Annotated in this window: 104 protein-coding genes and 1 tRNA gene (2 of these 105 running past the window's edge); 55 read left to right on the top strand and 50 right to left on the bottom strand. The window is 33.6% G+C overall.

Annotated features, from left to right (window positions below):
• The 7 genes from MST30_RS10080 to MST30_RS10050 all read left to right on the top strand — a co-directional run.
• Positions 1–380, top strand: the end of a protein-coding gene (locus MST30_RS10080) for an aspartate aminotransferase family protein (protein ID WP_243471283.1). 796 nt of this gene lie to the left of the window's left edge; the window shows 380 of its 1176 coding nt (coding positions 797–1176); its start codon lies beyond the left edge, outside the window; its stop codon occupies positions 378–380.
• Between the two features lie 248 nt (positions 381–628).
• Positions 629–2035: a tetratricopeptide repeat protein gene (locus MST30_RS10075; protein WP_243471282.1), complete on the top strand. Its 1407-nt coding sequence runs from the start codon at positions 629–631 to the stop codon at positions 2033–2035.
• Positions 2036–2072: 37 nt separating this feature from the next.
• The gene (locus MST30_RS10070; protein WP_243471281.1) at positions 2073–3041 is read left to right on the top strand and encodes a DUF368 domain-containing protein; all 969 of its coding nucleotides are present in this window, start codon (positions 2073–2075) and stop codon (positions 3039–3041) included.
• Positions 3041–4060, top strand: a complete 1020-nt coding sequence (locus tag MST30_RS10065) for a DUF368 domain-containing protein (protein ID WP_243471280.1) — start codon at positions 3041–3043, stop codon at positions 4058–4060. Before MST30_RS10070 ends, MST30_RS10065 begins: the two co-directional genes overlap by 1 nt.
• The gene (locus MST30_RS10060; RefSeq protein ID WP_243471279.1) at positions 4029–4784 is read left to right on the top strand and encodes a shikimate dehydrogenase family protein; all 756 of its coding nucleotides are present in this window, start codon (positions 4029–4031) and stop codon (positions 4782–4784) included. Before MST30_RS10065 ends, MST30_RS10060 begins: the two co-directional genes overlap by 32 nt.
• A 129-nt stretch (positions 4785–4913) precedes the next feature.
• On the top strand, positions 4914–6875 hold the full coding sequence (locus MST30_RS10055) for a DUF349 domain-containing protein (RefSeq protein ID WP_243471278.1): 1962 nt from the start codon (positions 4914–4916) through the stop codon (positions 6873–6875).
• Positions 6876–6879: 4 nt separating this feature from the next.
• Positions 6880–7065, top strand: a complete 186-nt coding sequence (locus MST30_RS10050) for a hypothetical protein (protein WP_243471277.1) — start codon at positions 6880–6882, stop codon at positions 7063–7065.
• Positions 7066–7365: 300 nt separating this feature from the next.
• Here MST30_RS10050 and mazG read toward each other — a convergent pair whose 3' ends face one another.
• The 4 genes from mazG to ruvX are packed head-to-tail and all read right to left on the bottom strand — an operon-like array spanning position 7366 to position 9624.
• A complete protein-coding gene (gene mazG / locus MST30_RS10045; RefSeq protein ID WP_243471276.1) occupies positions 7366–8139 on the bottom strand; it encodes a nucleoside triphosphate pyrophosphohydrolase in 774 nt (257 codons plus the stop codon).
• Between the two features lie 3 nt (positions 8140–8142).
• Positions 8143–8571 carry a DUF5606 family protein gene (locus MST30_RS10040; protein ID WP_243471275.1) on the bottom strand — a complete coding sequence of 143 codons (429 nt, stop codon included), beginning with the start codon at positions 8569–8571 and terminating at the stop codon, positions 8143–8145.
• Positions 8572–8581: 10 nt separating this feature from the next.
• Positions 8582–9172, bottom strand: coding sequence for a peptide deformylase (gene def, locus MST30_RS10035; RefSeq protein WP_243471274.1), 591 nt, complete (start codon positions 9170–9172; stop codon positions 8582–8584).
• A gap of 38 nt (positions 9173–9210) precedes the next feature.
• Positions 9211–9624, bottom strand: a complete 414-nt coding sequence (ruvX, locus tag MST30_RS10030) for a Holliday junction resolvase RuvX (protein ID WP_243471273.1) — start codon at positions 9622–9624, stop codon at positions 9211–9213.
• 364 nt (positions 9625–9988) lie between these two features.
• On the opposite strand from ruvX, the gene MST30_RS10025 reads away from it, so the two are divergent.
• The 3 genes from MST30_RS10025 to MST30_RS10015 are packed head-to-tail and all read left to right on the top strand — an operon-like array spanning position 9989 to position 12201.
• Positions 9989–10804, top strand: a complete 816-nt coding sequence (locus MST30_RS10025; RefSeq protein WP_243471272.1) for a 2,3,4,5-tetrahydropyridine-2,6-dicarboxylate N-succinyltransferase — start codon at positions 9989–9991, stop codon at positions 10802–10804.
• A 3-nt stretch (positions 10805–10807) separates the two neighbouring features.
• Positions 10808–11122: a hypothetical protein gene (locus MST30_RS10020; protein ID WP_243471271.1), complete on the top strand. Its 315-nt coding sequence runs from the start codon at positions 10808–10810 to the stop codon at positions 11120–11122.
• A 14-nt stretch (positions 11123–11136) separates the two neighbouring features.
• On the top strand, positions 11137–12201 hold the full coding sequence (locus MST30_RS10015) for a glycosyltransferase family 9 protein (protein ID WP_243471270.1): 1065 nt from the start codon (positions 11137–11139) through the stop codon (positions 12199–12201).
• Here MST30_RS10015 and MST30_RS10010 read toward each other — a convergent pair.
• Positions 12198–13025: a glycosyltransferase family 2 protein gene (locus MST30_RS10010; protein ID WP_243471269.1), complete on the bottom strand. Its 828-nt coding sequence runs from the start codon at positions 13023–13025 to the stop codon at positions 12198–12200. The genes MST30_RS10015 and MST30_RS10010 overlap by 4 nt on opposite strands.
• Before the next feature lie 3 nt (positions 13026–13028).
• Entirely contained in the window at positions 13029–13850 is an 822-nt protein-coding gene (locus MST30_RS10005; RefSeq protein WP_243471268.1) for a glycosyltransferase family 2 protein, read from the bottom strand.
• Positions 13851–13891: 41 nt separating this feature from the next.
• Between MST30_RS10005 and MST30_RS10000 the strand changes: the two genes are divergently transcribed.
• Positions 13892–14653, top strand: coding sequence for a glycosyltransferase family 2 protein (locus tag MST30_RS10000; RefSeq protein ID WP_243471267.1), 762 nt, complete (start codon positions 13892–13894; stop codon positions 14651–14653).
• Here the strand turns inward: MST30_RS10000 and MST30_RS09995 are convergent.
• Positions 14650–15423, bottom strand: a complete 774-nt coding sequence (locus MST30_RS09995; RefSeq protein ID WP_243471266.1) for a Kdo domain containing protein — start codon at positions 15421–15423, stop codon at positions 14650–14652. The two genes, MST30_RS10000 and MST30_RS09995, sit on opposite strands and share 4 nt — an antisense overlap.
• 124 nt (positions 15424–15547) lie before the next feature.
• Between MST30_RS09995 and MST30_RS09990 the strand changes: the two genes are divergently transcribed.
• Positions 15548–16399, top strand: coding sequence for a glycosyltransferase (locus MST30_RS09990; RefSeq protein WP_243471265.1), 852 nt, complete (start codon positions 15548–15550; stop codon positions 16397–16399).
• A 41-nt stretch (positions 16400–16440) separates the two neighbouring features.
• On the top strand, positions 16441–17547 hold the full coding sequence (locus tag MST30_RS09985; RefSeq protein ID WP_243471264.1) for a glycosyltransferase family 4 protein: 1107 nt from the start codon (positions 16441–16443) through the stop codon (positions 17545–17547).
• Here MST30_RS09985 and MST30_RS09980 read toward each other — a convergent pair.
• Positions 17528–18418 carry an ATP-grasp fold amidoligase family protein gene (locus tag MST30_RS09980; protein ID WP_243471263.1) on the bottom strand — a complete coding sequence of 297 codons (891 nt, stop codon included), beginning with the start codon at positions 18416–18418 and terminating at the stop codon, positions 17528–17530. The two genes, MST30_RS09985 and MST30_RS09980, sit on opposite strands and share 20 nt — an antisense overlap.
• Positions 18419–18536: 118 nt before the next feature.
• Here MST30_RS09980 and MST30_RS09975 point away from each other — a divergent pair, with 118 nt between their 5' ends.
• Genes MST30_RS09975 through MST30_RS09960 form a run of 4 tightly spaced genes read left to right on the top strand, consistent with a single transcriptional unit; the run spans position 18537 to position 21946 of the window.
• On the top strand, positions 18537–19952 hold the full coding sequence (locus MST30_RS09975; RefSeq protein WP_243471262.1) for a CCA tRNA nucleotidyltransferase: 1416 nt from the start codon (positions 18537–18539) through the stop codon (positions 19950–19952).
• On the top strand, positions 19949–20413 hold the full coding sequence (locus tag MST30_RS09970) for a GNAT family N-acetyltransferase (RefSeq protein ID WP_243471261.1): 465 nt from the start codon (positions 19949–19951) through the stop codon (positions 20411–20413). The genes MST30_RS09975 and MST30_RS09970 overlap by 4 nt, the downstream gene beginning before the upstream one ends.
• On the top strand, positions 20400–21416 hold the full coding sequence (locus tag MST30_RS09965; protein WP_243471260.1) for a COX15/CtaA family protein: 1017 nt from the start codon (positions 20400–20402) through the stop codon (positions 21414–21416). The genes MST30_RS09970 and MST30_RS09965 overlap by 14 nt, the downstream gene beginning before the upstream one ends.
• 14 nt (positions 21417–21430) lie before the next feature.
• On the top strand, positions 21431–21946 hold the full coding sequence (locus tag MST30_RS09960) for an IS1096 element passenger TnpR family protein (RefSeq protein WP_243471259.1): 516 nt from the start codon (positions 21431–21433) through the stop codon (positions 21944–21946).
• Between the two features lie 5 nt (positions 21947–21951).
• Here MST30_RS09960 and MST30_RS09955 read toward each other — a convergent pair whose 3' ends face one another.
• Positions 21952–23013 carry a hypothetical protein gene (locus MST30_RS09955; RefSeq protein WP_243471258.1) on the bottom strand — a complete coding sequence of 354 codons (1062 nt, stop codon included), beginning with the start codon at positions 23011–23013 and terminating at the stop codon, positions 21952–21954.
• A gap of 121 nt (positions 23014–23134) precedes the next feature.
• Between MST30_RS09955 and MST30_RS09950 the strand changes: the two genes are divergently transcribed.
• The 10 genes from MST30_RS09950 to uvrB all read left to right on the top strand — a co-directional run bounded on the left by MST30_RS09950 (position 23135) and on the right by uvrB (position 52449).
• Positions 23135–24064 carry an ABC transporter ATP-binding protein gene (locus tag MST30_RS09950; RefSeq protein ID WP_346346965.1) on the top strand — a complete coding sequence of 310 codons (930 nt, stop codon included), beginning with the start codon at positions 23135–23137 and terminating at the stop codon, positions 24062–24064.
• Between the two features lie 23 nt (positions 24065–24087).
• Positions 24088–24921 carry an ABC transporter permease gene (locus MST30_RS09945; protein ID WP_243471257.1) on the top strand — a complete coding sequence of 278 codons (834 nt, stop codon included), beginning with the start codon at positions 24088–24090 and terminating at the stop codon, positions 24919–24921.
• 105 nt (positions 24922–25026) lie between these two features.
• Complete coding sequence (locus MST30_RS09940) at positions 25027–28419, top strand: FIDD domain-containing protein (protein WP_243471256.1); 3393 nt, start codon at positions 25027–25029, stop codon at positions 28417–28419.
• Positions 28416–30881, top strand: a complete 2466-nt coding sequence (locus MST30_RS09935) for a T9SS type B sorting domain-containing protein (protein ID WP_243471255.1) — start codon at positions 28416–28418, stop codon at positions 30879–30881. The genes MST30_RS09940 and MST30_RS09935 overlap by 4 nt, the downstream gene beginning before the upstream one ends.
• 37 nt (positions 30882–30918) lie before the next feature.
• Positions 30919–32760: a T9SS type B sorting domain-containing protein gene (locus tag MST30_RS09930; protein WP_243471254.1), complete on the top strand. Its 1842-nt coding sequence runs from the start codon at positions 30919–30921 to the stop codon at positions 32758–32760.
• A 427-nt stretch (positions 32761–33187) separates the two neighbouring features.
• A complete protein-coding gene (locus tag MST30_RS09925) occupies positions 33188–38023 on the top strand; it encodes a T9SS type B sorting domain-containing protein (protein ID WP_243471253.1) in 4836 nt (1611 codons plus the stop codon).
• Positions 38024–38107: 84 nt separating this feature from the next.
• Positions 38108–42970, top strand: coding sequence for a T9SS type B sorting domain-containing protein (locus tag MST30_RS09920; protein WP_243471252.1), 4863 nt, complete (start codon positions 38108–38110; stop codon positions 42968–42970).
• A gap of 111 nt (positions 42971–43081) precedes the next feature.
• Complete coding sequence (locus MST30_RS09915) at positions 43082–47986, top strand: T9SS type B sorting domain-containing protein (protein ID WP_243471251.1); 4905 nt, start codon at positions 43082–43084, stop codon at positions 47984–47986.
• A gap of 66 nt (positions 47987–48052) precedes the next feature.
• Complete coding sequence (locus MST30_RS09910; RefSeq protein ID WP_243471250.1) at positions 48053–50407, top strand: choice-of-anchor L domain-containing protein; 2355 nt, start codon at positions 48053–48055, stop codon at positions 50405–50407.
• A 35-nt stretch (positions 50408–50442) separates the two neighbouring features.
• Positions 50443–52449 carry an excinuclease ABC subunit UvrB gene (gene uvrB, locus MST30_RS09905; protein ID WP_243471249.1) on the top strand — a complete coding sequence of 669 codons (2007 nt, stop codon included), beginning with the start codon at positions 50443–50445 and terminating at the stop codon, positions 52447–52449.
• Positions 52450–52613: 164 nt separating this feature from the next.
• Here the strand turns inward: uvrB and MST30_RS09900 are convergent, their stop codons facing one another.
• Positions 52614–53015 carry a TerB family tellurite resistance protein gene (locus MST30_RS09900; protein WP_243471248.1) on the bottom strand — a complete coding sequence of 134 codons (402 nt, stop codon included), beginning with the start codon at positions 53013–53015 and terminating at the stop codon, positions 52614–52616.
• A gap of 141 nt (positions 53016–53156) precedes the next feature.
• On the opposite strand from MST30_RS09900, the gene MST30_RS09895 reads away from it, so the two are divergent.
• From MST30_RS09895 to MST30_RS09885, 3 genes are all read left to right on the top strand, one after another.
• Positions 53157–53969, top strand: a complete 813-nt coding sequence (locus MST30_RS09895) for an alpha/beta hydrolase (protein WP_243471247.1) — start codon at positions 53157–53159, stop codon at positions 53967–53969.
• Positions 53970–53972: 3 nt separating this feature from the next.
• Positions 53973–54215 (top strand): DUF1456 family protein, encoded by a 243-nt coding sequence (locus MST30_RS09890; RefSeq protein WP_243471246.1) that lies wholly within the window; start codon positions 53973–53975, stop codon positions 54213–54215.
• Between the two features lie 84 nt (positions 54216–54299).
• Positions 54300–55001 (top strand): phosphoadenylyl-sulfate reductase, encoded by a 702-nt coding sequence (locus MST30_RS09885; protein WP_243471245.1) that lies wholly within the window; start codon positions 54300–54302, stop codon positions 54999–55001.
• 48 nt (positions 55002–55049) lie between these two features.
• On the opposite strand, the gene MST30_RS09880 is transcribed toward MST30_RS09885, so the two are convergent.
• The 3 genes from MST30_RS09880 to MST30_RS09870 form a co-directional block, all read right to left on the bottom strand.
• Complete coding sequence (locus MST30_RS09880) at positions 55050–55388, bottom strand: hypothetical protein (RefSeq protein ID WP_243471244.1); 339 nt, start codon at positions 55386–55388, stop codon at positions 55050–55052.
• A 226-nt stretch (positions 55389–55614) separates the two neighbouring features.
• Positions 55615–56805: an ADP-forming succinate--CoA ligase subunit beta gene (gene sucC / locus MST30_RS09875; RefSeq protein ID WP_243471243.1), complete on the bottom strand. Its 1191-nt coding sequence runs from the start codon at positions 56803–56805 to the stop codon at positions 55615–55617.
• A gap of 102 nt (positions 56806–56907) precedes the next feature.
• Positions 56908–57570: a hypothetical protein gene (locus tag MST30_RS09870; RefSeq protein WP_243471242.1), complete on the bottom strand. Its 663-nt coding sequence runs from the start codon at positions 57568–57570 to the stop codon at positions 56908–56910.
• 105 nt (positions 57571–57675) lie between these two features.
• On the opposite strand from MST30_RS09870, the gene lysA reads away from it, so the two are divergent.
• Both lysA and MST30_RS09860 read left to right on the top strand, forming a co-directional pair.
• Positions 57676–58881, top strand: a complete 1206-nt coding sequence (lysA, locus tag MST30_RS09865; protein ID WP_243471241.1) for a diaminopimelate decarboxylase — start codon at positions 57676–57678, stop codon at positions 58879–58881.
• Between the two features lie 194 nt (positions 58882–59075).
• A complete protein-coding gene (locus MST30_RS09860) occupies positions 59076–59801 on the top strand; it encodes a DUF6090 family protein (protein WP_243471240.1) in 726 nt (241 codons plus the stop codon).
• An 8-nt stretch (positions 59802–59809) separates the two neighbouring features.
• Here MST30_RS09860 and MST30_RS09855 read toward each other — a convergent pair whose 3' ends face one another.
• The 9 genes from MST30_RS09855 to MST30_RS09815 form a co-directional block, all read right to left on the bottom strand.
• On the bottom strand, positions 59810–61231 hold the full coding sequence (locus MST30_RS09855; protein WP_243471239.1) for a M20/M25/M40 family metallo-hydrolase: 1422 nt from the start codon (positions 61229–61231) through the stop codon (positions 59810–59812).
• A complete protein-coding gene (locus MST30_RS09850; protein WP_243471238.1) occupies positions 61224–62102 on the bottom strand; it encodes a PPK2 family polyphosphate kinase in 879 nt (292 codons plus the stop codon). The genes MST30_RS09855 and MST30_RS09850 overlap by 8 nt, the downstream gene beginning before the upstream one ends.
• A gap of 10 nt (positions 62103–62112) precedes the next feature.
• The gene (locus tag MST30_RS09845; RefSeq protein ID WP_243471237.1) at positions 62113–63276 is read right to left on the bottom strand and encodes a sigma-54-dependent transcriptional regulator; all 1164 of its coding nucleotides are present in this window, start codon (positions 63274–63276) and stop codon (positions 62113–62115) included.
• A 2-nt stretch (positions 63277–63278) separates the two neighbouring features.
• Positions 63279–64139, bottom strand: a complete 861-nt coding sequence (locus tag MST30_RS09840; protein ID WP_243471236.1) for a DUF6268 family outer membrane beta-barrel protein — start codon at positions 64137–64139, stop codon at positions 63279–63281.
• 37 nt (positions 64140–64176) lie between these two features.
• On the bottom strand, positions 64177–65052 hold the full coding sequence (locus tag MST30_RS09835; protein ID WP_243471235.1) for a mechanosensitive ion channel family protein: 876 nt from the start codon (positions 65050–65052) through the stop codon (positions 64177–64179).
• 7 nt (positions 65053–65059) lie between these two features.
• Positions 65060–66373, bottom strand: coding sequence for an ABC transporter permease (locus MST30_RS09830; RefSeq protein WP_243471234.1), 1314 nt, complete (start codon positions 66371–66373; stop codon positions 65060–65062).
• A 2-nt stretch (positions 66374–66375) separates the two neighbouring features.
• Positions 66376–67302, bottom strand: a complete 927-nt coding sequence (locus tag MST30_RS09825; protein WP_243471233.1) for an ABC transporter ATP-binding protein — start codon at positions 67300–67302, stop codon at positions 66376–66378.
• Positions 67303–67536: 234 nt separating this feature from the next.
• Positions 67537–68652, bottom strand: a complete 1116-nt coding sequence (gene dnaJ / locus MST30_RS09820; protein ID WP_243471232.1) for a molecular chaperone DnaJ — start codon at positions 68650–68652, stop codon at positions 67537–67539.
• Between the two features lie 100 nt (positions 68653–68752).
• Positions 68753–69298 (bottom strand): nucleotide exchange factor GrpE, encoded by a 546-nt coding sequence (locus MST30_RS09815; protein WP_243471231.1) that lies wholly within the window; start codon positions 69296–69298, stop codon positions 68753–68755.
• Between the two features lie 170 nt (positions 69299–69468).
• On the opposite strand from MST30_RS09815, the gene MST30_RS09810 reads away from it, so the two are divergent.
• Positions 69469–70122, top strand: a complete 654-nt coding sequence (locus MST30_RS09810) for a YceI family protein (RefSeq protein ID WP_243471230.1) — start codon at positions 69469–69471, stop codon at positions 70120–70122.
• Positions 70123–70312: 190 nt separating this feature from the next.
• Here the strand turns inward: MST30_RS09810 and MST30_RS09805 are convergent, their stop codons facing one another.
• The 4 genes from MST30_RS09805 to MST30_RS09790 all read right to left on the bottom strand — a co-directional run bounded on the left by MST30_RS09805 (position 70313) and on the right by MST30_RS09790 (position 73089).
• The gene (locus MST30_RS09805; RefSeq protein ID WP_243471229.1) at positions 70313–71218 is read right to left on the bottom strand and encodes a TIGR01777 family oxidoreductase; all 906 of its coding nucleotides are present in this window, start codon (positions 71216–71218) and stop codon (positions 70313–70315) included.
• Positions 71219–71441: 223 nt separating this feature from the next.
• The gene (gene mnmD / locus MST30_RS09800) at positions 71442–72149 is read right to left on the bottom strand and encodes a tRNA (5-methylaminomethyl-2-thiouridine)(34)-methyltransferase MnmC2 (RefSeq protein WP_243471228.1); all 708 of its coding nucleotides are present in this window, start codon (positions 72147–72149) and stop codon (positions 71442–71444) included.
• Positions 72150–72608 (bottom strand): hypothetical protein, encoded by a 459-nt coding sequence (locus MST30_RS09795; RefSeq protein WP_243471227.1) that lies wholly within the window; start codon positions 72606–72608, stop codon positions 72150–72152.
• Complete coding sequence (locus MST30_RS09790; protein WP_243471226.1) at positions 72586–73089, bottom strand: DUF4920 domain-containing protein; 504 nt, start codon at positions 73087–73089, stop codon at positions 72586–72588. The genes MST30_RS09795 and MST30_RS09790 overlap by 23 nt, the downstream gene beginning before the upstream one ends.
• A 119-nt stretch (positions 73090–73208) precedes the next feature.
• Between MST30_RS09790 and MST30_RS09785 the strand changes: the two genes are divergently transcribed.
• A complete protein-coding gene (locus MST30_RS09785) occupies positions 73209–74279 on the top strand; it encodes a branched-chain amino acid aminotransferase (RefSeq protein WP_243471225.1) in 1071 nt (356 codons plus the stop codon).
• Positions 74280–74310: 31 nt separating this feature from the next.
• Here the strand turns inward: MST30_RS09785 and MST30_RS09780 are convergent, their stop codons facing one another.
• The gene (locus tag MST30_RS09780) at positions 74311–74697 is read right to left on the bottom strand and encodes a pyrophosphohydrolase domain-containing protein (protein WP_076620538.1); all 387 of its coding nucleotides are present in this window, start codon (positions 74695–74697) and stop codon (positions 74311–74313) included.
• Positions 74698–74804: 107 nt separating this feature from the next.
• On the opposite strand from MST30_RS09780, the gene MST30_RS09775 reads away from it, so the two are divergent.
• A complete protein-coding gene (locus tag MST30_RS09775; protein ID WP_243471224.1) occupies positions 74805–74990 on the top strand; it encodes a hypothetical protein in 186 nt (61 codons plus the stop codon).
• 79 nt (positions 74991–75069) lie between these two features.
• Here MST30_RS09775 and MST30_RS09770 read toward each other — a convergent pair whose 3' ends face one another.
• On the bottom strand, positions 75070–77109 hold the full coding sequence (locus MST30_RS09770; protein WP_243471223.1) for a dipeptidyl-peptidase 3 family protein: 2040 nt from the start codon (positions 77107–77109) through the stop codon (positions 75070–75072).
• Between the two features lie 87 nt (positions 77110–77196).
• Here MST30_RS09770 and MST30_RS09765 point away from each other — a divergent pair, with 87 nt between their 5' ends.
• Complete coding sequence (locus MST30_RS09765; protein ID WP_243471222.1) at positions 77197–78210, top strand: SRPBCC family protein; 1014 nt, start codon at positions 77197–77199, stop codon at positions 78208–78210.
• Complete coding sequence (gene crcB / locus MST30_RS09760; RefSeq protein ID WP_243471221.1) at positions 78211–78579, top strand: fluoride efflux transporter CrcB; 369 nt, start codon at positions 78211–78213, stop codon at positions 78577–78579.
• On the opposite strand, the gene MST30_RS09755 is transcribed toward crcB, so the two are convergent.
• Positions 78576–79178 (bottom strand): DUF1684 domain-containing protein, encoded by a 603-nt coding sequence (locus MST30_RS09755; protein WP_243473875.1) that lies wholly within the window; start codon positions 79176–79178, stop codon positions 78576–78578. The genes crcB and MST30_RS09755 overlap by 4 nt on opposite strands.
• A gap of 234 nt (positions 79179–79412) precedes the next feature.
• Here MST30_RS09755 and MST30_RS09750 point away from each other — a divergent pair, with 234 nt between their 5' ends.
• Genes MST30_RS09750 through MST30_RS09740 form a run of 3 tightly spaced genes read left to right on the top strand, consistent with a single transcriptional unit; the run spans position 79413 to position 82017 of the window.
• Positions 79413–80624, top strand: a complete 1212-nt coding sequence (locus MST30_RS09750) for an MDR family MFS transporter (RefSeq protein ID WP_243471220.1) — start codon at positions 79413–79415, stop codon at positions 80622–80624.
• A gap of 31 nt (positions 80625–80655) precedes the next feature.
• Complete coding sequence (locus MST30_RS09745) at positions 80656–81630, top strand: YpdA family putative bacillithiol disulfide reductase (protein ID WP_243471219.1); 975 nt, start codon at positions 80656–80658, stop codon at positions 81628–81630.
• A gap of 9 nt (positions 81631–81639) precedes the next feature.
• Positions 81640–82017, top strand: coding sequence for a VOC family protein (locus MST30_RS09740; RefSeq protein WP_243471218.1), 378 nt, complete (start codon positions 81640–81642; stop codon positions 82015–82017).
• A 2-nt stretch (positions 82018–82019) separates the two neighbouring features.
• Here MST30_RS09740 and MST30_RS09735 read toward each other — a convergent pair whose 3' ends face one another.
• Positions 82020–82463 (bottom strand): Lrp/AsnC family transcriptional regulator, encoded by a 444-nt coding sequence (locus MST30_RS09735; protein ID WP_243471217.1) that lies wholly within the window; start codon positions 82461–82463, stop codon positions 82020–82022.
• Positions 82464–82580: 117 nt separating this feature from the next.
• Between MST30_RS09735 and MST30_RS09730 the strand changes: the two genes are divergently transcribed.
• Complete coding sequence (locus MST30_RS09730; protein WP_243471216.1) at positions 82581–82976, top strand: hypothetical protein; 396 nt, start codon at positions 82581–82583, stop codon at positions 82974–82976.
• Here the strand turns inward: MST30_RS09730 and MST30_RS09725 are convergent.
• The 3 genes from MST30_RS09725 to MST30_RS09715 form a co-directional block, all read right to left on the bottom strand.
• Positions 82973–83512 carry a sigma-70 family RNA polymerase sigma factor gene (locus MST30_RS09725; RefSeq protein WP_243471215.1) on the bottom strand — a complete coding sequence of 180 codons (540 nt, stop codon included), beginning with the start codon at positions 83510–83512 and terminating at the stop codon, positions 82973–82975. The genes MST30_RS09730 and MST30_RS09725 overlap by 4 nt on opposite strands.
• A gap of 234 nt (positions 83513–83746) precedes the next feature.
• Positions 83747–84082 carry a DUF3703 domain-containing protein gene (locus tag MST30_RS09720; RefSeq protein WP_243471214.1) on the bottom strand — a complete coding sequence of 112 codons (336 nt, stop codon included), beginning with the start codon at positions 84080–84082 and terminating at the stop codon, positions 83747–83749.
• Between the two features lie 70 nt (positions 84083–84152).
• Complete coding sequence (locus MST30_RS09715) at positions 84153–87590, bottom strand: methylmalonyl-CoA mutase family protein (RefSeq protein ID WP_243471213.1); 3438 nt, start codon at positions 87588–87590, stop codon at positions 84153–84155.
• Positions 87591–87919: 329 nt separating this feature from the next.
• Here MST30_RS09715 and MST30_RS09710 point away from each other — a divergent pair, with 329 nt between their 5' ends.
• Entirely contained in the window at positions 87920–89020 is a 1101-nt protein-coding gene (locus MST30_RS09710; RefSeq protein ID WP_243471212.1) for an OmpA family protein, read from the top strand.
• Between the two features lie 34 nt (positions 89021–89054).
• Here the strand turns inward: MST30_RS09710 and MST30_RS09705 are convergent, their stop codons facing one another.
• The gene (locus MST30_RS09705) at positions 89055–90185 is read right to left on the bottom strand and encodes a TlpA family protein disulfide reductase (RefSeq protein WP_243471211.1); all 1131 of its coding nucleotides are present in this window, start codon (positions 90183–90185) and stop codon (positions 89055–89057) included.
• 161 nt (positions 90186–90346) lie between these two features.
• Here MST30_RS09705 and MST30_RS09700 point away from each other — a divergent pair, with 161 nt between their 5' ends.
• Positions 90347–91051, top strand: a complete 705-nt coding sequence (locus MST30_RS09700) for a DUF4197 domain-containing protein (protein WP_243471210.1) — start codon at positions 90347–90349, stop codon at positions 91049–91051.
• 94 nt (positions 91052–91145) lie between these two features.
• Positions 91146–91343 (top strand): Lacal_2735 family protein, encoded by a 198-nt coding sequence (locus MST30_RS09695; RefSeq protein WP_243471209.1) that lies wholly within the window; start codon positions 91146–91148, stop codon positions 91341–91343.
• Here MST30_RS09695 and MST30_RS09690 read toward each other — a convergent pair whose 3' ends face one another.
• The 9 genes from MST30_RS09690 to MST30_RS09650 all read right to left on the bottom strand — a co-directional run bounded on the left by MST30_RS09690 (position 91344) and on the right by MST30_RS09650 (position 100877).
• Positions 91344–91850 carry a hypothetical protein gene (locus MST30_RS09690; protein WP_243471208.1) on the bottom strand — a complete coding sequence of 169 codons (507 nt, stop codon included), beginning with the start codon at positions 91848–91850 and terminating at the stop codon, positions 91344–91346. It lies immediately after the preceding gene.
• Between the two features lie 182 nt (positions 91851–92032).
• Positions 92033–92815: an ABC transporter substrate-binding protein gene (locus MST30_RS09685; protein ID WP_243471207.1), complete on the bottom strand. Its 783-nt coding sequence runs from the start codon at positions 92813–92815 to the stop codon at positions 92033–92035.
• A gap of 35 nt (positions 92816–92850) precedes the next feature.
• The gene (gene pyrF / locus MST30_RS09680; RefSeq protein WP_243471206.1) at positions 92851–93666 is read right to left on the bottom strand and encodes an orotidine-5'-phosphate decarboxylase; all 816 of its coding nucleotides are present in this window, start codon (positions 93664–93666) and stop codon (positions 92851–92853) included.
• Positions 93667–93702: 36 nt separating this feature from the next.
• A complete protein-coding gene (prfA, locus tag MST30_RS09675) occupies positions 93703–94779 on the bottom strand; it encodes a peptide chain release factor 1 (protein WP_243471205.1) in 1077 nt (358 codons plus the stop codon).
• A gap of 458 nt (positions 94780–95237) precedes the next feature.
• On the bottom strand, positions 95238–96239 hold the full coding sequence (locus MST30_RS09670) for a DUF3078 domain-containing protein (RefSeq protein ID WP_243471204.1): 1002 nt from the start codon (positions 96237–96239) through the stop codon (positions 95238–95240).
• Positions 96240–96251: 12 nt separating this feature from the next.
• Positions 96252–97430: an AIR synthase related protein gene (locus MST30_RS09665; RefSeq protein ID WP_243471203.1), complete on the bottom strand. Its 1179-nt coding sequence runs from the start codon at positions 97428–97430 to the stop codon at positions 96252–96254.
• A gap of 49 nt (positions 97431–97479) precedes the next feature.
• Positions 97480–98163 (bottom strand): putative outer membrane beta-barrel protein, encoded by a 684-nt coding sequence (locus tag MST30_RS09660; protein ID WP_243471202.1) that lies wholly within the window; start codon positions 98161–98163, stop codon positions 97480–97482.
• A 184-nt stretch (positions 98164–98347) separates the two neighbouring features.
• A complete protein-coding gene (locus MST30_RS09655; RefSeq protein WP_243471201.1) occupies positions 98348–98485 on the bottom strand; it encodes a hypothetical protein in 138 nt (45 codons plus the stop codon).
• A gap of 205 nt (positions 98486–98690) precedes the next feature.
• Positions 98691–100877 (bottom strand): glutamine synthetase III family protein, encoded by a 2187-nt coding sequence (locus tag MST30_RS09650; RefSeq protein ID WP_243471200.1) that lies wholly within the window; start codon positions 100875–100877, stop codon positions 98691–98693.
• Positions 100878–101053: 176 nt separating this feature from the next.
• Between MST30_RS09650 and MST30_RS09645 the strand changes: the two genes are divergently transcribed.
• Positions 101054–102070, top strand: coding sequence for a glutamine synthetase beta-grasp domain-containing protein (locus MST30_RS09645; protein WP_243471199.1), 1017 nt, complete (start codon positions 101054–101056; stop codon positions 102068–102070).
• A gap of 59 nt (positions 102071–102129) precedes the next feature.
• On the opposite strand, the gene MST30_RS09640 is transcribed toward MST30_RS09645, so the two are convergent.
• Complete coding sequence (locus MST30_RS09640) at positions 102130–103080, bottom strand: calcium/sodium antiporter (RefSeq protein WP_243471198.1); 951 nt, start codon at positions 103078–103080, stop codon at positions 102130–102132.
• Between the two features lie 163 nt (positions 103081–103243).
• Here MST30_RS09640 and MST30_RS09635 point away from each other — a divergent pair, with 163 nt between their 5' ends.
• Together MST30_RS09635 and MST30_RS09630 are read left to right on the top strand one after the other, a co-directional pair.
• Complete coding sequence (locus MST30_RS09635) at positions 103244–103603, top strand: BlaI/MecI/CopY family transcriptional regulator (protein WP_243471197.1); 360 nt, start codon at positions 103244–103246, stop codon at positions 103601–103603.
• Positions 103604–103605: 2 nt separating this feature from the next.
• Positions 103606–105801: a M56 family metallopeptidase gene (locus MST30_RS09630; protein WP_243471196.1), complete on the top strand. Its 2196-nt coding sequence runs from the start codon at positions 103606–103608 to the stop codon at positions 105799–105801.
• A gap of 85 nt (positions 105802–105886) precedes the next feature.
• On the opposite strand, the gene MST30_RS09625 is transcribed toward MST30_RS09630, so the two are convergent.
• Positions 105887–107842: an endonuclease gene (locus MST30_RS09625; protein ID WP_243471195.1), complete on the bottom strand. Its 1956-nt coding sequence runs from the start codon at positions 107840–107842 to the stop codon at positions 105887–105889.
• Between the two features lie 605 nt (positions 107843–108447).
• Here MST30_RS09625 and MST30_RS09620 point away from each other — a divergent pair.
• Positions 108448–108600 carry an SsrA-binding protein gene (locus tag MST30_RS09620; RefSeq protein WP_243471194.1) on the top strand — a complete coding sequence of 51 codons (153 nt, stop codon included), beginning with the start codon at positions 108448–108450 and terminating at the stop codon, positions 108598–108600.
• A gap of 78 nt (positions 108601–108678) precedes the next feature.
• On the opposite strand, the gene MST30_RS09615 is transcribed toward MST30_RS09620, so the two are convergent.
• The gene (locus MST30_RS09615) at positions 108679–109581 is read right to left on the bottom strand and encodes an anti-sigma factor (protein ID WP_243471193.1); all 903 of its coding nucleotides are present in this window, start codon (positions 109579–109581) and stop codon (positions 108679–108681) included.
• 159 nt (positions 109582–109740) lie between these two features.
• Between MST30_RS09615 and MST30_RS09610 the strand changes: the two genes are divergently transcribed.
• Positions 109741–110193 (top strand): pyridoxamine 5'-phosphate oxidase family protein, encoded by a 453-nt coding sequence (locus MST30_RS09610; RefSeq protein ID WP_243471192.1) that lies wholly within the window; start codon positions 109741–109743, stop codon positions 110191–110193.
• Between the two features lie 91 nt (positions 110194–110284).
• On the opposite strand, the gene MST30_RS09605 is transcribed toward MST30_RS09610, so the two are convergent.
• Positions 110285–110358 (bottom strand) — tRNA-Arg (locus MST30_RS09605).
• An 84-nt stretch (positions 110359–110442) separates the two neighbouring features.
• On the opposite strand from MST30_RS09605, the gene MST30_RS09600 reads away from it, so the two are divergent.
• The 6 genes from MST30_RS09600 (at position 110443) to MST30_RS09575 (ending at position 114124) form a co-directional block, all read left to right on the top strand.
• On the top strand, positions 110443–111078 hold the full coding sequence (locus MST30_RS09600; RefSeq protein WP_243471191.1) for a Crp/Fnr family transcriptional regulator: 636 nt from the start codon (positions 110443–110445) through the stop codon (positions 111076–111078).
• A gap of 43 nt (positions 111079–111121) precedes the next feature.
• Complete coding sequence (locus MST30_RS09595) at positions 111122–111679, top strand: YeeE/YedE family protein (protein WP_243471190.1); 558 nt, start codon at positions 111122–111124, stop codon at positions 111677–111679.
• A gap of 1 nt (position 111680) precedes the next feature.
• On the top strand, positions 111681–112097 hold the full coding sequence (locus tag MST30_RS09590) for a DUF6691 family protein (protein WP_243471189.1): 417 nt from the start codon (positions 111681–111683) through the stop codon (positions 112095–112097).
• A gap of 123 nt (positions 112098–112220) precedes the next feature.
• Positions 112221–113627, top strand: coding sequence for an MBL fold metallo-hydrolase (locus MST30_RS09585; RefSeq protein ID WP_243471188.1), 1407 nt, complete (start codon positions 112221–112223; stop codon positions 113625–113627).
• Between the two features lie 13 nt (positions 113628–113640).
• On the top strand, positions 113641–113844 hold the full coding sequence (locus MST30_RS09580; protein ID WP_243471187.1) for a YgaP family membrane protein: 204 nt from the start codon (positions 113641–113643) through the stop codon (positions 113842–113844).
• 7 nt (positions 113845–113851) lie between these two features.
• A complete protein-coding gene (locus MST30_RS09575; protein ID WP_243471186.1) occupies positions 113852–114124 on the top strand; it encodes a heavy-metal-associated domain-containing protein in 273 nt (90 codons plus the stop codon).
• A 30-nt stretch (positions 114125–114154) separates the two neighbouring features.
• On the opposite strand, the gene MST30_RS09570 is transcribed toward MST30_RS09575, so the two are convergent.
• The 3 genes in view from MST30_RS09570 to tpiA are tightly spaced (at most 39 nt apart) and all read right to left on the bottom strand, a layout consistent with a single transcriptional unit that may run on beyond the window.
• The gene (locus MST30_RS09570; protein ID WP_243471185.1) at positions 114155–114427 is read right to left on the bottom strand and encodes an ATP-dependent Clp protease adaptor ClpS; all 273 of its coding nucleotides are present in this window, start codon (positions 114425–114427) and stop codon (positions 114155–114157) included.
• A 39-nt stretch (positions 114428–114466) separates the two neighbouring features.
• Entirely contained in the window at positions 114467–115303 is an 837-nt protein-coding gene (gene prmA, locus MST30_RS09565) for a 50S ribosomal protein L11 methyltransferase (protein WP_243471184.1), read from the bottom strand.
• A protein-coding gene (gene tpiA / locus MST30_RS09560; RefSeq protein WP_243471183.1) for a triose-phosphate isomerase crosses the window boundary here: on the bottom strand, positions 115304–115343 show its end. 710 nt of this gene lie beyond the right edge of the window; 40 of the gene's 750 nt are visible here — the last part of the coding sequence; its start codon lies beyond the right edge, outside the window; it ends in the stop codon at positions 115304–115306.

Below are 115343 nucleotides of genomic sequence, written 5' to 3'. Positions count from 1 at the left end.
TAAGCGATAATCCAAAATTTGGGCATATTACTACCTTTGGCGGCAATCCTGTAATTGCTGCTGCTGCACTTGCTACATTAAAAGAAATTACAGAATCAAGCCTCATAAAAGACTCTCTTGAAAAAGAAAAACTGATTAGGCAACACCTTAATCATAAACACATTAAAGAGATTAGAGGAAAGGGATTAATGCTGGCTGCAATAGTAGAAAATGCAGAAATAGCTAATAGTGTTATCCTCAAAGCCCAAAACGAAGGATTGATTTTATTTTGGTTACTTTTTGAAACAAAAGCCATAAGAATTACACCTCCACTTACCATTTCTAATGAGGAAATTATTAAAGGCTGTAAAATAATCACTTCAATTTTAGACAATATCTAATTCTTGATTTTCACATTAAGCTTCTGATTTTCAACTGTTAATTAATTTTAATCAGAGTTTAAATCAATGTTAATTAATTTGTTAAAAACAAAAACACAATTAACCGAGAACATCTAATGATAACTGTAATTTAGATTAGTAAACAATTTTTGAGACTAGAACACTCACAAAGTTTAAGGGCAACCTAAAATAAACAGAAAGTTAAGTGTTCTTCAATCTCGATTATCGAGTGAATCTTAAAACCGCTTATGAATTATAGTCACGAAGACGAAAACTATCCGCTTACAAGATTTGAATCTATGTTAAAGACAAATGATATTTTGTTTTTCGATTCAAATGAATTTGAAAACATCATCCATCATTATCTCGAAAATGGAAAAATTGCTTTAGCAAAGCGCGCTATTAAACTTGGTTTAGAGCAACACCCAACATCTATCAACTTAAGATTATTTCAAGTAGAAATATTAGTTATTGAAAACAAATTCAACGAAGCAGACGAGATACTAGATATGCTTCATGATATTGAGCCTAATAACGAAGAAATATATATTCAAAAAGCCAATGTGCTTTCTAAGCAAGATGAACATGAAAAAGCAATAAGCACACTTCTAATTGCGATAGACATCTCTTCTACTCCAGAAGATGATTCTGATTTGTACGCTCTTGTTGGTATGGAATACTTGTTCCTCGATCAGTTTGAAAATGCGGTGATTTACTTTAAAAAATGTTTGGAAAGTGACACTACGGATTATTCTGCACTTCACAATATTGTGTACTGTTACGATTTCCTCGACCAAAATGAGGAAGCCATAAACTACCTTAACAACTTTTTAGATTCTAACCCTTATTGCGAAGTTGCTTGGCATCAATTAGGCCGTCAGTATTTTGCTATAAAAGACTACGCTAAGGCAAATGCTGCTTTTGATTTTGCAATAATTTCTGACGATACTTTTGTTGGCGCTTATATTGAAAAAGGAAAAGTTTTAGAAAAACTAAAGCAATACGAAGAAGCCATTGAAAACTATAAAGTAACGTTAGCATTAGACGACCCTACATCATTTGCTTTATTAAGAATTGGGCATTGCTACGAAAAACTTGGACAAGATGAAATGGCTGTACAATTCTTCAACAAGACTATTAAAGATGATGCCTTGTTAGATAAAGGCTGGATTGCCATTACCAAGTTTTACATGAAGCGCTTAGACTACAATAAAGCGTTGAAATTTATTAAAAAGGCTGTAAATATTGATAGCGAAAATGTATTATACTGGAAACTCTACGCCACAATCAATAAGCGATTAAATTTCCTCGAAGAAGCAGAAATTGGATACAAACGCACCTTAGATCTTGGCAATTACGAGTTAGATACGTGGCTAGACCGTTCTGACATTTTAATTGCTTTGGGTGAATATGAAGCCTCAATTTACAATCTTCTTCAAGCAGCAGAATTTTATCCTGAACACCCTGAGATTGAATACAGACTTGGTGGATTGTACTTTATAACACATCAAACCCAAGAAGGACGTTTTCATCTTAAAAATGCTTTGAGACTCAATATTGATTATAGTTTTATTATATCAGAACTCTTTCCAATGCTCAACGATAGACCGATGATTAAGGCTATAATTTCGCAAGCAAAGAAGTCTTCCGACTAAAAAAATCCATACCTTAGCACTTCTTATAAAAAAAGAAATGCAAAGACATTTTTTAGACTATCTCATCATCACATTTAAAGGTGTAGCTATGGGAGCTGCAGATGTAGTTCCTGGTGTTTCTGGTGGTACAATTGCCTTTATTTCTGGCATATACGAAGAACTTATTGAAAGTATAGACAAAGTAAATCTAGGTGTTTTTAAAGTATGGAAACAACAAGGCTTTAAAACCGCTTGGAAATCTATAAATGGCTCATTCCTTTTGGCTTTATTTTCAGGAATCGCTATTAGTATTTTGTCCTTAGCCAAACTTATAAAATGGCTTTTACATAACGAACCCGTTTTATTATGGTCCTTCTTTTTCGGACTTGTTTTGGCTAGTATTCTATACATTGCAAAACAGATAAAAGGTTGGTCTCCAAAAATTATTTTGGCCATTATAGCGACCTCAGCACTCTCCTACTACATTACATTAGCAGAACCTTTTGCTTCACCAGATAGCCCATTTTATTTATTATTCTGTGGATTTATTGCTATAATCGCCATGATTTTACCAGGTGTTTCTGGAGCATTTATACTTCTTATTCTGGGAGCATACCAAACGGCAATTGACACTGTTAACAACTTAAGAGATGGTTTGCTTACTGGTAACATGGAACTATTTAAAGATGCACTTTTAAAATTCGTGTTATTAGCAATTGGCGCTGTAGTTGGATTAAAAGTATTCTCTAAAGCACTAAACTGGATGTTTAAACATCAAAAAAATCTAACGCTTGCTATCTTAACGGGTTTTATGATTGGCTCTCTGAATAAAATTTGGCCATGGAAAAAAATTCTCAAAACCAGAATTAATTCTGAAGGCGTAGAAGTAACCTTGTTAGACCAAAGTATTTTACCCTCATCTTATCAAGGAGATAATCAAATAATTTTAGCCATCATCTTTATTGTAGTTGGTTTTGCTACGATTTTAATTTTAGAGCGTTTAGGAAATCAAAAAAATAAAATCTAATGCAAAGCACCAGAACTTTTAAGGATCGTATTTTTTTGGTCATAAAAGGGCTGGCAATGGGTGCTGCAAACAAGGTTCCTGGCGTTTCTGGTGGAGTTGTTGCTTTTGTTGCAGGTTTTTACGAAGAGTTTATCTACTCGCTTCAACGTGTTAACAAAACTGCTTTCAAACTACTTTTTAATGGTCGTTTTAAAAGTTTCTATCAATATATCAATGGTAAATTTCTAGGACTTTTATTCTTAGGAATGGTGATTAGCTACTTTAGTGTTTCTAAAATACTCGATTACCTCATTGTTAACTTTCAGCTTTATGTTTGGAGCGCATTTTTCGGAATGATACTAGGCTCTATCTATTACATAAGTAAAGATTTTAAGGCCTGGAATAGTAAAACAATCATTGCACTAATCCTTGGTGCAGTTGTTGGTATAAGCATTAGTTTTTTAGATCCTGCAAAAGAAAACGACAACCTATGGTTTGTATTTTTCTGTGGTATCATAAGTGTTTCTGGCATGACACTTCCTGGTTTTTCAGGTTCGTTTATTTTAATTTTACTCGGAAATTATGTTTTACTTCTAGTAGACTCAGTCAATGCACTTTACGATACACTTTCAGATATATTTACAGGTAATTTTGAGTTTATTAAAAATGAAGCCAGAATAAGAATGCTCAAAGTTCTTAGTGTCTTCACCTTAGGCTCTGTAGCAGGCTTGGTAACATTTTCGCATGTTCTAAATTATATTTTACACCATTACAAAAATATTACGTTGGCAACCATTGTTGGTTTTATTATTGGGTCGCTTGGTGTGGTTTGGCCTTGGAAAGAAACCATTTACAAAACCACTAGTGATGGTAGCTATATTTTAGATTCTACTGGTAAACAAGTCATTGCAAATTACGAGCGTTTTTTACCTGAAGCAACTACCGAAACTTATATTGCAATTGCGTATATTGGCTTAGGAATTCTCATTGTTTTGGGATTAGAATGGTATGGACAACGCACAAGACAAGTTAAAGTTTAAATTCGGATTGGTAGGAAAAAATATTTCCTATTCATTTTCAAGAGGCTATTTTGCCGATAAATTTAAAAACGAAGATTTACCACATTCTTATGTGAATTTTGATTTACAATCCATTGATGAACTAAAAGATATTATTGAAAGTACCTCAAACCTAAAAGGTCTTAACGTTACCATTCCTTACAAAGAAGAAGTTATTCCGCTCTTAGATAAATTGAATAAACGTGCCAAAAAGATAGGTGCAGTAAATACTATAAAAGTTAAAAAAGACAAGCTGATTGGTTTTAACACGGATTACAATGGTTTCAAAAATTCATTAAAGCCACATTTAAAAAAACATCATAAACGCGCTTTAATTCTAGGTACAGGTGGAGCTTCTAAAGCTATTGCACATGCTTTAAAGAAACTTGGTGTTAAATATCATTATGTATCACGCACCAAAAAAGAAGGCGTTACATATACCTATTCTGAATTGACTGAAGATATCATTGCTTCATTTCAAATCATTATAAACTGTACACCAATAGGTACGTTTCCCAATATAAATGAATGCCCTGATATTCCTTACGATGGTATAACAGATAAACATATTTTGTATGATCTTATCTATAATCCTGAGGAAACTAAGTTCCTTAATTGTGGGAAATTAAAAGGAGCCACAACTATTAACGGTTTAGAAATGCTAAAACTACAGGCCGAAAAATCTTGGGAAATATGGAACAAATGATTTTGATCATATAAAAATCATTAAACATATAATTATTCATACTTCTGCTTAAAACAACCCAAAATTGTATTTCCTTTGTAATTCAACGAGTTGTTAGTATCTTTAACATCCTAATAAATATTTTGACATATGTCTGAGAATGATAACCTGCAAGATGCAGACGGAAAAAAAGAAGTAGAATTAAAAGAGGCTACTCCACAAGAAGAATCATCACAAAAAATTGAAGAAACTTCAGAAGTAAATACTGAAGTAGAGACTGCTCAAGATTCTGACAATGAATCTAAAACAGACTCTGATGCACATTCAGAAATCGAAGCTTCTAATGCTGAGGACGCAGAAGATGAGTCTAATGCAGAGCGTCATGATGTAGAAGAAAAAGACTACCATGCTATGTCTATGCAAGATTTAGCAGAAGAGCTTAATAGACTTCTAAAACATCATAAAATTCAGACTATCTCTAAGCAAGTCAATGAAATTAAAGCAGAATTCAACGCGAAATATGGTGAGCTTTTAGAAGAGAAAAAAGAAGAATTTATAAATGATGGCGGAAACGAAATAGACTTCTACTACACCAACGATACCAAAAAATTATTCAATCAACTTTATAAAGATTACAAACAATCTATTAGTGCTTATTATAAAGAACGTGAGCACAACCTAAAGCAAAATCTCGAAAACAGATTAGCTATTATCGAAGAAATTAAGGGTTTACTTTCTGTAGAAGAAAATATGGGAACTACCTATAAAACCTTTAAAGAGCTTCAGGAAAAATGGCGTAATGCTGGCCCAATTCCAAGAGACAAGTACAACAATGCTTGGAACACATACCATCATCACGTAGAGCGTTTTTACGATTTCTTACATCTTAATAACGATTTGCGAGATATGGACTTTAAGCACAACTATGATCAAAAGTTAAAGATTATAGAACGTGCCGAAGAACTTGCAAAAGACGATAATGTAAATCGTGCTTTTAGAGAGTTACAAGTACTTCACAAACTTTGGAAAGAAGAACTTGGACCTGTTGGTAAAGAGCACAGAGAAGAAATCTGGAATCGTTTTAGTGATGCTACCAAAACCATTCACGATAAGCGTCAGGCTTACTATGCAGATTTAGATAAAGCCTATGAAAAGAATCTTGAAAAGAAAGAAGACATCATAGCGAAAATCCAAGCTGTGGCAGACGACAAAGCCAATTCTCACAGTGCATGGCAAAAGAAAATAAAAGAAGTTGAAGCACTACGTGAAGCATTTTTTAATGCGGGTAAAGTGCCTTTGAAAGTTAACGAAGCTACTTGGGCCAAGTTTAAAGATACTGTTAGAAACTTTAATCGTGGTAAAAACAAGTTCTACAAAGATTTAAAGAAAGATCAATACGAAAATCTTCAAAAGAAAAAAGAGCTCATAAAAATTGCTGAAGAAAACAAAGACAGTGACGACTTTGCAGTTGTTACTCCTTTAATGAAGAAAATTCAAAACGATTGGAAAAAAATTGGTCATGTTCCAAGACGCGATAGTGACAAAATATGGAAACAGTTTAAAAACGCTTGCAACCATTACTTTGATAAAATGCACGCGCAACGTAAGGCTGAAAACCAGCATTTGTATGATGCTTTTGATAAGAAAGTAAAGTTATTAGATGATTTAAAAGCAATGGAATTAAGCGGCGACAACAAAGCTGATGTAGAAAATTTAAAAACCAGAATTGCTGAGTGGAAAGAAATTGGCTATGTACCACAAAACAAACGCTACATAGATGGTAAATTCTACAAAGCAATTGACGATGCTTTTGATAAGCTAAAAATGGAGAAGTCTAAGTTAGAAATGGTAAAATTTGAAAGTAAGCTTGAAAATTTAGCCAACAATGATGATGACACCAGACTTTTAGATAACGAACAAAACTTTATCCGTAAGAAAATTGGCGAAGTAAAATCTGAAATAACGCAGCTTGAAAATAACTTACAATTTTTCACCAATGTAGATTCAGATAACCCATTAGTACAAGATGTGCATAAAAATATTGCCAAGCACAAAAAAGAATTAGAAACTTGGAAAGCTAAGCTTACCAAGATTCGTGGGATGTATAGTTAAATTTATGGACAACAAATTATTAGGTAATTTTATCATTGCATTTCCAACAGCAGCTTATGTAACTTACATTATTGTTATGAAAGAGCCTAATAGTGGAATAGATTGGACTTCTGTAATTGTTGGTGGCTTGATTGGTATGATAAGTTTTACCATAGGAAAGAAAATCAAAAGCAAAGGTGAGGTAGAATAAATTTAAACCAAAAAAAAATCAAAACCCATCTGCTACTAACAGATGGGTTTTGCCCTAACTAAACTAAATTAACCTTAATTACAACCGCTTAATAATAATTAAGATTTCCTACTAAGAATATAAAAACGCTATTGTTTTTATATATCTTATTTACGTGAGAAATTTCTGTTTGGATTTTAAGGATTTCGTTTTGGGATAATTTTAACATATCTCTCTTTTGTCATTTCTGCGAAGGCAGGAATCTAAAAATAGGTAGTGTAAAAGTGGATTCCGCATCAAGTGCGGATGACAAAATGTAAACTAAAGTAATTTCGCCTCTTCCCAAAAGACATCCATTTCAGATAAGGTCATGTCTTTTAAAGGCTTGTTTAGCGCTTTAGATTTACTTTCAAGATACTGAAAGCGTTTTATGAATTTTTTATTGGTTCGCTCTAAAGCATTTTCAGGGTTTACTTTAAGGAAACGTGCGTAGTTTATCATAGAAAACAACACATCACCAAACTCACTTTCAATAGCATCTTCATTTCCTTTTGCTATTTCAGCTTTTAATTCAGCTAACTCCTCTTCTACTTTTTCAAAAACTTGTTCTGGTTGTTCCCAATCAAAACCTACACCTGCTACTTTGTCTTGTATTCTATTGGCTTTTACCATAGCAGGCAAACTTCTTGGCACACCTTCGAGAACGCTTTTCTTACCTTCTTTGAGTTTTAATTGCTCCCAATTACGTTTTACCTCTTCCTCGTTTTCAACCTTTACATCTCCATAGATGTGCGGATGACGATCTATAAGTTTATCGCAGATGCTATTACATACATCTGCGATATCAAAATTGTTTGTTTCACTTCCTATTTTAGAATAGAAAACAATATGCAACAACACATCTCCCAACTCCTTCTTTACCTCATCTAAGTCATTATCTAAAATAGCATCACCAAGTTCGTAAACTTCTTCTATGGTGAGATGACGTAGCGATTCCATGGTTTGTTTTTTATCCCATGGGCATTGCTCGCGCAACTCGTCCATAATAACAAGCAAACGTTCAAAAGCTTTTAGTTGAGCAGCTTTGTTAGACATAGTTTATTCTTCTTCGTCAGAAGCAGTTACTTCTTCTTCAGTTTCAAGAGATTCTAAAAGGTCGTTTTTATGAAGTAAATTGTACCACTGAACCACCTTTTTAATGTCTGAAGCATATACACGGTCTTCATCATAATCTGGTAACACTTCGAAGAAATATTCTTCTAAAGTATCTTTTCCATCTTTATGGCTAATCGATGTTTGTTCACCATTCTCTTTATCTTTAATCTTCTTAAGTACATCTTTTAGAGGCACTTCTTCTGTTAAAGTATAAATAGCGATTTCACTTAAGATACTAATGTTACTGTGTGCTCCTACAGTGATTCTCTTTTTATCAATTAAAGATTGTACAACAGCACCTGTTCTTGTTTGTGTTACAATTTCGTATAATCCTGGCTTACCAGAAATAGCTAATATTTTATCTAAGCTCATATATTTTGTATTAACGTTTTTTGCTCATTGCAGGAAAACGCATTTTATAATCTATTCTTATTTTTCCTTTTGAAATATTTGTCAATTTACCTTTAATCAAGCGCTTTTTAAACGAAGATAGTTTATCTGTAAATAAAATTCCTTCGATATGATCGTACTCATGCTGAATAACTCTGGCAATTAAACCATCATATTCTTCAACATGGGTTTCAAAATTTTCATCTTGATATTGAATCTTAATCTTCGGTTTTCTAAAAACATCCTCTCTAACATCTGGTATACTTAAACAACCTTCATTAAAAGCCCATTCATCTCCTTCTTCTTCTAAAATCTGTGCATTGATGAATGTTTTCTTAAAATTCTTCATTTGTTCTCTATCCTTTTCAGACAAATCTTCATCGTCTGAAAAAGGTTCAGTATCTACCAAAAATAAACGGATAGGCAAACCAACTTGAGGAGCTGCTAAACCAACACCATATGCACCATACATGGTCTCGTACATATTTTCTATCAACTCATCAAGCTTAGGGTAATCTTTATCGATTTCCTTCGCTTCTTTCTTTAATACAGCATCTCCATATGCAACTATTGGTAATATCATAATTTTGTTGTTTTCGGGTGCAAAAGTACAATTCTTATTTAAAAATTTGAAGCCAAATAACTCTGCAATATTAAGGTTGCACTTATTTCATCTACAAGTGCCTTGTTCTGTCTCTGTTTCTTCTTAAGACCACTATCTATCATAGTTTGAAAAGCCATTTTTGACGTAAAACGTTCATCTACACGTACCACAGGAATATTTGGAAACTCCTTAATTAACTTTTCTAAAAACTTTTGAATATGAACTTCACTTTCTGAAGCTGTATTATCCATCTGTTTAGGTTCGCCAACCACAAATTTTTCTACATCTTCGGAATTAACATAAGCTTTTAAATATTGAATTAATTCTTTTGTTTCAACAGTAGTTAAACCCGAAGCAATGATTTGCATTGGGTCCGTGACTGCTATACCTGTTCTTCTTGTACCAAAATCTATGGCTAATATTCTTCCCATATTCTGCAAAGATAGTGTAATAAAAAACGCTTCTTATAAATTAAGAAGCGTTTTCAAAAATTAGCTATTAATTAAATCGTTGATTTTATTCCCTCTATAAATAAATCACGTTAATTATATCTTTAAGACACTTAAAAATTTCTCAGGTCACATTTTCTTACAAAAAAAGAAAACCCCTCAAATTAAGGGGAGAGGAGTTTTCATAATTAGCTATTAATTAAATCCTCAGATAAACCTATATAAAATAAATTTACATTGCATTTAATACTGTTGAGACACAACTTTTTAGGATAGGTCACAATTCTTTTTAAAAATATTTTACAAAGGCTGTTTATCAACTTATCTTTACCAAAATTTAAGATAAATGAAACAACTACAAACCGTTATAGAAAATGCTTGGGACGACCGTTCTCAATTAACCAATAAAGTTACTATAGATGCAATAAGAAGTGTTATAGACCTTATAGATGCTGGCACATTACGTGTTGCTGAACCAACTGAAAATGGCTGGCAAGTAAATGAATGGGTTAAAAAAGCGGTAGTACTCTACTTCCCTATTCAGAAAATGGAAACGCACGAGGTTGGTATTTTTGAATACCACGACAAAATTCCATTAAAACGAAACTATATGGAAAAAGGGATTAGAGTTGTACCACATGCTGTTGCTAGACATGGAGCTTATATTTCTAAAGGCGTTATTATGATGCCAAGCTATGTTAACATTGGTGCTTATGTAGATGAAGGCACTATGGTAGACACTTGGGCTACAGTTGGTAGTTGTGCACAGATTGGTAAAAATGTACACCTTTCTGGTGGTGTTGGTATTGGTGGTGTATTAGAACCACTGCAAGCTTCTCCTGTTATTATAGAGGATGGTGCTTTTATTGGTAGCCGTTGTATTGTTGTAGAAGGAGTACATGTAGAAAAAGAAGCAGTTCTTGGCGCTAATGTGGTATTAACCATGAGTACTAAAATTATTGATGTTACTGGTGATGAACCTGTAGAAATGAAAGGTAAAGTACCTGCGCGTTCTGTGGTAATTCCAGGAAGTTATACTAAGAAATTTGCTGCTGGCGAATACCAAGTACCTTGCGCTTTAATTATTGGAAAACGTAAAGAGAGTACAGATAAGAAAACTTCTCTAAACGATGCTTTACGCGAGTATGATGTAGCAGTTTAAAAAATGAGAACTAATCTAAATACTAATTATCATAAAGGTCGTTTTCGTTGTGGAGAATGGGCAAAACATTTACGTCCTTTTTCAAAGCGAATTGGTAATAAAAGATTTAGAAAAAGTGCTTTAGAGACCATCGAAGATGAGTTAAGAAACGAATTTGTTATATGGCCTAAAAAAAGAGGAATCAAAAAAAATATTAAGGTTAAAATAACTACTGATTCGAATGGAAATACTTATAGTTGTATTGAAAAATATAGTAGTTTAAGAGATCTGAAAAACTCAATAAATAGGCCTTGTGTAATTAGGTATAAGATACTCTAAGAATTAATTTAAGATTGAAAATTTTAATCATACAACAAAAAATGATTGGTGATGTTTTGGCTTCAAGCATATTGTTTGAAGCCATTAAGCATCAATATCCTGATGCAGAATTACATTACCTTATTAATACGCATACCTTCCCTGTTGTAGATCAAAATCCTTATATAGATAAGATTCAATTTTTTACACCAGAACATGAAAAAAGTAAACTAAAACTTTTTAAACTTGCTAAACAACTTCGTAAAGAAAATTATGATGTTATTATAGATGTTTACTCTAAGCTATCGAGTAATCTTATCACCCTACTTTCTAAAGCAAAGATTAAAGTTTCTATAAATAAAAGCAGAAATAAGTTACTATACACACACTTATTTAAACACAAGGCAAAAGCTGACACCAATGCTGGTTTGGCAATAGAAAACAGGTTACAATTATTACAACCCTTAAACATTGATACTAGCAAAATTGTTAGACCCAAAATATACCTCACCGAACAAGAAAAAACAGATGCTAAAAATTTCTTAGAATCTCACCACATTGACACTAACAAACCACTCTACATGATTGGTGTTTTAGGTAGCGGATCTAACAAAACCTATCCTTTTGACTATATGGCTTCAGTAATCGACACGATTGTTAAAACGCAGCCTGAAAGCCAGATTTTATTCAATTATATACCAAAACAAGAAGCTGATGCCAAAGCCATTTTAGATTTGTGTAAATCTGAAACTCAAAACAATATTCATTTTAAAGTATTTGGTAAAAGCTTAAGAGATTTTCTAGCTATTACGCAACATTGCGATGCACTAATAGGAAATGAAGGCGGAGCTATAAACATGGCAAAAGCTTTAAGTATACCTACATTTACTATTTTTTCACCTTGGATAAAAAAAGAAGCCTGGAATATGTTCGATGATGGTAAAAAACACCTTTCTGTCCATCTGAAAGATTATAACAACCAATCGTATTTAGGCATCAATCATCCAAAAGAATTAAAATCTCAAGCTTCAGAATTGTATTTAAAATTTAAGCCTTCATTTTTTGAAGAAGACCTGATTGAATTTTTAAAAAGGCTTTAAGATTCACCTTTTTTAATACCATGTTCGGTCCACTTTAAATTTTCTTTTTTCACTTTAGCTCTAATGGCTAAATTTCTATCTAAAGATTCTTGTGTTTTATAACCGCGAGCATGATCGAGATGCAGACAAATAGCTTTGTAACGTATTTGTTTTGTTTTGATGCCATTGTTTACCAAACGCTCGCCCAATTCTCTGTCTGGACCACCATATTGCATGCGCTCGTCGTAACCATTAATAGCTATTAAATCAGATTTCCAAGCAGAGGAATTACAGTTATTAAATGTTGCTCCTGTTGGAGTTACGACATCTAAGAAATTTGCCAATCCATTTTTAGCCGAAAGTTTTAGTTTGTTCTTTCCGCTAAGTTCGCCTTGATCTTTTAGCCATTTTACTTCAAAACAACGTTTAGATTTTATATCATCTTCAGCTATCGTTTCGCTAATATCCATTGGTAGTTTGCAGTAACCACCAGATAAAAAGTAGCCTTTTTCGGCATGTTTTGCATGTGTTTCTACAAAATCTTCACGCGGAATACAATCTCCATCTGTAAATAAGATATAATCGTGCTTTGCCATTACTATGGCTTCGTTTAATATTTTTTGGCGTCTGTACCCTTTGTCTTCATGCCAAGCATGTGTAATTTCTACAGGATAATCTTGTTTAAACCTATCTATCAATTCTTTGGTTTCTTCTGTAGAACCATCATCTGCAATGATAATATCAAAGTCTTTATAAGTTTGCACACTATAACCGTACAATACTTTTTCTAACCAATCTGTTTTATTATATGTGGCAATAATGACTGTAATTTTAGGTAATGCCATAATTTATGTCTTGATACCAAACTTGGTATATGTTGTTTTATTTTTTTTTGTTTCCTTACGAATTTTCAGGTTTAACTTTTCTGCTTCTTCGTTTTTATAAGGTCTTTGATGATGCAAATGTACGCAAATCGTACTATACCTTACTTGTAGAAATTTGATGCCGTTATTCATCATACGTTCACCTACTTCTCTATCTTCTCCTCCATATTGCATACGTTCATCAAAACCATTTACAGCTAAAATATCGCTTTTAAAACAGGAAACATTCATCCCATCAAAAGTAGCTTTGGTTGGTGTTAATGTATTTAAGAGGTTTGCTTTCACCTTAGATTTAGTCAGCTTATTTAACTTAAACGTTTTGGACTGACCTTTAACTAAAAGCCATTGCTTATCAAAACATTTTTGAGTGTCAATAACATCTTTTGTAATGCTTTGAGATACGGTTTCAGACAACTTAAAATAACCTCCAGAAAGCGCACAATGAGGTCGTTTTAACTTTAAATGTGTTTCCACAAAGTCTTCTCTTGCAATGCAATCTCCGTCTGTAAATATGAGGTATTCTGAATGTGAAGCAACGATAGCTTTATTCAGAATTTTTGTTTTTTGAAACCCTTCATCCTTTTGCCAAACGTGTAAGACATTTAATTTTGAATAGGTTTTAAACGCATCAATCACAGCTTTTGTTCTATCGTCTGAACCATCATCTGCAATAATCAACTCGAAATTAGATTCGGTCTGAATGTTATAGCTATGCAGCACCAACGCTAACCATTGTGGTTGATTGTATGTACTTATAATAACCGAAGCTTTAGGTCGTGATTGCATAAGCACAAAAATACTATTTTTACAACACTGAAATTACAAGTATGCTAAAACTATCTGGTGTTATTATTACCTTTAATGAAGAACGAAACATAGAGCGTTGTCTACAATCCTTAGTAAATGTGGTTGATGAGATTGTGGTTGTAGATTCTTATTCTACTGATAACACTAAAGCAATTTGCCAAAAATTTAATGCTACGTTTATTGAGCAAAAATTTCTCGGCTATATAGAACAGAAAAACTTTGCTTTACAACAAGCTTCTTACAACCATATTGTTTCTCTTGATGGTGATGAAGCGCTTTCTGAAGAACTTCAAAAATCTATTATTAAACTAAAAAACAACTGGGTTTTTGATGGATATTATGCCAACCGTTATAATAATTTTTGCGGACAATGGATAAAGCATAGTGATTGGTATCCTAATAAAAAAATGCGTGTTTTTGACAAAACCAAAGCAGAATGGACAGGTATTAATCCGCATGACAATGTTCAATTTTTAGACAGCAATACCAAAAGTGGTCACTTAAAAGGAGATATTTTGCATTGGACCTACCAAACCTACTCTGAATTCAATAAAAAAACCGAACATTTCTCAACCATCGCTGCTAAAGCTTATTTCGATAAAGGTAAAACTGCTCCTATTTGGAAAATTATCTGGAATCCAACTTGGGCTTTTTTTAAGTCTTATTTCTTAAGACTTGGTTTTTTAGATGGATTTAATGGGTTTGTCATCTGCGTACAAACCGCAAATATTACTTTTTTGAAGTATTCTAAGCTGCGTGAACTATATAAAAAGAAAATTTAGTTTTTCTTTTTTCGCCAGAAATAATATTTCTTTTTAAAAGCCTCTTTCTTTTTAAAGCCAGACGAAAACTTTTGTGAAAAGTAATACATACGTTCTCTAACTTCATCATGAGGTTTGTTTATCAATTTGGCATATTCATCACTAATGATGTCTAGCATATAATCTTTTGGAGATAAACGTGCAAAATTTGCCATACGCTCATCATAGGTTAACGTCTTAAACTCCATACGATTGAGGTCTACTAAATAAAAATCGTAGCCAGTACTCGTCTTTTTTATAAGTGTATTACCTGGCGAATGATCTAAAAAATGAATACCGTTTTCGTGTAACTTATACGTAAACTGTGTAAACTGCCTGAGAATATTATCGTAGTCATCACACTCTGGCTCATCAATAAGCTTTCGGATTGTAAAATCGTATTCTAATTGTTTACTTATATAGTAACTTTTTCCAAATATAAATAGCGATTTATACTCTATATAAGCTTCAGGTGAAGGTGTAAGAATTCCCAAGTCCAATAAACGTTGACCATAAAGAAATGATCGCTCTGCCTTACTTTTTCTAAAAAAACGATAGACAATTTTATTGACTAGATTAGGAACCTTAAATTCCTTGATATTATACCGTTGCCCATCAATCGTTAGAATTTTAATGACGTTTCGGTAACCATTACCAATCATTTCTCCTTCATGGTCAAAATTCTCAATAGCTTTCATTAAGCTGTCTTTTGACAAGGCTGAGTTTTTGTGTATTTTAATGGTTACTGACATAGGTTAAAACATATCTAACAATGATTTGCAAAAGTAGGTATTTATAGCGTGCCTTTCAAATTAGCAAACTAAGGATGTAGAAATATTATTTCTTTAAATTTGCCTATCAAACAACAGCAAGAAGATGTTTAAACACTATCTCATTACACGTTTTAACCTCAAGAATAAAAATTGGGAAGTAACTAAAAATAACGAAACGCTTTTAACACGTGAATGGATGACACATCGCATTGGCTTGTTTAGTAATTTCTGTCTACCTTCTGTTGCTAGCCAAAGTAACACTAAGTTTGAATGGCTATTGTTCTTTGATACAAGTACAGATTCTGATTTTAAGGATGAAATAGAAACTTTACTAAAACCTTATTCGCATTTTAAATCCTTTTATATTGATGGCATGGGCGCTTTTCACTCTTCCATCAAACATTATATTGAAGAAGATAGTAAGGATACTCCATACATCATCACCTCTCGTATAGACAATGACGACTGTATTCATAAAGATTACATCAATACAATTCAAAAGCAATTTAAGTCACAAGATTTTATGGCTATTGATGTTTTAAAAGGCTATTCGCTTCAAATTTCACCTGAAATTATGCTAGGTAAAAAAGAGCATATTTTTAATCCTTTTATAAGTCTTATCGAAAAAAATGAAGCTCCAAAAACCGTTTGGTTTAGTGACCATAATATGTGGAAAAAAGAATCGAGACGTGTTGAAATTTCAGACAAACGTCTTTGGATGTCTATAATACACGAAAAAAATAAAGTCAATGAATTTGATGGTTATGACAATGTAGATTGGGATAATATAAAAACTCAGTTTATCGTATCTGAAACTATTGAAGAAAAAATATCTAAAGAGATTATTCCGCATAAAAAATGGCGAAAATTAAGCCTAAAGAATAAGCTCTACGTTAATTATGTTCTTGCCAGTAAAAAGTTTAAAAAAGCCTTGGGACTCTATAAAATAAAGTAACCTTGAAAAACCTTACTTTTGCTTTGCTAAAAACAATTTAAATGCGGTTAATACAATTTACAGCCTCTAATGGTTGGCGTGGTCACGAACAAAAAATCATCTACTTATACGAAGCTTTTAAAGCAGAAGGCTATGTAGAAGACCAATGGATTGTTTGCCCTATAGGCTCTGAAGTAGAACGTATTGCAACCGAAAAAGGCATGCAAGTAATTCCGTTTGAATATAAATCTGAATACAGTTTATCTTACGCAAAAGAATTTAAAAAGTTAGCCCAAGAAAAACAAGCTTCAGTAATTTTCATTCACAGCAGTAAAGCGCATACTATAGCGGTTTTAGCACATTTTTTATTCGGAATGAAAGTACCTCTAGTACTTTGTAGAACACTAATAAAACGTGTAGATACCAATTTTTTCAGAAAGTGGAAATACAATTACAAAGGCATAAAAAAAATTATTTGTGTCTCTCAACCTGTTGTAGAATCTTTAAAATTTGCAGTTAAAAACCATAGTAAATTAACTGTAATAGGTAGTGTTACTGATGTAAATAAATTTAAAAAGCAAGAAGGCACCGGAATTTTACATGAAGAATTCAACATTCCAAAAGACTATAAAATAATTGGGAATATTGCCGAATTCACAGGGTTTAAAGACCACTACACTTGGGTAGACACTGTTGAAATTTTAGTTAAAGAAAATGCTATTAAAGCCAAATATATACTTGTTGGTAAAGGCAGTATGGAGCAAGACATAAAGGATTATGTTGAAGAAAAAGGCCTAACAGAGCACATTATTTTTACAGGCTTTAGAAGAGATGTTCCTGAAATTTTACCAGAATTTGATTTGTTTTTATTCACTTCAAATAATGAACCTACAGGAGGAGTTCTTTTAGAATCTTATGCTTGTAAAGTTCCTATTGTAGCTGCCGATGCTGGTGGCATTTCTGAAGTCATTGTAGATGGCGAAACCGGTCTTTTAGCCAAGGCAGGCAATCCTAAAGATTTTGCAGAAAAAGTAACTTTACTAATGCATGACGAAAACCTACAAGATAAATTTACCAAAAATGGATACCAATATTTATTAGATAACTTTACCAAGAAAGTTATTGCTAAGAAAATGTATGATGAGTTGTCTAAGCATCAACTTCAATAGGTAAATGTATTAAATTGCCTAGTTCTTTATTTAATCTTTCTACCGATAAACGTTTAAGAGCTGCCCAGGGAAAAAATGTAAGTTCTCCAAAATAAGGTTTTCCATTTATAGAATAGAGGTCTACACGTACAAATATAAACTCGCTAGATAACTTTTCAGCAATATCTATTAATTCTCCTAGGTTACTTGGTTTTGGTAAATCTTTATCTAAAAAATTTTTTGAATTAGAATCTCCCTTAACCTTATTCCATTCTAAATCGTAGTAGCAATTTCTATATTTCCCATTATAGAATGTTTTAGTCCAAATGTATTTTGGCTTACCATGAATACAGAAAAACTTATAATCTACAATATTTTCACTATCAGTTTGATCCAAGTAATGCTCAGCTAGGATTCTAGGTTTAATCGTACGATAAATAGGCTCTTTATACTTGTCGTAATAATTAAGTTCTAAAAATTTTTTTAGCGTTTTTTTTACTTCATCCCCATTTATTTTAGATTTATCTTCCACAATAACATTATAACCAGACCCATGAGTCCCTTTGAGGGCAAATTGATTTGGCAATTCTTCAAAATCTATATCATCCACATTATCATATACACCAATAAAATCGACAAGATATTTACTTCCAACTTTGTTTTTAACAAAATCTCTAACCTCATACTTATCTACAAAATCCTTATACTTCTCATTGTAAACATTCATTTTCAACCATTGTAGTTTTTCCATAAACTCTTCCGGCTGATCTATATTTAATCGCTTTTCATTCTTTAAATAATACTGTGCTTTTATATAAGCCAAATTAGCACCAGTCTTGCTCTTAAGATACTTGGAAAGTATTTGATAAAATTTTCTCTTGAAGAAATTCATTAGCTAAAATTATACTGTAAAAATATCAATTGTTTTAAACATAATAAATGGTTATTTCATTTTAAAACGACTGCTGTAAGTATTATCTTTGCAAACCCTAATGTTATAGGATTTTACAATGACTCACACACAAGCTCTAAAACACCAAATTTTTAAAATCATTTCACAATCTTCTGAAGAATTGCAGCTAGATTGTTATGTGATTGGTGGCTTTGTACGCGATTATCTTTTAGAGCGTGGAGATGCCAAAGACATCGATGTGGTTGCTGTTGGTAGTGGTATTGAATTGGCACAACAAGTTTCTAAAAACCTAGAAACAAATCCTAAGGTTCAAATATTTAAAACCTATGGTACAGCAATGTTGCGCTACGATGACATTGAGGTTGAATTTGTAGGTGCTCGGAAAGAAAGCTATCATGAAAATAGTAGAAATCCCATTGTTGAAAACGGAACTCTACAAGATGATCAAAATCGTCGTGACTTTACGATTAACGCTTTAGCATTAAGCCTCAACAAAGCTAATTTTGGAGAACTGTTAGATCCATTTAATGGAATCGAAGACTTGGAGAAAGGTATTATAAGAACACCTCTAGATCCTAATATAACCTATAGTGACGACCCACTTAGAATGATGCGTGCTATTCGCTTTGCGACGCAATTAAATTTCAAAATTGAAGAGCAGTCACTTAAAGCTATTGCAGATAATAAAGAGCGTATAAAAATCATCACCAAAGAGCGTATTGTAACTGAACTAAATAAAATTCTTGAAAGTGATAAACCGTCAATTGGTTTTAAACTTCTAGAAAAAACAGGACTTTTAGATTACATTCTTCCAGAACTCACAGCACTTAAAGGTATTGATGAAGTTGAAGGCCAACGTCATAAAGATAATTTTTATCACACCTTAGAAGTAGTTGACAATATTTGTGAAACTACTGACAACCTTTGGTTACGCTGGGCTGCACTTCTACACGATATTGGAAAAGCTCCAACCAAAAAATTCCATAAAAAAGTTGGTTGGACGTTTCATGCCCATGAGTTTGTAGGTTCTAAAATGGTTTACAAACTTTTCAAAAGATTAAAAATGCCATTGAATGACAAAATGAAATTTGTTCAAAAAATGGTACTCATGAGTTCTCGTCCAATTGTTTTAGCCACTGAAGTTACTGATTCTGCCGTGAGACGACTAGTGTTTGATGCTGGTGAGCATGTTGATGATTTAATGACATTGTGCGAAGCAGATATTACAACAAAAAATCCTAAAAAGTTCAAGAAGTATCATAACAACTTTAAACTTGTAAGAGATAAAATTGTTGAAGTTGAAGAACGTGATCGTGTGCGTAATTTTCAACCACCAGTTTCTGGCGAAGAAATAATGAAAGCTTTTAATTTAAAGCCTTCAAAAGAGATTGGAATTATAAAGGAAGCCATAAAAGAAGCCATTTTAGAAGGTGATATACCAAATGAACATGAAGCTGCATATCAATTAATGATAGAAAAAGGAAAAAAATTAGGACTTACTGTAGCGGTATGATTAGGTTAAAAAGAACTGATTCTTCTAATAAAGATTTTGTTGATCTGGTTAAACAACTCGATGCCTATTTAAGGATTACTGATGGAGATGAGCATGACTTTTACAATCAGTACAACTCTATAGAAAACCTTAAACATGTTGTAATCGCTTATACAGAAGACAAACCTGTAGGCTGTGGAGCTTTTAAAGATTTTGAGAACAATAGTGTTGAAATAAAGCGCATGTATACTTTAGAGAAAAACAGAGGAAAAGGCATAGCTTCATTAATTTTAAATGAACTTGAAAAATGGGCTTCTGAATTAAACTATGATTCATGTATACTAGAAACAGGAATTAGACAGATTGAAGCTGTTGAATTTTATAAAAAGAACTTTTACGCTATAATTCCTAACTACGGACAATACAAAGGAATAAAAAACAGCCTTTGTTTTATGAAAAATTTACAAAATGAAAAAAGATAATAAAGCCGTAATCTACTGGCTACTTACAGGTTGTATTTTAATTTTTATTATGGTTGTTGTTGGTGGTATTACCAGGCTTACACATTCTGGTCTTTCCATTTCTAATTATAAGCTAATATCAGGAACAATCCCACCTATGAATGAGGTTGAATGGAATGAAGCCTTTGAGCTTTACAAGCAATATCCTGAATACCAAAAACTCAACAACCACTTTACTTTAGAAGATTTTAAAGACATTTATTTTTGGGAATGGATCCACCGTGTCATTGGTCGTTTTATTGGTTTGGTGTTCATTATTCCGTTTATTTATTTTTTAATTAGAAAACAACTTTCTAAACCAACCATAAAAAAATCCATTATTCTGCTCCTTATGGGAGGATTTCAAGGATTCCTTGGCTGGTATATGGTAAAAAGTGGTTTGGTTGATAGACCAGACGTAAGTCATTACAGGCTAGCTGCACATTTAACCACTGCATTTTTAACCTTTGCCTATACATTTTGGGTCGCATTAGATTTAATGTTTCCTAATAAAAAAGCTATAGACACTAAACTTAGAAATTTTATCAGAATAGGTCTAGTTGTATTAATCATTCAGATTATTTATGGTGCTTTTGTAGCTGGGTTAGATGCAGGTTGGATACACAATCACTGGCCTTTTATGAGTGAAGGCAAACTTATTCATGAAACTGTTTACACAGAACATAACCCAAAATACCTCAACTTTATTGAAGGAAAAAGTGGTGTACAATTTATACACAGAACATTAGCATATGTTGTAGTGATTTTCATTTTATCAATTTGGTACAAAGCCACTCGAAAAGACATTACCAAATGGCAAACTAAAGGTGTTAACAGTCTTCTGCTTGTGGTTGGTATTCAGTTTTTACTGGGTGTACTTACGCTATTATTGGCTGTGCCAGTTTGGTTAGGTGTTTTGCATCAGGTTGTTGCATTTATTTTATTGAGTTGTATGGTTTTTACACTGCATCGTTTTAGTAAATAGTTTAAATTTGCACCATGATTTACAGATTTAGAGTCATATTAGACAACGACACAGAAGACGATGTGTTTCGCGATTTAGAAATTCGTGAAACCGACACAATGGAAGATTTGCATAACATCATTACCCAATCTTTTGGCTTTGATGGTATGGAAATGGCTTCTTTTTATATTAGCGATGACGAATGGAACCAAGGTGAAGAAATTGCCATGTTCGACATGAGTGAAGCTGGTAATGAAGTTAAAATGATGAGTACAACGGTTATCAAAGATGTTGTACACGAGGCTTCACCAAAACTAATCTACGTTTATGATTTCTTAAGTATGTGGACATTTTACGTAGAGCTTGCTGAAATTGTAGACGAAGCCCAAGGTACAGATTACCCTAACCTAATGTTTGTTCACGGTCAAATTCCTGACGAAGCACCAGATAAATCTTTTGAAGCTGAAGATGATGATGCCTTTAACGAGTTTGATGATGATCTAGATATTGATGATTACGAGAATCTAGATTTTGACGAGAACTGGAACTAAAAAGACTAAAAGAAATTTTTCATATTAATGCCTTGGTAATTTCGCTTTACGAAATCTAAGGCATTTTTTAATATACCTCCCATATTTTGGCAGCGTCTAAACTCTACATCATTTGTGTAGTTATAAATTTCCTCTTTCAATAAGTCTATATGTTTTGGAATAGAAATTATATCGTTTTCCATGCAATCTAATAACTCATCAATTCTATTTTGGTAACTTATCATACGCTTAGCAATAATAGATCGCTCTTCTATTTTGTATTGGTCTATAGATTCTTTCTGAATACGATCTCGTACTAATTCTACCATCTTGTAGTTTTCTTTAAAAAATTGAGGTCTGTAAATTTTTAATTTTCCTTCATAGCTCTGTTGGTCAAAATCTATGGCTCTTATTTTATAAACCACATGGTCAAAATCGTGAGTAGGTACTATAACATAGTTGTAAGAACGCATATCTCCTAGTAACCTAATCATACAACGTTCATTAAACTTCACAAACTCTTTTGCTATTTGGGATTTTTCAGATTCAGTACGTTGTGGCAACATATTTTTTATAAATTCATCACCAGGAATACCTGCAATATGCTCTTCTATTAAAGTATCTTTATAAACCAAAAAGTTTAAATTGTATGGAGATAACATGTGCTCCAGTTCTAATCCATAAACTCTAGAGGCATCGCCTTTTTTAACATAGAAGTACGTGTAATTATCATTCAATATATTTCTTACCTTAACTCTAAAAGGTTTAGAATTTCCGAACGTACAATAATCTACAGCATCTACATTAAGATATTTAAAAATGTCTTCATTACCATCAGAAATCAAAATAGAATATACAAGCTTTAGACTTCGATCAATTTCTTCACGTTCAAACTCATTGTAATAAACACGCACCCAAAGTGTGTCTTCATCATTTTTATCATAAACCACAACCGAACCTTGAAAACGCAACAAATCATCATAAAAAATAGGCAATCGTATATTTCTGTTATAGGATTTCAGATAACTATGCAACTTATCACTAATTGGATAAGATGGTTTCTTTTTAGAAATTTTTAAATCTTCCATATCAACTAATTAGTACTAAAATAAGGTTTTATATCGTTATCTTGTAACAAATATTTTAAACGCTCGTCTTACTTACATAACCAATCAATGCTGCATTTTCAGTATTAAAAACCAATCAATTTTGGAACAACCCATTCTTACAATTAGCAATCTTACTAAAAAGTTCGGTTCACTTACGGCTGTAAAAGATTTAAGCTTCACAATAAATAAAGGCAATGTATATGGCATTTTAGGACCTAATGGAAGTGGTAAATCTACCACTTTAGGCATTGTACTTAATGTTGTGAATAAAACCAGTGGAGACTTTAAATGGTTTAACGGAAACACATCTACGCATGATGCTTTAAAGCAAGTAGGTGCTATTATAGAGCGACCTAATTTTTACCCTTACATGACTGCAGAACAAAACCTAAAATTGGTCTGTAGAATAAAAGGTGTTGACCATAATAAAATTGATGAAAAACTTGAAATAGTAGGTCTTTTAGAAAGAAAACATCATAAGTTTAAGACCTATTCTTTAGGAATGAAACAGCGTTTAGCAATTGCTTCTGCCTTACTTAACGATCCTGAAATATTAATTTTAGATGAACCTACTAACGGTTTAGACCCTCAAGGCATTCATCAAATACGTCAAATCATAAAAGATATAGCGGCTGGTGGCACAACCATTTTATTGGCTTCTCACCTTTTGGACGAAGTAGAAAAAGTATGCTCTCATGTTGTTGTTCTAAGAAAAGGTGAAAAATTATATTCAGGTCGTGTTGATGAAATGATTAGTAGTCATGGCTTTTTTGAATTAAAAACTGACAAAAAGAAAGAGCTTATTTCAATTTTAGAGTCTCATCCAAATTTTAGTAGGCTTAAAATTGAAGGAGAGTTAATAACTGCTTTTTTAAATGAACCTATGTCAGCTTCAGACTTTAATAAAATGATGTTTGATAAAGGCATAATTCTATCTCATTTAGTAAAACGTAAAGAAAGCCTTGAAGAACAATTCTTACAACTAACAGATGAAAATGAGATTAATCAAGAAATAGGAAAATTAAATTAAAACTAAGCACAACCAACCACATCATGTTAAGATTATTAAAAATAGAATTTGATAAATTAAGATATAATAAAGCAAGTAGAATACTTATACTTACCTACTTCATTTTACTTGTACTAATAGCTCTTTTTGCTGTCATAAAATTTGATATTGGTCCAGTTAAATTTCATTTAGCTGAAATGGGCATTTTTAATTTCCCGTATATCTGGCACTTTAACACATTTGTCGCTGGATTATTAAAGTTTTTCTTGTTGCTGGTTATTGTTTCTATGGTATCTAACGAGTACAGTAACAAAACCTTAAAACAAAACCTCATAGATGGTTTAAGCAAAAAAGAGTTTATACTATCTAAATTTTATATGGTTTTAGCATTCTCGCTAATATCTACAGTTTTTGTATTTCTTGTATCATTAGTTTTAGGTTATATATACTCTAGCTACACAGAACCTTCAATAGTTTTTACAGATTTAGAATATTTACTCGCCTTCTTTGTTAAACTTGTTGGGTTTTTCTCTTTTGGTTTATTTCTAGGAGTTCTAATAAAACGATCTGCATTTGCAGTGGCAACAATGGTTGTCTTATTCTTAATAGAATTTATTAGTTGGAGCGTAGTGTCTGCCTACAATAGAGGTACAGACTTCGCAGACAACATCTACCAATATATGCCTTTTAAATCCTTATGGAATTTAATTGACGAGCCTGGTTCTAGGTTATCAGCAGTACAAGCATTAGCCAATCAGATAGATGAAGATTTATCTTACGATTATGCAGTACATTGGTACGAAATTGCCATCGTATTAGGTTGGTCTGCACTTTTTATCTTTTTATCTTATCAATTGTTAAAAAAGCGAGATTTATAATAGCTTTGTAGTAATAGCTATGTAGTTTTAATACTAAATCTAGGAGTTTTTAAGTTCTAGTTGTTATATAGTATTATACGTATATTGCTGTACAACAAAATTGTTATGAAAAAAAGATTCGCCTTACTATTTGCTTTGCTTTTTAATTTAATTGTGTTAGCTCAAGGCGAAGCTTCTCATTGGTATTTTGGAAATGGTGCAGGATTGGTTTTTGATGTTAATACAGGTAATGTTACTTCTGTTAACTCTGCTATAAATACAATAAGCACAAACGAAGGATGTTCTTCAATCTCTGATCCAAGCGGAAATTTACTTTTTTATACAGATGGAAGAACTGTTTGGAATAGAAACTACCAAATTATGCCAAACGGTAATTATTTTGGAGGTACAGGTTTACTTGGCGACCCTTCAAGCACATCTTCTGGTCTTATTGTTCCTCACCCAACAAACCATGATTTATATTACATCTTTACGGTAGACGAACCTCATCACAACAACGCATGGGCTTACCCAAATCAAGGGCCTGTAGACCAAGATGGCAACCCATTAGACATCTACCAAGAAACAACCAATATAGGAGGAACCATACCACAAGATGACGATGGTTTTAATAATGGTCTTAATTACTCTTTAGTAGACTTAACCCTAAATGGTGGCCTTGGTGATGTTGTACCAGAAGAAAAAAATATTCATCTTATAACTTACAACGAAAACGATCCTGTAGAAACGGCATACAAATGCGCCGAAAAAATTACTGCTGTAGAACATGCTGATGGTACCTCTTATTGGTTAATTACTCAATTTATAAATCGTTTTTACGCTTTTAGAATTGATGAAAACGGTGTTAACAATACACCTGTAGTTTCACAAATAACACCACTTATAAATACAGATGGCTATAGGCGTAATGCTATTGGATATTTAAAATCTTCGCCAGATGGTTCAAAACTAGTTATTTGCCACAATCAAAACTTTAATATTCCTAGTGTTACTCAATTTTCTAATAATTCAGGTAGCGTTTGGCTGTATGATTTTAATACAGAAACAGGTGTAGTTTCTAACCCAACTAATGTTTTAGATAATGTAGTAGCCTATGGAGCAGATTTTTCTGCTGACTCAAAAAAACTTTATGCCACTCATAATGGTAGTGTATCGCAATTTAATCTTGAAGCTGCAGATATTAATAATAGTCAAGTTGTTCTTTATACAAATACAGGAAACAGAGGTGCTATACAATTAGGACCAGATGGTAAAGTTTATATCACCAATCCTTCTTTTATTTCTTTTATGGATGTCATTAACAATCCTGAAGAATTAGGTCTTGCATGTAATTATGAAGAAAACGGAATCTCATTGGCACCAGGCACATCTACAAGACTTGGCTTACCTCCGTTTATTCAATCCTTTTTAATTGCCCGTATTCAATCTGAAAATACGTGTTTAGGTGACAACACAGAATTTTCAATTACTACTTCAGAAGAATTTAACTCAATATTATGGGATTTTGGAGATGGCACTACCTCAAATGAAGTTAATCCAAATCACACATACAGTAACACAAACACTTATTCTGTAAGCGCAACAATTACAACAGATTCTGAGGTTAAAACATTTGTTTCACCAGTAACAATACACAATATTCCAACCGCTTTTGAAACTACAAACATGCAAGATTGCGGTATAAATGGTAATGGTGTAAGTACATTTAATCTGGCAGATAAAAATACTGAAATACTACAAAACCAAGATGAGAACTTATATGATGTTCGTTATTTTGAATCATTTGAAAATGCCGAAAATCTTGAAAATGAAATAGTAGCACCTTACACAAACACTACTAATCCGCAAGCTATCTACGCTCGTGTTGAAAACAAAAGTAATACAGATTGTTTTGATATAACAACTTTTAATCTTGAGGTGTTTAACACACCACAAATTGTTCAACTTAATAATATTGAATTTTGTGATGATGAAGGAGACGTAACTGATGGTTTTGCATCAATTGAGCTAGGTGATTTAATTCCATCTATAAGAGGTAATCAGTCTGAAACTGATACAAGCATAACCTTTCATACTACACAACAAGATGCAGACGACAACACCGCTTCTTTACCTCTAACTTATGCAACCAATTCTGCCGAAATTTTTGTTAGAATAGAAAACACCAATAAAACAGATTGTTACAGTACCGAAAGTTTTTTGCTTACCATTAACGACGCGCCTGTGGCAAATAATATATCTATTGTGCAATGTGATGAAGATGGTATACCAGAAGGATTTACTTCCTTCAACATTAATTTATTTAATGATGATGTTGTAAATAATGAGCCTAACAGAAGTGTTAGTTATTACTTGTCTCTTGTCGATGCTGAAAATGAGGAAAACGAAATTGATGCAGATGCTTTTGAAAATTTCTTTAATCCTCAAATTATTTATGCAAGGGTTATCAATACAACTACTGGTTGTGTAAGTTATAGTGAAGTTTCCTTAGAAGTAAGCACAACATCATCAAACGATACAAGTATACTCGCCTGCGATACAGATGGTACAGAAGACGGTTTTATGGCATTTAACCTTACAACGTCCAATCCTATTATTTTAGCTGGTGCACCTGTAGGATTAGATGTAGAATACTACGAAACTTATGAAGATGCGCTATTAGAAAACAATGCACTCAGCGACACTTACACCAACACAACTCCTTATAACCAAATCATCTATGCACGCGTAGAGAATTCTAACTCTTGTTATGGTATAAGTGAAGTAGAACTTATTGTTAATGAACTACCAGATATTGAAACTGAGTTTGAAACGTTATACTGCCTCAATAGCTTTCCAGAAACCATTGTATTAGATGCTGGAATTATTAATGACTCACCTAGTAATTTCACCTACTCTTGGTCTACCACCGAAACGACATCTACAATTGAAGTTAATGAACCAGGCACATACACTGTATCAGTTTTTAATAGTAACAATTGTAGTAAACAGAGGACCATAACTGTTTTACCATCTAATATTGCAACTATAGATAATATTGAAGTAGTTGATGCTTCCAATAACAATTCAATAACCATTTTAGTATCTGGTGAAGGTGATTATGAATATGCTCTAGATGATATTGATGGCCCATATCAAGATTCTAATGTATTTGAAGATATTTCACCTGGTCTCTATACAGTCTTTGTAAGAGATAAAAACGATTGTGGTATTGCAGATGAATTAGTTTCAGTTATTGGTTTCCCTAAGTTTTTTACACCAAACAATGACGGAACAAACGATTTTTGGCAAGTCAGAGGTATTAACAATCAGTTTCAAGCTAATTCTTTAATTTTTATTTTTGACCGTTACGGAAAACTTTTAACAAAACTTAATCCTCTTAGTTCTGGTTGGGATGGCACATACAATGGTGCCAACATGCCAGCGAGCGACTATTGGTTTAAAGTAGAACTTGAAGATGGCAGAACTTTTACCAGTCATTTTTCTTTAAAACGATGATATTGAAATCAAATCTATCCCTTCATAAAAATCTATTGGCTATAATACTATTATGTTATAACGTCTTTTGTTATAGCCAAGAACCTAACGATTGTGTTAATGCCATTACAGTTTGTGGTAATTCAAGTTTTGTCTTTGATGTTAATGGTATAGGAATTCAAGAGGTAGAAGGTCGAAATAATTGTAGCAGTAGGGAAAACAATAGCATCTGGTTTCAAATTACTATTGCAGAATCTGGTACTTTAGCATTTACATTGACACCTGAAAGCAACTCTATTTCAGAGGATTATGATTTTTTCCTTTTTGGGCCTAATGCCACTTGTGGTAATCTTGGTCAGACTATAAGATGTTCTACAACAAATCCCCAAGCAGCAAGTCAAGGCAATAATTTAACAGGAATGAGCCCAAACGACCCAGATCCTAATGAAGGTCCTGGTGAGGATGGCGATAGTTTTGTGAGTGATTTAGATGTACTAGCAGGTGAAACCTATTTTTTAGTGATAGATAGACCTGTTGGCAATAGCCCCTTCTCTTTAGAATGGACTGGCACAGCTACATTTCCAGATAGTCCTTCTAATCCTCTTTTAGCAAATCCTAACGCTACTAGCCTGCCCAACTTAGAAATTTGCGATAATGTTGCGCCTTTTGATGACCTAATTACTGATATAGACCTTACGACACTTAGGCAAGATATTATTGATGGTCAAAGTGATGTTGCGGTAAGTTTTCACAATACAGAGAATGATGCTAATGTTAATATTAACCCACTAGGAGATACTTTTACAAGTTTTTTTAGCACACAGACGGTTTTTATAAGAATTGAAAACACAACCACAGATTGCTTTATTATTAACAAAATGATTGTTAATGTCACTTCGTTTTCAAATTTTAATCCACCAACAACCTATGAGGTATGTGATGATGACACAGATGGAGATGATCAAAATGGGCAAACAACATTTGATTTTGATGTAAAGACCCAAGAGATAACCAACGGTATTTTAGGCGCAAGCTTAAACATTAGTTATCATTTATCTGAAAGTGATGCTATAGCTAATGCTTCAGCTTTACCAACAATTTACACAAACACTACAGCAACACCAACCGAAATTTTTGTTCGGATTGAAGATGTAAATAGCGGTTGTATTGGATTCACTTCATTTGATATTATCGTAGCTGCGAAGCCAATTGCTAATAATGTTTCGTTAATACAATGTGATGAAGATGGCATACCAGAAGGTTTTACAACTTTCAATCTTAATGAAATATCTAGTGAGGTTACCAACGGAGATCCTAATGCAGATGTTACTTACTATTTGTCTCAAGTGGATGCAGAAAATGTAGAAAATGAAATTAATGCTGATGCTTTTGATAATTTCTTCAATCCGCAAATTATTTATGCAAGAGTGACCAATACCTCAACTGGTTGTGTAAATTTTAGTGAAGTTTCTTTAGAAGTTAGTAGCACATCTTCTAACGATGCTAGTTTAGCTGTGTGCGATGACGATGGCAGCGAAGATGGTTTTGCAACTTTCAACCTTAACGACACCAATAACATTGTACTTGCTGGTGCTCCTGTTGGTCTAGATCTTCAGTATTACGAAACTTATGAAGATGCTTTGGTAGAAACGAATCCTCTTGGTATTAATTTTACCAATACAATTCCTTATAATCAAACAATTTATGCTCGCGTTGAAAACTCAAATGCTTGTTATGGCATAAGTGAAATTGAACTTACCGTTTACGAACTTCCAGATATTGAAACCGAATTTGAAACGCTGTACTGTCTCAATAGTTTCCCTGAAACCATTGTTTTAGATGCTGGTATTATTAACGACTCACCGAGCAACTATATTTTTGATTGGTCTACTGGTGAAAATACAGCAACTATTGAAGTTGATGCAGCAGGCACATACAATGTTAGAGTTAGCAATGTAAACGGTTGTTTTAAAGACAGAACGATTACAGTTTTACCATCTAATATTGCTACTATAGATAATATTGAAGTTGTTGATGCGTCTAATAACAATTCGATAACCATTTTAGTATCTGGTGAAGGTGATTATGAATATGCTCTAGATGCTATTGATGGACCTTACCAAGATTCTAATGTTTTTGAAGACGTTTTACCTGGACTCTATACCGTATTTGTAAGAGATAAAAACGACTGTGGCATTGCAGACAAATTAGTTTCGGTTATTGGATTCCCAAAATTCTTCACACCAAATGGTGATGGTACAAACGAATTTTGGCAAGTCAAAGGAATAAGTAATCAATTTCAGCCAAATACCAGTATCCTAATTTTTGATCGCTATGGCAAACTGCTAGCAGAACTCAACCCTCTTGGAGGAGGTTGGGACGGCACTTATAAAGGAAAAAAAATGCCAAGTAGCGATTATTGGTTTAAAGTACAACTAGAAGATGGCAGAGTCTTTACCAGTCATTTTAGTTTGGTGCGATAGATATTAATCGTAATTTAGATAAACCAATCCAAGCTATTTGAAACAAGCATACTACATACTCAATCTGCTCTTGTTAGGCTTGGTATTGCCATTATCAGCTCAAGATATTTCTCTGTTTGAACAATTTAATGGCAGATATGACTATACGGCTATTGGTAACACTTTAAATCAGGCAGAAAATAATATAGATCAGAGTTTTTGCTCTCTTTTAGAATCCTCTAGTGCTAACCTTTCATTAGACACAGACAATCAAATTATAAAAGCATATTTGTATTGGGCTGGCTCAGGATTTGGTGATACTGAAGTTACCCTAAACGGAACACCAATTTCTAGTGAAGAGATATATACCGTGACTTACAGTGATGTTTTTAACGGACAATTAGAGTATTTTTCATGCTATGCAGACATCACCGATTTAGTGCTTAATGATGGTAATGGAAACTATGTGTTTTCAGACATGGATATAAGTGCAGACTTAATGTCTAATCCTGGCTATTGTAATAACAGAACAAATTTTGGTGGTTGGAGTATTTATGTTATCTATCAAAATGATAACCTTCCTTTAAATCAAGTTAACCTATACCAAGGTCTAGAAATTATTAACCGAAATGTACAGGAAAAAGAAATTATTCTTAATAATATTGATGTTATTGATAATGAAGGTGCCAAAATAGGTTTTCTGGCTTGGGAAGGTGATAATAGTCTTAACTATGGAGAGTCTTTATCAATTAATGATAATATTATTTCTAATCCACCTTTAAACCTTGCGGATAATGCTTTTAACGGCACCAACACCTTTGCAAACTCTACCACATTTTATAATGCCGATTTAGATGTATACGACCTAGAAAACAATATAAGTATTGGAGATACTTCTGTATCTATAAAATTGACTACAGGAGGCATAAATGAAAATGGAGGTTTTAGTGCAGACCTTATAATTCTGAACAATATTATTACAGTACTCAACAGCCAATTACCAGATGCCACAATAGAAGTCAATGATTACATAGTAAATTGCGGAAACAGTAGTATTGAATTATTCTACACCGTTAATAACTTTAATAGTACAGATATTTTACCTGCCAATACACCTATTGCATTTTATTTAGATGGTCTTCTCATTGGACAAAGCCAAACCGTAAACGATTTAAATATTGGCGAATCTGAGTCTAATACTATTATTGTAACAGAACCTGAAGACTCTAATCCTAATTTAACCATAACAGCCGTTGTTGATGACGATGGCAGCATGTCTGGAGTGGTAACCGAAACCAACGAAAACAACAATATTAACTATTTTGATATTGAATTATTAGTTATACCAGACATCATAACTCTACCAGGCCTTATAGGTTGCAATGAAGGTTTTGAAACTTCAACTTATAATTTATATGAGGCATTGGTTAATCTAGAATATGACGAAGACAATATTTCTTTTTATCAATCGCTAGAAGATTTAGAAACAGCAGCTAATTCTATTTTAATACCATCAAACTATAATAACACCTCAAATCCTGAAACCATTTATGTAAGGTTAGAAAGCCCTCCATGTTATGAAATATATCAATTTCAACTTTCTACAGAAAATTGTCCGCCTTATGTTCCAAATGGTTTTTCGCCTAACGACGACACCTTTAATGATTGGTTCAACATACAAGGACTTTACGACATTTTTACAGAGCACCAACTAAAAATCTATAACCGCTATGGTGATATTATTTTTGAAGGTAATAATGAAAAACCATGGTTTGGAAAAATAAATAGAGGTTTAAACAATCACGGTAAAACTGTTCCTGTTGGCACATACTATTACATTCTATATCTCAATGATCCCAACTATCGACCAATGGTAGGTTGGGTGTACGTAAATTACTAAAATTGTTAAGATTTTTATCCGTTTGTCTTTTTCATTTGCAGATAAAAAAATCCTCATTTAATTTTAAATTCTGTGTATCGATTTCGATTTCCCTTTTAACGTCGTACACATTTCCCTCTTAACATTTTATTTATCGAAAGCTATGTTTTTCCTTGATAGGAAAACAACAATATGGAGTTTCAGGTTAAGAAACATTATTTGTTGAGGCTGTAATGTTTTCGAAATTTCAATTTGGGAAAAAGACCTCTTTTTGAGGTCTTTTTTGTGAGATTTAATATACAAAACACCTAAATATGTTAACATTTAATGTATTTCGTCGTGTTTTTTTGTATTTAATCTTTAATACGGTTATTTTTCACACTTAGAAGTACATATCTATCAGCCCCAAAATGATAACTAAGTGTACACTGTAAACTTAACCTAACTTATGGATTACATAAATCGCTCCCTCTTATTATACCTATGCATTATTTGTAGCTTTTCTTATGCACAGCAAATTACTGTAGATAATTCCATCAGTCCACAAAATTTAATTGAAAATAATCTTATACAAGGCTGTGTAGAAGTTTCAAATATTAGTTCACCATCTAACGGTAGTTCAGTCGGTCTAGGAAGTTATGGGTATTTTGAAAGAGGCACATCTAATTTTCCTTTTGAAAATGGAATTGTTTTAAGTACAGGAAATGCTAATTCGGCTGGAAACAGCCAAAATACAGCTACCTTGAATGAAGGAAATAGCAATTGGGGAACCGATCCTGATTTAGAAACTGCACTAGGTATATCAGGCACATTAAATGCTACTTCATTAGAGTTCAATTTTATTTCAATATCTAATCAAATTCAATTTAATTACATTTTAGCTTCAGAAGAGTATTTTGGTAATTTTCCGTGTCAATATTCAGATGGATTTGCCTTTTTAATAAGAGAGGCTGGCACCAATACACCTTATACTAATATTGCTTTAGTTCCTGGTACTACAACACCAGTAAACACCAATACGGTTCATGAAGAAATAGTAGGTTTTTGCGAAGCTTCTAACGAACAATATTTTGAAGGCTACAGTCTTGGAGATACTAATTACAATGGTAGAACAACCGTAATGTCTGCAACAGCAACCATTCAACCCAATGTTGAGTACCAAATAAAATTAATTATTGCCGACCAAACGGACGAGAACTATGACTCTGCTGTTTTTATTCAAGGTAATAGTTTTAATGCTACTGTAGATTTAGGTGAAGATTTTTCAACCTGTGCGAGTGAAGTCACTTTAGATGGTGATATTGGTAATCCACAAGCAACCTACAATTGGTATTTTAATAACGTGTTGATTCCTGGTGAAAACCAAACAACACTTAATGCTACAGTTACGGGTAATTATCGTGTTGAAGTAGAGATTCCACTCTCTGGAAGCTCTTGTGTTATTGAAGATGATATCAGCCTTACATTAAGTTCAACACAATCTTCAGACCCAATATCGGATTATGAAATATGTGACGACACTAGTAACGATGGTATAGAAACGTTTGATTTATCAACAAAAGATGCCGAAGTTTTAGCTTCTGTTCCAAATTCAAACTATAACATATCGTATCACTTTTCTGATACTGAAGCACAAAATGGTATTAACGGTATCAATACTCCAATTCAAAACACTTCAAATCCACAAATCATATATGTAAGAATTGAGGACACAAATGATGGATGTTTGGCTTTTTCTACTATTAATTTAACCGTTAATCCTTTACCCAATATCAACAATCCGTCACCATTAGATGTTTGTGATGATCAGGTTGCAGATGGGTTTACTGCCATTGACCTTAATATAAAAAATGACGAGATTACCAATGGTCTTACTAATCTAATAGTTACTTATCACAGTACACTAGCTGATGCATCAATTGGTACAAATCCATTACCAATGCCTTATGTAAACACAAATACTAACGAGCAGGTTTTTGTAAGTGTTAGAGATGAATTTACTGGTTGTATCAGTACTACAAGTTTAGATATTACCGTTTTAGATAATCCTGTTATAAATACAGATGATCATTACATTGATGCTTGCGACACAGACCATGATGGCTTTGCCAGTTTTGATTTAACAAGTATAATTCCGGATGTGTTAGAAGGATTAACAGGTGTTACTGTTACATTTCATGAAACTAACGAAGATGCGTTAACAGGAAGCAACCCTATTGCAGATGATACTAATTACACTAATATTACGTCTGAAGAACAGATTGTATATATCAGAGTTGAAAATAATACTACTGGCTGTGCCTCTGTGACACCAGTAGAACTGCACACCAACTTATTATTAACAGCTACAAATATTGATGATATCTCTCTTTGCGATATAGACAATGACGGAGTTGAAGAATTTAATTTTTCAGGTATTGCAACAAGTATTATAAATGATTTACCAGATGAATTTGCCATCTCTGTTGAATTCTACTTAACTGAAGACGATAGAGATAATCAGGTAAATGCATTAGACCAAACCACACCATTTATACCAACTAGTAATCCTCAAACTATTTATTTAGGATTAAGTAGTGCTACCTGCTATGATGTAGAGCAAATAGATTTAATTTTAATTCCTGTCTATGAGTTTGAATCCATAATAAGTCAAACCGTTTGCGATGAAGACCAGGATGGTTTTACAACAACAGATTTATCTCAATTTGACACACAAGTTACAGATGCATTAGATGGATTTAGCGTTACTTACTTTTTAACAGAAAATGACGCCAGAAACAATACAAATGTTCTTCCAAACTTTTACACTAATACTTCAAACCCGTTTACAGTTTATCCAAGAATAACTTCAAACGAAACAGGTTGTTCCGATATTAACTTTTTTGAAATTACGGTTTTAGAAGCTCCTGTTACTTCTCCTCCTTCCGATATTGTGATTTGTGATAATGATCAAGACGGATTATTTACCATCAATCTATTAGATATTATTCCTGAAGTAGTTAGTAGCACAACTGATAGACAAATTAGTTTTCACACCAACCAAACCGATGCGGATAATGGCAGTAATGCCATAACCAACGAAAGCATATATAATGCGCAAACCGAAACCATTTACATTAGAGTAGAAAACACAAATACTGGTTGTCATTCTACTGAAACCTTGAGTATTACAGTAAACACTTTACCTGTTTTTACAGCTATTGATAATTACAAAATCTGTGAGGATAGTAGCGATGGTTTTGCAGACTTTATTTTCAACACAAAAGATGCTGAGATTTTAAATGGTCAATCTGGCAAAGTGGTATCCTATTATTTAAATCAACAAGATGCCGATAACAGAACCAATGCTATTGATAAAGATGTAGCCTATCAAAATATTACGACTCCTCAAACCATTTTTGTAAGAGTTGAAAATCTAACAGATGAAGATTGTTATGGCACTTCTAGTTTTATTATTGAAGTAGGTACAAACCCAGTCTATAACGAGCCTTCAGATTGGTTTGTTTGCGACGATATATCTAACGATGGTTCAGAAACTTTTGATTTATCAACTAAGATTACAGAAATATCAGACGGAATTTCAGACAACTTAAGTGTAACGTTTTACACCTCATTAAATAATGCTGAAAACAGTATAGACCCATTACCTCTCGAATATACTAACACTGTAAACCCACAGACTATTTTTGTTCAAATTGATAATGGAACAATTTGTAATTCTATCACTTCTTTTGAATTAAATGTTGTACAAGTACCAGATGTTAATCCTTCAGTACCTTTAATTGGTTGTGATACAGATTATGATGGGTTTACTGAGTTTGATTTAACCAATGCCGAATTTGACATTTTAGATGTAAGACAAGACGATATAGAAATCAACTATTTTGAAAACTATGAGGATGCTGAAGCTAACAGTAATGTTATTTCCAATCCAGAAGCTTATACCAACACTAGCAATCCTCAAACGGTATATGTTAAAATAAATAACACCATCTCTAACTGTTATGTGTTAGTGCCAATAGATTTAAGTGTTAACATGCCTCCTATTATTAATGATTTTCAGTCTTTCAATATATGTGAAAATGAAAATAATAGTTTCGACTTAACTGAGATTAATGAAGTTATTATGGATGAAAGCTTTAATGTGCTATTCAGTTATTACACAAATGAAGCCGATGCCTATGCTAACGAAAATGCATTAAGTACTGATTACACATATTCAACCAATAACGATACACTGTTTGCGCGAGCTGAATTCAGCACAACGCATTGTTTTACGGTGTATGAATTTAACCTTGAAGTAAACCCACTTCCTATTGCCAATCAACCAACCAATTTAGAGGCTTGTGATGATGATTATGATGGATTGTTAGATTTTGATTTAACACAACAAAATGCTGAAATACTAGGCACGCAAAACCCTTCTAATTTCACAATAACCTACCATAATTCTGAAGATGATGCTAACACTAATTTATCTGCTGTAGACACAGATTACATAGCTTTTGATTCTGAAATAATATATGCTAGAGTTGAAAATAACGCAACTGGCTGCTACGCTGTAACTCAGTTTTTGGTTATTATTCATCCATTACCTGTTATAGATATTCAAGATCAAGTGATTTGTTTAGATAATTTACCATTAATTGTTTCTGCAAACACCAACAACCCTACAGATCAATATATTTGGTCTACTGGTGAAACTACGCCAGAAATTACTATACCAGAAATTGGAACCTATTGGGTTACTGTTACTACACAGTTTGGTTGCGAAAACACAAGAGTATTTAGTGTGGCAGAATCTGAAGCTGCAACTATAGAGGCTACAGAAGTTATAGACTTTTCAGACCCAAATAACATCACAGTAACTATTAGTGGTATTGGAAATTATCTCTATCAATTAGATGATGGTGAGCCACAAGAATCTAACTTTTTTGATAATGTAGGTATGGGTTATCATACTGTGACTATAATCGATTTAAATGGTTGTTCTGAAGTTACAAGAGACGTTTTAGTAATAGATATTCCAAAACATATGTCTCCTAATGGTGATGGACACTACGATACTTGGCATATTGTTGGTGTAGAAACATTACCTGGAACCATTATTCATATTTTTGATCGTTATGGTAAGCATCTCGCAACTTTAAGACACGATAGTCCTGGTTGGGATGGTACATTAAACGGTCTAAAACTTCCTGCAAGTGATTACTGGTTTGTTGCTAACGTAGCAAGAGGCAATCAATCTTTTGAGGTTAAAGGGCATTTCGCCATACGTCGTTAAATAGTTAGTTAATCTAAAAGAAAACATAAGCTTTTTCCTATCTTTGATTATAAAGGACTTAAAGCAAGTCCTTTGTAATTAGCTATGACAAGGAATAGAACACATACTCTTCTCCTCTTTTTGTTATTTGTAAACTTTTTGTTTTCACAACAGATTGTTACGGACAACACACTTACTCCGCAACAACTTATCCAAAATTTGGTAGGTGACAATTGTGCTACTGTAAACAATATTTCATCACCTTATAATGGTAGCGTAAACAATATCATAAGCTATGGAAATTTTGACAGAGGCACTTCCAGTTTTCCTTTAGAAAGCGGTATCGTTTTATCTACAGGAAGCATAACAAATGCTGGTAACTCTATTATAACAGATAATCTTAATGATGGTAATATCAATTGGGAAACCGATCCTGATGTGTTGAACGTTCTCGGTATTGACCGAACACTCAATGCTACTTCCATTCAGTTTAATTTTAGTACCGCTAATAACTTTGTAGCTTTTAAATATTTATTCGCTTCTGATGAATACCAGCAAGAATACCCTTGTAATTTTCAAGATGTATTTGCTATTCTTATAAGACCTGCTGGTAGTGCTGACCCTTTTGTTAACATTGCATTGGTTCCAGATACAACTACCGAAGTTAGCACTTATACCATTCACCCAAACATCAATGGATTTTGTGAGGCTGTTAATGAAGATTATTTTCAGGGTTATTATAACCTGCCTGCAACTAACTTCAATGGTCAAACTACCGTATTAATGGCTAATGCCGAGGTTATTCCTAACGAGGTCTATGAAATTAAATTTGTAATTGCTGACCATATCGACCAACGTTTTGATTCTGCCGTATTTATTGAAGCAGAAGGTTTTGGTGGCTCTATAGATCTTGGGCCTGACCAATCGGTGTGTGGTAGTAACTTAACCTTAGATGCCGAGATTGACAATCCTTCGGCTGTGTATTCATGGTTTTTGGATGGTAATCTCATTGCTGGTGAAACCAATCCTACACTACTGGCTGACCAATCGGGTTCTTATAGTGTTGAAATTTCCATTCCTAGTTCTACGAACAACTGTGTACTAGAAGATAGCATTGAGATCGAGATCATCCCTTATCAAGAAGCAGCACCTATTGATGACCTCTCTGTATGTGATCCTGCACCTAGCGATGGGATTTATCAGTTTGATTTTCCGTTATTGAAGAATGATGAGATTTTAGCTGAGTTGCCTTCTAACAATTATAACATCTCTTATCATTTAAGTATAGATGATGCTCAAAATAACCTTAACCCTCTGGTTGGCATATACCAAAACACAGAACAGGAAGAAATCATTTTTGTTAGAATTGAAAGCTTGAATGGTGACTGTTTACAAATTGGAAGTTTTAATATTTCAGTATACTTATCACCTGAAACTAATGAAATTACTGTTGAAGTTTGCAATGGTACCATAACAGAAATAACCTTCACAGATCTAAGCGCTCTAGATTTTATCGTATCTAACTATCAGCATAATACTACTGTTACCTATTTCGAAACTGAGGATGATGCCATAAACACTATAAATTCTATCACAGATTTTCCTGACTTTGAGAATGAACCAGACGCCTTTTTTGCTCGCGTAGAAAGTGATTTTAATAGTTGCCCATCAATTGTACCTGTTAATTTATCTTATGTATCATCACCAGAGATAAGTAATGTTATTATAAATCATTGTATAGACCCTAATTATAACGAAACAGTAAATGGCGAAACTGTAGACTATTACAGCTTAACAACAGATTATAATGCTATTGATATGAGAGATGCCTATATAGATGCTAATCCAGAATATGAAGCCATATTAGCATTAAGAATATTAGACCATCCTAACTTCCCAATTTTACATGTTTCTGACCCTGTATTTAATTTGCCTATCACTGTTAGATATGTTGATGAAAATTGTCCAAAAACCATATCCATAGAGATTCACAAAAACTTATTATTTAATGTTTTAGGGGAAGAGACTCTAATTTCTCAATGTGACGATGCTTCTAATGATGGAATTATTGATATAGATTTAGCTGAAATTACTGAAGATCTAAAAAATGGTTATGATGACATAGAACTTACGTATTACGAAACCGAAGAAGACAGAACACTACTAAGTAATGCTATAGATCCTAGTTCTACAATATCAGTAGCAAATAACCAAAGTATTTTTATTAGGTCTACTTATGGTGATTGTTTTTATAATTCTAAAATATCTTTTGAAATTGAACCACTTTTTAATCCACAACCCGTAACAATAGATTATTGTGGAAACACCAACTTGGATACAAATACCACAACGGTCTCAATTCCATCGTTGATTGACGAAATTCGTTTAAGTTTAAATACAAGCTTAAATTCGGCCACAACTGTAGAGTTATACTTAACTCAAGAAGATGCAGAAAACCAAGAAAATCGCCTTGAAGAAGAGTATGACATAAATGGAGACCAGCAGCAATTTTATGTACGAGTTACAGATACTTTTTCTCCTAATCAATGTTATAACTTTACGACAGCTCAAGTAAACATAACCAATTCTATAAATGCGGTAAATCCTAATCCTATTGTTGTATGTGATGAGGATCAAGATGGCTTTTACAATGTTAATCTACTGAGTGTTATTCCAGAAATTACAGACGGAACTGATAATCTCGTATTCTCTTTCTTTGAAAGTTATAACAATGCAGCAGATAATATAAATCCTATTTTAAATCCCGAAAACTATACTACAGACACAAAAGAGATATTCATAAGAGCTGAGATTGACGGAATGAGCTGTTTTACCGTATTTCGATTCGACGTCCTCATCTACGCAGACCCACAGTTAAATACCATTTCCAACCTTATCAATTGCGAAGTCAATCCTAACGTGCCTGCTGAGTTTATTTTTGAAGATAATGACGCTCAAATCATAGGTAACCAACAAGGTATGCAAGTCCTCTATTTTGAAACCGAAGACGATGCCATTGACAGAGAGAATGCCATTGACAAAACAGTGCCTTACTTTAACGTTTCCAATCCTCAGACCATCTACGTTAGGCTCGAAAATGAAGCTGAAAACGGTTGTTTTAAAGTAGCTCCTATGGTAATTGAAGTGAGAGAAACACCAGATTACAATATACCTACCGATATTTTTGAATGCGATGTTAATAACACTGGGCTGGCAACAACAAACCTTAGCAATACAATCAACGAAATTGAACTTGGTAGCACCACTCCTCTCAATGTATCGTTTCACCTAACACCTCTAAATGCTGAGATTGGTACTAATGCCATTGCGCTAAATCACACAGCAACAACGAATCCTCAGATTATCTATGCCAGAATTGAAAATGCCAATTCCGGTTGTTATAGTATTGAAACCTTTAACCTCAACACACTGTCATTGCCTGAGGTGACTTATGGACAATCCTTAGTTGCTTGTGGTAATAATTACGACACTTCTGTTGAATGGAATTTAACCGAAATTGAACTCAATATCTTAGATGGCAGACAATACAATATTGACTTTACTTATTTCAATTCCGAAGATGATGCTCAGAATAATGTGAATGCTATTGCCAATCCTACGGCTTATACAAATACTAGCAGTCCAGAGACAGTGTATGCCAGAGTTCGTAATGCAACTACGGATTGTTTCTCGGTTGTTCCTTTTGAACTGATTATCAACTCACCTCCTGAAATCAATCAGTTTGGTGTTTATGATATCTGTGATAATGACACCAATACTATAAACTTGCACGATATTGATTTGTTGTTGGTTGATAACACCTTTAATATTTTGATTAGTTATTATCAAAACATAGACGATGCCGAAAATGATAATAATGCCTTAAGTACAGATTACATCTATACAAATACTATTGAAAATCTCGTAGCAAGAGTTGAATATACTACAACAGGTTGTTATGCGGTTTATCCTTTTGAATTACGCGTTAATTCACTTCCTGTTGCCAATCAACCTAATAACATAGTAGAATGTGATGATGATTTTGATGGGTTATTACTCGTTGATTTATCGCAACAAGACACTTCAATTCTTTTAGGTCAAAATCCTGATGAGTTCTTAGTGAGTTATTTTACTTCTGAAACTGATGCTATTGAAAACAGCAATAGCTTAGCCAATCCATATATAGCTTCAAACAATGAGATTATTTTTGCAAGGGTTGATAATGGTGTGACGGGTTGTTTCAGTATTACGCAATTTTCGGTCATTATAAATGACAAACCTTTTGTTGATATTGATGATCAGGTACTTTGTCTCAACGATTTTCCTTTGGTCGTCTCTGCCGAAACTAACAATCCTTTGGATAGCTATGAGTGGTCTACCAATGAAAACGCCTCATCAATTGAGATTACAGCTATTGGATCCTATTCTGTAACGGTTACTAACGAATTTGGGTGCCAAACCACGTCGACATTTTCGGTTTCAGAATCTGACTCTGCTGAAATTGATGTTGTCGAGACCGTTAATTTTGCCGACCCTAACAATATTATCATTACGGTGACTGGTATTGGCAATTATCTCTATCAATTAAACGACCAGCCTTTTCAGACTTCGGGTACCTTTTACAATGTGCCTATTGGTTACAACACCGTAACCATTATTGATCAGAATGGTTGTGCTCAGATTACTAGAGAGGTTTTGGTGATTGATACTCCTAAGCACATGTCTCCTAATGGTGATGGCCAATACGATACCTGGCACATTACTGGTGTAGAAACGCTTCCTGGTACAGTAATTTATATTTTTGACAGGTATGGTAAGCTTATAAAAACCCTTTTACACACTTCTCCTGGTTGGGATGGCTCATACAACGGCAATCCTATGCCTGCTGGTGACTATTGGTACACCGCCAAAGTGAGACAAAACGACAACTACTTCGAAATTAAAGGGCATTTTGCTTTAAAACGTTAAATACACACATACAGTAAATTATTTATCGATATTAAAGAAAACATTAGATTTTTTCTATCTTTGATTATAGGATTATTATAGTAGCACTGTTTTACTCCTTAAAAAAAAGCTATGACAAGGAATAGAACACATACTCTTCTCCTCTTTTTGTTATTTGTAAACTTTTTGTTTTCACAACAGATTGTTACGGACAACACACTTACTCCGCAACAACTTATCCAAAATTTGGTAGGTGACAATTGTGCTACTGTAAACAATATTTCATCACCTTATAATGGTAGCGTAAACAATATCATAAGCTATGGAAATTTTGACAGAGGTACTTCCAGTTTTCCTTTAGAAAGCGGTATCGTTTTATCTACAGGAAGCATAACAAATGCTGGTAACTCGGTTATAACAGACAATCTTAATGATGGTAATATCAATTGGGAAACCGATCCTGATGTGTTGAACGTTCTCGGTATTGACCGAACACTCAATGCTACTTCCATTCAGTTTAATTTTAGTACCGCTAATAACTTTGTAGCTTTTAAATATTTATTCGCTTCAGATGAATACCAGCAAGAATACCCTTGTAATTTTCAAGATGTATTTGCTATTCTCATAAGACCTGCTGGTAGTGCTGACCCTTTTGTTAACATTGCATTGGTTCCAGATACAACTACCGAAGTAAGCACCTATACCATTCACCCAAACATCAATGGATTTTGTGAGGCTGTTAACGAAGATTATTTTCAGGGCTATAACCTGCCTGCAACTAACTTCAATGGTCAAACTACCGTATTAATGGCTAATGCCGAAGTTATACCTAACGAGGTCTATGAAATTAAATTTGTAATTGCTGACCATATCGACCAACGTTTTGATTCTGCCGTATTTATTGAAGCAGAAGGTTTTGGTGGCTCTATAGATCTTGGACCAGACCAATCGGTGTGTGGTAGTAACTTAACCTTAGATGCCGAGATTGACAATCCTTCGGCTGTGTATTCATGGTTTTTAGATGGTAATCTCATTACTGGTGAAACCAATCCTACACTACTGGCTGACCAATCGGGTTCTTATAGTGTTGAAATTTCCATTCCTAGTTCTACGAACAACTGTGTACTAGAAGATAGCATTGAGATCGAGATCATCCCTTATCAAGAAGCTGCGCCTATTGAAGACCTCTCTGTCTGTGATCCTGCACCTAGCGATGGGATTTATCAGTTTGATTTTCCGTTATTAAAAAATGATGAGATTTTAGCTGAGTTACCTTCTAACAATTATAACATCTCTTATCATTTAAGTATAGATGATGCTCAAAATAACCTTAACCCTCTGGTTGGCATATACCAAAACACAGAACAGGAAGAAATCATTTTTGTTAGAATTGAAAGCTTGAATGGTGACTGTTTACAAATTGGAAGTTTTAACGTTACAGTAAGTGCAACTCCAAGTACAGGTGATTTTTCACTTTTTGTATGTAATGATACTATTGCTGATCCTGGTGTTTCTAATCTCAATATGTTTAATATTATAATGGCCGATGGTGAATTAGAAAGAACTGTCACCTATTTTTTGAACGAAGAAGATGCTACAAACAATGTTAATCCAATTACAGAGTTTCCAAGTTTTAGTGAAGAACCATCATATATTGTCGCAAGAGTTGAGTTTAATAACCAAACCAATAGCTGCTTCTCTTTGGGATATATATACTTTGACTATATCACACCACCTGATTTATATACTGATACACTAATCTTAGATGCGTGTGTTGATCCAGATTTTGAGGGAACTATTGATGATATAGACTATACATATAGCACACTACCTGTGTTTTTTGATATCGAAGGTTATTTTGACCTTATTGAAACATCCATATTCCCTGGATCCTCTGTTAGATTAAACGCTTTAATGTTTTTAGGCAACCCAATGTCCTATACTTTAGAGCAAAATTCTACATTTACTATTCCATTGGCAGTGTCTTTTGATAATGGTAACTGCTACAGCCCTGTAACTCTTAGACTATACAAAAATTACCTCTATGAAGTTATTGGGCCAGAAAACACCATTACTAAATGCGACGATCAGTCTAACGATGGTATTGAAGATTTCAGCTTTGATGACATAAGAGAAGAACTTTTGGAGAATATAGATGCAGACTATTCCTCAAATGTATATTTAGCATATTACCTCACAGAAGACGACCGAAGTAATGGAGTTAATGCTATAGACCAATCTATTCCTTTTACTGCAACCAGTCAAGATGAATTGTTTATAGATGCTTATTATACTTTTAATGGAGTTGTTTCATGTAGAATAAATTCAAAAGTGAATTTTGATGTAATTCCTACAATAAATTTAGATCCTGTTTCAATAGATTATTGTGGAAATACAGATCCAAATACAAATACTACAACCGTAATTTTAGAAACCATTACTGATAACATTCGAGAAGATTTTGCAAATACTTACAATATTATTGCTAATGTAAACATCTATGAAACATTTGAGGATGCTGAAAATTTATCCAACCCATTAGAAGAAACGTACAATTTAAGTATTGGACAATCTTTATTTATTAGGGCAACTAATGCATTTACTGGTTGTTATGACATTACCACATTAGAGTTTAATATTACTTCTGCTATTGAGGCAAGTAACCCAGAACCTTTAATAATTTGTGATGAAGATCAAGATTTATGGTCTACTATTAACTTAGAAAATACTTTAGTTGATCTTTATGCGAATAATCCAGATGTTACTTTTTCATTTTATGAGTCTTTTGATGATGCTATAGATGAGCTACATGAAGATTTAGCCATAACAAACCCAAGCAATTACAACACCTCAAGCAAGGAAATATTTATAAGAGCTGAAATTGAGTCTGAAAACTGTTTTAGTATTCTAAACTTTGACATCCTCATCTACGCAGACCCACAATTAGATACCGTTTCTAACTTTATCAATTGTGAAGTTGATCCTAACGTGTCTTCTGAGTTTATTTTTGAAGATAATGATGCTTCCATCATCGGCAATCAACAAGGTATGCAAGTCCTCTATTTTGAAACCGAAGACGATGCCATTGACAGAGAGAATGCCATTGACAAAACAGTGCCTTACTTTAACGTTTCCAATCCTCAGACTATTTACGTTAGGCTCGAAAATGAAGCTGAAAACGGTTGTTTTAAAGTAGCTCCTATGGTTATTGAGGTAAGGGAAACACCAGATTACAATATTCCTACAGATATTTTTGAATGCGATGTTAATAATACTGGTCTGGCAACAACTGACCTTGGCAATACTATCAACGAAATTGAACTTGGTAGTACCACTCCTCTCAATGTATCGTTTCACCTAACACCTCTAAATGCTGAAGTTGGCACCAATGCCATTGCGTTAAATCACACGGCAACAACGAATCCTCAGATTATATATGCCAGAATTGAAAATGCCAATTCTGGTTGCTATAATGTTGAGACTTTTAACATCAATACCCTTTCCTTGCCTGAGGTAACTTATGGACAATCCTTGGTGGCTTGTGGTAATAATTTTGATACTTCTGTTGAATGGAATTTAACTGAAATTGAACTCAACATTTTAGATGGTAGACAGTACAATATTGACTTTACTTATTTCAATTCCGAAATTGATGCGCAGAATAATGTGAATGCTATTGGCAATCCTATGGCTTATACAAATACCAGTAGCCCTGAGACAGTGTATGCTAGAGTTCGTAATGCCACTACGGATTGTTTCTCAGTTGTTCCTTTTGAGCTGATTGTCAACTCTCCTCCTGAAATCAATCAGTTTGGTATTTATGATATCTGTGATAATGATACCAATACTATAGACTTGCACGATATTGATTTGTTGTTGGTTGATAATACCTTCAATGTTTTAATCAGTTATTACCAAACTGTAGACGATGCCGAAAATGATAATAATGCTTTAAGTACAGATTACATCTATACAAATACTATTGAAAATCTCGTAGCAAGAGTTGAATATACTACCACAGGTTGTTATGCGGTTTATCCTTTTGAATTACGCGTTAATTCACTTCCTGTTGCCAATCAACCTGATAACATAGTAGAATGTGATGATGATTTTGATGGGTTATTACTCGTTGATTTATCGCAACAAGACGCTTCTATTCTTTTAGGTCAAAATCCTGATGAGTTCTCAGTGAGTTATTTTACTTCTGAAGCTGATGTTATTGAAAACAGCAACAGCTTAGCCAATCCATATGTAGCTTCAAACAATGAGATTATTTTTGCAAGGGTTGATAATGGTGTGACGGGTTGTTTCAGCACCACACAATTTTCGGTCATTATAAATGACAAACCTTTTGTAGCTATTGATGATCAGGTGCTTTGTCTCAACGATTTTCCTTTGGTCGTCTCTGCGGAAACCAACAATCCTTTGGATAGCTATGAGTGGTCTACAAATCAAACTGCTTCTTCTATTGAAATTACATCTATTGGGTCTTACTCTGTAACCGTAACCAATGAATTTGGTTGCCAAACCACATCTACATTTTCTGTAACGGAATCTGACTCTGCTGAAATTGATGTTGTCGAGACCGTTAATTTTGCCGACCCTAACAATATTATCGTTACGGTGACTGGTATTGGTAATTATCTCTATCAATTAAACGACCAGCCGTTTCAGACTTCGGGAACCTTCTACAATGTGCCTATTGGATACAATACCGTAACCATTATTGATCAGAATGGTTGCGCTCAGATTACCAGAGAGGTCTTGGTGATTGATACTCCTAAGCATATGTCTCCTAATGGTGATGGTCTGTACGATACCTGGCATATTACTGGTGTCGAAACGCTTCCTGGTACAGTAATCTATATTTTTGACAGGTACGGCAAACTGCTGAAAACGCTCTTACATACTTCTCCTGGTTGGGATGGCTCATACAACGGTAATCCTATGCCTGCTGGTGACTATTGGTACACCGCCAAAGTGAGACAAAACGACAACTACTTCGAAATTAAAGGACATTTTGCGTTAAAACGTTAGTTATAACCTATACTTAACACTTTTTAATATTATCTATATGTATCTTTGCATTCGCTAAAAATTGAGATGAAGCAGATATTAAGATTAGTCGCTTTTTTTATTTCTCTATCTACGTACTCGCAGAATATTGTTGTAGATAGCCAAACCTATACTCCACAGCAACTTATAGAAGATATATTAATTGATAGTAATTGCATTACCAATATTAATGTAACCAATGTTGTTGGTGGTGATTTTGGAGGTAATGATCAAAGCTATGGCTATTTTGATGCCACAGGAACAAGTTTTCCTTTTGAAAGCGGTATAGTTTTAAGCACTGGTAGGCTTATAAATGTACCTGGTCCAAACGATAGTTTAAGTGATGATGACGCAGCAAATTGGGCTGGAGACATAGATTTAGAAACTGCATTAAATGAAAACCAAACTTATAATGCCACAATATTAGAATTCGATTTTACTGCTGTTGCATCACAGGTTAGTTTCCGTTATTTATTTGCTTCAGAAGAGTATCAAGAAAACAATTCTAATAGTTGTGAGTATTCCGATTTATTTGGCTTTTTAATCCGACCTACAACTAGCCAAAATCAATACGAGAATATTGCTTTAGTACCGGACACTACTATTCCTGTAAAAGTAACAACTGTGACTCCTGGTGTTCCTGGATCTTGTCCTCCTCAAAACGAAATCTACTTCGGCTCATACAATGGAACTAATTCACCAATAAACTTTAATGGTCAAACAGCTGTTTTAACTGCCACAGCAAATGTGGTTCCCAATCAGTCATATCATGTAAAGCTTGTTATTGCAGACGAGCAAAATTATCGTTACGACTCAGCTGTTTTTCTTGAGGCTGGTAGCTTTCAATTATCTACAGATTTAGGTCCAAACAGACTTATTGCTACTGGAAATGCATTGTGCGAAGGCGAAACTTTAGAGCTTAATGCTAATAATCCCTCGTTAAGTTCATATAGTTGGTACAAAGATGGTGTTTTACAAGAAACAACACCTAACTGTTTAAACTGCGGATATTATACAGTAACAGAACCTGGAACTTACAACGTTGAAGTCACTATTTTAGATGACTGTATTTCCTACGGAGACATTATTGTCGAATACGCTCCTGTCCCACTCGGTCAAGACTCAATTTTAACGGAATGCGATGTAGATACTGATGGTTTAACAACTTACAATCTGTTTGATGCTGAGAGTGATTTAACCATTAACAACAATGATTTAATTGTTTCAAATTTCTTCTTAACGGAGGATGATGCCTTAAATGATATCAACCCTATAACTGATCCAATAAGTTTTCAAAATACGGAAGCCTTTCAAAATGTATTTGCACGTGTTGTTAATACTGCAAATTGTTTTGATGTTGTTGCTCTAGAATTGCAAACTACAAATACTATAATTTCAATTCCAGATTTGGGAGCTTGTGATGGCATGGAAATGGATGGATTTGCCACATTCACGTTGAGCAATATTGAAGCTTCCATTATCGCTCAAATTCCCACAGGATCTGAAGTAAGTTATTTTGAAAATCTTGATGATGCGCTAAACGAAAGTAATTCTTTACCAAATAATTACACCAACATAACAGCTGATACACAAACCATTTTTGTAAAAATTAAAAACGATAATCAGTGTTTTAGCATTTCAACAGCAAATCTGAATGTACTTTACACTCCTGTATTAGAAGCAGACGAAACCTTAATTTATTGTACAAATACGTTTCCTGAAACTATTACACTTCATGGTGGAGTTTTAAATGATTTACCAAACAATTACTACTATGAGTGGTACTTTAATGGTGCTTTGACAGATGTTGACACCTCATTTAATGACATCAATGAAGCCGGAAACTACACGGTAATTGTAACCGATCCTAACGGTTGTTCATCAAGCCGAACACTAACAGTAAATGCATCTGAAACTGCTATTGTTGAAAGTATTTCCATTGAAGGTATTTCGCCAAATAATACAATTACCGTTAATGTTATTGGCTCAGGCTTTTACGATTATGCCATAGACGATATAAATGGCTTTTACCAAGAAAGCAATGTATTTACTAATGTCCCTGAAGGTGAGCATACGATTTATATAAATGATAGGAATGGCTGTGGCATCGTTGAAGAAACCATAACAATAGTCGGTATCCCAAAATTCTTTACACCAAATGGTGATGATGTTAATGACACTTGGCAAATTGTTGGCACCAATACAAATCTCAACCAAATTGAAAGCTTAGAGATTTTTGATCGCTACGGAAAAATAATGCTGCAATCCTATTCTGGTGGTTTTAGTTGGGACGGAAATTATAAAGGCAATCCTATGCCTTCAAGCGATTATTGGTTTATCTTAAAGTTTAGACTAGACACTTCAAACTACGAAATTAAAGGTCACTTCGCTTTAAAACGTTAATTGATTACTGCCAATCTTTATCGTAAATTTGTGCTATGCGCTTTAAGATAGAATCAGAATTTAAACCTACAGGAGACCAACCCGAAGCTATAAAACAATTAGCTGGTGGCATTACACAAGGTGAACGCTACCAAACCTTACTTGGTGTAACGGGATCTGGAAAAACATTTACCGTTGCCAATGTCATAGAAGAAGTACAACGACCAACTTTGGTATTGGCGCACAATAAAACCTTAGCTGCGCAATTGTACTCTGAGTTCAAACAGTTTTTCCCTAATAATGCTGTTGAATACTTTGTATCCTATTACGACTATTACCAACCAGAAGCTTATATTCCTGTTTCTGGTGTTTATATAGAAAAAGATTTATCTATAAACGAAGAAATTGAGAAGATGCGATTGAGCACAACCTCTTCTCTACTCTCTGGACGTCGTGATGTGCTGGTTGTTGCATCAGTGTCATGTTTGTATGGTATTGGTAATCCTGTTGAATTTCAAAAAAACGTAATCACACTAGAGCGCGATCAGGTCATTTCAAGAACCAAACTTTTACATCAGTTAGTTCAAAGTTTATACTCTCGTACGGAAGCCGAATTTAAAAACGGAAACTTTAGAATAAAAGGAGATACTGTAGATGTCTTTCCTGGTTATTCTGACAATGCGTTCAGAATTCATTTTTTTGGAGATGAGATTGAAGAAATTGAAGCCTTTGATCCGTATTCTAATGAAGTGATTGAGCGTTATGATCGTCTAAATATCTATCCAGCCAACATGTTTGTAACCTCACCTGATGTGCTGCAAAATGCCATTAGAGACATACAAGATGATTTAGTAAAACAACACGATTATTTTAAAGATATAGGCAAACATTTAGAAGCCAAACGTCTTAAAGAACGAACTGAGTTTGACCTTGAGATGATTCGTGAGTTAGGCTATTGTTCTGGGATTGAGAATTATTCGAGATACTTAGACGGCAGAGCTCCTGGCACAAGACCGTTCTGTTTGCTTGACTATTTTCCAGATGATTATTTAATGGTTGTAGACGAAAGTCATGTTACCATTTCGCAAGTGCATGCCATGTATGGTGGTGATAGAAGTCGTAAAGAAAATTTGGTAGAATACGGTTTTAGATTGCCTGCTGCCATGGATAACAGACCTTTAAAATTTGAAGAATTTGAAGCGTTGCAAAATCAGGTCATTTATGTTTCAGCTACTCCAGCCGATTACGAATTACAAAAAACAGATGGAGTTTACGTTGAGCAAGTCATTAGACCTACAGGCTTATTAGATCCAATTATTGAGGTACGTCCTAGCTTAAATCAGATTGATGATTTAATTGAAGAAATACAAGAGCGTGTAGAAAAAGACGAACGTACTTTAGTTACAACATTAACAAAGCGTATGGCAGAAGAATTGGTAAAATACTTAACACGCATTGCCATTCGTTGTCGTTATATTCACAGTGATGTAGACACTTTAGAACGTGTTGAAATCATGCAAGATTTACGTAAAGGAATTTTTGATGTTTTGGTTGGTGTTAACCTATTGCGAGAAGGTTTAGACTTACCTGAAGTTTCTTTAGTGGCTATTTTAGACGCTGACAAAGAAGGTTTTTTACGTTCTAATCGTTCTCTAACCCAAACTGTTGGTAGAGCAGCGAGAAACTTAAATGGTAAAGCGATTATGTATGCAGACACTATTACCAAGAGTATGCAACAAACCATAGACGAGACTAATTACAGACGCGAAAAGCAAATTGCTTACAACACAGTAAATAACATAACACCAAAGGCATTAAACAAAAGTTTAGACAGCGCTTTAGCTAAAAACTCTGTTAGCACATACAAAACAGAACTCGATGCCAAATTAGCAGCAGAACCAGAAAGCGAATACCTAACTAAGGCTCAACTCGAAAAGAAAATAAGAGAAAAGCGCAAGCAAATGGAACAAGCCGCAAAAGCATTAGACTTTATGGAAGCGGCTAAATTTAGAGATGAAATTACAGCTTATCAAGAAAAACTAGAAAAGCTAAAAGTGAAATAGTGTCTAGTGTCTAGTGTCTAGTGTCTAGTGTCTAGTGTCTAGTGTCTAGTGTCTAGTGTCTAGTGTCTAGTGTAATTAATCATTTTTACTATACACTTCTCACTTCAATAATTACTTTATACTCATAATTTTTACACTTTACACTTTATACTAAATACTCCACACTAGTTATACTGAACCTTAAATATATCAATTAAAAAATCAGGAGGAACAATTTTGTTAGGAAAACTGTCCATTAAATCTAAAACTCTATTTATAGATTCATGGCTCAAGCCCATACGTAATCCAAAATTATGAATCTTTGCCAACTGTTTAGGAGAAACCTTGTGGTCTAAATTCATTAAAAGTACCAATCTATGAAACTGAACAATACGCTCACTATGCGTTTTTAAATGCACATAAGTCACAGGATGTTTAAAAAGATATTCAAAGTCTTCTTTAGAAATATCCAGTTGCTTGGCTATACTAAATAAGAAGTTATACTCAATAGTCTTTATATTTTCATCTGTCTGAGCAAAAGCTATCATCTCAGAAAGCAAACTCAATTTTTCAGCACGGTTGATCATTTGTAGAGGGAATTAATTAACGTTGTAAAGTTACAGAGGTACATTATTTTATTGTCGTTGATATAATGTATCTTGTCGAAAAATTAAATGTACTTAGTCGGTAATTTTAAACTTTTATCAAGCTCTAAAGCCTATAATAGCATGCGTTTCAGCCATTTTTTATTAATTTTTTATCTACTATTTTGCTTTAAAACTGAAGCGCAAAGTACTGCTTCTAAACAGGTTACAACTTTTACTATAGAAGCACCTCAACTCGATACTCTAAAAACAATTTGGGTGTACTTACCAAAGAATTATAAAAATTCTGAAAAAGCGTATCCTGTGGTTTATATGCATGATGCTCAAAATTTATTTGATGATGAAACGTCCTATGTTGGAGAATGGAAAGTAGATGAATACCTAGATACGCTTACACAAAACGAAAGTATTATTATTGGTATTGAGCATGGTAACGAAAAGCGTATTGATGAGTTAACACCTTATAAACATGAAAAATACGGAGGTGGTCATGGCGACACCTATATTACGTTTATAAAAAACACACTTAAACCTCACATAGATGTTGCCTACAGAACACAACCTGAGGCTGAAAACACTACAATTTTCGGGTCATCACTTGGAGGACTCATATCTTTTTATGCGGCTATTAAATATCCTGAAACCTTTGGTAAAGCTGGTGTATTTTCACCTTCTTTTTGGTTTAGCGAAAAGATTTACGATTTAGTAAAATCTGTTGACATATCTACAACTTCAAAATTCTATTTTTTAGTTGGTGATAGAGAAAGTGACACAATGGTACCAGATTTAGACAGAATGGTAGAATTATTAAAATCTAAAGGAGTTAACGACAATCAAATAGAGAGTCACATTATAAAGGACGGCCAACATAATGAGAAATTATGGTCAGAAAATTTTGCAGCAGCTTATGATTGGCTATTTACAAAACAAGACTAAATTATGACAAATAACGATATTTTTAAAAAGCTAAGAGTTGCTCATAAACTTAGAGACGAAGACATTGTAAAAATCTTAGAACTTGTAGATTTTAGAATTTCTAAAAGTGAACTTAATGCTTTTTTCAGACGTGAGGATCACCCTAAATATATGGAATGTGGAGATCAGATTCTAAGAAATTTCCTCAACGGATTAATTATCCATTTAAGAGGTCCAATGCCAAAACCACAAAAAAAGAAGGAATAAATTATCAACTTGACAAAAATAAACGCTTGATTTTTTTGTTTTAAACTAAGCCCATATATTGTACTATTAAAGTTGATTTTTAGCATGTTTGATACCTCTTCAAATTATACTCCATTGCTAGATATTTCTGCAGAGGAAATAAAAGCACTTAATCAAAAATACAAACCGTTATCAGCACAAGAGCGTATAAAGCAATTGTATATAGATTTTGACATTGCTGATATTATGCTCACCAGTTCGTTTGCAGCGACTTCAGCATTTTTGTTAAAATTGATTTCAGACATCAATAATAAACAAGAAGTGTTTTTTATTGATACAGGTTATCATTTTGAAGACACACTAAAATACAAATCTACTTTAGAGAAAAAATACAACCTCAACGTTACCTCTATTTCTGCAATTAAGGAAGAACACGAGTTTACAACCAAAGATGAAACCTGGAAAAAAAATCCGGATTTCTGTTGTTCTATAAACAAAGTTCAACCTTTGGAAACCATAAAGAAAAAATACAAAGTTTGGATATCTGGTTTAATGGAGTGGCAAAGTGACCACAGAGCAACCTTGGATATCTTTGAAGAACGTGGTAATATTTTAAAGTTCTACCCGCTTTTGGACGTTAGCAAAGAAGAACGAGATGCTTTTATAGAAGAACACAACCTTCCTTTCCATCCTTTAGTAGCTAAAGGTTATAATTCTATTGGCTGTAAGCATTGTACAGTTCCAGGCGAGGATAGAAGTGGTCGTTGGAATAACAACCCTAAAACCGAATGTGGTTTGCATTTATAAAAAAAGAGCAACTATAATAGTTGCTCTTTTTTACAAATAATCAAAAAATTAAAGTCTTTCTGATTTTAACATCTTTATTGGTATAGTGTAATGCTCAACACCATCTACGATAACATCATTAGGGATTTTCTTGTAGTTTAATCTACTTTTAATATAGTTCTCCACCTTTTTGTCTTTGGTGTCTACAGACAACACGACAATTTCTTTATCCTTATTTATAGCTATTTCTACCTTGGTATTTATATCTTCATTTAATTGAAAATAAGGACGTTCTAATAATTTACTAACCGTTTCTGAAATTAGATTAGGTTCATCAACCTTTTCGGAAAGGTTTGTGCTTGCTGAAACAGTACTACTAAACGCAATGATAGCGACTAGCACTAACATTTTTAATGTTTTACTCACGTCAAATATATTGACGCTTTTGTTTTCGTGATTTTTTTTCAAAAAGTTCATAATTATTCGTTTTTATATGATTGATACTTAAAAGACTAAAGTTAATCATAGACTGTTACAACTATTAACACAATTTAACGTTGATTAGCATATTTTAACAATAAAAAAAGCGCCTTAAAATAAGGCGCTTTTCTAATTTTATAATCTCAATCCTTCCTTAAGAAAGAACTTCTTGCACTTTATCAGCAGCTTCCTGGAATTCTGTAGCACTTAGTACATCTAAACCAGAGTTATCAATTAAGTCTTTGGCAATATCTGCATTGGTACCTTGTAAACGTACAATGATTGGTACATTAATGTTACCCATGTTTTTGTAAGCATCAATAACACCTTGTGCTACTCTATCGCAACGTACAATACCGCCGAAGATGTTAATTAAGATTGCTTTTACGTTAGGATCTTTTAAAATGATTTTAAAAGCAGCTTCTACTCTAGCAGCATCAGCAGTACCACCAACGTCTAAGAAGTTAGCTGGCTCACCACCTGCTTGCTTAATTAAATCCATTGTAGCCATTGCTAAACCAGCACCATTTACCATACAACCAACATTACCGTCTAGGTCTACATAGTTAAGGCCTAATTCACCTGCTTCAACCTCAATTGGGTTTTCTTCACGCTTATCGCGTAATTCAGCTAAATCTTTATGTCTGTATAGTGCATTAGCATCTAAAGTTACTTTAGAATCTACTGCCATAATTTTGTCATCACTTGTTTTTAAAACAGGATTGATTTCAAATAAAGAGGCATCAGATTTTACATATGCAGTGTAAAGCGACGTTACAAACTTTGTCATTTCTTTAAATGCTGTACCTGATAATCCTAAATTAAAAGCTACACGACGTGCCTGGAATGGCAAAAGACCTAATGCTGGATCTATTTCTTCAGTAAAGATTAAGTGAGGTGTTTTCTCTGCAACTTCCTCGATATCCATACCGCCTTCAGTAGAATACATAATCATGTTTTTACCACTACCTCTATTTAAAAGTACAGACATGTAGTATTCTTCTGGTTCGTTATCACCTGGATAATATACATCTTCAGCAACTAAAACTTGGTGTACTTTTTTACCTTCTGCAGAGGTTTGTGGTGTTACCAAATTCATTCCGATGATTTGACCAGCAAGATCTTTAACCTCATCTAAATTTTTGGCAAGTTTTACACCTCCACCTTTTCCACGTCCACCAGCATGAACCTGAGCTTTAATAACATGCCAACCTGTGCCTGTTTCTTCAGTTAATTTCTTAGCTGCTTCTACAGCCTCATCAGCACTTTGAGCCACAATTCCGCGTTGAATGCGCACTCCAAAGCTGTTTAGTAATTCTTTTCCTTGATATTCGTGTAAATTCATGTGTGATCTGAAATTAATTCGTTACGCAAAAATACATATACGCTTAGTTTAAACCAATAATTTTTGGGTTGAATTTTTAATCCTTTTTTTTAAATGAATGTACTATGATTTATTCAAGTTTTTTATAATAGAAAAAGCACTATCTACATAAGCGTCTTCAACCACAATTGTAAACTCATTAGTTGTAGAAATAACCTCGTATAATGCCACATTTTGCCATGCTAAACGCTTCAAAATTTGATAATACAAACCAGCAACTGTCGTATTGCTTTTTGGTAAGGTGAGACTAATAGCAGATAGATTTTCTTTTACAGCAATACACTCTTCATTTTTAAAACTCTCTTGTACCGAAGTTCTTTCGGAACTAGAAATAATAATATTACTTTCTAAAATACCTCTTGTAAAGGTGTAAAACACATTACTCTTATCTTTTATTTTAGTAAGAATTGCTGCCTGACTATCTATTAAGGTATTTGAATTTTTATACGTAAAGTCACTTAAATTAGAACGCAAGGTAATATCTCCCAACTGCCCTAAAAGTGTATCTAATTTATAATAAGGCTTACTGACCTCTAAACGATCTTTAAAGCGTCGCAATGCCATCATAATAGCACCTGTTTTTACTGGCTTTCCTAATTTTTTAGACACTTCATTTTGCAACGCTTCTGCCAGTGCTGAATAATTAATAATTTCTTTTGCTAGACCTTCTTCTAAAAAGGGTTGTTCTAATACAATACTCTCTACACAAGATGCAATTGTCTTCATTTTGTTAATTATTTAACTTAATGTGTAAAATTAGTGAATATTCAACAATAAATTCCTTTTTAAAGTACCTAACTCTATGTTTGTGCTCTCATTTAAAAGAAATTAATGGACAACAATACATTACTACAAATTGCTAAAGAATACGGAAGCCCAGTTTATGTTTATGATGCTGAAAAAATCACATCACAATACAACCGTTTAACCAAAGCTTTTAATTCTGTAAAGAATCTAAGAGTTAACTATGCAGTAAAAGCACTATCTAACATATCTGTACTTAAGCTATTTAACAGTATGAGTTCTGGATTGGATACAGTTTCTATACAAGAAGTACAACTTGGCTTAAAAGCAGGTTTTAAACCAGAAGATATTATTTATACTCCAAATGGAGTTTCTTTAGAAGAGATTGAAAATGTTGCAGAATTAGGTGTTCAAATTAACATAGACAACCTTTCTATTTTAGAACAATTTGGCTCTAAACATCCAAAAATACCAGTTTGTATAAGAATAAATCCGCATGTTATGGCTGGTGGAAACACCAACATTTCTGTAGGTCATATTGATAGTAAATTTGGGATTTCAATTCATCAAATTCCTTTATTGCTTCGTATTGTAGAAAATACAAACATGACCATAAATGGTATACACATGCATACTGGTAGTGATATTTTAGACATTGATGTGTTTTTGTATGCCAGTGAAATTTTGTTTGAAACTGCTAAGAATTTTAAAAATTTAGAGTTTATTGATTTTGGTTCTGGTTTTAAGGTTCCTTACAAAAAAGGGGATATAGAAACCAATATTGAAGAACTTGGCAAAAAATTATCTAAACGTTTTAATTCGTTTTGTAAAGAATACGGCAAAGAACTAACTCTCGCATTTGAGCCTGGTAAATTTTTGGTGAGTGAAGCTGGTGTGTTTTTAGCAAAAGTGAATGTTGTAAAACAAACAACATCTACAGTTTTTGCGCAGATAGATTCTGGTTTTAATCATCTTATTAGACCTATGCTTTATGGATCGCAACATGAAATCGTAAACATCTCTAACCCAAAGGGTCGAGAACGCTTTTACTCTGTTGTAGGCTACATTTGTGAAACCGACACCTTTGCTAATAACAGAAGAATTTCAGAAATAAACGAAGGTGATATTTTGTGTTTAAAAAATGCTGGTGCGTATTGTTTTACCATGGCCAGCAACTATAACTCACGTTACAGACCTTCTGAAGTTTTGATATATAAAGGCAAACCTCAACTCATACGACAACGAGAAACCTTTGAGGATATCTTAAGAAATCAACTTGAAATTGCTATGTAAAAGTTGAGAGGCGTTGCTAATTGCAACGCTTTTTTTATACCTTTAAGCAATAGGTAATTCATCAATTAAAGATATATGAGTGGTTTTGATATTGTCATAGTTATTTCGGTAATCTTATTTGCTAGACTCGGAGTCCGCCTAGTATCAAAATACTTACAGATGAAGAAAGATAAAAAGAATGATAAACGGGAACCATGATTAGTGTCTTTAGAAAAATTAGAAAACAGTTCTTCTCTAACAAAGTAAGCAGTTACCTTTTATATGCTATAGGTGAAATAGCATTGGTTATGATTGGTATTTTGCTTGCACTATATGTTAATAATTGGAATGAAAACAGAAAACTAAAATCAGTAATCAACAACACACTCAGTACTATATCTTATGATCTTGAAGCTGACACTCTATCTGCTAATACCATTATAGAATTTTATAAAAAAAACCTTGAAGACAGTAATAGAATATTAAATAATGAAATTACTCCAGATAACTACATGGATTGTCTAAACTGCTTTAGTCTTGTAACTATCTACCAACCATTTTCTATACAAACCAAAGGTTTTGAACAATTAAAACGACTAACCGATGAAACTAATACGCAAAAAGATAGCCTTATTTCTGACATTACCAGACTATATTCTGTTTACACTCCCTTAATTGAAAAGAGTAATGACCGCATGGAAACCATTGTAATGAAAAACTTTTATGAACTTGAAAAATTTCCTTGGTTTATAGATTTAGCCACAAATAATTTAAGCGAAGAGGTCATAAAATATTATACTACAAGTGAAGATTATAAAAAGCGTGTCGCGTCACACAGAATGCTTGCTGTTGGTAACCATCTAGGCGCAACCCAAAAGTATAAGGAAGATGCTATTGAATTAATAAATAGAATAAACAAAAGGCTTAATAAATCTCAATAAATCTGCTTTTAATCCTTTATCTCTTTCATCTCTAAAGTAGTTTCTACTCCATACTTATCTACTAAGTATACTAAAGCTGTCATGGTTGCAGCACCTAGTTCTAATTCGCGTTTGTTAACGTGCTCAAAAGTATCATTGGCAGCATGATGATGATCAAAGTAACGCTGAGAGTCTGGTCGTAAACCTGCTAACAAAATTCCATCATCTTTAAGCGGTCCTATATCAGCACCACTGTAGCCTTTTTCAAAATAATGGATTAAATACGGTTTAAAAAGTGGTCGCCAAGCGTCAATTTTCTGTAGCATTAATTCACTACCATCAAAACTAAAGCCTCTTGGTGTAAAACCACCTGAATCACTTTCTAAAGCAAAAACATGTTTTTCTCCGTTTGCTTTTGCAACTTCAGCATATTTACGTCCACCACGTAGTCCATTTTCTTCATTCATAAAAAGAACAACTCTAATGCTACGCTTTGGTTTAATGCCACTTTCTTTTAGTAGTCGCAACACATCCATGGATTGTACAACTCCTGCTCCATCATCATGCGCTCCATCCCCTAAATCCCAAGAATCTAAATGACCACCAACCACAATATATTCGTTTGGAAATTCGCTTCCTGTAATCTCACCGATAACATTATAAGACTCTACATCATCAAATTGTTGGCAACTCATTTCAAAGAAGAACTCCAAATCGTTATTCGCTTTTAGTGCCTCACTTAGTTTTACAGCATCGTTTGTACTTATCGCTGCAGATGGTATTCTTTTTTCCACAGGTAAATCTCCATAACTCATACTACCAGTATGCGGATAATCGTCTTGTCTAGAACTCAACGAACGTACAATAGTTCCAACTGCACCATACTTTGAAGCTTCAGCCGCTCCTCTGTAACGTTCTACAGAACAGCCTCCATAGGCTTCAAATGTGTTGATTAAATCTGGTTGCAAAGCTCTATTGATAAAGACGATTTTACCTTTAATATTGGCTTCACCTAAGCTTTCCAAATCCTTATAGCTACTAACTTCTATAACCTTTGCCTTTAAACCTTTTTCTGGAGTAGCAACAGAACCACCTAAAGCACAAATATTGACTTTACTTAGTGCTTTATTAGTAACAAAATAAGCCATTTCTTTTTCACCTCTCACCCATTTTGGCACCATAACAGGCTGTAACCAAACTTTATCTAATCCAAGTTTTTCTAGCTCACTTTTTGTGTATTGCACTGCAAGCTCTGCATTGGTTGAGCCAGACAAACGACCTCCAATAGTATTGGATAAATAGTCTAGCCATTCATAACTTTTTCCGTTGGTTAAAGACGTTTTGTAAATGGTTTTTAATGTTGCTTCATCAGATTGTGCGAATACACAAAACGAACTTAACATAAAGCCTAATACAAAAACCTTTAATTGAATATTTAGAACTTTATTCATTCTCTAATTCTTGTTTATACAAACCTATATTTGCCTTTTCTTCTGCGGGAAGTTCTGGCTCTTTTATATCTGTGTAAGTTTTTAATGTATCGTATAAAATTTTTGCCACCAAATACCTTGCTGTTGGTTTATCATCAGCCGGAATATTAAACCAAGGTGCATGCGGTTTTGAACTTTTGTTTAAAACCTCTTCGTAACATGACTGATACTGATCCCATAGTTTGCGTTCGTCTAAATCATCTGCAGAAAACTTCCAATTTTTGGATGGCTTATCCAGACGTCTCAGCAATCTATTTTTTTGTTCGTCTTTTGAAACATTTAAAAAAAACTTAAAAATAATAGTTCCATTATCTGCAATGTGCTTTTCAAAATTGTTGATTTCTTGAAAGCGTCTTTCCCAGAAAGCTTCATCAACATCATCAACACTGTTAATATCTGGCATATTTTCATACATCAAATATTCAGGATGAACTCTGGTTACTAAAACATTTTCATAATGTGTTCGGTTGAAAATCCCAAATTTACCACGTGCTGGCAATGCGATATAATGTCTCCACAAATAATCGTGTTTTAATTCAATATCTGTAGGTTTTTTGAAACTGTGTGCATCAATTCCTCTGACATTAAATTCTTTAAAAACTTCACGAATCAAACTGTCTTTTCCTGCGGTATCCATACCTTGGATACACATTAACACCGCATATTTTCCATGGGCATACATCGTATTTTGAATATCTGCCAATTCTTCACTTACCGTTCTTAGCTCGCGTTCAATTTTCTTTTTATTGACTCCTAGATCATAAAATGTTGGTAAATCTTTAATGCTGACTTGGGACTTAATCCTAAAATCTTCTATGTTGATATCTTTCATGTGTTAATATTTATTTTGAAGCAAAGGCTTTTACATCAGCCTCACTAACTTCTTTTTCACCTAAAATGATTAAACGCTCCACAACATTTCGTAACTCTCTGATGTTTCCTGTCCAATCATAATTTTGGAGCAGCTTTATCGCTTTATCAGAAAAGGATTTTTTAGCATTACCTTGTTCCTCTGAAATTTTATTGGCGAAATAATCTACTAACAAAGGAATATCTTCTCTCCTATCATTAAGCGCTGGTACTTCAATTAAAATCACCGCTAATCTATGGTACAAATCTTCTCTAAATTTACCGTCTGCGATTTCTTTCTTTAAGTCTTTATTGGTTGCTGCAACAACTCTAACATTTACTTTTATATCCTTATCACTTCCTACACGTTGAATTCTACTTTCTTGTAACGCACGCAATACTTTAGCTTGTGCAGAAAGGCTCATATCTCCAATTTCATCTAAGAAAATTGTTCCGCCATTGGCTGCTTCAAATTTACCAGCTCTATCTTTAGCTGCAGAAGTAAAAGCGCCTTTAACATGACCAAACAACTCACTCTCAATAAGCTCACTTGGAATGGCTGCACAGTTTACCTCAATCATTGGTCCTTTGGAGCGTTCGCTCTTTTGGTGTAACCAATGTGCCACCAACTCTTTACCTGTACCGTTTGGTCCCGTAACCAAAACTCTAGCATCTGTAGGTGCTACTTTATCTATCATGTCTTTGATACGAGCAATAGCATCGCTCTCACCAATCATTTCGTAGTTTTTGCTTACTTTTTTCTTAAGTCGTTTGTTTTCTACAACAAGTTCTTTTCGGTCTAAAGCAATACGAACTGTGTTTAATAATCGGTTTAAATCTGGTGGTTTAGAAATATAGTCAAAAGCTCCTAAACGCATTGTATTTACAGCTGTATCTAAATCCCCATGACCAGAAATCATAACCATTGGTATTTCTGGTTTCATTTTTTTAACAGCTTCTAGCACTTCTACTCCATCCATTTTTGGCATTTTGATATCACATAACACCAAATCAAAATCGTCTTTTTTAATTTTTTCTATACCTACTAAACCATCTTCTGCTTCTTCGACCTGGTAACTATCACTTTCTTCGGAAAGTATCTTTACCAACACTCTGCGGATTGCAGCTTCATCTTCAATTATTAATATTTTAGACATATTTATATTTTAAATTTTAATCCTGTTCTTAAATAAAAAGCGTTTACATCATTTAGCTTAAAAACCTCATCTCTATTTTCATCTCGCAAGGCATTATTTAACCTAAATGTATAACCTGTGTACATATACGCTACTAAGTGTTTTGTAAAACAATATTCATACCCAAGTCCACCAACAGCTAAAGATAATGATATATTATCTACTTGTTTTCCGTTAACTTGCTGTGGACGTTGCAAATGTGCAAAATAGCCATCTAGACCAGTAAATACCTGCAACATATTTTTTTCATTGAAAAAATACTTAATATTAGATTTAGGCACACCAGCATTAAAAGACCAGTTTTCATTAACACGCCTGTAATAGCTTATAAAAGGCAAAGGAATTGGCAGCCCAACAGTAGAATTATAGGTAAGACCTAAAACCAAACGATATGGTTTTTTAGCACTTTCATCTTTTGTTCTATCATGTATTGCAAAAACACCTCCATTAAGAAAAAAATCATCAGAAGTTAATTTATTGGTTAATGTTGAAGCAATTCTTGGATTGAATTTTAATCCCAAACGCCATTTATTACTCGATTTAAAGGTATAACCTATACTAAAATCAATAATATTTATAGTCTCTAAAAGTGAGGTATCAAAAGGGTAATCATCCTCTAAATTCAGGATAACTCTATTATACTCCGCGCCTAAAACCAAGTAACAATCTTTACTTGTCTCTATTGGGTAATTAAACAATGCTCTCAGCCTAGTATATTGGTCTTCGGACTTATTATTAGGAATAAACGAATATTCTAAACGTGCTAAATCTGTAAGCTGCGCTTTTGCAGAATACACACAACACATTATTACAAGAATAAGCATTGTATGACATTTCTTAAAGCGTAAAAACATATAAACTCTATTTCTTTTCTATGATGTGAATATCGCGTTGTGGGAACGGAATGGTAATATTGTTTTCTCTAAATAGTTTATCAATCTCAAAGCGAATATCGCTTTTAGGAAAAGATGCTTTAAAACTATCGTTTAAGGTAAATATTACTCTAAAATTAAGCGCACTATCACCAAAATCTGTAAACAGCACTAATGGTTCAGGAATTTCAATCACATCTGGATGTGAACTTGCTGCCTGAAGCAACAATTTTTTAACCAACTGCACATCACTACCATAAGCAACTCCAACATCTACACTTTCTCTGGTTAAGGTTCCGTTTTGTGTCCAATTGTATAACGAATTGGTCAAATACAAGTGATTAGGAATTACCAATACTTTGTTATCTATAGTTACAGCTCTGGTTGTTCTTAATTTAATCTCTTCTACACGACCTACTTTTCCTTCAATTTCAATAATATCACCTACATGAACAGATTGATCTATAAGAATAAACACTCCAGATATTATATCTTGAAACAGGGTTTGCAACGCTAAACCAACACCTATTAATAGTGCTGCTGATGCAGCAAAAACAGCTGTAACATTAACACCAACTGAGTGTAAGGTAACGAGTAAAATTATAATATAAATTAACCATCTAAAGTAGCTGTAAACCACATTGAATTTACCCTTATCTTCTTCTGGTAAGTTTCTGGTAATAATCCTAAGAAGTATTTTTAAAACAACAGTTGTTATTACAATGGCCGTAATAACAATTAGCATATCAAAAATTGAAATGCTAATGTCTTTAGTAAAGTCTATATGCAGACTAAGAAAGTTCTTGGTATTTTCCCATACAGAGCTTTCGGTTATTTTTTCTTCTATTTCACTTAGTCCTTGCATACTATCACTAATACTTCAACCATTTAAATAGTTCTTTGTATGTTGGCTTTTTACCATACATTAAAATTCCAACACGATAAATTTTGGCAGCAAACCAAACTGCAAACATAAATGTACCAATAAGAAGTAACAAAGACAAACCTTGTTGCCAAAGTGGTACTCCAAAAGGAATACGCATTAACATGACTACAGGAGATGTTAAAGGTATGAATGAAAATACCGTTGAGACTGTACCATGAGGATCTTCAATAACCGTAAACACACCAACATAGACCGCTAAAATCAAAGGCATTAAGATTGGCAACATAAACTGCTGAGTATCAGTTTCATTATCTACAGCAGCACCAATGGCAGCATAAAGCGAGCTATACAATAAATAGCCTCCTATAAAAAAGAATATAAAGGCAATTACTAGATTTAAAATTGGCAAGTTGCTAATTCCGTTTATGAGATTCTCGGCTATGGCTTGCGCACCATCAGCTTGCATAGCTTGATTCATTAATTCTTGTTGCGGAGCAGATGCTTGTGCTAAATCTATTCCGAAAATTGTTGAAACCACAATCATTAGCACACCTCCCAAAATTACCCAAATTGCAAACTGAGTTACACCAGCCAATGATGTGCCTATTATTTTACCCATCATTAATTGAATTGGTTTTACCGAAGAAATAATTACCTCAATAATTCTACTGGTTTTTTCTTCAATAACGCTACGCATTATCATATTACCGTAAATGATAATAAACATAAATAACAAGTAGCCTGCAACACCACCAAAGGCAAGCTTTATTATATTATCTAATTTAGAACTCTTCTGCCCATCAAAGCTTTCTTGTTCAATATCAACATTTGTTTTTGCAGCTTCAATTTGTGCCGGGCTTACACCATCTTTTTGAAGCTTCATATCGCGTAAATGTTTTTCTATCTTACCTTCAATATTAGAAATTACGGTTAATGAAGGGGTTTCTTCAGAGTAAAACTTAATATGCTTAGAAACCTCACTTAAAGAATCTACTTTTGTTACATGCAGCAAGCCATAATTATTAGTTTCCTTTACCAATTTCATGGCATCCTCTAAGCTAAAATCTTCCAGATTATTATAGGTTGTATTTTCTGTATTCTGAAATACATCTTTTAAAAAACCTGATTCATCCAATACGGTAATAGTTCGTTTTTTATCGTTGTTTAACTGTGACAAATAAGCCACAACAGCAATAAGCGCAATCATAATTAGCGGACTCAAAAACGTCATTATAATAAAAGACTTGTTTTTTACCTTAGTGAGGTATTCGCGTTTTATAATGAGTGGTAAATGATTCATTTTTAGTTGTTTTTTACAGTTTGAATAAAAATATCATTCGCTGTTGGTATCACTTCTACAAAGTGATGTACTTCTGCTCTAGAGGCTAAAAACGACAATAAATCGTTAGATGAAGTTGACTCGTTAATTTTTACATTAAGCTTTATATCATCATTCAAATTCTTAAAGCTTGCAGGCAAAACTTCAAACTTATTTTTTATTTCAGCTATAACAGCATCACTATTGCTAGATTGCAAACCAACTTCGAATGTGTTGGTTTTGTATTGACGCTTTATGTCATTGAGCTTACCGTCTAGAATTTTATTCGATTTATGAATCAATGCAATATGATCGCAAAGTTCTTCAACCGATTCCATACGGTGCGTTGAAAAAATAACAGTCGCTCCCTCGTCTCTTAATTGTAAGATTTCGTCTTTTATTAAATTAGCATTAATAGGATCAAATCCTGAAAACGGTTCGTCAAAAATTAAAAGTTTAGGTTTATGCAATACTGTAACTACAAACTGTATTTTTTGAGCTTGTCCTTTACTTAATTCTTGTATTTTCTTGTTCCACCAATCTCCAATCTCTAGCTTATCGAACCAATATTTTAATCGGCTTTTGGCTTCTGCCTTAGACATACCTTTAAGCTGTGCTAAGTATAAGGCTTGCTCACCAACCTTCATAGATTTATACAAACCTCGCTCTTCTGGCAAATAACCAATATCCTTTATATGCTCTGGCTTTAAAGGATGACCATCTAACTGAACCGTGCCTTGATCTGGCATGGTTATTTGATTGATAATACGGATTAAAGTGGTTTTTCCGGCACCATTAGGTCCGAGTAAACCAAAAATACTGCCTTTAGGAACAGCGATTGAGACTTCATTTAGTGCCTTGAAATTTCCGAAGCTTTTAGATACGGAATCAGCAACTAGCAGATCGTTCATAGGAGTAGTAGTTTTTTTACAACGGTTAGTGTGTAAATATATTAAATGTTAAAGATTTAAAGCCACTTAGCTTTCTCTAATTTTTAACAAAAAGAGACTGTGCGTCTAAAAAAACAAAACCCACCCTTATGGTTAGATAAGGATGGGAAAAAATTGCTATGAAAAAGAAAAATTACCGCTAATTAGCATTAGCGATAATTCAAAGATAGTATTTTTTATTTAACATTTAGGATTTTACGAAAACATATCTTTAACCTTTTCAAAAAAAGATTTATCAGAGCTTTCTGGTTTAGGCTCAAAATGTTCGTCATCTCTCATGTTTTCAAAAAATTCCTTCTGCTTTTTATTCAAAGTCTTTGGAGTCCAAACGTTTACATGTACCAATAAATCACCTTTACCGTATCCATTAATACTTGGTATTCCTTTTCCTCTAAGTCTTAAGATTTTTCCAGATTGTACACCTGCATCAATCTTAATTCTCACTTTACCTGTAACTGTATCTATCTCTTTAGAAGTCCCCAAAACAGCATCTGGTAAACTCACATACATGTCGTAATGCAGATTATCACCTTCACGCTTTAATGTTGGATGTTCTTCTTCAGAAATCACAACCAAAAGATCACCTGCAATTCCATTTCCTGGAGCATCGTTACCTTTTCCGGTAACTTTAAGCTGCATACCATCTACAACACCTGCTGGTATTTTTACAGAAACTGTTTCTTCTGAAACTTTTAGACCTTGAGCATCTGCATCAGAAGGTTTCTTATCTATAATCTGTCCAGCACCACCACAAGTTTGACAAGTCGCAGCAGTTTGCATTCTACCCAAAATAGTATTGGTAACTCTTGTTACCTGACCTGCTCCATTACACGTTGTACATGTTTTGTATGTTGTACCTGACGCCTGAACTTTTCGTTTTACTTTTATCTTCTTTTCTACACCATTAGCCACTTCTTCTAAGGTTAGCTTAACACGTATTCTAAGGTTACTACCTTTTACGACACGTTGTCTGCCTCCACCGCCAAAGCCGCTAAATCCGCCTCCACCAAAAGCTCCTCCAAAAATATCACCAAATTGGCTAAAGATGTCATCCATATTCATGCCACCTCCACCAAAGCCACCTCCACCTTCAAAGGCTTGGTGACCAAATTGGTCGTATCGTGCTTTTTTATCCGGACTACTTAAAACCTCGTAAGCTTCTGCTGCTTTCTTAAATTTCTCCTCAGCGTCTTTATCATCAGGATTTTTATCTGGGTGATACTTTAAAGCCATTTTACGATAGGCTTTCTTTATTTCTGAGTCTGAAGCACCTTTACTTACTCCTAGTATATCGTAATAATCTTCTTTCATATACATTGCCCACTAAAGTGGGTATCTTTTATTGTTCTCGATATATCCTAACGTTTACTGTCTGGACATTCTAACTGACGAACCGTTAATAATTTATCGTTTATGCCTGTCCAATAACCACTTTTGGGAAACGGATAACTTTATCTCCTAGTTTGTAACCACGTTCTACAACATCGATGATTTTTCCTTTTAAATCATCACTAGGTGCAGGTATCTGCGTAACTGCTTCGTGATCATCTGCATTAAAGGTATCGCCTTTGTTTACTTCAATTTTAGACAATCCTTTTTGCTCTAAGGTGTTTAATAATTTATTGTAAATTAATAACACACCTTTACGTAACTCCTCAGCTTCTTTATCTTCTTCAATATGTGTTAAGGCACGTTCAAAATCATCTAAAACAGGAAGCATTGCCAACATTACACTTTCACCAGCAGTTTTAAATAGCTCTATACGTTCTTTGTTGGTTCTCTTTTTATAATTTTCGAACTCAGCAAACAAACGCATAAATTTATCTTTCTCAGCTGCTAGTTGATCTTGTAATTGCTCTTCTGCTGTTTTTTCTTCTTTCTGATTTTGTTCTGCTGTTGCTGTTGCAGCATCCTCTACTTGTGGTTCTTCAACCTTATTTTTATCTTTTTTACTCATTAGAGTTTATTTTATATTGAATCTGTATTTTAAATCTACGATTTAGGGTTGCAAAAGTACTGCCATTATTACAAAAATGTCAAAATGTCATTAACATTTTTTTATAATACTTTAGTGCTGCATATTATTAACTTTGTGTCTTCAATAAACAAATCCAAAAAAACACTAACATGAAAACAACATTTTTAAAAATTACCGCTTTAGTAGCATTTGTAGCATTTTCTAGCTGTAAGGACAAAGCTGAGGAAGCAGAAACAAAAGCCGCTGAAGAAGCAGCTATTGCAGAAGCTACTGCTGTAACTTACAAAGCTGACTTAGACAATTCTTCTATTATGTGGAAAGGTTTTAAACCAACAGGATCGCATACAGGTACCATAAGTGTTAAAGAAGGTACTATTGCTGTAAACGATGGTACTATAGAAAGTGGAAACTTTACTATTGATATGAATACAATAGTTGTAACCGATATTCCTGTAGAAGATGAAGGTAATGCTAAATTACAAGGCCACTTATCTGGTGGTGATTTCTTTGATGTTGCAGGATTCCCAACAGCTACATTTGAAATTACTGGTATAGATACTAAAGAAGGTAAAACCGTACTTTCCGGTAACTTAACTATGAAAGACGAAACAAACAACATTAGTTTCCCTGTAAAAACGTCTATTGATGGTGACACCATGACTTTAAGAAGTGAAACATTTACTATTGACCGTTCTAAGTGGAACATAAAATATGGTTCTAAATCGTTTTTTGATGATTTAGGAGATAAGTTTATCAATGATGATATTGAGTTAACTGTAAACCTTGTAGCTAATAAGGCATAAAGCTTATCGATATGGTTTCAAAATCTTGAAATTATTCGAAGTGAGATTATAAATTCTAATAAAAAAGCACTTACGGAAACGTAAGTGTTTTTTTTTGCTTCTATAAATATCTACTTAAGGTAATAATCACTCAGAAATCTCAAAATTATAGAATAAAATGTGACTGTGTTAATAATTGCCTAACCTTTTGTCACCCTAACAAATCCTCCAGAGCTGGTCTTAAGTTAGCATAGGTAAAATTAAAGCCTTTGTTTTCTATTTTTTGTGAGCTGACGCGTTGGCTCTCAAATAAAAGAATGTGCATTTCACCAAGGGCTAATCGCATTACAAACTTTGGGATGTTTGGTAAAATTAAAGGCCGTTTTAAAACGTTAGCTGCAACTTTTGTAAGCTCTTTATTGGTTACTGCATTGGGTGCTACTCCATTGTAAATCCCTTCTAATTGGTGCTGCAATAAGAATATAAAAATGCCTGCAAGGTCTTGTACATGTATCCAACTTTGCCACTGTTTTCCATCACCAAAAGCAGCACCAGCACCATACCTTATAGGTTTTACAATTTGTGGTAAGGCACCTCCATCCTTAGCCAAAACCAAACCAATACGCACTTTTGCTACCTTTGAGCCTAAAGTTTTAAAGCCATCTACGGCTGTCTCCCACTGCTCTACAACCTTACCTAAAAATGTACCTGAAACCTGCGTGGAATCTTCCTCGTAGTAATTGGTTAAACTTGTAGGATAGACACCAATAGCACTAGCAGACACCACATGTTCTATCTCATAACCATGCTTTATTATTGTATCCTGTAATAACTGTGCTGTTTTGGTTCGGCTATTCAGAATTTCCTTTTTGTACTTATCTGTCCAACGTTTAGAAATACTAGCTCCCACCAAATTGATTATAGCAGATACACCTTTAAAACAGTTGTGGTCTATCTCGTTGGTATTAGGATTCCAATAAAAGCCTTTGTAATTGGCTTCTGTACTCAGTTTAGATTTTGAAGTGGTTAAATAATGGACCGTTATCTCTTGTGCATGACATAGTTTTACAATTTCTTGCCCAATCAATCCTGTTGCTCCTGTTATTAAAACCGTCATTACTTTTCTTTAATCTTTTGTTCAATGACAAAGATACTACATGGTATATACCCTCAATGCGACTTTAATTTGGTTTTAACGTTTACCACTGAATGCTACTAATATACATTTAGCTCTCTGCGTTCGCTGAATGATGCTAATATACATTTAGCTCTCTGCGTTCGCTGAATGATGCTAATATACATTTAGCTCTCTGCGTTCGCTGAATGCCGCTAATATACATTTAGCTCTCTGCGTTCGCTGAATGCTTCGTTGCACGAAGCATTTCACGTTTGCCAGGAGGACCAGGAAGACGTTCAACCGTAAAACCAACTGCTTGCATAGCTCGTCTCACACTGCCTTTTGCAGAATAAGTCACCAAAACACCATTATCTTTTAAGGCTTTATACATAATAGAAAAGATGTCTTCTGTCCAAAGTTCTGGTTGTACACGTGCTCCAAAGGCATCAAAATAAATGATATCAAACTTATTCTCGTCAGTGATGTCTTTGAAGAATTTTTCTTGTTTTTCTAGGGTAAAGCTTGGACTAATCTTTTGTGCTTCTTCCCAAGGAATGCTATGTATTTTATTAAACTCAGCATTATTATTTTCAGAAATTAATTCAACGTAATTTAGTTGTTTGATTTCTTCAGACTTTACAGGATAAGCTTCTACTCCAACATAATTTATGGGTTGTTGAAGTTCTTCTGCCTTTAAATAAGCGAGAAAAGCATTGAGTCCAGTACCGAAACCTATTTCGAGGATGCTTATTGAATTAGATCCTGAAACGAGTTCAGGATGACAAGATTGATAATAAAAAAGCAAACCATGTTTTATAAAGACATGGTTTGCTTCTTGTATGGCACCATGAATGGAATGGTATTGCTCATTCCAATCTTCTATCTGAATGGTTTTAGAACCATCTGATGTGGTGATTATTTTTCGCTTCAATTACTGAATTAAAAGTTTTTTAATTTTTGGAATTGGCCCTGTACATTCTGTTTTATGACAAGCCAAACAGTTGTTGATTGTAGTATTGTAGCGCTCCTTTAATTCTACATTAGACAATGTATCTACAACCGATTGCTGAGATTCAATAAATACGTTTACAAAGCTATTCCAAACTGGTGTTCTGGCATGACCATTACTCATTTCTGCAGAATGCAACTTCATAAGATCTAATGGCATAGATGCAGGAATTTCACCGTTAATTATCTGCTGTTTTATTTGCATATTATATGCATACATCCCGTTCATGAAATTAGCCATTTCAGAAGGTTTGTGCATTATTAATTCTGGCTTTTCCTTTTTTTCTTCTGTAGGCTTTGCCTCAGTTTCATTTTTGCAATTAAAACATAATAACAATAATGTTAAAAGAGCAAAAATCTTATTGTTTAAGGAGTACGCCATCTGCTAAGAACTTGTATTCGAATTTTGGCTCTGTAATCGCTGCGATTTCTTCTTCCGATTTACCAGCATCTTCTGCGTAGTGTCTTAATTCGTCTACAGAAGTTTCTTCCACAAAAGCTTTACCATTAACAACTACTTCACCCTCAGCATTAAGAGGCATAAAAAAACCATAATCTTTAAAACGTACCATAACTTCCTTATCGTTGCCCATATCTAAGGTCATCCAACATCCTTTTTTAGAACATACTTCATTAATCTTTCCTGTCATTTTAGCATTGATGGTATCACCTGCTTTTAATCCTTTGTATTGTTCCATCATATTAACAGAAGATAATGCATCAGCATCGTTAATTTCCATACCGAAAGATGCATATGCAATCTCATCTTTAACCTCTTGTGTATTGTCTTCTTTTACTTCTTTTTCATTTTTGCAAGACACTATAGCTAAGCTCATTGCTAAAATTAAAACTATTTTTTTCATTGTTGATTTGTTTAGTATTGTTTATAATAGAACTACAATATTACGAATTTTAAGACAATATTACCTTTTATTAACCACATTGATTTTGTACTTTTGCACAAATTAAAAACACCTCTTTAATGGTAGAAACTAACCCTAACGAAATCGTTGTAGTAAAGTCGGAAAATTCAAAAATAAATAATGTTGATTTCGACAATTTAATATTTGGTCGTGTTTTTACAGACCATATGTTTGTATGCGATTTTGAAGATGGCAAGTGGCAAACTCCAAAGATTATGCCTTACCAGCCAATGACTATAGAGCCTTCTGCTCGTGTTTTTCATTACGGACAAGCTGTTTTTGAAGGCATGAAGGCATACAAGGATGATGATGGTAAGATATTTTTGTTTAGACCAGAACAAAATTTTAATAGAATAAATAAGTCTGCTGCCAGACTTGCTATACCTGAATTTCCTGAAAACTATTTTTTTAAAGGTTTAGAGACCTTATTAAAAATGGAAAGTGACTGGATTAAACCTGGTCTTGGTAATTCATTGTACATACGTCCTTTTGTAATTGCTACAGAACCTGCAATATCGGCATCACCAGCAGCAAGCTATCGCTTTATGATTATATGTTCGCCTGCAAAGGCATACTATAATAAACCTGTACGTGTATTATTTGCTGAAAAATTTAGTCGCTCTGCAGATGGTGGAGTTGGGTTTGCTAAAGCAGCTGGAAATTATGCGGCTCAATTTTACCCAACTGGTTTAGCTCAGAAAAAAGGGTTTGACCAGATTATCTGGACAGATGCTTCTACCCACAAGTATTTGGAAGAAGCTGGTACCATGAATATCTTTTTTAGAATAGGAGATAAACTTATTACTGCACCCACAAGCGATAGAATCTTAGATGGAGTTACACGAAAAAGTGTTATTCAACTTGCTGAAGATTTAGGCATTGAATGTGAAGTAAGACCTGTAAGCGTTAAAGAAATAAAAGACGCAGCTGCAAACGGAAGTTTAAAGGAAATTTTTGGAGCTGGGACTGCGGCAGTTATTAGTGCAGTTTCTGCATTTGAACATGCGGATGACGTTTTTGAAATTCCTCAATTAGAGAATTCTTATGCTTCACTATTTAAAAAGACACTCACACATATTCAACATAATTTATCGGAAGATAAACACGGTTGGAGACATGAAGTTAAGTAATAAAAAAAAGCAGCCAATTGGCTGCTTTTTTTTATGATTCTAAAATCTCTTTGATATTTGGTTTGAAATAATTAGGGCCTTTAAGAACCTTACCATCTTCGCGGTAAATTGGTTCTCCATCTTCACCAAGTTTACTCATATTACTTCGCTGAATTTCTTCAAAAACCTCTTCAATTTTATATTGTAATCCATGCTCTATAATGGTACCACAAAGTATGTAGAGCATATCGCCTAAGGCATCTGCTACTTCTACTAAATCATTATCGTTTGCAGCTTCTAGATATTCTTCGTTTTCTTCGCGCATAAGCTTGTAGCGCAACATATTTTTTTCTATTCCTAAATCGGCTTTTGGAGTCTCTCTGTGTCCTATTTTAAAAGCGGTATGAAATGCTTTTACAGCATTAATTTTATCTTGCATATTATGTTAAAAACTAAGGTTGATATTTTTACGTATATAAATTAGCGAAGATCAATAATATGATGATTTTGCCCTAATTTTAATTATTTTTGCATAAAAATACACTAATGTTTACTACTGGTCAACTGATTTTTGGGATATTGTTCTTTATAGCTTTTGTTATAGCTGTAGCATACCAATATCGTAAAGATTTAAAGATTCATAAAACCCATTACAAAGGAACTATATGGATTCTTATCGCTTTTATTGGGTTTATTGGCATGATTGCCGCTGTGAAATTTCTTTTGATGTAAAGTTTATATTCCAAAAATATATACAAACAAAAAAGCAGCCCAAATAGGCTGCTTTTAAAATCTTAATACAAACGTCTATTTAATTTACCTCTGGTAAAAAACTATACGTTTTACTGTACTCTAACATTTGCTCTGGGAAACCTGCTGGCTGCGTTACTTTAATAGCTGTAATTTCACCGTTCTCATCTGTTTCAGGAACTAAAACAGGATTCACAAAACCACTATATGGTGCAGATGTAAATTGCTTGTTTCGCTCTAAGACCTCAGCATGAATATCTTGGTCTACCTTAACTCCATAACCTTCAACTAGAGCTTCAACAGCTGAGTAATCACCCTCAGATTTAATACGCTGTGTTTCTCTTAATAATTGTCCGAAAAGCTCGTGCAGCTTATCGTAATCATTAATATTGAAATATGTTTTACCATCTCTGGTTACTTTTTCAATAACATTATCTGCTTTTCCTTTTTCGAATACCCAAGCAGAAACCCACTGACGGTTTCTCATGTGTGCTTCTTCTACATCGTCACCTAAATTCAAACGGATTAACTGTGTCATTAAACCATTTCTGATGTAACCATCATAAGCTGCTTTTCCTACTTTTTGCCAATCTTCAACTAAACCTAATTCTTGTAATTTTGGATTGTATAAATAATACAAGCCTACTAAATCTGCTCTACCTTCTTCTAAAGTAGATGCATAATTTTTTAACGTTTCTTTGGTCTCACCAACTCCAGGATTTAACTGACCTGAAGCATGACCGATAACTTCGTGTAATGCGGTATGCAATTTATCTGCCAATTGTCCGTATTCTTCTTCCAATTGCAACTCTTCTTCATCATGAACGAATTCTTTCAATCTACCTGTACTACCTGCATTATTATAAGCGTTAATGATATTTCCTAATGAAACAGACTTACTACCTACTTCTTTTCTAATCCAGTTGGCATTTGGTAAATTCACACCAATTGGCGTGCTTGGAGATGCATCTCCCGCTTCACCTGCAACGGTAACAACTTTGTATGTTACACCAACTACATTCTTCTTCTTGTGTTCTTCCATTAAAGGTGAATTATCTTCAAACCATTGTGCGTTGTCTGATAATACTTTCATCTTTTTAGACATATCAAAGTCATTAATTTGCACGATAGTTTCGTAAGAACCTCTGTAGCCTAATGGATCATTATACACTTCGATAAAACTGTTAATGTAATCTACATTACCTTCAGTTGCTGCTGTCCAAGCGACGTTATAATCGTCCCAAGTTTGTAAATCACCTGTTTTATAGTACTTTATTAATAAGCCAATAGCATCACCTTGTGCTTTATTTTCAGCAACACCTTGAGCTTTTTCTAACCATTTTACAATCTCATCTATTGCAGAACCGTAAAGTCCACCAGATTTATAAACACGCTCTTTTAATTCTCCATTTTCTTTTACAAGTTGAGAGTTTAAACCGTATGATAATGGCTGCTCAGGATTTGGTGATTTTTTGTTTTTGTAAAAACCAATAACATCGTCATTAGTTACATCTGGACCGTAGAAATTAACCGCAGACAAAGCTACATTGTCAACACCTTTAGCCTGATTTACTTTTTTAGTGTCCTTATCATTAAAGATCACATCGAAAGCCTCTCCTTTTAATTCTGTATTTGTTGCTGATAACAACGTATTCAAATAGTCTTTTGAAAATTCTGGTTTTAATTTATCATTAGAATAATGGTGGTGAATACCATTACTAAACCAAACTCTTTTTAAATATACTTCAAAAGCTTTCCAATCTTCAGAAGTTTTATCACCAGCATAGTTTGTGTAAATATTTTCTAAAGCTTTACGGATTTTAAGGTTGTGTCTGTAGTTTTGATCCCACATAATATCACGACCAGCTAAACCTGCTTGTGTAAGGTAATACACTAACTTTTGCTCTTTTAGGCTCAAATTTTCCCATCCCGGAATTTGATAACGCAAAACTTTAATATCGGCAAATTGCTCAACATTAAAATCAAATTTCTCAGCTACTTTTTCTGTAACAGCCTCCTTCACAGGCTCTTTGCTTTCTTCTTTACAAGACCAAGCAAAAACCATCATAAGACAGATTACAACTATTGATTTTAGTTTCATATATAAGTTAATTTTTTTGAATTCTCACAAATGTAACACTTATAAGACAAATTACTATCTTTGGATAACTACTAAATCATGCTAAAAATGAAGGCTCTTAAATATATTCTTCTGCTGTTGTTAATTCTATTCATTGGATTATCAATTTTTATTGCAGTACAGCCAAATTCTTTTGAAGTTACCAGAACACGAAACATAAAAGCACCTCAAGAAGTGCTGTATAATAAAATTATAGATTTTGAAACTTGGAAAGATTGGTCGTCTTGGATTGAAGCCGATCCTGAAATGAAAATTACCATTCCTGAAAAACACGAAGGTGTTGGCGGTTCGTATTCTTGGGAAGACAAAGATGGTGTTGGCACAATGACGACGGTTGCTGCTAACCCTTACAACTCTATAACCCAAGAAATGCAGATTGCTGAGTTTCCTAAATCAGATGTGTCATGGAAACTGGAAGCTAAAGAAGATGGCTCTACAGATGTGACTTGGGATATTTCTGGAAAAAATTTACCATTTGCCTTTAAACTTGTCTCTACACTTATGGGAGGTATGGAAAAACTAATTGGTCCTCATTACGAACGTAGTTTAGAAAAACTAGATAGCATTACACAAGAAGACATGAAGCGTTATGAAGTAACAATAGATGGCATTACCGAATATGGTGGTGGTTATTATTTGTACAAAACGACTAATGCTAATGCTCAGAATATAAGTGTTAAAATGGGTGAAAATTTTGGTGCTATCATGATGTTTATGGGTAAAAATGGCATAAAACAATCTGGAATGCCACTAACGGTTTACAACGATATGAGTTCTTCTGACGTTATTATGAGCAACGGAATTCCCGTTAATGAGAAAATCACATTACGTGAAGGTTCTGATGTCTCTATTAATTTCATCCCTAATATCAAGGTTTTAAAAACCACCTTAAAAGGTAATTATACCAATCTTAGTAAAGCTTGGGAAGAAACTATGGCTTACTTAGTTAAAAACAATTTAGAGCAATCTGAAGAAAAGCCTTTTGAAATCTATACCACTGACCCAGGACATTATCCAAACCCTGCGGATTGGGTTACTGAAATCTACATTCCTATAAAATAGATGAAACAAATTATCCTTGTCTTTATTGGTGGTGGTTTTGGAAGCGCTTTGCGATTCTTAATCGGTAAATGGCTTAATAGCAGTGAAACCGGAATTCCGTATGGCACCTTTGCTGCTAACATTTTAGGTAGTTTATTGATTGGGATTATACTCGGACTTGCTGCCAAAAATGATAGTCTTACGCAAAACCAAACCTTGCTACTTGCAACAGGCTTTTGTGGTGGTTTTACCACGTTTTCAACCTTCGCTTATGAAAATCATGTGTTTTTAAAATCAGGCGATTTTATGACTTTCGCGATATATACTATTGCTAGTTTTATTGTTGGGTTTTTAGCCGTTTTCTTAGGAATGTATTTGGTGAAGGCTTAGTGTTTTTCAAACGCCTTTACTCCTGCTTCAACTTTTAGTGGTAAATAATTTTCTCTAGGCACAATTGGGCACGAGTACTTTTCGTTGTATGCGCAATACGGATTGTAAGCTTTATTAAAATCTATTTCTATAGTATTACCTTCTGGAATTCTGACTTCAATATATCGTCCTCCTCCATAACTTTCTTCTCCATTGGTATCATCTAAAAATGGTAAGAACAAATAGTCTTCATAACCTTCTCGTTCTATTAGATTTATGTTTTGATATATTTTTAATTCATATTCTTCTCCCTTAAGTGTAAATTTTAAAACACCATATTGCACATATTCAGGAAGACGATCTGTGGTCGTTTCCATCTTAAACTTCTTTGCCTTTGGCGTTCTGGTAAATTCTGCAGTAACTACATAAGTAGAATCAAATTTGAAGAAATCTAGCCCTTTAAATTTTTTTAAATCCTTTTTCTTTAATGGCGATTTACTGGCATCCTTAAATTCTGCATTCATCTCTTTTTGCCACTCGGTTTCGCCATTTAACGTTTGTTTATCTTGAGCACAAGCTACTGTGCATACCATTAAAAAAATTAAAAAGAAGTTCTTCATCATTAAATATTTAAAGTTCAAAAATACAACTTATCAAATTTTATTGTAGTTTTGATTCAAGTTATTAGAAAATAATATGTTAACAGTCTATAGATATACAAAACAAACCTGGACGATTTCTTCGGAAAACATTCGGACGTATTATCTATTGTAGCTATGCTTATATACTATTAAACAATATTTAAAAGTCCGACGGTACCGTCGGACTTTTTATTTTTATAACAATCAATCAAAATGAAAACACTATTCAATAATTACTTTAAAACCTTTAAGGGTTTATCTAATGAAGTTTGGTGGCTTGCACTCATCACATTTATTAATCGTGCAGGCACAATGGTCATTCCGTTTTTAACCTTGTACTTAGAGGAAGATAAAAGCTTATCCTTAGCGCAAATTAGTTGGGTAATGAGTGTCTTTGGTTTGGGTTCGGTTATTGGCACATGGATTGGAGGAAAACTAACCGACTCTATCGGCTATTATAAAGTTATGGTAAGAAGCCTTTTTAGTACAGGTATCTTATTTATTGCGTTGCAGTTTTTAGACTCCTTTGCCAGTATCTGTTTAGGTATATTTTTGGTAATGTTAGTGGCAGACACCTTCAGACCAGCAATGTTTGTAGCCATGAGTGTTTATAGTAAACCTGAAAACAAAACACGTTCAGTAACATTAATTCGCCTTGCTATAAACTTAGGATTTTCAGCAGGTCCAGCTGTTGGAGGATTAATCATTGCCACAATGGGTTATGGTGGCTTGTTTTGGGTAGATGGTATTACTTGTATATTGGCAACGCTATTGTTGGTTTTAGTTTTAAACCCTAGAAAAGCAAAACCAATAGACGAAACTAAAGTTGAAAATCCAGTATCAGTATACAGCGACAAACCGTTTTGGGTATTCTTTATTGCTATGGTAATTTTTGGCGTTGTATTCTTGCAATATTTTTCAACTATGCCATTGTACTATAAAGAAATTCATTCTTTAACAGCATTTGAAATTGGGTTGATTCTAGGCTTAAATGGCTTCTTTATATTTTTATTAGAAATGCCATTAATTCATTGGTTAGAACACCTAAAACGTTCAAAAATTGGATTAACTGTATTTGGACTATTACTAACAGCTTTGAGCTTTTTAGTCATTAACCTAACATCATGGATTGGCATCTTAGTCATTGGTATTTTATTTATGACTATTGGTGAGATGATTGCCTTTCCGTTTTCAAACGCATTTGCTATGGAACGCGCTAAAAAAGGAAAGCAAGGTGAATACCTATCTATGTATGTAATGTCTTTTTCCATTGCACATATTTTTGGACATAATATTGGTCTGAGACTAGTTGACAACTTAGGTTATGATAACACTTGGTTTATAATGCTTGGCCTTGGTTTTGTTGGAATTACTATGCTCTTATATTTAAAAAGAATGTTAATAAAAGAGCGCAGATTAAACTAAGATTACGAATTGAATTACATTTGTAAACCCTATGAATAAAACAGATTTAGACATCATAATCATTGGCGCAGGACCCATTGGAATTGCCTGCGCCTTAGAATGTAAAAAACATAACTGGAACTACGCTGTAATTGAAAAAGGTGCATTAACCAATTCGCTTTTTAATTATCCTTTGAATATGACTTTTTTTTCAACTTCTGAAAAGCTGGAAATTGATGCTATTCCGTTTATAAGCAATAATCCAAAACCAACTAGAAACGAAGCTTTAGAGTACTATCGAAGAGTGGCAACTTCAAACGAATTGCATATTAAGCTGTATGAAGAAGTGGCAACTGTTGAAAAGATTTCAAATCACTTTGAAGTCGTTACGAGCAAAAGTTGTTACAAAGCGAAAAAGGTCATTATAGCTACTGGATTCTATGACATACCAAACTTGCTGAATGTTCCTGGCGAAGATTTACCAAAAGTGTTTCATTATTACAAGGAAGCACATCCTTTTACCTTGCAAAACATTGCTGTTGTTGGTGCCAGTAATTCATCTGTAGATGCCGCTTTAGAAATATACCGCAAAGGTGGAAATGTTATAATGGTTGTACGTGGCGAAAGTATTGGAGAACGTGTAAAATACTGGGTAAGACCAGATATTCTTAATCGCATTGAAGAGGGTAGCATTAAAGCCTATTTTAATTCTGAAATCACCAAAATTGAAGAACATCAGATTACCATTAAAACACCTGATAGAGAAATCACTTTGCCAAACGATTATGTAGTTGCTTTAACAGGTTACCAACCCAATTTTAAGTTTTTGGATAGCGCTGGAATTGAATTTTCAAAGGACGAAAAGCATATTCCTGTTTATAATGATAAAACCATGGAATCAAACGTTGAAGGTTTGTATCTCGCTGGTGTGATTTGTGGCGGAATGGAAACACACAAATGGTTTATTGAAAACTCTCGCATTCACGCCAAAATGATTGCAGAACACATTTCAAAATCTATTGAATAATTTGGACTTATGAATTTAAATCAAGTGACCATACCATCTCTAGATGTTGCAAAATCTGTTGAGTTTTATAAAACACTTGGATTGCAACTTATCGTAGATGCAATGCCGAGATATATTAGGTTCTTATGTCCTGATGGTGATACCACGTTTTCAATTCATAAGGTTGAAAGTTTATCGAAAAACAATCAAACCATTCTTTATTTTGAAGTTGATAACCTTACGGAAACTGTAGATACGCTAAAACAAAAAGGTATCGTTTTCGATACAGAAATTACCAAACAATCGTGGTTATGGACAGAAATAAAATTGAAAGACCCAGACCTAAATCCAATAATCATTTACACTGCTGGTGAGAATAGAAAAAATCCGCCTTGGCGAATAAATTAAGGCTACTTCAAAGGCTTTATCTCGCTATATTTTATTACATGAGACAACACAATCTGTGTTTTAGTTTCGCCATAAGTAATTAATTGGTCAATAAATGTTTCTAGGTGTTTTTGATTTTTTAAAACCACTTCCATCACAATATTTTCGTTTCCTGTAATTCGGTAGCAGTTAACAACTTCATCGTAAGTTTTGACTTTTTCCAGAAAGGGTTTTAGCATACCCATAAAAGCTCTCAAAGTAATTAATGCCTTTAACTGATAGCCTGCTTCAAAAGGGGAAACAAAAGTGGTATAGCCCTGAATAATTTCGGCATCTTCCATCTTTTTAATACGCTCACTCACAGCCGGTGAGCTTATGCCTACACGCCTTCCAATCTCTGCATTAGACATACGTGCATCATGTTGCAGACACTTTAAAATCTTCCAATTTAGCTTATCAATATTCATTTAAATAAATTATACCATAATAACATAAATATTAAAGCTAATATACAGTTTAACTTTAATATTTAAAGTAAAATTTCGTTTTTACTGAGTAATTTCGTAACAATTGCTATTGAAATTATGAGTTACCACCTACCATCACATTTGTCGGATTTGCCTGTGTATCAAAAGGCAATGGACATTATTATGCTTTCTCGAAGCATTTCTACATATTTAAATCACGATTTATCATATTTAAATGAAGATGGTACAGAAGACAATGACATCTATTTTTCTGGTGATATTGTGCAGCAGTCTTCTAATCTCGCACCAGAAATTATTAATGTAGAACGTGAGAATTGCAGAATAAAAAAGCACAAACACTTAGAGAGCCTAGAGCGTCTTACCAGCAAACTTTATAGTAATTGCAGACGTTTAGAACGTTCTAAAAGTAACGGTAAAGATTACTTACCTCTTCTTCGTGGTGAAATAAGAACTTTTAGAAAACTAAAGCGCAGTTGGATGTTAACGCTTTAGTTACAAACCTTACAATCCTCTTTATCTTTAATCTCACCAACTAAATGCCCTTCGTCGTTCATTTGGTAGCCACAACAATCCATAAAACCTTGTGCAATTTGTTTTCTGGCGCGTTGTATTTGAGATTTAACTGTTGGTAAGGAAAGATTTAAACGCTCAGCGACTTCTTTTTGTTTTAAACCCATTATATCTGACAAGAAAATGGGCTCTCTATACTTTTTAGGCAAGTTTACAAGGATACCTCTTAAGCAATCTTTTTCTGTATGCTCAGAGTTTAAAGTAGTATCCTCAATTTCAAAACCATTCAGTTCTACTTTTATCTTTGAAGTTTTAAAATGGTCTAAAATGGTATATCTAGCCACAGAAAAAAGCCAAGGTTTTAACTTGTCGTCATCTCGTAAAGTATGAAGCTTTGTATGCACCTTAATAAACGTATCTTGCAAAATATCATCCGCAATATTAGCATCATTCATTTTACTAATTATAAAACGTTTTATATCTGCTGAATAGGTATCCCAAGCTTCTTTAGTAGTCATAATCAAAATAAACTATTCACTTTGAGTGAATTTACCGAATAAAGAATTCACTCAAAGTGACAATAAATTTAACAATTACAATTGGTACATGTGCAATTTTCGCAAGTACAATCTGTACATTTTCCATTGTTACAAGGTTCGCAGTTGCATTGGCATGTTTTATCTGTTTTCATAACTTAAAGATTTAATGTTCACCTAATAGACGATATAAGTTGAAAAAAGATGCAACTTTTCTTAAAAATATTTTTGAAGCTCTTTTCGTATTGGCATTGGTTGTACTGCCGAAACATTTGCACCACCCGTATTTCCTGTAGGAACCCAAATCAATGTAAATAAAACCGAAGCTAGGATTCTAAAAATCTGCCCTAAAGTTTCCTTAATACTTTGGTTTCTTATTGCCCAAAATAACAGCCAAAAATGGGAAGCCGTGTGCCTATACAAATGTTTTTGCCCTAAAATGTGTGCATTTTCAAAATGATAAAATGCTTCAGAAAATTGGTTTTCCTTAAGTAATTTCTTTCCGAGTTGCAATTCATTATAAAATGCATCTTTAATACTATTCTGTTTCATAACCACGCTATTTTACAAATAGACGCCTGAATTATGAAAAAGATGCAAAAAGAGATTAAGAAAAAACCACTTACATATTACGACGATACTGTCCACCAACTTCAAACAATGCTGATGTGATTTGCCCTAAACTACATACTTTACAAACATCCATTAAAGCTTCAAAAATATTTTGATTGTTAATAGCCTTGTTCTGCAAGTCTTTTAATAATTCGGTTGTATCAGTTGCTTTATGTAAATTTTGTAGCGTCTTAATTTGGTTTTCTTTTTCCTCTTCTGTCGCTCTAATTACTTCAGCAGGTTGCACTGTTGGTGACCCTTTACTACTCAAGAATGTATTTACACCAATAATTGGGAATTCGCCATTATGCTTCAACGTTTCGTAGTATAAACTTTCTTCCTGAATTTTTGAACGTTGGTACATCGTTTCCATAGCACCAAGTACACCACCACGTTCTGTGATTCTGTCAAACTCAGTCAATACTGCTTCTTCTACTAAATCGGTTAGTTCTTCTATGATGAAAGAGCCTTGAATTGGGTTTTCATTCTTAGCTAAACCTAATTCTTTATTTATAATCAACTGAATTGCCATTGCACGACGTACGGATTCTTCCGTTGGCGTTGTAATCGCTTCATCATACGCATTTGTATGTAACGAATTACAATTATCGTAAATCGCATAAAGTGCCTGAAGCGTAGTTCTAATGTCGTTGAAATCAATTTCCTGAGCGTGTAAACTACGACCAGATGTTTGAATATGATACTTCAACATTTGTGCTCTTGGATTAGCACCATATTTATGCTTTAAGGCTTTTGCCCAAATTTTACGTGCTACACGACCAATTACCGCATATTCTGGGTCGATACCATTTGAGAAGAAGAATGATAAATTCGGTCCGAATTTATTGATGTCCATTCCTCTACTTAGGTAATATTCTACATACGTAAACCCGTTAGCAAGTGTAAACGCTAACTGCGAAATTGGATTAGCACCAGCTTCAGCAATATGATATCCTGAAATAGAAACTGAGTAGAAGTTACGCACATTATTTTCAATAAAATATTCTTGTACGTCACCCATTAAACGTAAGGCAAATTCTGTTGAGAAAATACAAGTATTCTGTGCCTGATCTTCTTTTAAAATATCTGCCTGAACCGTTCCTCTTACCTGAGCAATTGTCTTTGCTTTAATGTCTTCGTAGACGTCTTTTGGTAATACTTGATCACCTGTAACACCTAATAACATCAACCCTAAACCATCATTTCCTTCAGGAATCTCGGCGTTGTATTTAGGACGTTCTTTGTCTTTATAAACAGCCTTTATCTTTTGCTCAACCTCATCTTCTAAGCCATTTTCTTTGATATAAATTTCACATTGCTGATCTATGGCGGCATTCATAAAAAAGCCTAACAACATTGGCGCAGGACCGTTAATAGTCATACTTACCGACGTCATAGCATCAGCTAGATTAAATCCTGAATACAGTTTTTTAGCATCGTCTAAACAACAAATACTTACACCTGCATTACCAATTTTACCATAAATATCTGGTCTGTAATCTGGATCATTTCCGTATAAAGTTACCGAATCGAAAGCTGTAGATAAACGCTTTGCTGGCATACCTAAACTTACATAGTGAAAACGTCTGTTGGTACGCTCTGGACCACCCTCACCAGCAAACATACGCGTTGGATCTTCACCTGTTCTTTTAAAAGGATATAATCCTGAAGCATACGGAAATTCTCCTGGCACATTTTCTTGTAAGCACCATCTTAAAATATCTCCCCAAGCTTGGTATTTTGGCAAAGCTACCTTAGGAATATCTGAATGCGATAACGACTTAGTGTGCGTTTCTATCTTAATTTCTTTATCTCTCACCTTGAAGCTATAAATTGGATCTTTATAGCGATTGACCTTATCATCCCAGCCTGTGATGATTTCCCAATTGTAAGGATCTAAGTTTAGTTTTACGCGATCGAATTCTGCGATAAGCATTTTAATAAAATCCTTCTTGTCATCCTGAACTTGTTTCAAGATTTCATCTTGGTCTAAACCTTGTTTTCCTATAAAAGATCTTTCGACTGAGCTCAAGGTGACATTTCCTACCGAACAAATGGTTTTAAAAATTCCGTAAAGCTTTTGAGCTACATCTACTTGAGCATCAGCTGTTTTGTCGTAAGCTCTATTATTCTCGGCAATTTCTGATAAGTAACGCGTGCGTGATGGTGGAATGACGAAAATTTTCTCGCTCATTTCCTTAGAAATCTCGAATGTCGATTTTAAATCTGCATTTGTTTTTTCAGCTACTTTATCCATTATCGCTTTGTAGAGCGTGTTCATTCCAGGATCGTTAAACTGAGACGCGATAGTACCAAAAACAGGCATTGTATCAGGATCTTCGTGCCATAAATTGTGGTTACGCATATATTGTTTTTTCACATCACGTAAAGCATCTAAAGCACCACGTTTATCGAATTTGTTAATCGCTACTAAATCTGCAAAATCTAACATATCGATTTTTTCAAGCTGTGTGGCTGCACCAAATTCTGGTGTCATTACATAAAGTGACACATCGCTATGCTCTAAGATTTCAGTATCTGATTGTCCGATACCAGATGTTTCTAAGATAATTAAATCGTATTCAGCCGCTTTTAAAACTTCTACCGCTTCATTTACATATTTTGAAAGCGCTAGGTTAGATTGACGTGTTGCCAAACTGCGCATATATACACGAGGTGAGTTAATGGCATTCATACGGATTCTATCTCCTAATAATGCACCACCTGTTTTACGTTTTGAAGGATCAACAGAAATCAATCCCACTGTTTTCTCAGGAAAATCGATTAGGAAGCGACGTACCAACTCATCTACTAACGACGACTTACCTGCTCCACCTGTACCTGTGATTCCGAGAACTGGTGTTTTTGAAGTTTTATTTTTATTATGAATAGTTTCTAAAGCATCTTTTGCAACCTCTGGAAAGTTTTCAGCAGCAGAAATAACTCTTGCTATCGATTTTGGATTTTTATTGCTAAGCTCTTTAACTTCCCCATTTAAATGATCTCCAATAGCATAATCTGATTTTTGAACCAAATCGTTTATCATTCCTTGTAATCCCATTTCCCTACCATCATCTGGTGAATAGATTCTGGTGATACCATAATCCATTAGCTCTTTAATCTCTTCAGGAAGAATTACTCCACCTCCACCACCAAAAATCTTGATGTGTTCTGCCCCTTTTTCTTTCAATAAATCGTACATATATTTAAAGTACTCATTGTGTCCGCCTTGATAAGACGTCATTGCTATCGCATTTGCATCTTCTTGTATGGCTGTATTAACAACCTCTTCTACACTTCTGTCGTGCCCAAGATGAATGACCTCTACTCCTGTAGATTGAATAATGCGACGCATTATATTTATAGCTGCATCGTGCCCATCAAAAAGGGATGCTGCAGTTACTATACGTACTTTATGTTTTGGTTTATATGGTGCGATTTGTTCCATTCGTAAAAATCCTACTTATTTGAGGTGCAAATTTAAGGAATATTCAAAAAAAATTCGAAAAGTTTAATAAATATATAATCATTATTGATGATAAAGTAAGCTCAAGTTTTTATTCTTAAAAAATTAAGTTATATATAGACTTTCAGCCAAATTGATTTTCAATCAAGCCATCACAAACAAAACCCTAAAACCCTCATAATCAACATGTAATTTTAGCATTTAAAACAAAGTAATGTGACTCATGAAGAAATGTCGTGTCTAACAAGAACATATGGGACGATAATTCTCATTATAATAAACTATAACCATTAACTAATTATTTATTTCTTATGAAACAAAAATTATTATTACTAGTTTGCTTTGTTGCCGGAATAGGATTTTCAAAAGCACAAGGACCACCAACAAACCCTGAACCAGGTAAATGTTATGTAAAATGTATTACTAAAGATGAGTTTAAAGATGTTGAAGAGACTATTCAAACTTACCCAGCTTACACTACTCTACAAGTAATACCTGCAACATACAAAACCGTTGAAGAGCGCGTATTAGTAAAAGAAGCCTCTAAAAAGTTTGTTTATGTACCTGCTACATACGAAACTGTTGAGGTTCCTTATGTAAAGCAAGAAGGACGCACAGATTTAAAAGTTGTTCCTGCAACTTTTGGAAGTGATTCTAGAACTTTTGAAATTTACCCGAAAACTTCTGGTTGGGAATATAAAATACTAGAAGATTGCCCTTCTGTAGATAAGGACGACTGTGTTGCCGCTTGTTTTGTTGAGTATCCTGCTCAATCTAGAGATGTAAGCTTTACAACTTTAGCTTCTGATGCAAGCACCAATTCAATACCTGTACCAGAACAAAACACAACTTACAAAAAGCGTGTAATTAAGACTCCTGCAAGAATGGATGAGATAGAAATTCCTGCTGAGTACACTACAATCAAAAGAAGAGTTGTAGATACACCTGCCAGAACAGAGACTAACACAATACCTGCACAATACCAAACAGTTACAAGAACTGTATTAGACAAAAAAGGAGGTATTACTACTTGGGAAGAAGTTGATTGTGAGTTATTAAATCCTAATGTGTTACCTGTTTTTTATGAATTAGGTAGTGCTAGATTAACATCGGCATCTAAGAAGACTATTGATGACACATTATTACCAATCTTAAATGATAGTAATGTAAGCATTGAAATTATGTCTCATACAGACTCTAGAGGTAATGATGATTTCAACCAATCTTTATCACAACAAAGAGCAAACTCTGTTGTAAACTATCTAGTATCTAAAGGCATCTCAAGAAGCCGATTAACAGCTAGAGGTTTTGGTGAAACAAGATTAACCAATAGATGTTCTAACGGTGTGGAGTGTTCTGAAGCTCAGCACCAAAAAAACAGACGTACAGAATTTAGAGTTATTTCTAACTAATGAAATTACTGTGTTCTAATAAAAAAGCTCCTTGTCAAGGAGCTTTTTTTTCTATATGATATACTGGATAAGTAATCGTTCTCTTTTCAACTTTAATACCGTAGTTGTCTTCTAAATCAATTTGCATTAACTGGAAAAACTTATAATGAAAATCCCAATCGTGCAATGCTAAATTCATATCACTATCATCTGGAATAATAATTGGCATGTCTAAAACATTTGCCAATTGATAAGCAATATCCTTTAAAGACACATTATCACCTTGTATTTGAGAGTCACCAATTAAATACTTAGCATTATTCTTTCCCCAATCTATCTGATTAGTATCCCAAAACTTTGGAGTATCTATAGTAAAACTCATACCTTCTCCTTCACTAAACTTTCTATCCACACTTAAACTTAATTCTGAAATTAGTTTGAATGCTAAATTCTCATTGGTATTGAATGGTTTTTTGAAATACACTTCATAATTGGTATCTAAGCCTTCTGCAACAACTATCTGATTCTTATATATCTTAGCTAGATATCCCAATACAGATTTTAATGAGCCTGAAACTTTTAAATAATTATCATTATCTACAACACTTAGCTCTTCAAAACCACTTACTAAAGGTTTAAACTCCATTGCTTCAGTTGGAATATATTCATTTGAAGTTTCATCCTCTATGCTAACAACATCAAAAAATGAACTTAACGATGTTCTGGCTGTTTGCTGTCTTAAAAACCTAGAAACCATCTCTTTCTTTAAATCTGGAGCACCTCCTTCCCACAGCACTTTACCATTTGCATTAAACAACACACCTGCCGGCAAGACCTTTACATTATACTTATCAAAAGTTTCCTTATTATAATCAATGGCTACCGTTAAATTATTAGGATGATTCTTCAAGAACTTCTCTACTTTGAGTGGGTTTTCACTAGATAAGGAGACTACATAAAATTCATTGGGAAACTGACTTTGCAAAACTTTTAAATGTTCTTTTGCCGTAATACATGGCACACACCACGTTGCCCAAAAATCAACAAAAAATAATTTGTTATTATCGGGAGAAGCAATTGTAGATTTCTGAATAAACTCAGAGACTTTTATCTGACCAAAAGTGTAATTAACCATAAATAAGAAAATTACAACTACAGATAGATTTTTTTTATTTAAACAATTCATGATGAATTTTAAAATTCACTAATAGATAATCAAATACTATGCTAAAAATAAGAATTTTAACTATTAAATACTTTCTAACCTTTTTCTGGCACTAAAATTGTCAATAATTTTTTAGTACTACTTATTTTAAAATATCTTTGTTTAAAACTAAATCCTGAATTATGATCAAGAGAGTCTTTATCCTATTTATAGCCTTCAATTTAACTGGTTGTGCAGAATTACAAAACGTTATTAATGAACTTCCACAAACAAGTGGAATAAGTAATGAAGATATGGCTGCTGGTTTGCGCCAAGCCCTAGATTTAGGTATTGATAAACAAGTTACTAAGCTTACCCAAACCGATGGTTTCTACAAAAATGAGCTGGTTAAAATTCTTTTACCTGAAGAGTTACAAAAAGTAGATGACGCTTTACGTAAAGTAGGATTAAGCAGCTTGGCTGATGAAGGTATTAAAGCACTCAACAGGGCAGCCGAAGATGCTGTAAAAGAAGCTACACCTATATTTGTTAATGCCATTAAGGACATTACTTTTAATGATGCCAAAAATATTTTGCTTGGCGAGGATAATGCCGCGACTGAATATTTAACGTCTAAAACTCAAACGCAGCTTTACGATAAATTTAAACCAGTAATAAGCAATTCTTTTGGTAAGGTTGGTGCAGATCAAATTTGGAACAACCTTATTACCAAATACAACAACTTACCGCTTACCAGCAATGTAAATCCGGATTTAACAGATTATGTAACCACCGAAGCTTTAAAAGGTGTGTATACTATGATTGCTGTTGAGGAAAAAGAAATAAGAACTAAAGTTTCTTCTAGAACTACAGATTTGCTTAAGAAAGTATTTGCTCTACAAGATTGATATAACGTTTTTTAACATATTTTTTTATTAACAATACAAGTTTTATTCACTTAATTTTTAGTAAATTAGAAGTTCTAATCAACATTCTTTTACCGTGCATAATTCAGAAAAATTGCTCCGAAAGAGGTTTAAATTAAGACAAGAATACCTACGACTTATTGAGGATGCTTACAATCTGAGGCAAACTGACCATGCGCTTAGTGATTTTTCAGAGTTTAAAGCCACAAAAATTTTACATCAACTTAATAAACTTAAGTTTGTTATTGATGATACTAAGTTAATTACCGAATAGTTAATTTTTGCGCTTATATAATCCATCAAAGGCCACTGTAACATCTTTATCGTTTGTTATGGTTTCCCAAAGTTGTCTTACTGTACCGTCCTCATTGTCTGTCCATGTTATGCGATGAAAAAAAGTTTTGCCTTCAGCATTCTTCTCATCGTCTGTTCTTAAAATCATTTGATTACCAACTTTGTTTCCTTTTAAATGCAAACTCTGTCCTTGATTGTCAATCCAGATTTGCTCCCATTGTTTTATTTTATTGTTGTAAAAATTATTACTAGTTCCTGTGTAACCAGGTGTAGCGCTTGTCCAGTTTTCTTGCAACACACAATCTCCTTGCATTTTTTTAATAGTATTTTCTCCTGCTTTAGTACCATCAGGATTGATAACTTCCCAAGTTCCTATCCAAAAATCGAATTCTGAATGTTTTTCAGTACAACATTTACAAGTAGAGTTTTGTGCTATTAAAGTTGAGTTAAATAAAATTAATGTCAACAGTAGTGTAATGTTTTTCATGATTGATAGAGTTTTACCTTAAGTTATTAAACTACATTTAATTATATGCTAATATTAACATAACATATAAATCATAGAAAGTCAACATCTTTGTACCGCAAAAGAGATTAAGTCTTAAAAGAGATTAGAACAAGTTAGTTAGATTAAAGTCGGTATTTTAGTTAGGTGCCGACTTTTTTTATTTAATAAAAAGACGTTTTAAAATACTTGTAAGATTTAAGTAGTCGACTACCATACCAAGAGAACATTTCGCCATCTACTATCATAGCTTTTTTATCTTGAAACTCATTTTTAAAATCTTCAACATCCTTGTATTTAAAGGGATAGGGCTCGCTAGACAGCAATATAAAATCTGCTTCTTTTAATTTTGGATGATCTAGATGTATTTCTGGATAACGCGCTTCGTTTTCAAAAACATTACTAAAACCAGCTTCATTAAACATCGTATTAATAAAAGTATTTGATGCAGCAACCATCCAAGGATTCTTCCAAATAAAATAGGCAGCTTTTGGTTTCTGTTTAAATGTTGTATTAGATTGAAATTCCTCTCTTTCTATTTTAATAGCTTCTATTAACTCTGAAGCTTTGGAAGGGATTTTGAAAATTGCACCATACATTTTGATGAGTTCCAAACAATCTTCAACAGTATTAACATCGCTAATATGAATTGGCGCTATAGACTCTAACGCTTTTACCATATCTTCTGTATTTTCCTCTTTATTACAAAGAATGATATCTGGTTGAAGCGCTTTTATTTTTTCAATATTAACTTGTTTGGTGCCACCGACAATGGTTTTGTTTTTTCGAAGCGAGGAAGGATGCACACAAAACTTTGTAATACCAATAAGTTCATTTTCTAGTCCTAAATCTACCAACAATTCGCTTTGAGATGGCACTAACGATACAATTCGTTTTGGAGATTTGTTAAGTTGAAGTTCTCTATTAAGTTGATCTAAGTATTTCATTAGAAGATGCTGAAACAAGTTCAGCATGACAAATTTTAATGTTCCAAAATTTCCTTCATCTGCAATTGCAATTCTTTAGCTTTTGCTGCCGCAGCCTGTGCAAAATCATCATTTTGAGATGCATAAATTATTCCTCTAGAAGAATTAATAAGCAAACCTATATTATCAGTCATTCCGTATTTACAAACATCTTGAAGGTTACCACCTTGTGCTCCAACACCTGGCACTAGTAAAAAACTATCTGGAATTATTTGTCTGATATCTGCTAAATACTCTGCCTTTGTTGCACCTACTACGTACATTAAGTTTTCAGAATTTTCCCAAGTCTTTGAAGTTTTTAATACTTGTTTATACAACTCAATTCCCTCAACCTGTTTGGTTTGAAAATCGAACGCACCTTGATTGGACGTCAACGCCAAAAGAATAGTATGCTTATCCTTAAATGTTAAAAATGGTTCTACAGAATCTTTGCCCATATATGGTGCTACGGTAACACTATCAAAACCTAGATCTTCAAAAAAAGCTTTTGCATACATCGTACTTGTGTTACCAATGTCTCCACGTTTTGCATCTGCTATGGTGTAAATTTCTGGATAGTTTTTATTAAGATAGTTTATGGTTTTTTCTAAAGCCTGCCAGCCTTTTATACCATAAGCTTCGTAAAATGCTGTATTAGGTTTGTATGCCACACACAGCTGATGTGTTGCGTCAATTATAGCTTTATTAAACGCAAATATTGGGTCTTCTTCCTCTAAAAGATGTTGAGGAATTTTATTTAGATCTACATCCAGTCCCACGCAAAGAAAGGATTGCTTTTTTTTAATTTGAGTGATTAGTTGTTGTGTTGTCATGTTATAAAAAAAGCCTCAAAAAAGAGGCCTAAAAATTTATATTGTTTCGTCGCTAGCTTTTAATAACTCTGTGTTTTCTGCAAGCATTAATTCGTCTATTATTTTTTGGATATCTCCGTCTATGATATTTGACAAATCGTAAAGTGTTAGACCAATTCTGTGATCTGTAACACGACCTTGTGGGTAGTTGTATGTTCTAATTTTCTCACTTCTATCACCACGCTTTATTATGCTTTTTCGTCTTTCTGAGTCGGCCTCTTGTTGCTTTTCTAATTCTCTTTCATATAAGCGAGAACGTAAAACCTTTAAGGCTTTTTCTAAATTTTTGTGAGATGATTTCTGATCCTGACAACTTACAATCATACCTGTTGGCTCATGGTGTAATTTAATTGCAGAATAGGTTGTGTTTACCGACTGACCACCAGGACCTGTAGAGGTTGTACGCTCTATTCGCACTTCTGTCATGTCTAACTCGTAATCAAACTCTTCAACTTCTGGAGAAACCATAACTGTCGTGGTACTTGTGTGTACACGACCTTGTGTTTCGGTTTGTGGCACACGTTGTACACGATGCACACCAGCTTCAAATTTTAACGTTCCGTATACGTCTTCGCCTGTAACTTCAAAAATAATTTCTTTAAAACCACCAGATGTTCCCTCGCTTGTACTTACTACGTCTACTTTCCAGCCTTTATCGCTACAGTACTTTGAGTACATTCTATATAAATCACCTGCAAAAATACTAGCTTCGTCTCCACCTGCACCTGCTCTAATTTCTACAACTGCATTCTTATTATCGTCTGGATCTTTTGGTATCAATAAGAACTTGATTTCTTCTTCTATTTTTGGCAAATCTTCTTTAGCTTCATCTAACTGCATTTTTGCCATTTCTACCATTTCGTCATCAGAACCATCAGCTATAATCTCTTCTGCTTCAGAAATATTGTCTAATAATTCTTTATAAACTGCACCTTTATCAACTATTTTCTTTAAGTCTTTGTATTCTTTATTTAGTTGAATATAACGCTTCTGATCTGCAATAATATCTGGCTGTATAATGAGGTCGTTTACCTCATCGAATCGTTGTTTTACAATCTGTATTTTCTCTAACATCTCTCTTCAAAAAATTGGAAATCAAAAGTACAATTTTTTATGTGATAATCGGGATTTAAGTATTCAGAAACTTTATACTGAGTTTACGTATTTGATTGGGTTTGTATTTTGTGTCTCTTCTAAAAAATAAATTTTAGTCTTTTAGCGTTGTAGGTAGTATGCGAAAGCAGTTTACCTCTATACTAAACTACTATAAGCCGCTTGCTCTATGGTCGTTTTTAGTGACCATTGCTATTACGGTGATTAATCCAGAACTAATTTTAGCGCTTTGCACTAAACTGTTCTTGGTCTTTTTGCTATGGATAATGATTAGTGACAGAAAACTAAGACAACGCTTAAATTTTTATAAAATAAGAGGTGTGTCTAACCTTAAATTCTTCAGTATTATATTTTTGTTAGATAGCTTAATTACTTGTGTTTTTCTATCACTTATAAAAGGGTTTATTTAATGAGAAATATCAGGGCTCTGAACTACCAGCAACTATACTATCTAAGTCTACAACTACTCCTACACCTAGCAACTGTTTCCACTGAATTTTTGGACCTTCTACCACAACCTCCTCATTAGTGATTTCGTTTGTTTCTACCTCAGCCTTTATATCATGATCGTATCTAAGATGAGAGCCTAAGGTTGCTTGTACAAATTTGTTGACCTTCATATCTAGATTAACTTCCCAATCTACATCCACATTACCAAAGTTCACTAAGTAGTCCGTGTAAAGTCTTAAACGTGAGTTTAGTTTTATGTTTTCAAAAACTTCATCTTCAAATTGACCTGTAAACAGCATACCAAATTCTTGACGAGTATTTTCACCTTTTTTCACAATATTCCCATCCATATCATAAATTGCCGGTTTAACACCAAAAGCACCTTGATTGGCTAATGCTTCATCTAATACAAATGTTGTTTTTAATGTTAATGGTGATGCATACAATGAAAATCTTTCTATATGTCTACCATACTCCATACCTGCTCCTAAAAACACATAGCCTGGAGCCATAAATCTTGAAATGGGATTGTTATCATCTGGACTACTGTATCCGTTAGCAAATTGGGTATTAAAACTAAACCTTGCAGAATAGAACCAGTTACTTTCGGGACTTTTCTCAATACCAAAATTAGAAATTACCTCAATAACATCTTCCGTTTTAAACAGTGATTGTTTTTCCTGCTTATTTAAACCGTAACGTAGGTTGAGAGAAGAGTTCCAAAAATAAGTTTCTTCTTTATATTTAGCTGATGCCTTTCCACTAAGTATTGCTGAAATTGAGTTTGTTCCACCTGCATTCCAATTAGAAAATGAAACCTGATTAAGATAAAAACCTACTTCATTTTTGGTGTTCCAACCTAAATTTAACTTCTCCTTTGGCTTTATTAAAAATAAAGAATCTGGCTGTGCAGAAATACCAATACTAAATAACAACGTAAAAACTAAAACACTCTTTTTTATACTCTGCATACTTACAATAGTTTAATAAGTAAAAGTTCCGTATTCACTTTTTATGGTTAATTTTTTATCCTCTGAAGCTTCTACTCTACCAATAATCTGAGCATCTACATTAAATGATTTTGATATTGCAATAATGTCTTCAGCAATCTCTGGCTTAACATACAATTCCATGCGATGACCGCAATTAAAAACCTGATACATTTCCTTCCAATCTGTTTTAGATTGCTCTTGAATGAGTTTGAATAACGGTGGAATTTTGAACATATTATCTTTCACAATATGGAGCTTATCTACAAAGTGAAGTATTTTGGTTTGTGCACCACCACTACAATGCACCATCCCATGAACTTTATCGCTATTGTATTTATTAAGAATACTTTTAATTATAGGAGCATAAGTTCTGGTAGGCGACAGCACTAACTTACCTGCATCTATTGGAGAATTCTCTACTGCATCAGTTAGTTTGATTTTACCTGAATATACCAAGTCTTCTGGTACTGAGGCGTCGAAACTTTCAGGATATTTTTTAGCTAAATATTTTGAAAACACATCGTGTCTTGCCGATGTTAGACCATTGCTTCCCATACCTCCGTTATATTCAGTCTCGTAAGTTGCTTGACCAAAAGATTCTAATCCTACGATAACATCACCTTCAGAAATATTTGCATTATCTATGACGTTAGAGCGTTTCATACGAGCTGTAACTGTTGAGTCTACAATGATAGTTCTTACCAAATCTCCAACATCTGCAGTTTCTCCACCTGTAGAATGAATAGTGACACCAAAACCCTTTAAATCTTCTATTAGTTCTTCCGTACCATTTATAATTGCTGAAATTACTTCGCCTGGAATAAGGTTTTTATTTCTGCCTATAGTAGAAGATAGCATTATGTTATCTGTTGCGCCTACACATAGCAAATCGTCAATGTTCATTATTAAGGCATCTTGGGCAATACCTTTCCAAACAGATAAATCACCTGTTTCTTTCCAATACATATAGGCTAAAGACGACTTGGTACCTGCTCCATCTGCATGCATAATTAGGCAATACTCATCATCATTTGTAAGATAGTCTGGCACTATTTTACAAAAGGCCTTAGGAAAAAGCCCTTTGTCTATATTCTTTATAGCATTGTGTACATCTTCTTTTGAGGCAGAAACACCTCTTTGGGCATATCTTTTGCTTACAGAATTACTCATTGAAACTGGTAATGATTCTTAGTAGTGCAAAAGTAAGAATAGAAATTAATTATTTGATTAAATTAGAATTTATTACGGTTTCAATATCTTCTAATATTTGCTCTTTCCTTTTGTTACCACCAAAATAAATATTTACACCCAACCCTACTCGCAAAAAAGATTCATCACTATCTGGCATTATTAAACCTTCTACCTCATTAGAAAGCACATAATTATAATCACCAAATAGCTTTAGCCCTAATCCTTCCATAATTATGTACTCTAAACCTAATCCAAATTGAACTTTAGTATGTGTTTCTTCAAAAGAACTTGATGCGTTATAACCATAACCACCGAAAACAAAAGGGGAAAGCTCAGTATAAGGACTTACTAAATACTCAAGGTTGAGGTCGAAGGACATAAAACCTTTATTGATATTATTGCCAAGCGCGATGTTATATTTATTGAACGATAAATTAACATTAAGGTTACTTATTATGTGGTATTTGTAACCTAATCTAAAAAAAACATCAAGTTCAGAGTCAGCATAGTCTCCAAGAATCATTGTAGTACCCACAACAGCATCAGCAGCGTGTGTACCTCTCAATTCTAAAAAATCCAACTCTCTATAAAGTTCTTCGTTACTTTGCTCTATTTTTTCTTCTTGAGTATTCTCTTCTTGGGCAATTACAAAAAATAGATTTAAAAAAATAAAAATTATTGTTAGGAATTGATTTTTATTTACAACAATCATACAAGCTCTATTAGCAAATAAGCTTAAGTCATTTAAGTATCTGAGGCATCACAATATAGAGAAATATTTTTCAATTAATCAAAAAATCAAAGACCAACGGTATAAAAAAAAGGATAAAACCAATAATATGATTTTATCCTTTTATAATTTTTTTTGGCTTTACGCCTGATTAATATCTTAGTTTTTAAGATTCTGCCTGTAGCGTTGATTGTACATTGACAACCTCATCCTTTACAACATCTTTAATGTCATCAGAATTGTCTTGTGAGAGAATTAAGGTCGCACCCACTAGAATAGCTACACTTAATAGTAACTTCTTCATTTTTACAAATATTGATTAATAGCATTACAAACATACTAAATAATGCGTTTGTAAAAATGATGAAAACTAGTTTTTTTATAACAATCAATAGTGTTTTCGACAATGGGCAATTGTTATCGACAAACAACACGAATTCTGATTTTTCAACGAAATTTTATACGTATAACTACGTACAAAAACAGCTCAAAGTGTTGCTATAGACTCACTACTTAGTAAAAAGTAGTTCTCTATATTTTGTAAGTGGCCATAATTCGTCATCAATCATCAACTCTAGTTTGTCGCAATGGTATCTTATATCATCAAAAAGCGGTTTTACTTTATTGCAATACCCTTTTGCTTTCTTTTCAATATTACTTTGAGAATTTAAACTTTTACGTTCTTCAACCATTTTAGTTACTAAAGAATTTATGGCTTCTATATGTTTTGAAATCTGTTCAATAATATTTAATTGTTCTTTTGCTAAATCTTTAAAGTGTTCACCGTAAATAGCCTTGAGTCCTTTCACATTTTCAATAAGAACATTTTGATATCTTACAGCTGTAGGTACTACATGATTACGAGCAATATCACCCATAACCCTACTCTCTATCTGAATATGAAGAATGTACTCTTCCATTTCTATTTCATAGCGAGCTTTAGCTTCCACTTCATTCATAACACCTAGGTTTTCAAAGAGCTCTATTGAGGATTTCGCCACTTTAACCTTAAGTGCATCAGGAGTTGTTTTATTGTTACTTAAACCACGTTTTTTTGCTTCTTTCTCCCATGCTTCACTATAACCATTCCCTTCAAAAAGGATGGCTTTTGATGTTTTAATATACTCTCTTAATACATTAAAAATGGCATCATCTTTCTTCATTGATTTTTTATCAATCAACACATCAACTTCTTCTTTAAAATCCATTAATTGCTTGGCAACAATAGTATTTAAAACCGTCATAGGATTTGCACAATTTGCCTTAGAACCGACAGCTCTAAACTCAAACTTATTTCCTGTAAAAGCAAAAGGTGAGGTTCGGTTTCTATCTGTATTATCCAATAGTATTTCTGGGATTTTACCAACAACGTTTAGCTTTAAATCTGTTTTTTCTTGAGGTGATAATTTTCCTTTTGTTACACTTTCTAATTCTTCTAAAACCTTAGTTAACTGCGCACCAATAAATACTGAAATTATTGCAGGAGGTGCTTCGTTAGCACCTAAACGATGATCGTTACTAGCTGATGCAATGGCAGCTCTTAATAATTCTTCGTGAGTTTGTACTGCTTTTATGGTATTAATAAAAAAGGTTAAAAATTGTAAATTGCTCATTGGTGTTTTACCAGGAGACAAAAGGTTTATTCCAGTATCTGTACTTAAACTCCAATTATTATGTTTACCTGAACCGTTAACACCTGCAAATGGTTTTTCGTGCATTAAAACGCTAAAATTATGACGTTTAGCAACCTTTTGCATTACATCCATTAATAACGAATTATGATCTACTGCGAGATTAGCCTCTTCAAAAATTGGTGCCAGCTCAAATTGGTTTGGAGCTACTTCGTTGTGTCTTGTTTTAACAGGAATACCCAACAACATACATTCATTTTCTAAATCTCTCATGTAAGCCATAGCTCTAGACGGAATGGTTCCGAAGTAATGATCGTCTAGCTGTTGTCCTTTTGCAGGCGAATGTCCTAATAGAGTTCTTCCAGTTAAAACAATATCTGGTCTAGATGTTGCCAAAGCATTATCAATTAAAAAGTATTCTTGCTCCCATCCTAAAGAAGCACTTACTTTCTTCACATTTTTATCAAAATATTTACAAACTGCTACAGCAGCTTTATCAACTGCATGAAGAGCTCTAAGTAAAGGAGTCTTATAGTCTAACGCTTCTCCTGTATAAGAGACAAAAACGGTCGGAATACACAATGTTGTACCATAAACAAAAGCTGGTGATGTTGGGTCCCATGCTGTGTAACCTCTGGCTTCAAAGGTATTTCTTATACCTCCATTTGGAAAACTAGATGCATCTGGCTCTTGTTGCACCAACTGGCTACCACCAAACTTTTCGATAGCAATACCATCTCCAATCGTTTCAAAAAAAGCATCATGCTTTTCTGCGGTTGCTCCAGTTAATGGCTGAAACCAATGTGTATAGTGTGTAGCTCCTTTAGAAATAGCCCATTCTTTCATTGCTGTAGAAATATGGTCTGCTAAAACACGGTCTATTTTAGTACCCTTAGTTATAGCTTCCATAATACTAGACAGAGCTTCTTTGGTTAAATACTGACGCATTGCATTTTCATTAAATACATTAGCACCAAATACTTCTGAGCGTCGTTTCGGCTCTTTTATTTTTAAAGGTTTTCTTTTTAATGATTCTTTTACAGCGAAAAATCTCAATGTTGACATATTAGTAAAATTTTGGCTCAAAAATACGAAATTATCAAAATCACTAACACATACCCCTAAAAAATTAGGGCTTATTAACAACTATTAATAACATTTTACCTAAAACACCCTATTTTTTTTGATAGCATTGAAAAAAATAACAATATTTGCACCGTCAAATTATAAATCTTAAACTGATGAGTAAATCTAAATTAGAGTACATATGGCTAGATGGTTATAAGCCTACTCAAAACATGAGAAGTAAAACTAAAGTTGAAGACGACTTTAGTGGAAAATTAGAAGACTGTCCTATTTGGTCTTTTGATGGTAGTTCTACCAGACAAGCAGAAGGTGGTGCTTCAGATTGTTTATTAAAGCCAGTTGCTATTTATCCAGATCCTACAAGAAAAAATGGGTACCTAGTAATGACAGAAGTATTAAATGCTGACGGAACTCCTCATGTGTCTAACGGAAGAGCTACTATAGATGATGATGATAATGATTTCTGGTTTGGTTTTGAGCAAGAATACTTTATTATGGACAAGAAAACACAACTACCTCTAGGTTTTCCTGTTGGTGGATATCCTGCTCCACAAGGTTTATATTACTGTTCTGTTGGAGGAAGAAACACTCACGGTAGAGATTTAGTTGAAGAGCACGCTGACCTTTGTATTGCTGCTGGATTAAATTTTGAAGGTATTAACCAAGAAGTAGCTTCTGGGCAATGGGAATTTCAATTGTTTGCTAAAGGTGCAAAAAAGGCTGGTGACGAAATTTGGGTAGCGCGTTATTTATTAGACAGATTGACTGAAAAATATGGTTACTATATTGAGTACCACCCAAAACCATTAGGTAAAGACATGGATTGGAATGGTTCTGGAATGCATGCTAACTTCTCTAATACCACATTAAGAACTTGTGGAGATAAGGCTACTTATGAGAAAATCTGTGAAGCATTTAGACCAGTTGTTAAAGAACATATTGAAGTTTACGGTGAGTTTAACGACCAACGTTTAACTGGTGAGCACGAAACACAATCTATCGATCAGTTTAGCTATGGTATTTCTGATAGAGGAGCTTCAATTCGTATTCCAATTATTACTGTTGAAAAAGGTTGGAAAGGATGGTTAGAAGATCGTCGTCCGGCTTCTAACGCAGACCCTTATAAAGTTGCAGGTAGAATTGTAAAAACTGTAAAAAGTGCTGATGTATAGTTAGCATAACTAAAATAAACAGAAAGCTCATATTAAGTTATGAGCTTTTTTTATGCTCACTACTTAAGTGCCAAAAAGATAAATATCATGTAAGCACCAAACAACAATATCCCTTTTAAACGATCTATTTCAAAACGTTTTGGAACAAGAATTAAAGGCACCAAAATAGCCGCAAAACCTATCATCCAAAATATATTAGTCGACAGAATCTCTGGTGTTTTTGGATTTACTGCAATTGGTTTTATAATGGCTGTTAACCCTAAAACCGAAGCAATATTAAATATGTTTGAACCTATCAAATTTCCTAAAGAAATGGCTTTTTCTCGTTTTAGAGCTGCAATTACAGAAGCCGCCAACTCTGGTACACTAGTACCTATTGCAATTACTGTTACCGAAATAGCATAATCGCTAACACCAACCGCTGAAGCTAACTGCTTTGCTCCCTTAACCAACCACTCTGAGCCAAAATACAATCCTGCAGCACCAATAAGCAACCAAGCTACAATCTTAAAGTTAGACACCTCAGCTAACGCATCATCTACTTCGTCTAAGTTGGCCTTAATAGATTTTCTTGAACTTCTTATGAGTATAACCAAAAACACTATCAAAGCAGCGAAAAGAATCCCACCTTCTAAAGCCGAAAGCAATTCATCATTCTTCAAAAAATAATACAATGCAAACGACACCAACATCATCATTGGCCAATTGAGCCTGTAGAAATCGCGATCTACAGCTAAAGGAGAGATAATTGCTGTAATACCCAAAACTAAACCTATATTAGCAACATTAGAGCCTATTACATTACCAAGTGCAATATCTGTAACACCCTCTAAAGCAGCTTGTAAGCTTACCAAAAGTTCTGGTGCAGAAGTCGCAAAAGACACCACTGTCATCCCAATAACCAGTTTAGAAATCTTTAGTTTAAAGGATAATCCAACTGATGCTCTTACTAAAAAATCACCTCCTATAACTAATAACGCTAACCCAGCCACTACATAAAATACACTCATCTACAAACCAATTATTAAATCCTTTTTTTAATTGACTGCGAAGATAATACTTCATTTTGAAAGCTAACAAAACTAAATTTTTCGTTAAATAACTATTTTTATAGTTATTTAACTACAAAAATAGTTATATTTGATTTCATCAATAAAAAATAAAACTTCTGAAATGCAAAAACTCACTAACAAAGAAGAAGAAATAATGCACATATTATGGAAGCTAGACAAAGCCTTTGTAAAAGATGTATTGGCAGAAATAGAAACAGACAAACCACACTACAATACTCTATCTACCATAATTAGAAACCTTGAAGAAAAAGGGTATGTAAGTTATAATGCCTACGGAAAAACACATCAGTATTACCCTATAGTATCTAAGGAAGATTATAAAAAACGTTTTATGAATACTGCTATTGAAAACTACTTCAACAGTTCTTATAAAAACGTCGTATCCTTTTTTGCGAAAGAGGAAAAAATTAGTGTTGAAGAGCTAAAGGAGATTATTGAAATTATAGAAAAGAAAAAGTAATCATGGAATATCTATTAAAAGCATCATCTGTAATTTGCATATTCTATATATGTTTTCAGTTACTATTAAAACGAGAAACGTTTTTTAATCATAACCGCTGGTTTTTATTTATCGGTCTAATTTTAGCATTAGTATTTCCGCTTGTAATTATTCCTATTTATGTTTCAGTAGACACTATTGTTTCGCCAGATATTGTTTTTCAGGTTAACGACATAGCACCAAATACTACTACTGATGCTAGTACTGAAAGTACATTCCAATGGACCTCATTATTACCGATAATTTACATTATAGGATTAAGTGTTTTATTTCTTCAATTTATATTTCAGTTTGGCTCTTTAATTTGGCTGCTATTAAAAAACCCAAAAAACAAAGAAGGCACATATACATACGTTATCGTAAATCACAAAATTTCACCCTTTTCATTCTTTAAGTGGATTGTCTTCAATCCTAAAAACTACACCAAAGATGAATTGGAACTTATACTGATGCACGAGAAAGTTCATGTCAACCAGATGCACTCATTAGACATTATTTTTTCCCAATTGGCTTGTGTTATCTTTTGGTTTAATCCACTGATATGGCTTTATAAAAAAGAGATTCGTCAAAACCTTGAATATATAGCAGATAACGAAACTCAAGCTACTTCCCAGAACGAAAAAGCATACCAGCATTTATTACTAAAAACTAGTGTTAAAAATGCTAACATTTCATTATCAAATAATTTTTACAATTCACAAATCAAAAAACGAATCATTATGTTACACAAATCTAAATCAAATCACAAAAAACAATGGAGGTACTTATTGGTTTTACCGCTTTTAGCAGGTTTATTAATGAGCACGAATACCGAAAAAGTCTATGTAGATAACACTACTACTATCCAAAATTCTAAAGAAACTATTGAATTTTTAGTGACTAGAAACACCACAGACACTGAGCTAAAAACCATGTCTAAAGCTATTGAAGACAAAGGTGGATCACTGGAGTTTAGCCAAATAAAGCGAAATTCTAACAACGAACTAATAGATGTTTTTGTAAAATTCTATAACCACAGTTATGGAGGTGGAAATGCAGAAACTCCAATTGAAGATTTTATTATTTACAAAGAATTTTTTGATGACTATGCTGGCTATGTAGGACGTCCTCATGGTGCTACTTTTCATTTTGATGTTGATAAGAAACAAAACGAATCAGACTATAAAGCATTACAAAAAAGAGCCATCTCTAAAATGAAATCTCTTGGTATGCAAAATGAGAAACTTCACTCTGAAAAAATCCATAAAACAGAAGAAAACAATTCTAAGAAAACTGAGGCTTCAAAAAAAATCATTGAATTTATCATTACCAAAAATACTACGGATTCTGAATTAGATAATATAAAAGAAAAGTTTAAAAATGTAGGTATTACAATAAAATTCAAAGGTGTAAAGCGCACTAAGAATGGAGAAATAAGAGCTATTAAAATTGAAGCAAAGTCTAAAAACTCTAATACCAATTATCAAATTAGCTCAGATGACGAAGCTATTGAACCAATAAAGATTGTTTTTGATCAAGAAACAAATAATATATCTATTGGCAATGGGAAAACAAAGCACAAAACCCATTCCTATATTATCGAAACAGAAAATGGAGGCAAACACAAAATTCATAAAACAGGTAAAGGCAATAATGTGTTTGTTATATCTAAAGAAAAAACAAACACCAAAAGTGGTGATACCTTATATATGGTAATTGATGAAGGTAGTAATGGCAAAACCATAAAAAAGTCCAAGACTTTTGAAGTTATTTCTGAAGGTGACAAAAACGTTGAAGTCATTATAGAAGATGATGGTAATTCTGAAGATGAAATCATTATAGTAAATGGCAAAAAAATTAAAACAGATTCTAATGATGATGTTGAAGTTATTGTAGAAGAAAAAAACAACAAGAATGTTTGGGTTACAAAAACCGACAATAAAGACGAAAGCTACATCATTGAAATTAATGACGACAAGAACAATGTTTTCTTTTCAGATGATAATGGCGAAAACCCTTTATTTATTATTGATGGCAAAGAGGTTACGAAAGAAAAAATTAGGGATTTAAATCCTAAACAAATTGAATCCGTAACAGTTCTGAAAGATAAATCTGCCACAGAAAAATATGGAGACAAAGGGAAAAATGGTGTAATTGTAATAAAAACAAAAAAGAACTAAACTAAAATTTCATCAATCAATCAAAACGGAAAAAGCCAAACATCACTATTGAGTTTGGCTTTTTTTATATAGCTTTTAAAAGCTTTTATTCTATAATTATTTTTCTGGTTATAAAACCATTACTGTTATTCAACTTTATTAAATATAAGCCAGAAGCCAAATCTAAATCCACAAAATTTTCTACGGAATTAAATTGTCTTAACTGTTTTCCTTCAACAGAATAGACTTCTATGCTTTTAATATCTGAACCCTCAAAATAAATTCTTCCTTTAGAAGGGTTTGGATGAAGTGACAACTCTTCTAACCCAATTTCATCGACACTAAGTGGTTGATCCCAAACATCTCCAACATTATTTCCCCAAATATATTCTACTAAATCCGGTTGATCTATAAACGGGTTTCTGTTAAACTGCCAATTGTACACTACGTTGTTTCTATTCATTTCAAAATCATCGGGAGGATCGTTTCTATGCCAATCTAATAATGTTGCCAAATCACCTAATTGTCCTGTCGCAGTCGGAAAGCCATTTACCACTTCAAGCCCATTATAACGTATTTCCATATACAACACACTACGCGCTACGTCACCTCTAAAGCTTCCTAATGTTCCTACAGGACCAATATATTCTCCATAATGCTGATTGCTACGTGTACTATTTTCTACAGCATCTACAGCACGTAGAGCATGGGCATCTGAGTTTCCATGACGTAAAGAATCTGCTTTGGTTGTCCAAAACACATCAATACCATCTGCTATGTCATCTTCTTCTATGTTATCAAAACCACCTCTTGAACGTGGAAAAGTATGCTCTCTGTTCCATTTTCCTGTATTACTACTTCCTGTTTGCAAATCTAATTTTGGCCTACCCTCTTCGGTATAAACTAACCAAACCTGATTACTATTTGCAGGATTTTGATCCGCTTCCATTAAAATATCGATAACATCTGCATAGGTTTGTGCTCTTACCACATTTGGGTCTGCTATAATATCCTGCAAAGCCTGTCTTAATGCTAAATCCGACAATCCGTCTAAACTATCGTAATAACCATTTGGCTGCGTGCTTTGTACAATTCCTGTAGTAGGATTTGTTGGAGTTCCCCAAGCTGCAACTGTAAAATCATTGTCCACTGCCCTAACCTCTACAAAATTGTTTCCTGGAACTATAGGTTCAACTAAATCTAAAAACTTAATTTTAATAACTTCATCACCTTCATCATCAGAATCATCTGTTAAAGTAATCGTAGTACTTGTGGAATTTGTTCCACTTAAAATCGTAAGACTTGTATTACCTGTAAAGTCAGATGTATTAAACCCAAAATTGTTAAGGCTAATCGTAAAGTTTAAATCTGACGTCACATTAGTTTCAGAAGTAAATGTGATATCAAAAGAAGTTCCCTCATCATATTGCGTTTCTGCAACAGAAATCTGAATAGGATTTATCGCAGTACCTGAACCGTCATTTTCACGCCTTGGTGTTGGTGTAGCAGTAGAATAAGATTCCACTCCCATACCATCTACAAACCGCTGTATAGATCTTTGAGTAGAGCTTGTACCATTATCGTTGTATTGAACTGTTTCTCCTAATAAACTCATCAACACAGTATCATCCGCATCATTAGTACCGTAAACTATGGCATCTATAAGATTGGTTTGTGTTGCTAAAGTACCTTCTGGAAAATCACTCACAGAAGCTTGATAAATCCCAACAGCATCTGCTCCATTCTGAATAACATTTTCTGATATTAATAATTGAGGAAACGGATAAACACCTTCACTACCAATTACAAGCAATCCATTATTATCTGTTTGGTAACCATCTAAATCAATTACCATATAACTTGAATCAGCACCACTGGAAGATCCATTGAAGAAGACCAAAATATAACCATCGGTAGGAAAATTTGGTGTCTGCGACTTTAACTCTATAAACTCTGCCGTATCAGTGCTTGGTGTATCTGGATCTAGCTCATTAATAATTAAAACCTGACTCCAGGTATTATGAAATACAAATAATACCAGGACAATTAGAAAACGTTTCATACTCTATTTTTTTCCAAAGATAATGGTAAAAAAGACTATTAATGTTAATTAAAAATTATTTAGAAAAATCAGTTAAATATTTACCTCAATTTTATCAATAGAATAAAACTCTCAAAAGATGAAAAGTTAAAAATTAAGGATTTTAAAGACGAAATGCCTCTACGATTTAAAAAACCAACTCAAAAACCCTCTACAAACATATAATTTTGTAAGCCAAAAACACATTTAAAGTTACATTTTAAAACTTTAATGAAGAGAAGTCACATTTTTTAGTAATACATATCATTTTTTTAGTTATAAATGTAAATGCAAATTCGTCGATTTTTATAAAAACGTTTGGAAGAATATTTGTTACCGATATATATTGAAAACTCAATCAAGAATTTAAAACAAATAATTAACCTCAAAACCAAAAAAATATGATGACTTTAGCAAAATTGATTATCGACATAATTTTTTCGATATTCTAAACTCAACTAATCAAAAATCAATCAAGAAACAATCAATCAAAAAATGAGTAAAACTTAGTTCTAGAATAAGTTTTACTATTTTTATCGCTCAGACAACATGCAAAAGATTTAGTCATCCTCTGCTAATCAATAAAAATGAAGACATCTATCTTTAAGATTATTGCAAAAATTAACAAAGCGATACTCCCAAGTTACTCTAAAAGACAATTAGACCTAAGTAAAGCTAGTAAATTACAACTTGCTATAATAGGTTGGCGTGTATATGTTACCAAAAATGCTTTAGACTAAAAAAAAGACTGCCCATTGGCAGCCTTTTCAAAACTCAATTTAATCTATCGCTTTAGCGGTAAATTCTCTTTTTCAACATTAGTTTCTTGTTACAAATCCCATTAACGTTTCTACAGGACCATTTCCCATATCAATAACTGTATGATCCATAGCATTTGCTGGCACCATATGCGCTAATGGCTTTAATGTAAATGGCGCACTGCTATTATCTGGATATGGTTCTACAGAAATAACAACTGTTCGTCCTTTTAAGTCTGTTGGAAATGTTAATCCTGCTGGAGCATTTTGTAAGTAATCCTCACCTGGATATCCTGGACCATTTCCAGCATCTCCCTTAAACGTAGAGGTTGTTGCATTATCATCTGCAGCTTCGGCACTTGTAAATGTCCCTGTACTTATTGGAGTACCGTCAAACACAACCCAACCTTCATATTTCCAACCATCAGATAGAGTAGGCAAACTTAAACCAGCCGTAAGATTTGGAGCATTAGTATTATCTAAAAACCAAACACCACTAGACTCATTGGTATCATCCATATCTGTAGGAGTTGCAAGAATGTATTTTCCTGTTGAAGCTCCGAGTGAAGAAACTGCACTTCCTGACCCAACAACTATATTGTCAGAATTAACATTAGCAACATTACCAGAAAAATCACCAGCTAATAGTTTGGTAGCTGCTGGCGCAGGATCTGGATCTACTGCTGGCTCAATAGACAACACAAATGTTGTTGCACTTTCTAACTGTTCTGTGTCAACTGGAAATGTCTGAGGAAAGGTAACACTTGTAAAAGTACCTGTACTTACGGGTTGTCCATTTACAATTATCCAACCTTCATAAACATAATCACTTCCTAAAGTCTCTAGACCTTGTAAATTTAAAGTCAATTCTGAGTTTGTAGACGCATTATTATCGTCATCATTACTACAGGATACAGCAAAAAGACTCAATGCTAGTAATCCTAAAAAAGTTTTTTTAATCATCGCTTATCGTTTTAAAAATTTTATACAGCAAAACTAGAACACGTTTATGTCCCAAAATGTTAGATAGCTAACAGTTACAAATTTTTTATTCATAAAAATGACTAAAGTCATTAAAAAGCAACAACTTAGTTAGTAACTTATAGGGCAAATATTATAGTCATGATTAAAAGTTTAGAACAAAAAAGGTGCTCAGAGATTTTAAAAAACAACTATATAGGCTATTTGTCTTACATAAGTGCTAACAGACCTTACACGGTTCCTATTACCTATTATTATAATGATGAAGAAGATTATATAATCTGCTACTCCGGTAATGGGCACAAAATAAAATCTATGCGAAAGCAGACATCTATTTCTATGACTGTTGCAGATATTTTTAGTAATAATAAGTGGCAGTCTGTTATGGTACATGGACAATATGAAGAAATTGATGGTGGTACCGCTAAGCTTTATCTACATGAATTTTCTTTAGGCATTAAGAATCTTGTTTTAAAGAAAGAACACAAAGACCTTGATTATATAAGCCAGTTTTCTAGTAAAATTTACAATATGGAAACACCAGTTGTATTCCTAATTAAAATTAATGATATTACTGGCAAGATGAAGTCTTAATGAAGCCCAACAACAATTATACATAACTATAATAATCTAAAATATAAGACATAAAAAAAGCAAGCATTAATTCTGCTTGCTTTTTTGCTTGTGACCACGGCAGGATTCAAACCTGCAACCTTCTGAGCCGTAATCAGATGCGCTATTCAGTTGCGCCACGTGGCCTATTAAAGGGCTGCAAATATATAACTTTTATTAAAAAACAACCAAACTATTTATTTCAAAATTCTAAATGATTATTTTTGAGACATGATTTCAAAAGATATTTTAGAACCCTTTTCATATTTGTTTGACGAAGAAATTCTCAACAACATATCTCAAGTCGCAGACATTAAAGTCTTCAAAAAGAACGATATCATTATTGATATTGGGCAAGAGCTAAAGTATGTCCCACTTTTAATAAGAGGCAATATAAAAGTACTCAGAGAAGATAGTGAAGGTAGTGAGTTATTGCTTTATGTATTAGAATCTGGTGATACCTGCGCAATGTCTTTAACCTGTTGCATGGCTAAGTCTGTAAGTAAAATAAGAGCTATTGCAGATGAAGACACTACTGTAATTATGATTCCAATAGACGAGATGCGAGTTTGGTTTGACACCAACGATAGTTGGAGAAGTTTCATTCTACAAAGTTACCAGACACGTTTTGACGAAATGCTTGAGACCATAGATACCTTAGCATTTATGAAAATGGATGAAAGACTTTTTAAATACCTTACTGATAAGGTAAAACTCTCTGCATCTACCGACTTAGAAATTACACATCAGGAAATAGCTGAAGATTTACATACTTCTAGAGTTGTAGTTTCAAGATTATTGAAGCAACTTGAAAAACAAGAACGAATAACTCTTGGAAGAAATAAAATCCATGTAATAGACTTTTAATCTATTCAAAAAAATCCCTTAATAATTCAAATTTTAAAATTAAATGGAACTAATAAAAGAACCTTGGCCTTGGTATGTCTCTGGTCCATGTATAGCTATTACAATGTTTTTATTACTTTATTTCGGCAGAACTTTTGGCATGTCCTCTAATTTAAGAACCATGTGTGCAATAGGTGGAGCAGGTAAATACTCTGAATTTTTTAAATTCGATTGGAAAAGTTACAGATGGAACCTAATCGTTATGATTGGAGCTATAGTTGGCGGATTTATTGCTCATTTTTTTCTATCAAATCCAACAGATATTAATCTTAGTGCTGAGACTATTAAAGATTTAAATGAGCTTGGTTTTAAAAATGCAGGAAACAGTCTTTTACCTCCAGAATTATTTGCTTGGGAAAATGTATTGACTCTCAAAGGAATCTCAATACTTATTATTGGAGGATTTTTAGTTGGTTTTGGCACACGTTATGCTGGTGGTTGTACATCAGGACATGCTATTACTGGCTTAAGCAGCTTACAACTACCGTCTTTAATTGCCGTTATCGGTTTTTTTATTGGCGGTTTAATCATGATTTATTTAATATTTCCAATACTATTTTAAGATGAAGAATTTTTTAAAGTTTTTTTTAGTTGGAATATTCTTCGGAATTGTACTGGTAAAGTCTGAAGCAGTTTCCTGGTATCGCATATTTGAGATGTTTAAGTTTCAATCTTTCCATATGTATGGTATTATTGGAACTGCTGTTATTACTGGCATAATATTGTTGTTAGTTGCAAAAAAGAATCATCTCAAAACTACGCAAGGCACCTACTTACGTGTTCCTCTAAAAGACAAAGGGCTTATTAGATACATAGTTGGAGGAAGTATTTTTGGGCTTGGTTGGGCACTTTGTGGAGCTTGTCCAGGACCAATGTATATTTTAGTTGGCACTGGAGTTTTCCCTATGCTAATTGTTATTGCTGCAGCATTACTAGGTACGTTTGTTTATGGAATTTTAAAACGTAAGCTTCCACACTAGCCTACGACCTATGTAACAAATAGTACATTAAGATTTTTTTGCTTTTATAATTTAGCGTAAATTTATAAGAGTAAGAAGATTTTACACAGACTTCACCTCTGTTTAAATATAAAATCATAACTAATGAAAATTGAACAATTATATACAGGATGTTTGGCTCAAGGTGCCTATTATATTGAATCTAAAGGAGAGGTTGCTATAATAGACCCATTAAGAGAAACTCAACAATATATTGATAAGGCTAAGGCAAACAACGCTAAAATTAAATATGTGTTAGAGACGCATTTTCATGCAGATTTTGTTTCAGGCCATGTAGATTTGGCTGAAAAGACAGGTGCCACTATCGTTTTTGGGCCTGGAGCACAAACAGAATACAATATTCATTCTGCTACTGATGGAGAAGAACTTAAACTTGGTGAGCTTACTATAAAAGTATTACACACTCCAGGTCACACATTAGAGTCAGTAACGTATTTACTAAAAGACAAAGATGGTAAGGACTATGCTATATTTTCGGGAGACACCCTTTTTCTAGGTGATGTCGGCAGGCCAGATTTAGCTATAAAATCTGATCTTACAGAACGTGACTTAGCTGGTATGTTATACGATTCATTGAGAGAAAAAATTATGCCTTTGGCTGATGATGTTATTGTGTATCCTGCTCATGGTGCTGGCTCTGCTTGTGGTAAAAACTTGAGTAAAGAAACGGTAGGTGTTTTAGGCGAACAAAAGAAAACAAACTATGCCTTACGCGCAGATATGACTAGAGAAGAGTTTATTAAAGAAGTACTTCATGGCATTGCTCCACCTCCTCAATATTTTGCTAAGAATGCCATGATGAATAAAATGGGCTATAACGCATTTGATGACATTCTTAAAACAGGGAACAATCCTTTAACACCAGAAGAATTTGAAGCATTGGCAAATCATGAGTCTGCATTGGTTTTAGATGTTAGAACGCAATCTGATTTTATTAAATCTCATATACCAAACTCAATCTTTATTGGATTAAATGGCCAGTTTGCTCCTTGGGTTGGTGCTTTAATCACAGACATAAAACAGCCTATTTTACTAGTTGTACCAGAAGGAAAATCTGAAGAAGCTGTTACCCGATTATCTCGTGTAGGCTATGATAACACTTTAGGTTATCTGGAAGGTGGTATAGACGCTTGGAAGGCTTCAGGAAAAGAAATCGATTCTTTAGAATCTATCTCTGCTAAAGAATTTGAAAAGAGAGCTAACACATCAGAATTAAATGTTCTAGATGTAAGAAAAGACGGTGAATATAAAAGCATGCATTTAGAAAATGCTCAGCATTTTGCACTAGATTATATCAACAATCAAATGGACCAAATAGATAAGGATAAAACTTATTATGTACATTGTGCAGGTGGCTATCGTTCTGTTATTGCTGCTTCTATCCTAAAAGCAAGAGGTTACCATAATTTGGTAGACATAGCTGGCGGATTTGGTGCTATTAAGAAAACTAGTTTACCTAAAACCGATTTTGTTTGTCCATCAACACTTTAAAAACTCTTTTATTATGAAAAAGAACATGGGAAGTTTAGACAAAGGCATTAGAATTGTAATTGCTATTGCCATAGCCTTATTGTATTATTTTAATGTTATTGAAGGCACATTAGCTTATGTATTAATGGCATTGGCTATTGTTTTCTTACTGACAAGTTTTATTAGTTTCTGTCCGCTTTATTTACCTTTTGGATGGAATACCTGTAAACGCAAATAATTACAAAATGAAGAATACGACTATACAAGTACAAAATCTGAAGTGTGGAGGTTGTGCTAATACTATATTAACGCAATTATCTAAAGTAGAGGGCATATCTGATGTTTTAGTAAATAATGACACAGATGAAGTAAGTTTTAATTACACTTCAGAAGAAGAATTTGATGCTGTAAAAACAAAACTTTCAGATTTAGGATATCCTATGGTTGGTGAACAAAACTCTCTTCCTAAAAAGGCTAAATCTTTTGTTAGTTGCGCTGTTGGAAGAATGACAAAATAAAAAAATCCCTCAAGTTGAGGGATTTCTTTTTTATACTATTTCTGCACTAAGACCTGCTTGCAATAATTTAGAGCATCTTGGCTTTAAATCTTCATAATCACCTGTTTTTACAGTACATTTACCTTTGTAATGCACTATTATAGAACATTGCTCTGCTTGTTCTGGTGTGTGGTCGCATGCATAAATAAGCGTATCTATTACATGATCAAACGTATTCACATCGTCATTAAATAAAACAATCTCATTTTGTTTCAGTACTTCTTCTTCAAGGAGTAATTCTTCTGATAGTTTTTCTTTCGTCATAACTACAAACGGATTTGAGGATTTCTCGTTTTTACTATACTAATTTATGAATTTTAACGATACCCAATCACCTCTTTTTATTGTTTCTTTCAATTTTAACATGTGCTTGTTACATAAATCTGCAAGCATCGGTATGTCTTCTTCATAAAAACCACTTAAATACAGCTCTCCGTTACTGTTCAGGCATTTAACATACGTAGGTATATCTGCTAATAGAATATTCCTATTAATGTTTGCAATGATTGTATCATAGTGCTTTCCGTCTAAAAGCTTAACATCACCTTCATAAACCGAAATATTTTTACAATCATTTCGCTCTACATTTTCTAAACTATTCAAATAACACCAATTGTCAATATCAATGGCATCAAGCTTTGTTGCACCAACTTTTTCTGCTAAGATTGCTAAAACACCTGTACCACAACCCATATCTAGCACAGACTTTCCTTCAAAATCGTTCTTCAAAATATGTTGAATCATCATGTGAGTAGTTTCATGATGTCCTGTACCAAAGCTCATTTTAGGCTCAATAATAAGATCGTATTTAGTTTTAGGTTTTTCGTGAAATGGTGCTCGAACCGTTACTAAATCATCTACAACTATTGGTTTAAAGTTTTTTTCCCATTCTTCATTCCAGTTGGTTTGCTCTATTTCATTAAACTCATAAGTAATCTTAAACTCTTCTGAATTTAAAATCTGAATATCTTCGAGTATAAACGCATTCCAATCTTCCTTTTGTATATATGCAGTAACACCTTCTGAATGCTCTACAAAACTTTCAAAACCAGCATAACCAAGCTCTGCTATTAAGATTTCTGATGCAGGTTGAAGTGGATCTACTTTAAACTCGTAGCCTATGTAAATTTGATTTGTCATTTAAAATGCGTTCACGATAGCAAAAAAATCCTCAGCTTTT

Origin of the sequence: Winogradskyella sp. MH6 (genome assembly GCF_022810765.1) — a bacterium.
In the GTDB taxonomy this organism is placed as follows: Bacteria; Bacteroidota; Bacteroidia; order Flavobacteriales; family Flavobacteriaceae; genus Winogradskyella.
Note: the sequence above shows the minus strand (reverse complement) of the source record. Positions and strands in the feature narration are given on the sequence as shown.

What these genes read in the sequence shown, in the direction of transcription:
- MST30_RS10075 (WP_243471282.1), top strand. Translation starts at nt 629, where the DNA reads ATGAATTATAGTCACGAAGACGAAAACTATCCGCTTACAAGATTTGAA.
- MST30_RS10070 (WP_243471281.1), top strand. Translation starts at nt 2,073, where the DNA reads ATGCAAAGACATTTTTTAGACTATCTCATCATCACATTTAAAGGTGTA.
- MST30_RS10065 (WP_243471280.1), top strand. Translation starts at nt 3,041, where the DNA reads ATGCAAAGCACCAGAACTTTTAAGGATCGTATTTTTTTGGTCATAAAA.
- MST30_RS10060 (WP_243471279.1), top strand. Translation starts at nt 4,029, where the DNA reads ATGGACAACGCACAAGACAAGTTAAAGTTTAAATTCGGATTGGTAGGA.
- MST30_RS10055 (WP_243471278.1), top strand. Translation starts at nt 4,914, where the DNA reads ATGTCTGAGAATGATAACCTGCAAGATGCAGACGGAAAAAAAGAAGTA.
- MST30_RS10050 (WP_243471277.1), top strand. Translation starts at nt 6,880, where the DNA reads ATGGACAACAAATTATTAGGTAATTTTATCATTGCATTTCCAACAGCA.
- mazG (WP_243471276.1), bottom strand. Translation starts at nt 8,139, where the DNA reads ATGTCTAACAAAGCTGCTCAACTAAAAGCTTTTGAACGTTTGCTTGTT.
- MST30_RS10040 (WP_243471275.1), bottom strand. Translation starts at nt 8,571, where the DNA reads ATGAGCTTAGATAAAATATTAGCTATTTCTGGTAAGCCAGGATTATAC.
- def (WP_243471274.1), bottom strand. Translation starts at nt 9,172, where the DNA reads ATGATATTACCAATAGTTGCATATGGAGATGCTGTATTAAAGAAAGAA.
- ruvX (WP_243471273.1), bottom strand. Translation starts at nt 9,624, where the DNA reads ATGGGAAGAATATTAGCCATAGATTTTGGTACAAGAAGAACAGGTATA.
- MST30_RS10025 (WP_243471272.1), top strand. Translation starts at nt 9,989, where the DNA reads ATGAAACAACTACAAACCGTTATAGAAAATGCTTGGGACGACCGTTCT.
- MST30_RS10020 (WP_243471271.1), top strand. Translation starts at nt 10,808, where the DNA reads ATGAGAACTAATCTAAATACTAATTATCATAAAGGTCGTTTTCGTTGT.
- MST30_RS10010 (WP_243471269.1), bottom strand. Translation starts at nt 13,025, where the DNA reads ATGGCATTACCTAAAATTACAGTCATTATTGCCACATATAATAAAACA.
- MST30_RS10005 (WP_243471268.1), bottom strand. Translation starts at nt 13,850, where the DNA reads ATGCAATCACGACCTAAAGCTTCGGTTATTATAAGTACATACAATCAA.
- MST30_RS10000 (WP_243471267.1), top strand. Translation starts at nt 13,892, where the DNA reads ATGCTAAAACTATCTGGTGTTATTATTACCTTTAATGAAGAACGAAAC.
- MST30_RS09995 (WP_243471266.1), bottom strand. Translation starts at nt 15,423, where the DNA reads ATGTCAGTAACCATTAAAATACACAAAAACTCAGCCTTGTCAAAAGAC.
- MST30_RS09990 (WP_243471265.1), top strand. Translation starts at nt 15,548, where the DNA reads ATGTTTAAACACTATCTCATTACACGTTTTAACCTCAAGAATAAAAAT.
- MST30_RS09985 (WP_243471264.1), top strand. Translation starts at nt 16,441, where the DNA reads ATGCGGTTAATACAATTTACAGCCTCTAATGGTTGGCGTGGTCACGAA.
- MST30_RS09980 (WP_243471263.1), bottom strand. Translation starts at nt 18,418, where the DNA reads ATGAATTTCTTCAAGAGAAAATTTTATCAAATACTTTCCAAGTATCTT.
- MST30_RS09975 (WP_243471262.1), top strand. Translation starts at nt 18,537, where the DNA reads ATGACTCACACACAAGCTCTAAAACACCAAATTTTTAAAATCATTTCA.
- MST30_RS09970 (WP_243471261.1), top strand. Translation starts at nt 19,949, where the DNA reads ATGATTAGGTTAAAAAGAACTGATTCTTCTAATAAAGATTTTGTTGAT.
- MST30_RS09965 (WP_243471260.1), top strand. Translation starts at nt 20,400, where the DNA reads ATGAAAAAAGATAATAAAGCCGTAATCTACTGGCTACTTACAGGTTGT.
- MST30_RS09960 (WP_243471259.1), top strand. Translation starts at nt 21,431, where the DNA reads ATGATTTACAGATTTAGAGTCATATTAGACAACGACACAGAAGACGAT.
- MST30_RS09955 (WP_243471258.1), bottom strand. Translation starts at nt 23,013, where the DNA reads ATGGAAGATTTAAAAATTTCTAAAAAGAAACCATCTTATCCAATTAGT.
- MST30_RS09945 (WP_243471257.1), top strand. Translation starts at nt 24,088, where the DNA reads ATGTTAAGATTATTAAAAATAGAATTTGATAAATTAAGATATAATAAA.
- MST30_RS09940 (WP_243471256.1), top strand. Translation starts at nt 25,027, where the DNA reads ATGAAAAAAAGATTCGCCTTACTATTTGCTTTGCTTTTTAATTTAATT.
- MST30_RS09935 (WP_243471255.1), top strand. Translation starts at nt 28,416, where the DNA reads ATGATATTGAAATCAAATCTATCCCTTCATAAAAATCTATTGGCTATA.
- MST30_RS09925 (WP_243471253.1), top strand. Translation starts at nt 33,188, where the DNA reads ATGGATTACATAAATCGCTCCCTCTTATTATACCTATGCATTATTTGT.
- MST30_RS09920 (WP_243471252.1), top strand. Translation starts at nt 38,108, where the DNA reads ATGACAAGGAATAGAACACATACTCTTCTCCTCTTTTTGTTATTTGTA.
- MST30_RS09915 (WP_243471251.1), top strand. Translation starts at nt 43,082, where the DNA reads ATGACAAGGAATAGAACACATACTCTTCTCCTCTTTTTGTTATTTGTA.
- MST30_RS09910 (WP_243471250.1), top strand. Translation starts at nt 48,053, where the DNA reads ATGAAGCAGATATTAAGATTAGTCGCTTTTTTTATTTCTCTATCTACG.
- uvrB (WP_243471249.1), top strand. Translation starts at nt 50,443, where the DNA reads ATGCGCTTTAAGATAGAATCAGAATTTAAACCTACAGGAGACCAACCC.
- MST30_RS09900 (WP_243471248.1), bottom strand. Translation starts at nt 53,015, where the DNA reads ATGATCAACCGTGCTGAAAAATTGAGTTTGCTTTCTGAGATGATAGCT.
- MST30_RS09895 (WP_243471247.1), top strand. Translation starts at nt 53,157, where the DNA reads ATGCGTTTCAGCCATTTTTTATTAATTTTTTATCTACTATTTTGCTTT.
- MST30_RS09890 (WP_243471246.1), top strand. Translation starts at nt 53,973, where the DNA reads ATGACAAATAACGATATTTTTAAAAAGCTAAGAGTTGCTCATAAACTT.
- MST30_RS09885 (WP_243471245.1), top strand. Translation starts at nt 54,300, where the DNA reads ATGTTTGATACCTCTTCAAATTATACTCCATTGCTAGATATTTCTGCA.
- MST30_RS09880 (WP_243471244.1), bottom strand. Translation starts at nt 55,388, where the DNA reads ATGTTAGTGCTAGTCGCTATCATTGCGTTTAGTAGTACTGTTTCAGCA.
- sucC (WP_243471243.1), bottom strand. Translation starts at nt 56,805, where the DNA reads ATGAATTTACACGAATATCAAGGAAAAGAATTACTAAACAGCTTTGGA.
- MST30_RS09870 (WP_243471242.1), bottom strand. Translation starts at nt 57,570, where the DNA reads ATGAAGACAATTGCATCTTGTGTAGAGAGTATTGTATTAGAACAACCC.
- lysA (WP_243471241.1), top strand. Translation starts at nt 57,676, where the DNA reads ATGGACAACAATACATTACTACAAATTGCTAAAGAATACGGAAGCCCA.
- MST30_RS09860 (WP_243471240.1), top strand. Translation starts at nt 59,076, where the DNA reads ATGATTAGTGTCTTTAGAAAAATTAGAAAACAGTTCTTCTCTAACAAA.
- MST30_RS09855 (WP_243471239.1), bottom strand. Translation starts at nt 61,231, where the DNA reads ATGAATAAAGTTCTAAATATTCAATTAAAGGTTTTTGTATTAGGCTTT.
- MST30_RS09850 (WP_243471238.1), bottom strand. Translation starts at nt 62,102, where the DNA reads ATGAAAGATATCAACATAGAAGATTTTAGGATTAAGTCCCAAGTCAGC.
- MST30_RS09845 (WP_243471237.1), bottom strand. Translation starts at nt 63,276, where the DNA reads ATGTCTAAAATATTAATAATTGAAGATGAAGCTGCAATCCGCAGAGTG.
- MST30_RS09840 (WP_243471236.1), bottom strand. Translation starts at nt 64,139, where the DNA reads ATGCTTATTCTTGTAATAATGTGTTGTGTGTATTCTGCAAAAGCGCAG.
- MST30_RS09835 (WP_243471235.1), bottom strand. Translation starts at nt 65,052, where the DNA reads ATGCAAGGACTAAGTGAAATAGAAGAAAAAATAACCGAAAGCTCTGTA.
- MST30_RS09830 (WP_243471234.1), bottom strand. Translation starts at nt 66,373, where the DNA reads ATGAATCATTTACCACTCATTATAAAACGCGAATACCTCACTAAGGTA.
- MST30_RS09825 (WP_243471233.1), bottom strand. Translation starts at nt 67,302, where the DNA reads ATGAACGATCTGCTAGTTGCTGATTCCGTATCTAAAAGCTTCGGAAAT.
- dnaJ (WP_243471232.1), bottom strand. Translation starts at nt 68,652, where the DNA reads ATGAAAGAAGATTATTACGATATACTAGGAGTAAGTAAAGGTGCTTCA.
- MST30_RS09815 (WP_243471231.1), bottom strand. Translation starts at nt 69,298, where the DNA reads ATGAGTAAAAAAGATAAAAATAAGGTTGAAGAACCACAAGTAGAGGAT.
- MST30_RS09810 (WP_243471230.1), top strand. Translation starts at nt 69,469, where the DNA reads ATGAAAACAACATTTTTAAAAATTACCGCTTTAGTAGCATTTGTAGCA.
- MST30_RS09805 (WP_243471229.1), bottom strand. Translation starts at nt 71,218, where the DNA reads ATGACGGTTTTAATAACAGGAGCAACAGGATTGATTGGGCAAGAAATT.
- MST30_RS09795 (WP_243471227.1), bottom strand. Translation starts at nt 72,608, where the DNA reads ATGGCGTACTCCTTAAACAATAAGATTTTTGCTCTTTTAACATTATTG.
- MST30_RS09790 (WP_243471226.1), bottom strand. Translation starts at nt 73,089, where the DNA reads ATGAAAAAAATAGTTTTAATTTTAGCAATGAGCTTAGCTATAGTGTCT.
- MST30_RS09785 (WP_243471225.1), top strand. Translation starts at nt 73,209, where the DNA reads ATGGTAGAAACTAACCCTAACGAAATCGTTGTAGTAAAGTCGGAAAAT.
- MST30_RS09780 (WP_076620538.1), bottom strand. Translation starts at nt 74,697, where the DNA reads ATGCAAGATAAAATTAATGCTGTAAAAGCATTTCATACCGCTTTTAAA.
- MST30_RS09775 (WP_243471224.1), top strand. Translation starts at nt 74,805, where the DNA reads ATGTTTACTACTGGTCAACTGATTTTTGGGATATTGTTCTTTATAGCT.
- MST30_RS09770 (WP_243471223.1), bottom strand. Translation starts at nt 77,109, where the DNA reads ATGAAACTAAAATCAATAGTTGTAATCTGTCTTATGATGGTTTTTGCT.
- MST30_RS09765 (WP_243471222.1), top strand. Translation starts at nt 77,197, where the DNA reads ATGAAGGCTCTTAAATATATTCTTCTGCTGTTGTTAATTCTATTCATT.
- crcB (WP_243471221.1), top strand. Translation starts at nt 78,211, where the DNA reads ATGAAACAAATTATCCTTGTCTTTATTGGTGGTGGTTTTGGAAGCGCT.
- MST30_RS09755 (WP_243473875.1), bottom strand. Translation starts at nt 79,178, where the DNA reads ATGAAGAACTTCTTTTTAATTTTTTTAATGGTATGCACAGTAGCTTGT.
- MST30_RS09750 (WP_243471220.1), top strand. Translation starts at nt 79,413, where the DNA reads ATGAAAACACTATTCAATAATTACTTTAAAACCTTTAAGGGTTTATCT.
- MST30_RS09745 (WP_243471219.1), top strand. Translation starts at nt 80,656, where the DNA reads ATGAATAAAACAGATTTAGACATCATAATCATTGGCGCAGGACCCATT.
- MST30_RS09740 (WP_243471218.1), top strand. Translation starts at nt 81,640, where the DNA reads ATGAATTTAAATCAAGTGACCATACCATCTCTAGATGTTGCAAAATCT.
- MST30_RS09735 (WP_243471217.1), bottom strand. Translation starts at nt 82,463, where the DNA reads ATGAATATTGATAAGCTAAATTGGAAGATTTTAAAGTGTCTGCAACAT.
- MST30_RS09730 (WP_243471216.1), top strand. Translation starts at nt 82,581, where the DNA reads ATGAGTTACCACCTACCATCACATTTGTCGGATTTGCCTGTGTATCAA.
- MST30_RS09725 (WP_243471215.1), bottom strand. Translation starts at nt 83,512, where the DNA reads ATGACTACTAAAGAAGCTTGGGATACCTATTCAGCAGATATAAAACGT.
- MST30_RS09720 (WP_243471214.1), bottom strand. Translation starts at nt 84,082, where the DNA reads ATGAAACAGAATAGTATTAAAGATGCATTTTATAATGAATTGCAACTC.
- MST30_RS09715 (WP_243471213.1), bottom strand. Translation starts at nt 87,590, where the DNA reads ATGGAACAAATCGCACCATATAAACCAAAACATAAAGTACGTATAGTA.
- MST30_RS09710 (WP_243471212.1), top strand. Translation starts at nt 87,920, where the DNA reads ATGAAACAAAAATTATTATTACTAGTTTGCTTTGTTGCCGGAATAGGA.
- MST30_RS09705 (WP_243471211.1), bottom strand. Translation starts at nt 90,185, where the DNA reads ATGAATTGTTTAAATAAAAAAAATCTATCTGTAGTTGTAATTTTCTTA.
- MST30_RS09700 (WP_243471210.1), top strand. Translation starts at nt 90,347, where the DNA reads ATGATCAAGAGAGTCTTTATCCTATTTATAGCCTTCAATTTAACTGGT.
- MST30_RS09690 (WP_243471208.1), bottom strand. Translation starts at nt 91,850, where the DNA reads ATGAAAAACATTACACTACTGTTGACATTAATTTTATTTAACTCAACT.
- MST30_RS09685 (WP_243471207.1), bottom strand. Translation starts at nt 92,815, where the DNA reads ATGAAATACTTAGATCAACTTAATAGAGAACTTCAACTTAACAAATCT.
- pyrF (WP_243471206.1), bottom strand. Translation starts at nt 93,666, where the DNA reads ATGACAACACAACAACTAATCACTCAAATTAAAAAAAAGCAATCCTTT.
- prfA (WP_243471205.1), bottom strand. Translation starts at nt 94,779, where the DNA reads ATGTTAGAGAAAATACAGATTGTAAAACAACGATTCGATGAGGTAAAC.
- MST30_RS09670 (WP_243471204.1), bottom strand. Translation starts at nt 96,239, where the DNA reads ATGCAGAGTATAAAAAAGAGTGTTTTAGTTTTTACGTTGTTATTTAGT.
- MST30_RS09665 (WP_243471203.1), bottom strand. Translation starts at nt 97,430, where the DNA reads ATGAGTAATTCTGTAAGCAAAAGATATGCCCAAAGAGGTGTTTCTGCC.
- MST30_RS09660 (WP_243471202.1), bottom strand. Translation starts at nt 98,163, where the DNA reads ATGATTGTTGTAAATAAAAATCAATTCCTAACAATAATTTTTATTTTT.
- MST30_RS09655 (WP_243471201.1), bottom strand. Translation starts at nt 98,485, where the DNA reads ATGAAGAAGTTACTATTAAGTGTAGCTATTCTAGTGGGTGCGACCTTA.
- MST30_RS09650 (WP_243471200.1), bottom strand. Translation starts at nt 100,877, where the DNA reads ATGTCAACATTGAGATTTTTCGCTGTAAAAGAATCATTAAAAAGAAAA.
- MST30_RS09645 (WP_243471199.1), top strand. Translation starts at nt 101,054, where the DNA reads ATGAGTAAATCTAAATTAGAGTACATATGGCTAGATGGTTATAAGCCT.
- MST30_RS09640 (WP_243471198.1), bottom strand. Translation starts at nt 103,080, where the DNA reads ATGAGTGTATTTTATGTAGTGGCTGGGTTAGCGTTATTAGTTATAGGA.
- MST30_RS09635 (WP_243471197.1), top strand. Translation starts at nt 103,244, where the DNA reads ATGCAAAAACTCACTAACAAAGAAGAAGAAATAATGCACATATTATGG.
- MST30_RS09630 (WP_243471196.1), top strand. Translation starts at nt 103,606, where the DNA reads ATGGAATATCTATTAAAAGCATCATCTGTAATTTGCATATTCTATATA.
- MST30_RS09625 (WP_243471195.1), bottom strand. Translation starts at nt 107,842, where the DNA reads ATGAAACGTTTTCTAATTGTCCTGGTATTATTTGTATTTCATAATACC.
- MST30_RS09620 (WP_243471194.1), top strand. Translation starts at nt 108,448, where the DNA reads ATGAAGACATCTATCTTTAAGATTATTGCAAAAATTAACAAAGCGATA.
- MST30_RS09615 (WP_243471193.1), bottom strand. Translation starts at nt 109,581, where the DNA reads ATGATTAAAAAAACTTTTTTAGGATTACTAGCATTGAGTCTTTTTGCT.
- MST30_RS09610 (WP_243471192.1), top strand. Translation starts at nt 109,741, where the DNA reads ATGATTAAAAGTTTAGAACAAAAAAGGTGCTCAGAGATTTTAAAAAAC.
- MST30_RS09600 (WP_243471191.1), top strand. Translation starts at nt 110,443, where the DNA reads ATGATTTCAAAAGATATTTTAGAACCCTTTTCATATTTGTTTGACGAA.
- MST30_RS09595 (WP_243471190.1), top strand. Translation starts at nt 111,122, where the DNA reads ATGGAACTAATAAAAGAACCTTGGCCTTGGTATGTCTCTGGTCCATGT.
- MST30_RS09590 (WP_243471189.1), top strand. Translation starts at nt 111,681, where the DNA reads ATGAAGAATTTTTTAAAGTTTTTTTTAGTTGGAATATTCTTCGGAATT.
- MST30_RS09585 (WP_243471188.1), top strand. Translation starts at nt 112,221, where the DNA reads ATGAAAATTGAACAATTATATACAGGATGTTTGGCTCAAGGTGCCTAT.
- MST30_RS09580 (WP_243471187.1), top strand. Translation starts at nt 113,641, where the DNA reads ATGAAAAAGAACATGGGAAGTTTAGACAAAGGCATTAGAATTGTAATT.
- MST30_RS09575 (WP_243471186.1), top strand. Translation starts at nt 113,852, where the DNA reads ATGAAGAATACGACTATACAAGTACAAAATCTGAAGTGTGGAGGTTGT.
- MST30_RS09570 (WP_243471185.1), bottom strand. Translation starts at nt 114,427, where the DNA reads ATGACGAAAGAAAAACTATCAGAAGAATTACTCCTTGAAGAAGAAGTA.
- prmA (WP_243471184.1), bottom strand. Translation starts at nt 115,303, where the DNA reads ATGACAAATCAAATTTACATAGGCTACGAGTTTAAAGTAGATCCACTT.